The 103515-nt window shown below is 31.0% G+C and carries 114 protein-coding genes and 2 tRNA genes; 56 read left to right on the forward strand and 60 right to left on the reverse strand.

Annotated features, from left to right (window positions below):
* Positions 1-622: 622 nt before the first annotated feature.
* Genes ACP5GV_RS00600 through ACP5GV_RS00610 form a run of 3 tightly spaced genes read left to right on the forward strand, consistent with a single transcriptional unit; the run spans position 623 to position 3171 of the window.
* Positions 623-1336, forward strand: coding sequence for an HAD-IIB family hydrolase (locus ACP5GV_RS00600; RefSeq protein ID WP_428101723.1), 714 nt, complete (start codon positions 623-625; stop codon positions 1334-1336).
* A complete protein-coding gene (locus ACP5GV_RS00605; RefSeq protein WP_292319012.1) occupies positions 1323-1913 on the forward strand; it encodes a mechanosensitive ion channel family protein in 591 nt (196 codons plus the stop codon). Before ACP5GV_RS00600 ends, ACP5GV_RS00605 begins: the two co-directional genes overlap by 14 nt.
* Position 1914: 1 nt before the next feature.
* Complete coding sequence (locus ACP5GV_RS00610) at positions 1915-3171, forward strand: glycosyltransferase family 4 protein (protein ID WP_428068074.1); 1257 nt, start codon at positions 1915-1917, stop codon at positions 3169-3171.
* 162 nt (positions 3172-3333) lie between these two features.
* On the opposite strand, the gene ACP5GV_RS00615 is transcribed toward ACP5GV_RS00610, so the two are convergent.
* Positions 3334-4473: a GTPase gene (locus ACP5GV_RS00615; RefSeq protein WP_428068072.1), complete on the reverse strand. Its 1140-nt coding sequence runs from the start codon at positions 4471-4473 to the stop codon at positions 3334-3336.
* 116 nt (positions 4474-4589) lie between these two features.
* Between ACP5GV_RS00615 and ACP5GV_RS00620 the strand changes: the two genes are divergently transcribed.
* Entirely contained in the window at positions 4590-5594 is a 1005-nt protein-coding gene (locus ACP5GV_RS00620; RefSeq protein ID WP_428068070.1) for an MBL fold metallo-hydrolase, read from the forward strand.
* On the opposite strand, the gene cobB is transcribed toward ACP5GV_RS00620, so the two are convergent.
* Entirely contained in the window at positions 5591-6361 is a 771-nt protein-coding gene (cobB, locus tag ACP5GV_RS00625) for an NAD-dependent deacylase (RefSeq protein ID WP_428068068.1), read from the reverse strand. The genes ACP5GV_RS00620 and cobB overlap by 4 nt on opposite strands.
* A 250-nt stretch (positions 6362-6611) precedes the next feature.
* Between cobB and ACP5GV_RS00630 the strand changes: the two genes are divergently transcribed.
* On the forward strand, positions 6612-7232 hold the full coding sequence (locus ACP5GV_RS00630) for a mechanosensitive ion channel domain-containing protein (RefSeq protein ID WP_428101726.1): 621 nt from the start codon (positions 6612-6614) through the stop codon (positions 7230-7232).
* Positions 7233-7318: 86 nt separating this feature from the next.
* Here the strand turns inward: ACP5GV_RS00630 and ACP5GV_RS00635 are convergent, their stop codons facing one another.
* Positions 7319-8212: an AbrB/MazE/SpoVT family DNA-binding domain-containing protein gene (locus ACP5GV_RS00635; protein WP_428101728.1), complete on the reverse strand. Its 894-nt coding sequence runs from the start codon at positions 8210-8212 to the stop codon at positions 7319-7321.
* Positions 8213-8399: 187 nt separating this feature from the next.
* On the opposite strand from ACP5GV_RS00635, the gene ACP5GV_RS00640 reads away from it, so the two are divergent.
* The 4 genes from ACP5GV_RS00640 to ACP5GV_RS00655 are packed head-to-tail and all read left to right on the forward strand — an operon-like array spanning position 8400 to position 11443.
* On the forward strand, positions 8400-8975 hold the full coding sequence (locus tag ACP5GV_RS00640) for a 2-oxoacid:acceptor oxidoreductase family protein (RefSeq protein WP_292319005.1): 576 nt from the start codon (positions 8400-8402) through the stop codon (positions 8973-8975).
* The gene (locus ACP5GV_RS00645; RefSeq protein WP_428101730.1) at positions 8976-9296 is read left to right on the forward strand and encodes a 4Fe-4S binding protein; all 321 of its coding nucleotides are present in this window, start codon (positions 8976-8978) and stop codon (positions 9294-9296) included.
* The gene (locus ACP5GV_RS00650) at positions 9297-10481 is read left to right on the forward strand and encodes a ferredoxin oxidoreductase (RefSeq protein ID WP_428068061.1); all 1185 of its coding nucleotides are present in this window, start codon (positions 9297-9299) and stop codon (positions 10479-10481) included.
* Entirely contained in the window at positions 10478-11443 is a 966-nt protein-coding gene (locus tag ACP5GV_RS00655) for a thiamine pyrophosphate-dependent enzyme (RefSeq protein WP_428101733.1), read from the forward strand. Before ACP5GV_RS00650 ends, ACP5GV_RS00655 begins: the two co-directional genes overlap by 4 nt.
* Positions 11444-11479: 36 nt before the next feature.
* Here the strand turns inward: ACP5GV_RS00655 and ACP5GV_RS00660 are convergent, their stop codons facing one another.
* The 5 genes from ACP5GV_RS00660 to gyaR all read right to left on the reverse strand — a co-directional run bounded on the left by ACP5GV_RS00660 (position 11480) and on the right by gyaR (position 16636).
* Complete coding sequence (locus ACP5GV_RS00660; RefSeq protein WP_428101826.1) at positions 11480-12403, reverse strand: carbon-nitrogen hydrolase family protein; 924 nt, start codon at positions 12401-12403, stop codon at positions 11480-11482.
* A 425-nt stretch (positions 12404-12828) separates the two neighbouring features.
* On the reverse strand, positions 12829-14715 hold the full coding sequence (locus ACP5GV_RS00665; RefSeq protein WP_428101736.1) for a DNA polymerase domain-containing protein: 1887 nt from the start codon (positions 14713-14715) through the stop codon (positions 12829-12831).
* Positions 14715-14936, reverse strand: coding sequence for a hypothetical protein (locus ACP5GV_RS00670; RefSeq protein WP_292319000.1), 222 nt, complete (start codon positions 14934-14936; stop codon positions 14715-14717). Before ACP5GV_RS00670 ends, ACP5GV_RS00665 begins: the two co-directional genes overlap by 1 nt.
* Positions 14900-15547 (reverse strand): hypothetical protein, encoded by a 648-nt coding sequence (locus ACP5GV_RS00675; protein ID WP_428068056.1) that lies wholly within the window; start codon positions 15545-15547, stop codon positions 14900-14902. The genes ACP5GV_RS00670 and ACP5GV_RS00675 overlap by 37 nt, the downstream gene beginning before the upstream one ends.
* Before the next feature lie 87 nt (positions 15548-15634).
* Entirely contained in the window at positions 15635-16636 is a 1002-nt protein-coding gene (gene gyaR, locus ACP5GV_RS00680) for a glyoxylate reductase (RefSeq protein WP_428068054.1), read from the reverse strand.
* 72 nt (positions 16637-16708) lie between these two features.
* On the opposite strand from gyaR, the gene ACP5GV_RS00685 reads away from it, so the two are divergent.
* Entirely contained in the window at positions 16709-17542 is an 834-nt protein-coding gene (locus ACP5GV_RS00685; protein ID WP_428068053.1) for a helix-turn-helix transcriptional regulator, read from the forward strand.
* On the opposite strand, the gene ACP5GV_RS00690 is transcribed toward ACP5GV_RS00685, so the two are convergent.
* Complete coding sequence (locus tag ACP5GV_RS00690) at positions 17536-18699, reverse strand: zinc metalloprotease HtpX (protein ID WP_428101738.1); 1164 nt, start codon at positions 18697-18699, stop codon at positions 17536-17538. The two genes, ACP5GV_RS00685 and ACP5GV_RS00690, sit on opposite strands and share 7 nt — an antisense overlap.
* A gap of 84 nt (positions 18700-18783) precedes the next feature.
* Here ACP5GV_RS00690 and cmk point away from each other — a divergent pair, with 84 nt between their 5' ends.
* Positions 18784-19362 carry a (d)CMP kinase gene (cmk, locus tag ACP5GV_RS00695; protein ID WP_292318995.1) on the forward strand — a complete coding sequence of 193 codons (579 nt, stop codon included), beginning with the start codon at positions 18784-18786 and terminating at the stop codon, positions 19360-19362.
* 25 nt (positions 19363-19387) lie between these two features.
* Here the strand turns inward: cmk and albA are convergent, their stop codons facing one another.
* Positions 19388-19687: a DNA-binding protein Alba gene (gene albA / locus ACP5GV_RS00700; protein WP_292318994.1), complete on the reverse strand. Its 300-nt coding sequence runs from the start codon at positions 19685-19687 to the stop codon at positions 19388-19390.
* 258 nt (positions 19688-19945) lie between these two features.
* Between albA and ACP5GV_RS00705 the strand changes: the two genes are divergently transcribed.
* Positions 19946-20602: a hypothetical protein gene (locus ACP5GV_RS00705; RefSeq protein ID WP_428101740.1), complete on the forward strand. Its 657-nt coding sequence runs from the start codon at positions 19946-19948 to the stop codon at positions 20600-20602.
* 10 nt (positions 20603-20612) lie between these two features.
* Here the strand turns inward: ACP5GV_RS00705 and ACP5GV_RS00710 are convergent, their stop codons facing one another.
* Positions 20613-21620 (reverse strand): AbrB/MazE/SpoVT family DNA-binding domain-containing protein, encoded by a 1008-nt coding sequence (locus tag ACP5GV_RS00710; protein ID WP_428068046.1) that lies wholly within the window; start codon positions 21618-21620, stop codon positions 20613-20615.
* Between the two features lie 148 nt (positions 21621-21768).
* On the opposite strand from ACP5GV_RS00710, the gene glnA reads away from it, so the two are divergent.
* The gene (glnA, locus tag ACP5GV_RS00715) at positions 21769-23130 is read left to right on the forward strand and encodes a type I glutamate--ammonia ligase (RefSeq protein WP_428101742.1); all 1362 of its coding nucleotides are present in this window, start codon (positions 21769-21771) and stop codon (positions 23128-23130) included.
* 22 nt (positions 23131-23152) lie between these two features.
* Here glnA and ACP5GV_RS00720 read toward each other — a convergent pair whose 3' ends face one another.
* Positions 23153-23392 carry a ferredoxin gene (locus ACP5GV_RS00720; protein ID WP_292318990.1) on the reverse strand — a complete coding sequence of 80 codons (240 nt, stop codon included), beginning with the start codon at positions 23390-23392 and terminating at the stop codon, positions 23153-23155.
* Positions 23393-23542: 150 nt separating this feature from the next.
* Between ACP5GV_RS00720 and ACP5GV_RS00725 the strand changes: the two genes are divergently transcribed.
* Positions 23543-24319 carry a proteasome assembly chaperone family protein gene (locus tag ACP5GV_RS00725; protein WP_428068042.1) on the forward strand — a complete coding sequence of 259 codons (777 nt, stop codon included), beginning with the start codon at positions 23543-23545 and terminating at the stop codon, positions 24317-24319.
* A 14-nt stretch (positions 24320-24333) separates the two neighbouring features.
* A complete protein-coding gene (locus tag ACP5GV_RS00730) occupies positions 24334-24804 on the forward strand; it encodes an Hsp20/alpha crystallin family protein (protein ID WP_292318988.1) in 471 nt (156 codons plus the stop codon).
* A 3-nt stretch (positions 24805-24807) separates the two neighbouring features.
* Here the strand turns inward: ACP5GV_RS00730 and ACP5GV_RS00735 are convergent, their stop codons facing one another.
* A complete protein-coding gene (locus tag ACP5GV_RS00735; protein ID WP_428101745.1) occupies positions 24808-26865 on the reverse strand; it encodes a heterodisulfide reductase-related iron-sulfur binding cluster in 2058 nt (685 codons plus the stop codon).
* 169 nt (positions 26866-27034) lie between these two features.
* Between ACP5GV_RS00735 and ACP5GV_RS00740 the strand changes: the two genes are divergently transcribed.
* Together ACP5GV_RS00740 and ACP5GV_RS00745 are read left to right on the forward strand one after the other, a co-directional pair.
* Complete coding sequence (locus ACP5GV_RS00740; RefSeq protein WP_428068038.1) at positions 27035-29848, forward strand: type B DNA-directed DNA polymerase; 2814 nt, start codon at positions 27035-27037, stop codon at positions 29846-29848.
* A 115-nt stretch (positions 29849-29963) separates the two neighbouring features.
* Positions 29964-30467 (forward strand): hypothetical protein, encoded by a 504-nt coding sequence (locus ACP5GV_RS00745; protein ID WP_428101747.1) that lies wholly within the window; start codon positions 29964-29966, stop codon positions 30465-30467.
* Between the two features lie 67 nt (positions 30468-30534).
* Here ACP5GV_RS00745 and ACP5GV_RS00750 read toward each other — a convergent pair whose 3' ends face one another.
* The 5 genes from ACP5GV_RS00750 to glyS form a co-directional block, all read right to left on the reverse strand.
* Complete coding sequence (locus ACP5GV_RS00750) at positions 30535-32025, reverse strand: sodium:solute symporter family protein (protein ID WP_428101750.1); 1491 nt, start codon at positions 32023-32025, stop codon at positions 30535-30537.
* A gap of 6 nt (positions 32026-32031) precedes the next feature.
* Positions 32032-32247, reverse strand: coding sequence for a DUF3311 domain-containing protein (locus ACP5GV_RS00755; RefSeq protein ID WP_428101753.1), 216 nt, complete (start codon positions 32245-32247; stop codon positions 32032-32034).
* Positions 32248-32593: 346 nt separating this feature from the next.
* The gene (locus ACP5GV_RS00760) at positions 32594-33043 is read right to left on the reverse strand and encodes a hypothetical protein (protein ID WP_428089492.1); all 450 of its coding nucleotides are present in this window, start codon (positions 33041-33043) and stop codon (positions 32594-32596) included.
* Between the two features lie 11 nt (positions 33044-33054).
* Positions 33055-33438: a hypothetical protein gene (locus ACP5GV_RS00765; protein ID WP_292321078.1), complete on the reverse strand. Its 384-nt coding sequence runs from the start codon at positions 33436-33438 to the stop codon at positions 33055-33057.
* A 6-nt stretch (positions 33439-33444) separates the two neighbouring features.
* Positions 33445-35199 (reverse strand): glycine--tRNA ligase, encoded by a 1755-nt coding sequence (glyS, locus tag ACP5GV_RS00770; protein ID WP_428101756.1) that lies wholly within the window; start codon positions 35197-35199, stop codon positions 33445-33447.
* Between the two features lie 78 nt (positions 35200-35277).
* Between glyS and speB the strand changes: the two genes are divergently transcribed.
* Complete coding sequence (speB, locus tag ACP5GV_RS00775) at positions 35278-36195, forward strand: agmatinase family protein (protein WP_428101758.1); 918 nt, start codon at positions 35278-35280, stop codon at positions 36193-36195.
* Here speB and ACP5GV_RS00780 read toward each other — a convergent pair whose 3' ends face one another.
* Positions 36196-36444 (reverse strand): zinc finger domain-containing protein, encoded by a 249-nt coding sequence (locus tag ACP5GV_RS00780; RefSeq protein WP_292321074.1) that lies wholly within the window; start codon positions 36442-36444, stop codon positions 36196-36198.
* A 93-nt stretch (positions 36445-36537) separates the two neighbouring features.
* On the opposite strand from ACP5GV_RS00780, the gene yciH reads away from it, so the two are divergent.
* The 8 genes from yciH (at position 36538) to ACP5GV_RS00820 (ending at position 43263) form a co-directional block, all read left to right on the forward strand.
* The gene (gene yciH, locus ACP5GV_RS00785) at positions 36538-36843 is read left to right on the forward strand and encodes a stress response translation initiation inhibitor YciH (protein WP_428101760.1); all 306 of its coding nucleotides are present in this window, start codon (positions 36538-36540) and stop codon (positions 36841-36843) included.
* Positions 36844-36928: 85 nt separating this feature from the next.
* The gene (gene cobT, locus ACP5GV_RS00790) at positions 36929-37954 is read left to right on the forward strand and encodes a nicotinate mononucleotide-dependent phosphoribosyltransferase CobT (RefSeq protein WP_428101762.1); all 1026 of its coding nucleotides are present in this window, start codon (positions 36929-36931) and stop codon (positions 37952-37954) included.
* Positions 37935-39008 (forward strand): adenosylcobinamide amidohydrolase, encoded by a 1074-nt coding sequence (locus ACP5GV_RS00795; protein WP_428068023.1) that lies wholly within the window; start codon positions 37935-37937, stop codon positions 39006-39008. The genes cobT and ACP5GV_RS00795 overlap by 20 nt, the downstream gene beginning before the upstream one ends.
* Complete coding sequence (locus tag ACP5GV_RS00800; protein WP_428101765.1) at positions 39009-39545, forward strand: NTP transferase domain-containing protein; 537 nt, start codon at positions 39009-39011, stop codon at positions 39543-39545.
* Positions 39538-40584, forward strand: a complete 1047-nt coding sequence (locus tag ACP5GV_RS00805) for an aminotransferase class I/II-fold pyridoxal phosphate-dependent enzyme (RefSeq protein ID WP_428101767.1) — start codon at positions 39538-39540, stop codon at positions 40582-40584. Before ACP5GV_RS00800 ends, ACP5GV_RS00805 begins: the two co-directional genes overlap by 8 nt.
* Complete coding sequence (locus ACP5GV_RS00810) at positions 40565-41299, forward strand: adenosylcobinamide-GDP ribazoletransferase (RefSeq protein WP_428101770.1); 735 nt, start codon at positions 40565-40567, stop codon at positions 41297-41299. Before ACP5GV_RS00805 ends, ACP5GV_RS00810 begins: the two co-directional genes overlap by 20 nt.
* Positions 41299-42243 (forward strand): CobD/CbiB family cobalamin biosynthesis protein, encoded by a 945-nt coding sequence (locus ACP5GV_RS00815; RefSeq protein WP_428101772.1) that lies wholly within the window; start codon positions 41299-41301, stop codon positions 42241-42243. The genes ACP5GV_RS00810 and ACP5GV_RS00815 overlap by 1 nt, the downstream gene beginning before the upstream one ends.
* A 57-nt stretch (positions 42244-42300) precedes the next feature.
* Positions 42301-43263: an asparagine synthase C-terminal domain-containing protein gene (locus tag ACP5GV_RS00820; protein WP_428101775.1), complete on the forward strand. Its 963-nt coding sequence runs from the start codon at positions 42301-42303 to the stop codon at positions 43261-43263.
* Here the strand turns inward: ACP5GV_RS00820 and ACP5GV_RS00825 are convergent.
* Together ACP5GV_RS00825 and ACP5GV_RS00830 are read right to left on the reverse strand one after the other, a co-directional pair.
* Entirely contained in the window at positions 43260-43958 is a 699-nt protein-coding gene (locus ACP5GV_RS00825; RefSeq protein ID WP_428068011.1) for a DUF72 domain-containing protein, read from the reverse strand. The genes ACP5GV_RS00820 and ACP5GV_RS00825 overlap by 4 nt on opposite strands.
* A 37-nt stretch (positions 43959-43995) precedes the next feature.
* Entirely contained in the window at positions 43996-44442 is a 447-nt protein-coding gene (locus tag ACP5GV_RS00830; RefSeq protein ID WP_428101777.1) for a chromate resistance protein ChrB domain-containing protein, read from the reverse strand.
* A 238-nt stretch (positions 44443-44680) separates the two neighbouring features.
* On the opposite strand from ACP5GV_RS00830, the gene ACP5GV_RS00835 reads away from it, so the two are divergent.
* Both ACP5GV_RS00835 and ACP5GV_RS00840 read left to right on the forward strand, forming a co-directional pair.
* On the forward strand, positions 44681-45352 hold the full coding sequence (locus ACP5GV_RS00835; protein WP_428101779.1) for a DUF2250 domain-containing protein: 672 nt from the start codon (positions 44681-44683) through the stop codon (positions 45350-45352).
* 106 nt (positions 45353-45458) lie between these two features.
* Entirely contained in the window at positions 45459-46115 is a 657-nt protein-coding gene (locus ACP5GV_RS00840; RefSeq protein ID WP_428101781.1) for a phosphatase PAP2 family protein, read from the forward strand.
* Positions 46116-46134: 19 nt separating this feature from the next.
* Here ACP5GV_RS00840 and ACP5GV_RS00845 read toward each other — a convergent pair whose 3' ends face one another.
* Positions 46135-47916 (reverse strand): APC family permease, encoded by a 1782-nt coding sequence (locus ACP5GV_RS00845; RefSeq protein WP_428101784.1) that lies wholly within the window; start codon positions 47914-47916, stop codon positions 46135-46137.
* 255 nt (positions 47917-48171) lie between these two features.
* On the opposite strand from ACP5GV_RS00845, the gene ACP5GV_RS00850 reads away from it, so the two are divergent.
* The gene (locus tag ACP5GV_RS00850; RefSeq protein ID WP_292321046.1) at positions 48172-49371 is read left to right on the forward strand and encodes an acyl-CoA dehydrogenase family protein; all 1200 of its coding nucleotides are present in this window, start codon (positions 48172-48174) and stop codon (positions 49369-49371) included.
* 70 nt (positions 49372-49441) lie between these two features.
* Here ACP5GV_RS00850 and ACP5GV_RS00855 read toward each other — a convergent pair whose 3' ends face one another.
* Complete coding sequence (locus ACP5GV_RS00855) at positions 49442-50206, reverse strand: DUF2192 domain-containing protein (protein ID WP_428101786.1); 765 nt, start codon at positions 50204-50206, stop codon at positions 49442-49444.
* A gap of 340 nt (positions 50207-50546) precedes the next feature.
* Between ACP5GV_RS00855 and ACP5GV_RS00860 the strand changes: the two genes are divergently transcribed.
* From ACP5GV_RS00860 to ribC, 4 genes are read left to right on the forward strand one after another with little or no spacing between them, the layout of a single operon-like run.
* Complete coding sequence (locus ACP5GV_RS00860) at positions 50547-51134, forward strand: stage II sporulation protein M (protein WP_428101789.1); 588 nt, start codon at positions 50547-50549, stop codon at positions 51132-51134.
* A 12-nt stretch (positions 51135-51146) separates the two neighbouring features.
* Positions 51147-51890 (forward strand): hypothetical protein, encoded by a 744-nt coding sequence (locus tag ACP5GV_RS00865; RefSeq protein ID WP_428089468.1) that lies wholly within the window; start codon positions 51147-51149, stop codon positions 51888-51890.
* Positions 51874-52572, forward strand: coding sequence for a 3,4-dihydroxy-2-butanone-4-phosphate synthase (locus ACP5GV_RS00870; protein WP_428067998.1), 699 nt, complete (start codon positions 51874-51876; stop codon positions 52570-52572). The genes ACP5GV_RS00865 and ACP5GV_RS00870 overlap by 17 nt, the downstream gene beginning before the upstream one ends.
* Positions 52573-52594: 22 nt before the next feature.
* Positions 52595-53011, forward strand: a complete 417-nt coding sequence (gene ribC, locus ACP5GV_RS00875) for a riboflavin synthase (protein WP_367117938.1) — start codon at positions 52595-52597, stop codon at positions 53009-53011.
* A 2-nt stretch (positions 53012-53013) separates the two neighbouring features.
* On the opposite strand, the gene ACP5GV_RS00880 is transcribed toward ribC, so the two are convergent.
* Positions 53014-53850 (reverse strand): DMT family transporter, encoded by an 837-nt coding sequence (locus tag ACP5GV_RS00880; RefSeq protein WP_428067996.1) that lies wholly within the window; start codon positions 53848-53850, stop codon positions 53014-53016.
* Between the two features lie 123 nt (positions 53851-53973).
* Between ACP5GV_RS00880 and ACP5GV_RS00885 the strand changes: the two genes are divergently transcribed.
* The 3 genes from ACP5GV_RS00885 (at position 53974) to ACP5GV_RS00895 (ending at position 55555) form a co-directional block, all read left to right on the forward strand.
* A complete protein-coding gene (locus ACP5GV_RS00885; protein WP_428101791.1) occupies positions 53974-54417 on the forward strand; it encodes a DUF2286 domain-containing protein in 444 nt (147 codons plus the stop codon).
* A 22-nt stretch (positions 54418-54439) separates the two neighbouring features.
* Positions 54440-55039, forward strand: a complete 600-nt coding sequence (locus ACP5GV_RS00890; RefSeq protein ID WP_428067994.1) for a MarC family protein — start codon at positions 54440-54442, stop codon at positions 55037-55039.
* Positions 55040-55153: 114 nt separating this feature from the next.
* Complete coding sequence (locus ACP5GV_RS00895) at positions 55154-55555, forward strand: translation initiation factor IF-5A (RefSeq protein ID WP_292321032.1); 402 nt, start codon at positions 55154-55156, stop codon at positions 55553-55555.
* Here the strand turns inward: ACP5GV_RS00895 and ACP5GV_RS00900 are convergent.
* Positions 55552-56331, reverse strand: a complete 780-nt coding sequence (locus ACP5GV_RS00900; protein ID WP_428067991.1) for a GTPase — start codon at positions 56329-56331, stop codon at positions 55552-55554. The genes ACP5GV_RS00895 and ACP5GV_RS00900 overlap by 4 nt on opposite strands.
* A gap of 220 nt (positions 56332-56551) precedes the next feature.
* On the opposite strand from ACP5GV_RS00900, the gene ACP5GV_RS00905 reads away from it, so the two are divergent.
* A complete protein-coding gene (locus tag ACP5GV_RS00905; protein WP_292321028.1) occupies positions 56552-57496 on the forward strand; it encodes a transcription initiation factor IIB in 945 nt (314 codons plus the stop codon).
* On the opposite strand, the gene ACP5GV_RS00910 is transcribed toward ACP5GV_RS00905, so the two are convergent.
* Positions 57493-59328 (reverse strand): aldehyde ferredoxin oxidoreductase family protein, encoded by a 1836-nt coding sequence (locus tag ACP5GV_RS00910; RefSeq protein WP_428101793.1) that lies wholly within the window; start codon positions 59326-59328, stop codon positions 57493-57495. The two genes, ACP5GV_RS00905 and ACP5GV_RS00910, sit on opposite strands and share 4 nt — an antisense overlap.
* A 161-nt stretch (positions 59329-59489) precedes the next feature.
* Between ACP5GV_RS00910 and ACP5GV_RS00915 the strand changes: the two genes are divergently transcribed.
* From ACP5GV_RS00915 to ACP5GV_RS00930, 4 genes are all read left to right on the forward strand, one after another.
* Positions 59490-59924 (forward strand): DUF2153 family protein, encoded by a 435-nt coding sequence (locus ACP5GV_RS00915; RefSeq protein WP_428067987.1) that lies wholly within the window; start codon positions 59490-59492, stop codon positions 59922-59924.
* 43 nt (positions 59925-59967) lie between these two features.
* The gene (locus ACP5GV_RS00920) at positions 59968-60243 is read left to right on the forward strand and encodes a 30S ribosomal protein S25e (RefSeq protein WP_428101795.1); all 276 of its coding nucleotides are present in this window, start codon (positions 59968-59970) and stop codon (positions 60241-60243) included.
* Positions 60244-60323: 80 nt separating this feature from the next.
* A complete protein-coding gene (locus ACP5GV_RS00925; protein ID WP_292321021.1) occupies positions 60324-61610 on the forward strand; it encodes an NAD(P)/FAD-dependent oxidoreductase in 1287 nt (428 codons plus the stop codon).
* A gap of 56 nt (positions 61611-61666) precedes the next feature.
* Positions 61667-62998, forward strand: a complete 1332-nt coding sequence (locus ACP5GV_RS00930; protein ID WP_428101797.1) for a hypothetical protein — start codon at positions 61667-61669, stop codon at positions 62996-62998.
* 46 nt (positions 62999-63044) lie between these two features.
* Here the strand turns inward: ACP5GV_RS00930 and surE are convergent, their stop codons facing one another.
* Positions 63045-63866 (reverse strand): 5'/3'-nucleotidase SurE, encoded by an 822-nt coding sequence (surE, locus tag ACP5GV_RS00935; RefSeq protein WP_292321017.1) that lies wholly within the window; start codon positions 63864-63866, stop codon positions 63045-63047.
* Between the two features lie 128 nt (positions 63867-63994).
* On the opposite strand from surE, the gene ACP5GV_RS00940 reads away from it, so the two are divergent.
* The 3 genes from ACP5GV_RS00940 to ACP5GV_RS00950 all read left to right on the forward strand — a co-directional run bounded on the left by ACP5GV_RS00940 (position 63995) and on the right by ACP5GV_RS00950 (position 67756).
* A complete protein-coding gene (locus tag ACP5GV_RS00940) occupies positions 63995-64354 on the forward strand; it encodes a hypothetical protein (RefSeq protein ID WP_428101799.1) in 360 nt (119 codons plus the stop codon).
* 671 nt (positions 64355-65025) lie between these two features.
* Positions 65026-66039: a bifunctional phosphoglucose/phosphomannose isomerase gene (locus tag ACP5GV_RS00945; protein ID WP_428067978.1), complete on the forward strand. Its 1014-nt coding sequence runs from the start codon at positions 65026-65028 to the stop codon at positions 66037-66039.
* A 97-nt stretch (positions 66040-66136) separates the two neighbouring features.
* On the forward strand, positions 66137-67756 hold the full coding sequence (locus ACP5GV_RS00950) for an HD domain-containing protein (RefSeq protein ID WP_428101801.1): 1620 nt from the start codon (positions 66137-66139) through the stop codon (positions 67754-67756).
* A 44-nt stretch (positions 67757-67800) separates the two neighbouring features.
* On the opposite strand, the gene ACP5GV_RS00955 is transcribed toward ACP5GV_RS00950, so the two are convergent.
* The 6 genes from ACP5GV_RS00955 to ACP5GV_RS00980 form a co-directional block, all read right to left on the reverse strand.
* The gene (locus ACP5GV_RS00955) at positions 67801-68535 is read right to left on the reverse strand and encodes a uroporphyrinogen-III synthase (protein ID WP_428101803.1); all 735 of its coding nucleotides are present in this window, start codon (positions 68533-68535) and stop codon (positions 67801-67803) included.
* On the reverse strand, positions 68520-69260 hold the full coding sequence (gene cobA, locus ACP5GV_RS00960) for a uroporphyrinogen-III C-methyltransferase (protein WP_428101805.1): 741 nt from the start codon (positions 69258-69260) through the stop codon (positions 68520-68522). The genes ACP5GV_RS00955 and cobA overlap by 16 nt, the downstream gene beginning before the upstream one ends.
* Position 69261: 1 nt before the next feature.
* Positions 69262-70161 (reverse strand): hydroxymethylbilane synthase, encoded by a 900-nt coding sequence (hemC, locus tag ACP5GV_RS00965; protein WP_428101807.1) that lies wholly within the window; start codon positions 70159-70161, stop codon positions 69262-69264.
* Positions 70162-71406, reverse strand: coding sequence for a glutamate-1-semialdehyde 2,1-aminomutase (gene hemL / locus ACP5GV_RS00970; RefSeq protein ID WP_428101828.1), 1245 nt, complete (start codon positions 71404-71406; stop codon positions 70162-70164). It abuts the gene before it with no gap.
* Between the two features lie 75 nt (positions 71407-71481).
* Positions 71482-71754 (reverse strand): hypothetical protein, encoded by a 273-nt coding sequence (locus tag ACP5GV_RS00975; RefSeq protein WP_292321003.1) that lies wholly within the window; start codon positions 71752-71754, stop codon positions 71482-71484.
* 100 nt (positions 71755-71854) lie between these two features.
* Entirely contained in the window at positions 71855-73804 is a 1950-nt protein-coding gene (locus ACP5GV_RS00980) for a molybdopterin biosynthesis protein (protein WP_428101809.1), read from the reverse strand.
* A 157-nt stretch (positions 73805-73961) separates the two neighbouring features.
* Between ACP5GV_RS00980 and ACP5GV_RS00985 the strand changes: the two genes are divergently transcribed.
* Positions 73962-74252, forward strand: a complete 291-nt coding sequence (locus ACP5GV_RS00985) for a hypothetical protein (protein ID WP_428067967.1) — start codon at positions 73962-73964, stop codon at positions 74250-74252.
* Here ACP5GV_RS00985 and ACP5GV_RS00990 read toward each other — a convergent pair.
* From ACP5GV_RS00990 to ACP5GV_RS01020, 7 genes are all read right to left on the reverse strand, one after another.
* Positions 74234-74318, reverse strand: a tRNA-Leu gene (locus ACP5GV_RS00990). The two genes, ACP5GV_RS00985 and ACP5GV_RS00990, sit on opposite strands and share 19 nt — an antisense overlap.
* Before the next feature lie 158 nt (positions 74319-74476).
* On the reverse strand, positions 74477-74785 hold the full coding sequence (locus ACP5GV_RS00995) for an RpoL/Rpb11 RNA polymerase subunit family protein (RefSeq protein ID WP_292320997.1): 309 nt from the start codon (positions 74783-74785) through the stop codon (positions 74477-74479).
* A gap of 4 nt (positions 74786-74789) precedes the next feature.
* Complete coding sequence (locus tag ACP5GV_RS01000) at positions 74790-75392, reverse strand: DUF2067 domain-containing protein (protein ID WP_428067965.1); 603 nt, start codon at positions 75390-75392, stop codon at positions 74790-74792.
* 9 nt (positions 75393-75401) lie between these two features.
* On the reverse strand, positions 75402-76034 hold the full coding sequence (locus ACP5GV_RS01005) for an exosome complex RNA-binding protein Csl4 (protein ID WP_428089455.1): 633 nt from the start codon (positions 76032-76034) through the stop codon (positions 75402-75404).
* Positions 76012-76647 carry an METTL5 family protein gene (locus ACP5GV_RS01010; protein ID WP_292320991.1) on the reverse strand — a complete coding sequence of 212 codons (636 nt, stop codon included), beginning with the start codon at positions 76645-76647 and terminating at the stop codon, positions 76012-76014. Before ACP5GV_RS01010 ends, ACP5GV_RS01005 begins: the two co-directional genes overlap by 23 nt.
* Before the next feature lie 19 nt (positions 76648-76666).
* On the reverse strand, positions 76667-77701 hold the full coding sequence (gene dph2, locus ACP5GV_RS01015; protein WP_428101811.1) for a diphthamide biosynthesis enzyme Dph2: 1035 nt from the start codon (positions 77699-77701) through the stop codon (positions 76667-76669).
* Positions 77702-77703: 2 nt separating this feature from the next.
* Entirely contained in the window at positions 77704-78225 is a 522-nt protein-coding gene (locus tag ACP5GV_RS01020) for a 50S ribosomal protein L16 (RefSeq protein ID WP_428101813.1), read from the reverse strand.
* Positions 78226-78377: 152 nt separating this feature from the next.
* Between ACP5GV_RS01020 and ACP5GV_RS01025 the strand changes: the two genes are divergently transcribed.
* Together ACP5GV_RS01025 and ACP5GV_RS01030 are read left to right on the forward strand one after the other, a co-directional pair.
* Entirely contained in the window at positions 78378-79406 is a 1029-nt protein-coding gene (locus ACP5GV_RS01025; protein WP_428067960.1) for an acyl-CoA dehydrogenase family protein, read from the forward strand.
* A 123-nt stretch (positions 79407-79529) separates the two neighbouring features.
* Positions 79530-79874, forward strand: a complete 345-nt coding sequence (locus ACP5GV_RS01030; RefSeq protein ID WP_292320983.1) for a helix-turn-helix domain-containing protein — start codon at positions 79530-79532, stop codon at positions 79872-79874.
* Here the strand turns inward: ACP5GV_RS01030 and tpiA are convergent.
* The 15 genes from tpiA to ACP5GV_RS01105 form a co-directional block, all read right to left on the reverse strand.
* Positions 79871-80542, reverse strand: coding sequence for a triose-phosphate isomerase (gene tpiA, locus ACP5GV_RS01035; RefSeq protein WP_428068081.1), 672 nt, complete (start codon positions 80540-80542; stop codon positions 79871-79873). The two genes, ACP5GV_RS01030 and tpiA, sit on opposite strands and share 4 nt — an antisense overlap.
* A 71-nt stretch (positions 80543-80613) precedes the next feature.
* Entirely contained in the window at positions 80614-81756 is a 1143-nt protein-coding gene (gene fbp / locus ACP5GV_RS01040; RefSeq protein WP_428068080.1) for a fructose-1,6-bisphosphatase, read from the reverse strand.
* Positions 81757-81856: 100 nt separating this feature from the next.
* Positions 81857-82369: a CDP-2,3-bis-(O-geranylgeranyl)-sn-glycerol synthase gene (locus ACP5GV_RS01045; RefSeq protein ID WP_428067958.1), complete on the reverse strand. Its 513-nt coding sequence runs from the start codon at positions 82367-82369 to the stop codon at positions 81857-81859.
* On the reverse strand, positions 82360-82938 hold the full coding sequence (locus tag ACP5GV_RS01050) for an AAA family ATPase (RefSeq protein ID WP_292320977.1): 579 nt from the start codon (positions 82936-82938) through the stop codon (positions 82360-82362). The genes ACP5GV_RS01045 and ACP5GV_RS01050 overlap by 10 nt, the downstream gene beginning before the upstream one ends.
* Entirely contained in the window at positions 82935-83408 is a 474-nt protein-coding gene (locus ACP5GV_RS01055; RefSeq protein WP_428067956.1) for an uL15 family ribosomal protein, read from the reverse strand. The genes ACP5GV_RS01050 and ACP5GV_RS01055 overlap by 4 nt, the downstream gene beginning before the upstream one ends.
* A 59-nt stretch (positions 83409-83467) precedes the next feature.
* Positions 83468-83950, reverse strand: a complete 483-nt coding sequence (locus ACP5GV_RS01060) for a 50S ribosomal protein L30 (RefSeq protein WP_428067954.1) — start codon at positions 83948-83950, stop codon at positions 83468-83470.
* Positions 83947-84576, reverse strand: coding sequence for a 30S ribosomal protein S5 (locus ACP5GV_RS01065; RefSeq protein WP_292320973.1), 630 nt, complete (start codon positions 84574-84576; stop codon positions 83947-83949). Before ACP5GV_RS01065 ends, ACP5GV_RS01060 begins: the two co-directional genes overlap by 4 nt.
* Positions 84573-85190 (reverse strand): 50S ribosomal protein L18, encoded by a 618-nt coding sequence (locus tag ACP5GV_RS01070; RefSeq protein ID WP_428067952.1) that lies wholly within the window; start codon positions 85188-85190, stop codon positions 84573-84575. The genes ACP5GV_RS01065 and ACP5GV_RS01070 overlap by 4 nt, the downstream gene beginning before the upstream one ends.
* A complete protein-coding gene (locus ACP5GV_RS01075) occupies positions 85187-85648 on the reverse strand; it encodes a 50S ribosomal protein L19e (RefSeq protein ID WP_428067950.1) in 462 nt (153 codons plus the stop codon). The genes ACP5GV_RS01070 and ACP5GV_RS01075 overlap by 4 nt, the downstream gene beginning before the upstream one ends.
* Positions 85638-86051 carry a 50S ribosomal protein L32e gene (locus ACP5GV_RS01080; RefSeq protein WP_428067948.1) on the reverse strand — a complete coding sequence of 138 codons (414 nt, stop codon included), beginning with the start codon at positions 86049-86051 and terminating at the stop codon, positions 85638-85640. Before ACP5GV_RS01080 ends, ACP5GV_RS01075 begins: the two co-directional genes overlap by 11 nt.
* Positions 86051-86599, reverse strand: a complete 549-nt coding sequence (locus tag ACP5GV_RS01085) for a 50S ribosomal protein L6 (RefSeq protein ID WP_428067946.1) — start codon at positions 86597-86599, stop codon at positions 86051-86053. The genes ACP5GV_RS01080 and ACP5GV_RS01085 overlap by 1 nt, the downstream gene beginning before the upstream one ends.
* Positions 86600-86655: 56 nt before the next feature.
* Positions 86656-86862: a DUF5622 domain-containing protein gene (locus ACP5GV_RS01090; protein ID WP_428067944.1), complete on the reverse strand. Its 207-nt coding sequence runs from the start codon at positions 86860-86862 to the stop codon at positions 86656-86658.
* A gap of 531 nt (positions 86863-87393) precedes the next feature.
* The gene (locus ACP5GV_RS01095) at positions 87394-89583 is read right to left on the reverse strand and encodes a CDC48 family AAA ATPase (protein ID WP_428067942.1); all 2190 of its coding nucleotides are present in this window, start codon (positions 89581-89583) and stop codon (positions 87394-87396) included.
* A gap of 143 nt (positions 89584-89726) precedes the next feature.
* The gene (gene cyaB, locus ACP5GV_RS01100; RefSeq protein WP_428067940.1) at positions 89727-90263 is read right to left on the reverse strand and encodes a class IV adenylate cyclase; all 537 of its coding nucleotides are present in this window, start codon (positions 90261-90263) and stop codon (positions 89727-89729) included.
* Between the two features lie 185 nt (positions 90264-90448).
* The gene (locus ACP5GV_RS01105; RefSeq protein ID WP_428067938.1) at positions 90449-90880 is read right to left on the reverse strand and encodes a 30S ribosomal protein S19e; all 432 of its coding nucleotides are present in this window, start codon (positions 90878-90880) and stop codon (positions 90449-90451) included.
* A 164-nt stretch (positions 90881-91044) separates the two neighbouring features.
* Here ACP5GV_RS01105 and ACP5GV_RS01110 point away from each other — a divergent pair.
* From ACP5GV_RS01110 to ACP5GV_RS01140, 7 genes are all read left to right on the forward strand, one after another.
* Positions 91045-91118 (forward strand) — tRNA-Val (locus ACP5GV_RS01110).
* 190 nt (positions 91119-91308) lie between these two features.
* Complete coding sequence (locus ACP5GV_RS01115; RefSeq protein ID WP_292320953.1) at positions 91309-91710, forward strand: transcriptional regulator; 402 nt, start codon at positions 91309-91311, stop codon at positions 91708-91710.
* A 227-nt stretch (positions 91711-91937) separates the two neighbouring features.
* Positions 91938-94073 (forward strand): acetate--CoA ligase family protein, encoded by a 2136-nt coding sequence (locus ACP5GV_RS01120; RefSeq protein ID WP_428101817.1) that lies wholly within the window; start codon positions 91938-91940, stop codon positions 94071-94073.
* 5 nt (positions 94074-94078) lie between these two features.
* Positions 94079-94999, forward strand: coding sequence for a coiled-coil protein (locus ACP5GV_RS01125; RefSeq protein WP_428067933.1), 921 nt, complete (start codon positions 94079-94081; stop codon positions 94997-94999).
* A 64-nt stretch (positions 95000-95063) separates the two neighbouring features.
* Positions 95064-95573, forward strand: a complete 510-nt coding sequence (locus ACP5GV_RS01130) for a hypothetical protein (RefSeq protein WP_428101819.1) — start codon at positions 95064-95066, stop codon at positions 95571-95573.
* Complete coding sequence (locus tag ACP5GV_RS01135) at positions 95560-96261, forward strand: hypothetical protein (protein WP_428067930.1); 702 nt, start codon at positions 95560-95562, stop codon at positions 96259-96261. The genes ACP5GV_RS01130 and ACP5GV_RS01135 overlap by 14 nt, the downstream gene beginning before the upstream one ends.
* Before the next feature lie 134 nt (positions 96262-96395).
* On the forward strand, positions 96396-97646 hold the full coding sequence (locus tag ACP5GV_RS01140; RefSeq protein ID WP_428067928.1) for a molybdopterin molybdotransferase MoeA: 1251 nt from the start codon (positions 96396-96398) through the stop codon (positions 97644-97646).
* A gap of 98 nt (positions 97647-97744) precedes the next feature.
* Here ACP5GV_RS01140 and ACP5GV_RS01145 read toward each other — a convergent pair whose 3' ends face one another.
* The 5 genes from ACP5GV_RS01145 to glyA all read right to left on the reverse strand — a co-directional run bounded on the left by ACP5GV_RS01145 (position 97745) and on the right by glyA (position 102421).
* On the reverse strand, positions 97745-98893 hold the full coding sequence (locus ACP5GV_RS01145) for a hypothetical protein (RefSeq protein WP_428067927.1): 1149 nt from the start codon (positions 98891-98893) through the stop codon (positions 97745-97747).
* The gene (locus ACP5GV_RS01150) at positions 98874-99455 is read right to left on the reverse strand and encodes a nucleoside-triphosphatase (protein ID WP_428101822.1); all 582 of its coding nucleotides are present in this window, start codon (positions 99453-99455) and stop codon (positions 98874-98876) included. The genes ACP5GV_RS01145 and ACP5GV_RS01150 overlap by 20 nt, the downstream gene beginning before the upstream one ends.
* Positions 99442-100446 (reverse strand): transcriptional regulator, encoded by a 1005-nt coding sequence (locus ACP5GV_RS01155; RefSeq protein ID WP_428067923.1) that lies wholly within the window; start codon positions 100444-100446, stop codon positions 99442-99444. Before ACP5GV_RS01155 ends, ACP5GV_RS01150 begins: the two co-directional genes overlap by 14 nt.
* Before the next feature lie 91 nt (positions 100447-100537).
* Complete coding sequence (locus tag ACP5GV_RS01160) at positions 100538-100888, reverse strand: hypothetical protein (RefSeq protein WP_428101824.1); 351 nt, start codon at positions 100886-100888, stop codon at positions 100538-100540.
* A gap of 237 nt (positions 100889-101125) precedes the next feature.
* Positions 101126-102421: a serine hydroxymethyltransferase gene (glyA, locus tag ACP5GV_RS01165; protein WP_428101830.1), complete on the reverse strand. Its 1296-nt coding sequence runs from the start codon at positions 102419-102421 to the stop codon at positions 101126-101128.
* A 271-nt stretch (positions 102422-102692) separates the two neighbouring features.
* Between glyA and ACP5GV_RS01170 the strand changes: the two genes are divergently transcribed.
* Complete coding sequence (locus ACP5GV_RS01170; RefSeq protein ID WP_428067920.1) at positions 102693-103013, forward strand: PadR family transcriptional regulator; 321 nt, start codon at positions 102693-102695, stop codon at positions 103011-103013.
* A gap of 106 nt (positions 103014-103119) precedes the next feature.
* Positions 103120-103362 (forward strand): hypothetical protein, encoded by a 243-nt coding sequence (locus tag ACP5GV_RS01175; protein ID WP_428067918.1) that lies wholly within the window; start codon positions 103120-103122, stop codon positions 103360-103362.
* Positions 103363-103515: the final 153 nt, after the last annotated feature.

Here is a 103515-nt window from a genome sequence, read left to right on the forward strand (position 1 = left end):
ATTACTAAAACAAAAGCTACAGCCATTAAGGCTATAGCCCCATATCTTGTTTTCGAATTCATGATATTTACACCTTATTTTGGCTAATATCTATTTGGTATTAACCTGGTATTTAAGGGTTAACCCCCTTTTCCGCTAAACATAGTATCCCACAGGTAAAAATAAGTTTATTTTTATATTAAAAAAATCAATTATAAAAATAATTAGAGAAAACAATGTATTGCATACAATTCCCATTTTACTAAACCCTTTCACAAAGGTGCTGTTATACAACTACTTTATTTAGAAGTTTTTTTAAAGAATTTAGTGAGTTCAAAACACTATCGTGAAAACTAAAACTTATAGTAAAATGATTTTAATAAATCATATAGTGAAAATCGAATGTTCCCTTTATATTACCTCGAATTCTTTCTGATTAACCTTAGGAATCTTACCATTTTAGAACAAGTTAAATTATTGATTTTAGTTTTATCGAGATTATCTTTATTAAGAATGGGAATAATACTATAGAAATACATAGAGAAGATTTAATATTATTAAGATCTTAACAATATAAAAAACCTATAACCAAAGATATTATAGTGAACAGCAAGTACCCTATGAAAGCAATCAGGTGAGGGAGATGAAATTAATATTGCTCGATTATGATGGTACAATAAGCCCTATAGATGTGGGCTTAGAAAAAGCATATCCATCAGCAAAGGTCCTTGAATCTATTGATTATACTAGAAAAAAAGGAAACAAGGTAGCTATTGTATCAACAAAGAGCTGTGATTTACTGATAAACAGAGTTAAAGCAGATGCATATGCATGTATTGCTGGGGCAGAAATAATTTATGGTAATAGGTCTTGTATTGATACAGATTTAATAAAATATCAGGATGATGCTATTTCATTAATAGACTTCATCAAAAAAGATAAAGATATAAAAGAGAGCAAGGCAAAAATAGATATAAAAAAAACAACAACGAATTTAATTGCAGGCATAACAATAGATTGGAGGTTTTCTAATTATCCAAAAAGTTTACCATCAATAATTGAGCAGGCAAAAAAATTAAATCTAAAAGTTATAAAATATGAAAATGAACCTTTCATAGATATTTTAGTTAGCAAAGCCAATAAAGCAGATGCCGTTTTATTTCTGAAAACGCTTTTTAATCCTAAAATCACCATATATTTCGGAGACAGTGAAAACGATTTACCTGCATTTAAAGTATCAGATATATCAATTTTAGTATTAAACAAATACAATGAACATTTAAAGAATGCAGGTATTAATGAAATAGTTGAGTTCGATAAAATATGGGAGGCGATAAGAAAATATGCAGATTATTAATTACATTATATATGCAACGATATTCCTAGTAATAATAGTAGGCTTTTATCTTTTAGGGAAAATAGTAAAATTTTTAATAAAAAGATCATTAGAAATTACTGGATTTAATGATTGGTTTAAGCATATAAGCATGGGCAGATTAACTTTAAGAGCTGGTATGACAGGCGGGGACTTTTTCGGAAACATAATAGCTTACTTTCTGTATGCAACGGGCGTTATATTAGCTATAGACTTCATCTCTAATGAAGTTTTAAAGGAATTAAAATTGGCCTCTACCTTGCTCACAATAGGGCTAGGTTATACAGCTCTCTTCGTATTTACAATAATTATTGGCTTCATTTTAATAGATGTTTTCGATAGCTATATAACAAGCGAAGCAAAATTAAGAGGAGGACAAGAACTTGAAATACTAATAGTTTACATTAAAATAGTTCTTTACATAACAGTTATAACTTTAGCTATGAGAGAAGTAAAGCTTGATGTAACGCCATTAATGATTTTACTTCAACCATTAGCATGGGGATTAGCAATAGCATTTGTTGCTTTAATTTTATCTAGATACTTAAGGAGGGCATGAGATGGGATTCAACTTTTTTTCAGTTATGTATCAAACATCTAAAAGCAAAGGTCAAGAGCTTGTTGCACAACGTATGGTAAAGTGGGCTATAAAGCTTGGATACAAATCATATTTAATAACGAGCATATACCATGATAATGAGCCTATAATCAGAGAAAGAGAATTAGAGTTATCAGAAAAACCTTATCAGGTATTTGAAAAAGATCCAAAAATTGATTTACCTACTGTAAGGGTTTTAAGCAGGAAAGTAAATTGGCCCCCAAGAAGGATAACTTTTAGAGACTTTATTAATATATTAAATAAAATAGATGAGGAATTGGGCATAAATTTTATAGTAACCCATTCAACTCTTTGGAATGGTCCTGAAGATGCTGCTAAGTGGATTATGTGGAGAAAATTGATGGGAACAATAAATGTGAACCAAAAAAAGATTGTATATGGTCATATGTCTCATTATCAGCCGCCAGAGCCTGGAAGATACGATCCTATAGAGAGAACCTATAGGATGGCATGGAATATGACAGAATTACCTTCTATATTCAAAGCAGCTGATCTTATTTTAGTTGTAACAGGAATTGAAGGGGAAGATATGATAACACTAGGAGCAAACCCAAAACAGATATATATATTTCCTGGAGGATTAGATGATGATGAAGCAAAAATTATAGATAATGCAAAACCAGATTTATTTATTGAACAATTTTTAAAAGAAAATAAAAACAAAAAAATAATAGCATATCTTGGTACAATAGAAGAAAGGAAAAATCCATTAGCTGTTGTAGAAATAGCAAAACATTTCAAAAACAATGAAGATATAGTATTTGTTATAGCCGGAAAACCAGGAGATCAATGGGATAAGGTATATAAAGAATCTAAAAAATTGAAAAATGTTGTGTTAACCGGGGAGTTAACAGTTGAGCAAAAAGCTTCTTTAATAAAATCAAGTTATTTAAATATAATAATGTCAAAAATGGAAGCTTTAGGATTAACTCAGATAGAGTTCATGTATGGAGGGGTGCCAGTTATTACAAGCGCAGTATATGGGCAAAAATGGCTTATCTCCAATGGAATTGATGGAATACATCTAAGAGGGCCTGATGATATTGAAGGGGGAGTAGAAGCAATAAATAAAATAATGCAAAATGAATCTTTATATGAAGAAATGAAAGTAAAAGCAATGGAAAAAGGAAGGAATTTTTTAATGTCTAAATTAATGAGGGAATTGATTGAAAAAGCAAAACAGCTTTCCTCCCAATAGATTCTTAACCAATGAAGAATCAACAATTTTTCTTATGAATTCCTTTTTATTTACATTAAACTCATTAAAAGGTTTATTTAAGAAACATAAAATTTATCTAAAAAATTAAAAATTTATTAAATTTATTAAATTTATTAAAAATAAATCCTAATTATTAACAATTTAAAATCTCATTTCAACTATGTCTTTATCTACTGGAATAAAATCTGGCCCAACTCTTTGCCCATTATATTTTACCCCTTTACCCCAAATTTTAGCATACCTTACATTTGAATTAGGATTTATAGTTTCGGCTATTTCTTTAATTGTTGCATTTTCCTTAATTATTAATGGCTCCTTATCAGGCAATGAATTCGGTTTTTTCGTATAAATCCTTTTTATTTTTAGAATTTTAAATATATCATTACCAAGATCATTAAGGCCTTCACCAGTTTTCGCAGAAACAACCCTATATAAGATGTCTTTCGGCAACAAGGGTATATTAAATTCCTTAACTAGATCTTTTTTATTAAAAAGCACTATGGTAGGCTTATATGTTATTGCATTGATTAAAGAAGCATCTATATCGTCTAGCTTTGGCTCACCATAAACTTCTACTGTTGCATTAAATATCCTATAAGAGCTTAAGACTTTCCTTACATCATCTTCAGTAAAACTGGGCTTTCCGTAAAATACAACATTTATTCCATTACCAGTCCTATGCTTTACTATCCTTATGTAACCCTTTTGCATAGATGTCATTATACCTTTTTTCTCAAGTGTTTCAAAAATTTTTTTCAAATCCCTTTCATAATCACTATCTAATCCAACAACTATTATTATTGCATCAGCATTCCTTGCTATTGCCAATACCTTTGTATTAATGTAATCTCCCTCATTGCTAATTAAAGGCGGTGTATCAATTAATTGAAACTGTATATCTTCGAATTGCATCATACCTGGTACTGGTTCACTAGTTGAAAAAGGGTTAGGACTTATAACAACTTTAGCATTTGTTAACCTTGAAACTATACTGCTTTTGCCTGAATTTGGAGGACCAATCATAGCTATTTGGCCAGCTCCAGCTTTTTCAACGAAAACTCTTGGCCCTCCTCCACCTCTTTTCTTTTTTCTCTCCTTTTCTTCCTCCTGCCTAAGCTCAGCTAACCTGCTCCTCGCCCAATAAAGTAAGTTCTCAGTACCTTTATGCTTAGGAACTGCACTTATAAATTCCTCTAAAGCTTTTATTTTGTCTTCAACCGTTTTAGCATCGCTGTATTTATTTAGCTTAGCAATTGCTTCTGCAGGCAGGTTTGTTACCATCTATTTTAATCCCTTATTTATAATAAGAATTTAAAAATTAAAAATGTTGAGATCCATAGACCGAAAACAAGATAGATATTAAACTTTTGCAAATAACGGAATATTAGGTGTATAAGTTGGAAAATACATCAGTTGAGATTCCGAGTTGGATTCATAGAGTAAAAGTTCCCATTCCTATAGAATCCTTAAAATATATAAACGTTTACATGATTACAGATAACAATTCTTTTAGCTTAATAGACGCAGGAATGTATAATATGAGGTCATTTCATGAACTATCGAAGGAAATAAAAAAATTGGGATATAAAATTAGCGATATGGAATCTGTTATTGTGACTCATTTTCATGTTGATCATATAACATTATCTCCAGTTTTATACTCATTAGGAGCATCAGATTTTTATCTAGGCTTAAAAGATGCAAAAGTTTTAAAAAAAGGCTTCGATAAGTTCATAAACAAGGCTTTAAAAATCTATGTAAATCATGGCATGCCGCCAGGCGAAGCAAATGAAATATCTAAAGCTCATCCGGCAATGAGATTAGTCGATGTATATACAAATGATCTCCAAGAAATCCCATGGATTACTTTAAGCAGTGATTCCGAAATAGATATACAAGGATTAAAGTTTAAGGTATTAGAAGTCCCAGGTCATACGCCTGGACAAATAAACCTTTATAATAAAGAAGAAGGTATAATTTTTACAGGAGATCATATAATAGATCCAATAACCCCTCAAATAACTTTAACAGATGAAAACACAGACCCATTAACAGATTACATAAATAGTTTAGAAAAAATTGCTTCTTTAAATGCTAAATTAGCTTTTTCTGGACATAGAGAACCCATATTAAATCCCAGTAAAAGAGCGAATGAGATAATAAAGCATCATGAAGAAAGGCTTAATGAAATATTGAAATTAATTAGTAAAACTCCATTAACTGGATATGAAATTGCGAAAAAGGTTAAATGGAGAGCATCGTATAATTCTTGGGAAGAATATCCATATGCTGAAAGATTTTTTGCTATGGGAGAAACGCTAGCCCATCTAAAGAGATTGGAAGTACTTAATAAAGCAGAAAAGGTTGAAATGAAAAATATTTACGTATGGAAAGCAATTTAATTACAGCTACTTAATGAAGCAATCATTTCTTCAACTTTTTTACATATTTTTGGAAAAACTTCTTCAACCTTTTCATCAACTTTTATATCAGCGTAATAATCTAATTCTGTTTCACCCATGTTTATTATTATTAATTCAGCTCCATTGCTCTTAGCTATAATCGGTAATTGATTAGCTGGAGAAACTGATAGACTTGAGCCTAAAACTAAGAAGAGATCACTTTTAGATGCTAAATCAAATGCTTGCCTAATTTCTTTTTCAGGTAGCGGTTCACCAAAAAATACAACGTCTGGTTTTAAAATACCTCCACAATATGGACATATAGGGATTTTATTTTGTTTAACATCATTAAAGGCGTTTTCTATATCATACTTTCTGTGACATTGAGTGCATATGGCATATTTCATATTTCCGTGAAGCTCAATAACATTTTTACTACCAGCTTTTTCATGAAGGTTATCTATGTTTTGTGTTATAACTGCTTTTATTATATTAAGTTCCTCAAGTCTAGCTAAAGAATAATGAGCTCTATTAGGCTTTGAATCCTTAATTTTTTCATACATTTCGTTCATAAAAAGCTTCCACGTGTTTAATGGATCAGAATAAAAATGAGATATATGAAAGAGGTTAGGGTCTAAAACTTTCCATATTCCTTGGGGTCCTCTAAAATCAGGTATGCCACTTCCTGTACTAATTCCAGCCCCCGTTAATACTACAGCAAAACTTGATTTTATTAATTTTTCAGCAATTTGTTTTATTAAATCCACAGTTTCACCAAGATTTATTTATTTAAAATTAAGAATATAAACCCTTATCCAAAAACATCAAATTAAAATATCTAATCAATTATATCAAATTTTTTCTAAGGAAAACAGTATTCAATAACAAAGCGTTTCATATAACAAACTTTATTTTTAAAAATGTTTAAATTATAATTATTTTCATTTAAACCAATAAATTTTTTAAATTAAAAATTTATATATCATATATATTAATAATAAATTATGGTGAAAGAGAATGGAATCCCAAAATAAAATTCAAGTTACCCCTATGGAATCGGTTAAAAAGGCAAGTAATTCATTGGTTAAAATGGTGGTATTTCTTGTATTATATATAGGAATTTCAGCCGGAATTCAATATGTTATGACTTTGTTTAATTTATTGTCATATTTTAAATACGTTAACGCAGTACTCGTGCTAGCTTTTGGATGGTATATAGTTTTATATTTTGCAGATTTTGTATACTGGACTATGAGATCTAAATACGATCATCCTACTGCAGTTGCTTTCAAAAACATGATGAGAATTATAGGTATTGTAGCAATAATAGCAGCTGTTGTAGGAGCAGCTGTAGGAGGCATTGGAGGTCTTACAATCGGCGGATTTTTGGGCATAGTAGTAGGTTTTGCAGTACAGCAAGTAACTGGCCAGGCAGTAGCAGGTATCTTTATCTTAGCGGCAAAACCATTTAAAGTAGGGGATCATGTTAACATACTCGGTGAAGATGGAATCGTTGAAGATATAGGAGCTATGTTCACTAAAATTAGAAAACAAGACAATAGCATAGTATTAATACCAAGCTCATCAATTATAGGCAATAAAATTTATTTGCTAATACAAAAACTAACTGGCCAATAAATTTTAAAAATTAAAATGTTTAACATATTTTTTATATTATTTAAGAAATTTTTTATAAATTGTTATAAAATCTATATAAAAACAGGTTACTCTTCTCTAAAATTTGATACTTCGCTCTCTTCAACTATAGCTGGGCATATCAGCTTCGTACCAATGCTTTCTATTATTGAGAGCAAACTAATTAAAATACCATCAGATCCTTCATTCTTTAATGTTGATTTTATTTCGCTGGCAATTTTAACAGCGTTTAATATTCTTCTTCCGCTGTTAGACGCAATTCCACCTAATAGATCACTTAAAACAATCTTTAATGCTTGTGAATTTTTGTTGATTTGTTCCTTATTAGATGAAACTAAATAACTGTATACCAAGTTAGGCAATGAAATTATTAACCCATATGATATTGAATCTAATTGCTCTCCTTCTCTCTTTGATATTCTTAATATTGTCATTGATATATCTTCTGCCTCTTTCCTTATCTTTTCTAAATCATTGTTTGCATTTCCTTCATTCATAGCTATATCAACCATATCTTGAAGTCTAGAATTCAATTCCTTAATGAATTTGTTTGAATCCTCTTCTTGAGGGCTCAGCAAATCTACTTCTAATGAATCAATTCCTTCTGTAACGTTTTCCACCTTATCGTTTTCATTTAAACCCTTAACCAATTGGGAGAATGTAGCTTCATCCAACCCCTTAACATTTATTATTAGTTTTTTGTATCCATGAATATAGGCACAATCAGATATGATTTTTGGGCCAGCTATTTTTGCAATCCCATTGTATTTTATTGATACTGTTTCCGCTTTAATAACAGCTTTATTATCAGATGGTATAAGTTTTAAATGATCCCCTTCTTCTAATATCATTAATTCATCTCCTACCTTTAAACCAAGCTTTTTAGCCCATTGCTTTGGCAAAGTAACTATTAAGCTAGAACCTCCCAATCTTTGTATTCTCCTAGTTGAATTCAGGCTCATACCTGTTCCCCCAAATATATACAGTATAGATCCCCCTTTATATCTTTAACGCCGTTAAATTAAATAAAAAATATTTCTAACAAAAATAGCATTTATCGATTTTAGTATACTATTACGTATAATTTTATGAGTTATATCGCTTAATATTTAATCCCTAAACACTATTTAATAAAATGAGGCGGTTCAATTGAATACATTGGAAATAAGATGGCACGGCAGAGGGGGCCAAGGGGCAGTTACTGCTGGAGAAGTATTAGCATCTGCTGCAATAATAGAAGGAAAATATGCATTGGCATTTCCTGAATTCGGAGCTGAAAGGAGAGGTGCTCCTGTTAGAGCGTATACAAGAGTTACAAATAATCCAAATATACCCAGAACACCAATAGAAAAACCTGATGTAGTTGTTATTCTCGATAAAAGTTTATTAAAGCATGAATATATTGAAGGCTTAAAGCCTGGAGGTTATTTTATTGCAAATACTCCTCTAAAACCTGATGAATTAATAAAAAAGCTTAACTTACCAAACAGTTTTAATGTTTCAACAGTAGATGCAACAAGTATTGCATTAAAATGGCTTAAAGCTAATATAGTAAATACTGCTATTTTAGGTGCAGTTATAAGAACTACAAATTTATTGAAAATTGAAACAATAATTAACGTTATTAAAAGCAGGTTCCCAGGAAAAATAGGGGAAGCTAATGCTATGGCAGTACAAGAAGCATTTGAAAATACAATAGTTATGAAGTTGCAGGAGGCGATTTAAATGGAAAAATTGGTTTCCTTTAAAGATATGGCTCCTGGAGGCATTGTTGTAAATCCTGGAAATAGCCTAGAGTACAAAACTGGAGATTGGAAGGTATTAATACCAGTTATAAATCAAGAAACATGCACAAGATGCAGAATATGCTGGTATGTTTGTCCAGATAATGCTATTTTGGAATTAGATAAAGAATATACTACAAAGAAGAATAGAAAATACAAGGTAAGTTATGATGTTAACTCAGATTTTTGTAAGGGTTGCGGTATGTGCGCCCAAGAGTGCCCAGTTAAAGCAATAGAAATGGTGCCTGTGGAGGTGGCATAAATGGCGCTAGAAACTGTTAAGAAAGCGATACCTTTAAGCACTAACCATGCTATTGCAAACGCGGTTAAGGATTTAGATGTAGATGTAATATCAGCCTATCCTATTACTCCTCAAACAACAGTTGTAGAAAAAATATCTGAGTTTATAGCAAAAGGTGAGCTAGATGCTGAATATATACATGTTGAAAGTGAGCATAGCGCATTAAGCGCTGCAATTTCTGCTTCTCTAACAGGTGCAAGGGCTTTTACAGCAACAGCAAGTCAAGGATTTGCTTTAATGCATGAAATGCTTCATATAGCCTCAGGATTAAGAGCTCCATTAGTTATGAGCGTTGCAATGAGATCTTTAAGTGCACCTATAAGCATTTGGAATGATCAAAGCGATTTATTTAATGCAAGAGATTCAGGTTGGATAATATTGTTTGCTCATACTGCGCAAGAGGCTTATGATACCATAATACAAGCATATAAAATAGCTGAAGATCAAAATGTTTTATTACCGGTTATGGTTGGATACGATGGCTATGTAATGAGCCATACTATTGAGCCAGTTATAACGGAAAGCAGAGAAAAAGTTATCAAATTCGCTCCAAAGAAACAATATCCATATAAATTAGACCCTGATAAGCCGGTAAGCATAGGAGCAATAACACCTCCTGAATATTATTATGAATTTAAATATCAACAAGTTAATGCAGTAAACAACTCATTGCCAACTATTGAAAAGGTGGATGAAGAATTTGGTAAGACTTTTGGGAGGAGCTATGGCTTAATGGAATGCTATATGTGTGAGGATGCAGACGCACTAATTATGACAAATGCTAGTTACGCATCAACTCTTAAAGCATTTTTACCTGATATAAGAAAAGAAGGTATAAAGGTCGGGTTATTAAGGGTAAGGCTATACAGACCCTTCCCATTACAGAAGTTTATTGAATATACAAGTGATAAGAAGACCATATTGGTTATTGATAGAGCAATTAGCTATGGCGCTCCCTTCCAAGGTCCTTTAGCTAATGAAATTTCAGGAGCAATAGTTAGAGAAGGGCTTAAACTTAATTTAATAAGTGTAGTAGCAGGAATAGGGCAAAGAACAGTTGAATATGAGGACTTTTTGGCATTAGCTAGATTAGCTTATGAAGGTAAGAAGCATAAAGAAACTATATTTTATGGGGTGAGAGAATGAGCGAGACAAAGAAAGTATTAAGGATAAAGAGTTTATATGACTTGCCTAGAGAAGAGCTATTCATAAGTGGACATGGATTATGCCCAGGTTGTACAGCAGGTACAATAATGAGAATGCTAACAAAAGTAACTGGCAAAGACACTATAGTTGTTAATGCTACTGGCTGTGTTGAGGTTTCAACGACTAGATATCCATATTCGAATTGGTTAATACCATGGCTTCATTCAGCATTTGAAAATTCAGGAGCATCGGCTAGCGGCATCGTTGCTGCTATAAAGGCGATGAAGAGAAAAGGGATTATGGATAAAGATAAAGATGTTAAAGTAGTTGTTGTAGCTGGAGATGGAGGTACGGTTGACATAGGCTTGCAGAGCCTCAGCGGTATGTTAGAAAGAAAAGATCCAGTTATGTATGTATTATATGACAATGAGGCATATATGAACACTGGTATACAAAGAAGCGGTTCAACTCCTCATAGTGCTTGGACAACAACTACGCCCGCTGGGAAGGTTTGGAGAGGAGAATGGAGAGATAAAAAAGACATAGCAGGGATAGCAGCGGCCCACCATATACCATACGTTGCAACGGCAAATCCCGCATACCCAATGGATATGATAAATAAGTTTGCGAGAGGTTTAGAGGTTTTAAACGAAGGCCCATCGTTTATACAAGTATTAATGGCATGCACAACTGGTTGGCGTTTTGACCCTGCTTTAGGTATAACTATATCGAGATTAGCAACAGAAACAGGTATATTTCCTATATACGAAATAGATCATGGAAACTTTAGAGTAACTTTTCCTATAATGAAAAGAAAGCCAGTTAAAGAATACTTAAAGTTGCAAGGAAGATTTGCCCACTTAACGGATGAAGAAATTAATGAAATACAAAAAATGGTTGATCAAAAAGTAGAGACAATAAATAAAATGGCAGGTAAAACAGTTATAGGGCCTGTAGGCTAATAAATAATAAAAGAATAACATTTCCCTTTTAATCAGTTAAATCTCTTCTTCATTTTCTTCTGACCCACTTTTTCTACACAAATTTTTAAGCACTAATTTTGTTATAGAATCGTATTGTAATGATTTTGCGCTAGTATCGACCTCTATTATAACTGGTAAATCTATATCATCGTATCCCATTATCCTTTCCTTAACAACTCCTATTTCAGGTTCAGAAGTAATTGTTGGCATAAAAGCTACATAGCCATTATTATTAACACCTTCAACCGCTCCTCCAACCAATACAACTGGTAAATCGGTTTCTTTACTTCTAACAGCTAAAAAGTTATTAATGCTTTCAATATCTAACGTCAATATAGAGGTCTCACTTTCACTTTTCATTTTAAAAAACCTTGACTCATAAGGTAACATTGTACCAACTATAACATTTGCACCCATATAACTTAAGGCTTTAAATATTTCAGGATATCCTAAGTCTTCATCTATAAAAACTCCAACATTTGCATTTTTCTTCTTAATATTGAAGATTTCTACATTTTTACCTGGTGTTAAACCGTTTTCATCTTCAGCTTTTGTTATAGCAATTTTTCTATATTTTCCTGCAAGCTCTCCTTGAGGATTGCTAGCAAATACAGTCAAATAAAGTCTGGGACCAGCTCTCTCTACTATTGGCCCGGCTATTACATAAATTCCAAATTCGTGCGACCATTTGGATACCGACATAAATGTTTGGTTTTGCTGTATTTCTGATTCGTTAAGCCTTTCAGCATAATTTTTTAGCATATTCTTCACTTTTTGATTTGGATAATAACCTACTATAGGTCCAGTTAATGGATATGCAGGTAAATAAATTAAATCAATATCATCATGATCTATAATAACTCTATTTATTATTTCTTCAAGCCTCTTCATATTTGTCCTTCTTGCTCCAAGCTTTATCCTTGTATGAAGTATGGCCATCTTTAGCACATTATTTCACCCTTATTAGTATTACCGCCTTCTTAAAATAGATTTGGCATGCTACATTAAAAATATTGCAGGGGGAAATATTTAAATAACTCTAAAACATAAAAAACTTTTAATCTATTAATTTATTATTTTTATCAACAAAAAAACAAGATAATAAAAAACAAGGAAAACAAATTAAATTTTTAAATTAATATTATTAATAGTTATTCGTTTATTTCTTTTCAGCAGCACCTTCTGACTTCTTTTCTTTCTTGCCCTTTGCCATTCTAATTCACCTGGGCCTTTTGGCCTGATTTTAATAGTCTAAAATTGTATTCTTAAGACTTTATAGCACTAGATAGGTAGAGAGCTCAGGTAATATCATTGAGAACTATAAACTCCTGTACTACGTAAAAGAGGAATTTTAGAGAGAATTTTCATGATGTATTACAATTTTTATTTATAATGTACCAAGGCATTTCTATTTCAGATCTTTCTAAATATTTTAAATAATATTCTTTACTATAATTACCTTCATAAAATTCAACTGGTATTGGATTTCCATCGCTATTTATTATATAGCTTATAGAATCACTTAATCCATATAAAATCCTACTTGCCCTGGCCTGTTGTGTGTTCCCAATTTTATTTATGCTCTTGCTTATAACAAGTAGATCCTCTTTAACATCACCATTAATCAATTCTTTTTTTACATTATCATATGATTCCTTTGCTTTAATTAACAAATTATAAAATTCTTCTTTATTTGATGCTTTTTTTAAAACATTTAATGCATTTGTTTCTGCATACTTTATAATATCGGGCACATTTTTCCTTACAGCATTTATTCCTTTTATTTTTAATGTACCATCATCCTTTAAACCATAATATCTGCCAGCTGAGCCCAAACATCTTTCAGTATATGGGAAAACAAGCCAAAGAAATTTATCTTCGACCCTTAGCTTTATGTTAACTTCTTTACTTATAGTTTCAGAAAGTTCCTCAACGTCAATCTTAGGATTTTCTGGAATTAAAAATAGGCTATCTATGATATAATTTATTACTTTATATCCATTTTTATTAGAAATCTCGTATGATTTTTTCATTATTTCTCTAGCTATATATGTAACACTTTCATATGCCGAAACGCTCCCAAATAAACTATTCCTATAGCCTAGATATCCAAAGCCGGTTACCAATATCCATTTTATTGCATCAAACCTTTCTTTAAAAATTAAGTCTTTTTTATAGGGTCTTATCTTTTCTCTCCTATCTATAAGCCTTTTAAGTACGCTCGGAACTAAGCCTTCTTTATCAAAGCAAACCTTATGACCTATAGCATTAATTTCATATTTGATACAATTATTTTTGTTAACTGTTTCTGCAGATAAATTGTTTAAAACTATTATGTTAGGATAAAGGCTTGAGAAATCTAGTTGATAAACGTTAAAATAAACTCCGGGTTTCGGTATAAATGTTGCTCCTGCTCTATCGGCATCCTTCATATCACCAAGTTTCCTCCAAGGTTCTACCCTTTTAACCTTCTTTATTTCGTAATGCCTTTTAATTGCTTCTAATGCTTCAGCAGAAGTTAAAATTTTTCCAATAGATGAATTGCTTGCCTGCCTTAATGTAAGGCCTGAAATCCTTGACCACTCTATTAGACCGTAAATTCCCACAAGGGGTTTCTGTATTAAAATAAAACCTTGACTTTTTATTTCATTTAAAGAATTTACATCTGCCATGACTATACTTATTTCGTTTTCTTTTATTATATCGTAGAGCTCTTCTATGTTCTCAATAACAAAATCATCTTTATTATTTATGCTCACTTTATAATATTTTATGTCATACCAAGATGCTTCCTTCCCATATTTATTCAAAGAAGTCACATATGCATATCTTATTTCAGGTAATTTATATAAAGGATCATCACTGTCTCTCATCTCAAGGGTATTCGTGTCATATAAATAGCCTGGACGCAAACTTTTTTCTCTAAGAATAAGATTTATTTCGTCTGGAAAATTATTAACATGTACTCCTAAACCGTTTTCTTCTATTCTTTTAATAAACTTACTGCTGCCCAAATACTTTATTTTTATTATTGGTCTTTTGAAGTCGTAATATGGAGGTAAAAACCATTCTTCTTCCATTATTTCATAAATAAAACTAAGCTTGTTTAATACATTATATAATTCTATACTAGTTGGCTCTATATAAGCTATTCTATGAGCCTTAACATTTATTTCTTCTATTTTATTGCTTAAGAAATATAAAGTTAAAACTCCTTTATCATATCTTGCATCTAAAAATAGTCCTTCCACTATTTACACCTTTTAGCTAAATAAACTATTAAACCTAAGATTATAGGTTCTAAAGGATCATAAAGTCCTTCGAATTGATAATAACTTATTAAACTATAGGCCTCTTTAATTATTTCTTTTACTTTATCCTTATCTTCATAATCCATGTAATTAGCTATCTTTAATAACTTGTTTATTTCCTCTTCTACAGCCATTCTTGTAGAAGGTGTTGTCCTACCCATAATCTTTCATCTCCAAGTTCCTTATAAGAGATATAGGAAGCCTTGGGTACAGACTTAGCGTAATGCTTTATTAAAACCGCTTCAACCCCATTTCTATAAGGGATTACTCTAACTATTGAATGCAATATGTGATGATGGAATTTGCCCCCCTCAGGCAAGAACCTTCCTAAAGAAGTTTCTCTATTAAATATAATTGTTATTATGCCTTTTGATGAGTTCTCTTTTATTGCACCCGTTATAGGTGTTAAAAGTTTGTAATTTAATGGGCTAGTCGGCGAGAAAAGATAAGGATCTATTATAACTAAGCTATCTAATCCTTCTACTCCCTTTATTAGATCTGGTATATCATACCTCCTAAAGGCCCTTGATATGTATATGTTATCAAAATTCCCCCTAAGTATTTTTACCATCTTCCTTATAAAATAAGGGTCCAAATTTCCATAATCTTGTATATAAATAACGCCTACCCTTCCATATCTAGATAAGGAAGCTATTGTTACATGAGAAATAGATAAAACTATATTCCAATTGCCATAAATCTCTATTATTTCACCTTTATTAAATGGTCTTAAAAGGGAATCTAAAGACTCTATTCCAGTTAAGTTATCCATATCTAAGCCCTGATTAAATTATTTAATAGAATTAATCAGAATTTCACTATAATTTATAATATGAGGGAGAGGTAAATGAAAGTATTGTTAAAAACCTGGCTTCCTTATTTTTAAAACATCTTTATTAACCAAAGTTATTGGTACATCACCATTATAAAACATTTCTAAATTCTTATAAACCAAATCAGCCATCTTTGCCCTAGTCTCATGAGTTGCACTTCCTATATGAGGTAACAATACTATATTGTCTAAGTTAACTATAGGATTTTTAGGATCTAAGGGCTCTGAAGGATAAACATCTAATCCTGCCCCCGCAATCCACCCCTCTTTTAATGCTTTATATAAGGCATTTAAATCAACAACTTTTCCTCTAGCAGTGTTTATTAAAAAAGCAGTTTTTTTCATAAGCCTTAAAAGCTTTTCATCAACTAAATTATATGTCTCATTAGTCAGAGGAACGTGCAAAGATATTATATCACTTTCTTTAAAAAGTGTAACCAAATCCACATATCTTGCTCCAAGATCTTCCATTTCTTTATGCCTATTCCTACTATTGTAAAGAATTCTCATATCAAAACCCTTTGCTCTCTTAGCTACTGCGTAACCGATTCTTCCGCCGCCTACTATTCCCAAAGTTTTACCATAGACGTCGTAACCAAGCATTAATGTAGGATGCCATGCGGAACCTAATAAAAACCATTTACCACTCCTAACAAATTTATCAGCCTCCACAATTCTCCTTGATACAGATAAAATTAATCCCCATGCTATATCTGCTGTTGCATCTGTTAATACATCTGGTGTATTTGTTACATAAACTCCATGCTTTGTCGCACATTCTAAATCTACATTATCAAATCCAACAGCGTATTGCGCTATAATTTTAAGTTGAGGAGATAAAGATTCTATTATATCGCATGTTATTTTATCCTCTAAAGTAGTTACCAAGGCATCAAAACCCTTAGCGTTATTTATTATTTCCTCTTTACTTGGGGGCACAAATTTTGGCCAAATAGAAACAGTAAATAATTGTTTCATCTTTTCAGTCGCTGGGAAGGGGATTTCTCTAGTAATAAATAACTTAGGCATTTTTCTCGCCCAAAAAACAAGAGAGTTAAGAATTTATAAGATTTTTATAATTCTTTTATTGGTAGGTAAGAGTTGATCAAAAACATTAAGAAAGCTATTGTAATAATGATCATAATAATGGCTTTAATATCATTTAACATATCTAAGAGTTTTACATATGTAGAAAATAATATATATGTTGATAATGCTGGAGATTTGATATCTGTTAGCATAATTAATATTACTTCACCACCCGAGGTAATAGTCATACCAGCTTATCAACCATCTGCATATATAGCATATTATGTTAATAATTATCAAACTATGCCAGTAGACTTCAATGGAACGGATTTAATAGTTTTAGCAAACGAAACAGGATTATTAAATGTAACTTACCTTTCTTTAGCTTCTACTAGCAAACAAGGAATAATTTGGACGTTAAACATAAGTGAGAATTATTATACAAAAATATTTTTACCGCAAAACTCTATACCAATAAATATTAATCCAACACCTATATCAGTTTATTATTCATCTAATTCACCCGTAATATTAATGCCTCCCGGAAAAATATTTATTCAATATAGCCTGTCTACCCAGCAATTGGCTCCGCATAAAACAAACAATTATATATATACCATAGGTATAATTATTTCTATTATTATAATTATTATTATAATTTTAACATTAATAAAAAATAAAAGAAAAAAAGAAAAAGTTGAAATACAGGAACTTGATGAAAGAGATAAACAAATTTTAAATGCAATCAAAAAGCTAGGGGGAATTGCTACAGCTAATCAAATTATGAATGAAACTAATATACCAAAGACACCTCTATACAGGAGACTTTCAAAGCTTGTTCAAATGGGATATATAGAAGAAGTTGTATATGGAAAAACAAAAAGCTACAAATTAAAGGATCAATAAAGATATTCAAGTTTTCTGGCTAAGTTATCTAAAAATCTTAGCCTTTTAGGTGTTGGTGGATGAGTGGCGATTATTTCTTCTCTTGGATCTGTTTCTTTGTTCTTTAATTCTTCTACAACATCGTCTATATCATCTATATGAATTCTTGTATGAGGCGAGTCAATACTAAAGAAAAATCCCCCCTGTATTTCAACTAGAGGAGCTATTATAAAAAGCATTTGAGCAGTTGAGCTATTTTTGGCTTGCCTTCTGAGCCTAGCACTTGAATCATACATCACTTCTAGTCTAGCTAATGCCCTTTGAAGCTTTTTTGGATCCCTTGTTACTATTGCGCTATTTGCATCTGCATAATATTCTCTTAATCTATTAAAGTGAGCAACTAAAAATCTAAACAAAACACCGGCAGCAATCAAGACTATACCAACGATTAATAGCAATACGTTACCACTAACTTGGTTTCTTTCTCCACTGCTTCCTCCACCTAATATACCGTTCCATATTAATATTTGCCCTAGATAATATACAGCTAAAGGTATTAGGCTCAACGCTAGTATAAAAGTTACATCTCTATGTCTTAAATGCCCTACCTCATGACCTAATACTGCCTCTAATTCATCTTGAGGCATGATATTAATTATTCCTCTGGTGACTGCAACAAAGTTACCTGTTAGTGGACTTCCATACGAAAACGCATTTGGTATATTTACTTCTGCTATTCTCAATTTAGGAACTTTTATATTACTCTTTTTAGCAACATTTTCTAAGCTTTTCTGTATATCTATTTCTTCTTGTGTTTTTGGTGGATGAGCTTTATACATTAAGTTAATTAAATATGGTGAGAAAAGCCATTGAAATATTATTATTAAGGCAGTTAAAATCACTGCTCCCATAACAATTGAATCTGCAATAAGAGGCAATCCAAAAGCATAGCTAAGTATCTCAGCGGTCCCAATAAAAACTCCCAATCCAGCTAATATAATTGATATAGCTGAAATAATCATTGAAGCTCTCAAGCTGGATAGGCTTTCTGGTTCTTTACTTACTATTTTTGGAGCAGATAATGTTAATATAGCAACTATTACTCCACCTACAAGCGATCCTATTACCATTACCCACCAGTAGACTAGCATGAATCCAAGTATTCCTCCTATTATCATTTTCTCTACCTAACCTATATCTAATTTGTAAGGGAGTTAAACCTTTTTATTAAACAAATATAATAGAAACAAAGAAGTGAGAAAATGATAATAGAAAAGGAAAAAGAAGATGATATTTGCAAAAAAATTAAACCCATAATTATTGTATCGGGTCCTCCAGGATCAGGAAAGTCTACCTATGCAAAAAGGCTTGCAAAGGATCTAAATCTTAAATATTATACTAGCGGCCAAGCCTTCAGAGAATTAGCTAAAGAATTAAATATTGATTTAATAGAATTAAATAAAATTGCTCAAAATAATCCTGAAATAGACCTAAAAATAGATAAAAAAACATTAGAAGAAGCAAAAAATGGCTGTATAGTTATAGATTCTCATTTAGCGGCATGGATATTAAAGGATTTATCAACCATATCTATATATGTTAAGGCAGATCTAAAAAGTAGGATTAAAAGATTACAGCTTAGAGATAATAAAGACATAAACTATTCCATAGAAGAGGCTGTATACAGAGAATATACTCATTATAGGAGATTCAAAGAATATTATGGAATAGATATAAGAGATCTTTCTATATTTGATTTAATAATAGATACAACAAATCTTAGTATTGATGACGCCTATGATATTATTTTAGAAACCGTTAAGAAAATGTTAAAACTTTAAAAAACATTAATGTTTTTGTATTAGCCTACTCTTTACCAAGGCAAATTTCTATACTGCTTACTCTCCTAGTTCTTTGTTGGTTTGTTTGTGGATCATTGACAGTTATTTCATGGCTACCTACATCAATGTTTTTGACCTTGACATTTTTAGCGAATCTGCTTCTAACAATTTCAACAGTATCAACAGCTTTTGTTATGTTTCTTCCTCTTGCCTTTACTACGACAGCGCTAACATTTTGCTCCATTAGTGTTGTCAAAACGGCTAACACGTAGTTCATAACAGGCTTTTTACCAACTCTAACCTCAGGTGAACCTTCGCATACCATATTTTATCCCCAAACTATTCTTGTGCTGTTTATTCTTAGAAACTATTAGTGATATAAAAGCTTTTTGCTCTAATTTGCAGGAAACAACTTGCATTGAAAAACTAAATATTACAATAATATAAAAAATAAAAATTTAAAGTATAGAATAATAGCGTATAAAAAGCTCTACTTAATATATTAAATAAAGAGTTCTTCTTCATTTAAACTTTAAAACTTATTCATTTACTAAAAAAGGCGAACAACAATAGGTGAAAATTAATGGAAAGAAAATCAAGATATTTGATAACTATACTTGCTATAGGGCTAATATTAACAAATGCTCTATGGGTTGTTTCATATTATCAAATTAATAATTCTTTAAACAGATATAAAGAAGATCTAAATCAATCTTTAGCAACACTTAATAACGCGTCTAAAGTAATAAATTATTATCAAACAGAGTTGAATGCAACAAAAAAACTGTTGAACATTACTACGACTTTATTATCTTTGTATAATAAAACCCTTACTATAGAAATAGCTAAAGACAAGCTTTCTCTCTTAAATAATAGTCTAACAGAGTATAAAATAGCTAAATATTCATTTAGCAGTGCTATTAACTTAACCTTAGGGGCAATACAAAATCAAACCGGTAAGTATAACCTAACTTTAGCAAAAACTTACATAAACATAACATATCTAGCCTTAAATCAGATTTTATTTAATGGCAACCTAATGAACTTATCAAGTAATTTTACTTCCAATATTACACATGCAATAAGCCTAGTTAACTCTGTTAGCAATATTATCAATAATTTATCTAACGGCGGAAAACCTACAGTAGGCGATGTAACAACATTAAATAATGCATTGATCTTATATAATTATTACCTGTTAAGCTCTGAGTATGTAATGATAAAAAATATTTATAAATAAAAATTATAATTTATTCAGAATATTTTTCAAATATTGAATAACATAATAAAGTCTCTTCAACATTGTTTACAATTCTTGCTATATTTATTATAGTTGACAACAAATATCCAAAAATTCCTGATGTATTTTCAATTATTTCCTTTAAATCTTCCTCTAGACCTAAAATAGTTCTGAGCTTCCAATAAGCCTCTTCCTCTTTCTTTATGCTTGGCGGATTAATACTTGATGTAGAAGTTACTATAGAAACTTCTAGAAGCTGCAATAAGAACTTGATCCTTTCCTTTTCATCTTGGTCTAGGTAATCTGAAAGGTTAACCAAATCAAGGGCAAGCCTATATAATGAATCGTTTGCTAATATTAATAAACCAACTGCAGCTGACAATAACCTATTGACATGTTCATCATTTAAACCTTGTCCATGACCTTTACTTGCTATCCTTAACAACTTATAACTATAGGATTTCATTTCCTCGTAATTTGATTCAATTTCTCCACCAATTAATTTTGCACCATCTAGGTGCATTGTTAGCTTTGATAATAGAGAGCTTAAGCTTCTCCCGTAAATTAATAAGGTATCTACAACATTAACTGGTCTATCCTTAAAATTGATAGCAAATTCATATTCGCTAAGCAAACCTGACTCAGTAAATGGAAGCTTTTCCGCAACTTGGCTTACTTTTTCTAATACATCATTTCTAAATGGCCTATTAGAATATAAAACTATTGAATCTAAGCCAGAAATATAAGAACATAAAACTATTCTACCAGCATGCTTGCACACATTATTATGCTGGGTAGAAAAAGATGCTTTTAAAATTGAGCCATCCTCATTAGGTGAAATAATTAACCTATCACCATCCTCATAGACTGAAACTAGACTTCCAACACTAATTCTGTGTTTCCTAGCCCATGATCTAGGAATTGTAATTATCATGGAAGAAGTACCCAATTTTTGAACTTTTCTCATAACGAGTTTATCGCTATCTTCCATATCTTCTATTTCAGTCAAAACGCTCACCGTATTAATATTAGAAAGCAACAGTTTAAATATGTATACGGTTAATAAACAGCTGGAGTTATTCCGTATATATCTGTATATGCTAAAATAGAGTGATAAAAGTGGAAAAGTTTATTAACCCAAAAAATAAACATTATCTTGCCTGTGAATGCATTTGAGTGCGGCAGGCATTGAATTTGTGGATCTACAATATATTGATTTGACAGGTTTTTTAAGATCAGTAACGGTTCCCTACAAGTCATATAAAGAAAAGCTTCCGAATTTTGTCGGAGCATTTGATGGGAGCAGTGTAGAAGGTTTCGAACCTATAAACAAAAGCGATATGTTTCTTAAAGCTGATGAGAAGACTTTTTCCGTACTTCCATGGAATGACAAGAAAGCAAGAGTTTTAACAGAAATATACAATTCTTATAGCAAAAGATACCAAAAAGATCCAAGATATATAGCCAGTTTAGCAACAAATTATATAAAAGAACAAGGCTTCTCTCCATTAGTTGGAACTGAAGTTGAGTTCTTCCTTTTTAATTCAGTAAAAATAAACGTAGAAAACCCAATAAAAGGTATTGGCTATAACTTGAATTCAATAGAACAACCATGGGACAACGATAGTCTATCTTTAAGGACTAAAAAGGCTTATCATTTTTCACAGCCAAACGATAAACTTGCTGAAGTAAGAGAAAAAATAATAAATTCATTTAACAAAATGGGGTACGATTTTGAGGCATCCCATCATGAAGTTGCTGTTTCACAAAACGAGATAGGCGTTAAAGCTGGAGATCCTCTATTTGTAGCTGATGAAGTGATAACATTTAAATATGTTGCAAGAAACATATCATTAGAAAATGGATTAATACCTGTATTTATGCCAAAACCGTTATTTGGAGATAATGGAAGCGGTCTTCATTTTCATATAAGCCTTTGGGATTTAGATATGAAAGAAAACTTGTTTTTTGATCAATCGTCAAATGATTTATCTCAACTAGCTAGATACTTTATTGGAGGAATTCTATATCATGGAAAAAGCCTAGCAGCAATTGTTGCACCCACTACAAATAGCTACCATAGGCTTGTTCCAGGATATGAAGCTCCTGTTTATTTAGTATGGGGTCATAGCAATAGAAGCGCTGCTATAAGAATTCCAGCTACTGGAGGAAGAAGCAAATTGACGAGGATTGAATTTAGAAGTCCTGACCCTACATGCAACCCATATCTTGCATTATCAGCCACATTGCTAGCAGGTATTGATGGTATCAAAAAGAAAATTGACCCTGGAGATCCGTATGAAATGGATGTGTACGAAATACCTAAAGAAAAGCTTTCAGAAAATGTAAGCGTATTGCCAAAGAGTTTAGATGAGGCTTTAGATGAATTAGAAAGCGATAATGAATATCTCCAACCGGTATTTAGCAAAGAATTAATTAATAGCTATATAGAAATCAAAAGAAAAGAGAGCGATACAATAAGGATGATGCCAAACCCATATGAAATATATATGTATATAAATATTTAAATAAATTTTTTATAATATTTGTTTATGCTGGTTCCATGTGTATTATTTGTGTCGGACAACTCTGAACAGCTGCTTCTACACAATCCTTTAAATCATCTGGAACAAATCCTTCATTTATCTTGTTCGGATCTTTTCTCCATTTGGCAATTATATTAGCTTTTCCATCTACATCTGACATTTCAAAGACGTCTCCACAAAGGCTTACACAAACCATATCAGCTATGCAATTATCCCTAGGTTCTTCCCAAACTCTCAAAGTCATATCAAATCACCTGCAGCATTTGTTACTTGTTTTTGTATTAGTATAAAAAGTTTTTAGTATCTTTTATAATGAATTATAAAACTCTTATAAAAATATACTTAATAACAAATTTAATCTACGCTTTTTACTATATAATAAAGGTGTAAAGAGTTGAGTTATTCATCAGAAGAAGAAATATTAGGATATCAATTCATAGAATATGGTCAACTCGGTAAACCAAAGTATTTAATCTTGGGTTTGCCAGATGCTGGCATAGTTGGTCCAATAGCTGCGAGCCATATAGTTAGATCATTAAAGCTTCCAGACGTCTTAGGAATAGAAAGCTACGGTTATATACCACCAGCTGCTATAATTCAAGGCTCTTCTATAAAATATCCGATGAGAATATATTCTAATGGAGAAGTATCAGTTTTAATTACTGATGTTCCACCTGTTCCTTCAGGTATTGTACCACTAGCATCAGCCATTGTTGAGTTTTCTAGAAAGAGAGGAATAGATCATATAATAAGCATAAGCGGTATAGGAAATCCATCAAGAGCTGAGATCGATAAACCAAATGTCTATTATTTAACAACAACTCAAGAATCTCAAAAACTAATAGAGCCTTTTTTAAATGACTTGAAACCTTTTCCAGATGGCATAATAGTTGGGCCATATGCTATTATATTAAAAGAGTCTGTAAGAAGGAAAGTCAACAATCTTTTATTATTATCAGATGCATTTACAGAGATACCTGATCCTGAGGCAGCAGCAGAGATAGTCAAAATAATATCATATTTAATAAATGTAAAGATAGATATTTCACAATTATTGCAAGAAGCCGAAACATTAAGGCTTAGGTTACAAGGGTTAGCCAAAGAGACAAACGATGTATTGGCAAAAGTAGGAAAGGGATATGAATACAGAACACCCCTAATATATAGCTGAAAGGGGTGTCATAATTGTCATACGACTATTTCGAAAACATAAGGAAGAAAATGCTAAAAATGCTAAAAGATATGATGAAAGAAACTGATGAAATTGATGCTTGGTTTGAAGGTTTGCTAAATGACTTGGAGGCTTCTTTAAATCCTAGCCAACTCTTTAACGAGAGATTTAATGAAGCATCAAAAGGTTATTTAACGCCAATAATAAGTATGCATGATTTTAATAATGAGCTTCTAATAACAATTGATCTCCCAGGAAGCGACCCTAATACAATAGACATAGAACTTTTGCCCGATAAAATAACAATTGATGCCCAAATAAAAGAAGAAGTAGCTAAAAATGCCTTTGGTCAAGCATATTGGGCAAAAAAGATTAACAAATACAAAGGAGTTTATCCTTTACCCTATTTAATAGATCCGAAGTCTGCAAAGGTCACTAAAAAGAATGGAATGATAATAATAAAAGTAAAAAAGTCAAGTCAATAAAACTCATTTGTTATCTAGGGATTCGTTTAGAATTTCTGCAATATCTTTAACGTTGAATCCAAACTTACCTGATTCTCCTCTGAACATTGTGTTACAGAAAGGACAAGCAACAGCAACAACCTTGTTATCGGAATCTCCTAATGTTTTTGAAGCTTCTTCTGCTCTCATTGTTGATATTCTTTGCCCTCTCTTAATTTCATAAAATAGTTGTCCTCCTCCACCTCCGCAACAAAAACTGTTCTCCCTATTTCTAGGCATTTCTTTAATTCTTAGTCCATTAACTTTATTAATAACCTCTCTTGGTTCATCATAAATTCCATTCCACCTACCTAAGTAACAAGGATCATGATATGTTATTACATATCTTAACTCTTTGTTTGGCTTTATTTTTCCTTCCTTGACTAACTTTGACAGAACTACGCTATGATGTTCAACTTCTAGTTTTTCTAATAAATCTACATAGCCTTTTGTTGATTCGTCCTTAAGTAAATAGCTCTTGTATTTCTTATAATTGTTCTTAAAGTTGTTAAATCCGTGAGGGCAGTTGAGCAAGAGTTTTTTAAATTTATATTTATTTAACATCTCTAAATTCATTTTTATATACTCTACATATAAAGCTTCATCTCCAATACTTCTTGCAGGTTCTCCACAACAGCCTTGCTCAACAGGTATACCAACTTTATATCCTGCGTCTTTCAATATCTTTATAACTGACTCTGCAACAGGCCTTATCCTAGGATCAAAGCTTGTAACACAACCAATCCAATATAAATAATCATATTCCTCGCCTTCCTTTGCAATTATTTCATCTCCAAACTTTTGTGCCAATTCATTAAACCATTGTTCCTTATCTACTGGATTCATACCCATAGGATTACCAGTTTGTTGTAATCTATATAATGCATTTAGTGCATCTTCAGGTATATCTTGGGAGCTTGTACTTATCATTCCTCTTCTCAAATCTATTATAGTATCTAAATGATGTATAGTAACAGGGCACTCATAAACGCATGCTCCACAAGTAACGCAACTCCATATTGCCTCAGGATTTACTTGAATTACTTTATTCCCTATTACATTTTCATCCCACATACCCTTATGAATCATATTATTCATATTAATAATCACATCTCTTGGCGATAATATCTTACCAGATATATTTGCTGGACATGCATTTGTACATCTCATACAGCTCGTGCATGCATCATAATCGATCCTTTGTTTCCAAGAAGTATCTGATAACTTAACTATTCCTATAGGCTTTCCTTTTTCTATCTTTTCATCTATATCAACAACAGGTTTAATCCCGTCTGGTATATTTCCTTCTCTTTGTAGAGATACATTTACTGCAGCAGGGTATATATGCCATAGATTAGTGTATGGTATTAATGCCATAGCTAACATAGCTAAAGACATGTGAAATAGCCATAAACCTCTATAAATAACCTCTAGCTCTGATATAGGCACAGTTCTTGACCATAAAAATACAAGATATCCTATAGGATCAAACCAATAAGATTCCCATGTGTATCTATACCCAACTGCTGCAATGCCATCAACTAAAAATCCAGTTATTAAAATTACTAAAAGCATTCCTAAAACCAAGTAATAATATGGATCTTGAGGCAAATTCTTAGTTAACTTGAGGGATCTCCTTATTATTGCTATTATTATCCCAACTATTGCAATAATACCTGCTATATTTGCAAGAAGCTTATATATATATAACGTGTCGCCTGTTAAAAAGACTACTGTATGAGAGTTAACAGCCCTAAGAGTTGTCGTAACGGCTAGCCATCCAATACCATAAAATATCAACGCGTGCATTGTCCCTGGAAATCTTTTCCTTAATATTTTCCATTGAAATATAACATATTTAATAAAGTTTCTTACGATATAGCTTAAAGACGGCCATTTTATTTTTTCATTTCCATAAGTCCACCTTTTATAACCGACATATGCTGAATACAAAAGAATTATGGCAACTATCGTACCTAATCCATAAACTAAAGCTTCATAACTCTGTACCCAAACGAAGTCATATATGCCTATATATGTCAATCTTTACACCTTGTTCACTTTAATTTTATTTGAAATTACTATAAAAACCTAAAACATTAGAGTCTTAAAGATAAATATTAAGATAAATTTAAATATATAAGAAAATTTTTATTTAATAAATTTTTATTTAATAAAACAATTTTAATTCTAACCTGCTATTATATTACGGGTGCAGGCCCTGGTATCAAAAAAGAAAACAAATATTGACGACTTTATGGAAGATCTAAAGAAAAAAATGGGCTCACATCAAGATAACAAAAAAGAAGAGAACATAAACAATGCTGACAAAAATAAGAAACGAGCTAAGTTTAAAGATTTAACTGATTATATGTATGGCAATGATAACTCTGAAAACACTAAATTAAAATCAACAAACGATGCTATACAAAAAGAAGAGAACATAATAAAGCAAGAAGAGATAAAAAAAGAAGAGATAAAAAATTACCAAGAAAACTTTAGTATTATTAATGAAAATAAAGAAATATCTAATTGGTGGCTATATCAAGAAAACAAATACTATAGCAATGCCTCAGGATATCTATTAGAAGTAAGATACGAGGGTGATATAGGTAAAGCTGTTGCATTAATTTATGATGTAAATGAAGGGAAAATTAAAAAGTGGGTCGACAAAACTGGTCATAAGCCCTATTTGTTAACAGATATGAGACCTGATGAGGGAAGTAAATCACTTATAGACCTAAGCAAGTATAAATCATTTAGTAACTACGCATATGTAACAAAGAGAAATCCATTAACAAATACTGATATAAAATTAACAAAAATAATAATGGAAGACCCGCTATCAGTTAAAAACATAAGGAATGCATTGAAAGATAAAGGTTTTAATGTCTGGGAAGCCGATATAAAATATTTTCTAAATTATATCTATGATAACCAGTTAATTCCAGGAATGCCTTATGATGTCAATGATAAATGGGTTAAAAAAGCCTCAAAAATAGATAAAAGTATGTCTGATTTAATAGATAAGAGCTTTCCAGATAACATAAAAGAACTAGCCTATTTATGGTTACCTGTTTTGGAAGAAAAAGCACCAGATATAGAAAGAGTAGCAATAGATATAGAAGTTTACACCCCAGAAGGTAAGTTTCCGAACGCCGATGAATCTTTTTATCCAATAATTTCTATATCATTAGTCGATAACAAAAACAACAAACAATTATTAATATTAAATAGAGAAGGATCAAAAATTAAAGGAAGTTTGCCTAATGCAGAAATAGAGTTCTTCGACAGTGAAAAAGCTTTGATTTTGGAAGCTATGAGAAGAATTAGCAAATATCCAATTATTATAACATTTAATGGAGATAATTTTGATATACCATATATTTATAATAGACTTATAGAATTAGGAGTTAATCCTAATGAAATACCTATAATTTTTCACCAAGACTACATAACTTTTCAAAATTCTTTGCATTTAGATTTACATAAGCTTTTTGATATAAAAGCTTTGCAAACTTATGCATTTAATAACAAATATAGAGAAAAAAGTCTTGATGCTGTTGCCGAGTCTCTCTTAGGATCTTCTAAGCTTAAATTAAGCAACAATATAAATGATATAAGTATAGACGAACTAGCTAGCTATAACCTGCAAGATGCAATATTAACAATTTCATTAACAACTTTTTCAAACAGTTTAGTTTGGAATTTGCTTATGCTATTAATGAGAATTAGTAAAATGGGATTAGAAGAAGTATCAAGAACTCAGGTTTCTGCATGGATAAAAAGTACATTGTATTGGGAACATAGAAGAAGAAACTTGCTTATACCAAATAAAGAAGATATATCAAAAGGCCATGATAAAACAAGAAGTACTGCAATAATAAAAGACAAAAAATATAGAGGTGCTATAGTTTTATCACCTCCTCAAGGTGCTTATTTTAGAGTTTTAGTTTTAGACTTTGCTAGCCTATATCCTAGTATAATTAAGAATTGGAATTTAAGTTATGAAACAGTAAATATAAACAATTGCAACGGCAACCAAGTGCAAGTACCTGAGGTTGGCCATGTAATATGCATGAGCAGAAGAGGTATTTCTAGTGAATTGGTAGGATTATTAAGAGACTTTAGAGTAAAGATATATAAAAAGAAGAGTAAAGATAAAAACATATCAGATCAGGAAAGAATTTGGTACGATACTGTACAGGCTGCTATGAAAGTATATATAAATGCAAGCTATGGAGTTTTTGGAACGGATACGTTTAGTTTATATAGTCTTCCAGTTGCAGAAAGCGTTACAGCTATAGGAAGAAATATTTTAAAAGACACTCTTAATAAATCAAAAGAACTTAACCTTCATATATTATATGGAGATACGGATAGCCTTTTCTTATGGGATCCTCCTAAGGAAAAGCTAGAAGAAATAATAAAATATGTAAAAGATAAATATGATCTCGATTTAGAAATCGATAAACAATTCAAAATAGTTCTTTTTAGTGGGCTAAAGAAAAATTATATCGGGATAGATGATTCTAATAAAGTCACAATAAAGGGACTTATTGCCAAGAAAAGCAATACACCAGAGTTTATTAAATTAGAATTCCAAAACGCTTTATCTATTTTACAAAAGCTGAACAAACCAGAAGAAGTTGAAAAAACCCTTAATGAACTAAAAGATTTAATACAACAAATATATCAGAAATTAAAGAAAAAGGAATATACCTTAGACCAGCTAGCAATTACTGTTATGTTAAGCAAAGATCTAAGTGACTATGAAAGAAACACACCACAGCATGTAAAGGCTGCACTATTATTGAAAAAGGAAGGATTTAACGTGTCTAAAGGTGATGTAATTTCCTTTATAAAAACAAAAGACAAGCTTGGAGTAAAACCGGTTAGATTAGCAAAGCTATCCGAAGTTGATACATCAAAATATGTTGAATATATAAGATCTGCATTAGAGCAGTTCTTGCTAGCTTTTGGTGTCCAATGGGATGAACTAATAGGAATTAAAAAATTATTTTAAATAAACAGCAAAAAGCAATCTTCACTCTTCAGGGTTTGGGAAGAAATCAAAAAAAAAAGAACGGAATATCTTTATTTAAATACCTTTTATAGATCTTATGAAGAAGGTGAGTAGTATGAGCTTTGAAAGGGGTAACAATTATAAGATTGTATATAGGAAATCGAATAAAGGAGAGTTTATCTTATTTAAAAGTAATTTACAACAAAAAAGGGAAAAAATACTTATAAAAATAGGAGGAAGGAATATAGACCAGATTTTTAATCAAATTGCTAAGGTTTTAAAAGAAAAGAATTTAATCGAAGATGAAAACGTATCAAACAATTACATAACTTATAAGTTAAATCAAGATATCGGTCCAATAGTTGGAGGTTTTCTAATATTAATTAGAAGGAGTAGAGAACCTTTGGAATGGATACCATACTTTGGAGACCTAATACAAGGTGAAAAATACATGGGTTCGAAGACAGTCCTATACCATTTATGGTTTTTAGGATTAGATTTAAGTCAAGATGTAAACAAAAAGCTAAACATGAAATATGAACTAAATCCAAAAGTTTTAGATAGTATAAGCGCTGGAACAAAAATTATAGCTAAAAAACTCTGGAAGATAATGAAATAATTAAAAAAGTGGATGATGACCGATTTCGGCCTGATTTGATGAAGAGCCGTGTGAGGGCTGACACATTTTATTTCTTTATGGCAAATTTAATTATTGTCCCTATAGCAACTATTGCAAGATTTATTCCTAATCCTATTATTCCTATAAATATTGGATGGCCAAACAGTACATAAGATGAAGTGCTTAAAGTCTTAAAGTGATTTGCTAGAAGAACTAAATATATAGATGTAATTAGTGAAACAAACCATCCAACAATTAATGAATATTTTTCTAATTTATTTGTAAGCAGGCCTATAAAAACTGCGGGCAATGTTGTTAATATTATAATACCACCTAGGAGTTGAAGCTGAACGGCGTAAGTCAGTGGAGTTAAAAACACAAAAGCTAACGCTATAAACTTGAAAGCGACAGAAGCCCATTTTGATATTTCAGTTTCTGCTTTGGGAGAAAGATCCTTCTTTAAAGGTTTAATTATATTTCTAGTTAATAGATTAGCCTGGGCTATGGCCATTATAGCAGCTGGAACAAGACCTCCAACGAATATACCCAATAAAATTATCGCAGCAAACCATTGAGGAAATGCTGTTACAGCAATAGCCGGTATCGAGGCTAAACCTGATAATACCTTTGTTATATTTAAAGCAGCAGGATCCGAATAAACAAAGATTCCCATTATTGCAAGTATTGCTAAACCAATTCCGTATATAGGTAATAAGGCTGTACTCATTCTTAATTTTGATTTAGATTCAGCGCTTAGAGATCCGTTTACAGCATGCGGATATAAATATAGGGCAAGCGCGCTTCCTATGAACAAACTAACGTATGCTGAAGCGAATGTCGGCTTAAGAGCTTCCAAGCCTGATACAAAACTATGTGCTTTTGCTGCATCAGTAAAAGCTGTAGTAAAACCTCCATATTTTAATGGAACTACAACAATTAAAGCTATAACTGAAATCCATATTAAAACATCCTTAAAAACTGCCGCAAGAGTTGCACCTCTTAAACCGCTAGTATAAACAAATGCTGCTAATATAATGAATGAAATTATTAGTGCCCATTCAGATACAGCTTTTATTCCCGAATAACCAAATAACATAACACTGAGAACAGCTCTCATACCGTCTATTTGTAAAGCTATATAAGGTAATTCTGCTATTATTCCTGTTAATGCAATAAGTACTGCCAAGGTTTTACTATTGAAAACATCTTGAACGAAATCGGCAGCTGTTATATAGCCTTTTTGTCTCGATTTTTCCCACAAAATTGGCATAAAAAGCATTGCTACAGCAAACGTAATAGAAACATATGGAACCGCAAAGAAAGCAAGGCTACCAGATGCGTACTCTAATGAAGGTATTGCTACAAATGTATATGCCGTATATATATCGGCCCCTACTAAAAACCAAACTAAGAAAACTCCAAGCTTTCTACCAGCTAAAGCCCACTCGTGAAGTTGACTTAAGTCTCCTTTTCTCCATCTAGACCCATAAAACCCCAAAAAGACAAATACCACAAACAGTGCCCAAAACACTATCCAACCTTCAAGTCCAAATGCCATTATTTCTCACCTTTTATCCCATAGATAAGCTGCTATTGCATACATTATTCCAGAAATAACCAGCCATAGCGTTTGATACCAATAAAAAAAAGGTAAACCATCAATCGTTGGGTTTACTTTGTCATAAGTTGGATATAGGATATAAACAAAAAATGGTATAAGAATTAATATGGCTATAGCAATAATTCTTCCAGAACTTAACTTCTTATTCGCTTCTTCCATAACACTCACCATTGCTTGATAAAAATTATATACAGACTAGTATAAAAATTTTTCTATTAATTAAATATTTATAAATCACAAAAATAATATGATATTAAAATTAATTGAAACTCATGATACTAATTTTTATTTAGCTAATTTCTGACCTTTCTATAAGACACTACCTTTCTAAAATAAAAAAGTTAGATTATTTTAATAAAATTTATAAACTTTAAAAAGTTAGCTATCAAAATTTTTATATATAAGTTTTAAGGAAGAGTAAAGCACTTCCTTCTACCCATTTCATTATTGGCATAGTAAAGCTATGAGCCAAAAAGCTTTAATCCTTAGGACAGGGTAGTTAACATTAGACCCGCTTATTATCATCCTCATAAGCTAAGTCTTTATTTGATTTTATTTTAATTACAAGAGATCTTAAATTGAAAAGATCATCTTTTGTATTTATCGCATTAGAAATTTCCTTCAAGAATTCTTCCTCTCTTTTAGAGCCTGCTTCTAAATAATAGGCTACCAAAAGATCCATATCTTTATTCTTTTTCCCTTTACAACAGCTAATAAAATCTTCATAATCGTCGATCTTATTCAATATAATGTTTCTAATTTCTCTCAGCCTTAAAATTATCTCTTTTAATTCATTAAGAGTTTCATCCCTATTATCTGATAAATAAGAATTATAAGCTATATTACCATTTTTAATTAGAGAAACTTGCTCTTGCATTAGTTGTGCAATTCTATCAGATTCTTGCTCAAAAATTGTGGAATAAGTATAACAGTCTTTTTTGCATTTACTACTCAAAAATTTCACCGTTATTCTTGGGCAGATCTAATAGTAACAATGCTATTATCGGCTACTCCCTCGTCTTTCATTTGCTCTGGATTAACAAATACCTTCGATTCTTCTTGTATTGAATCGTCAATTTGAGCATCAAACATCAATTTTTTCTTACTCGCGATAACCATTTCCAATCTTTTCTGTATGCCTAGCTGGGTAGCTAATTTTTTTGATAGTTTAGCAGTGCCCTTTTCAACAGAATCATCGTAAGAAATCCTTAGCCTTTTTTCTATTACTTTCTTACCTTTTTCTTTAAGTGAAGATGCGGGAGGGATAATAGATAAAGCCTTAGACAAGTCTGCTTTCTCAGGCTTAATTTCTTTACTAGTCCTCTTTGAGCTATCAACTTCTTCACTCACATCTCATCAACCCTTTATCTCTACTTCTTTCCCTAGTTCTCTTAGTTCTGCAGAATTATAAATGAATTTCCTCAAAGAATTTGCTGCATCCTTAATATTTATCCTAACCTGTTTCCATGTATCTCTATCTCTCATTGTTATAGTATCATCTTCTAATGTTTCATAATCTATAGTGAAAACTGCTGGAACACCTATTTCGTCTGCTCTTGCATATCTTTTTCCAATACTGCCATTATCGTCGTATAAGACATTAAACCCTTCAGAAATTAGATATGAGTAAAATTCCCTTGATTTATTAATTAATTTTTCATCTCCTTCTATTAATGGTAATACGGCTGCATCAGCGGGTGATAAATATCTTGGGAATGATAAAACTACCCTCCCATCAACTTCTCTATAAGCATACTCTAATAAAACATAAAGAAGTCTATCTGTACCAAATGATGGCTCAATAACGTGAGGAATAAACTTTCTACCAGCTACTTTTTCTTCTTTCTCAACTATTATTAACGCTTCCTTTGGTATATCTATATTATCAATTGTTAGCTTGCCTTTTTCCTCAATTTCTTTTAAAACATAATTTACATCTGATTCCTCTACTTTTTTCATAAACTCATACGCTTTTGATTTAAAAGTTTTACCAGCATATGCCTTGTCTAATAATACTTTCTTTACCTTCATCGTTATTGGTTCTTTATATGGTTCAAATACTTCTAAATCTGCATTGCTAAATTCTTTGTGCCTAGATAAATCATAATTACCTCTATAAGCATAGCCTGCGACTTCTATCCAGCCCCATCTTGAGGTCTTAACCATATGATCGAATGTTTGACTAGAATAATGCGCCCTTTCCTTAGGTCCTTTTTCTTCAAAGTACATATTGTTTTCTGGTACACCTATTTTTAATAACAATAATTTTCCTGTTACCATCCAATAAGCCATACATGGATTAATAACAAAATTCCTCTCTATAGCTTCCTTTACTGTTACTGTAACAAAACTTCTGTTATCTTTCTTATATTCATATGGTAGCATGTTTAGCGTTTCATTATAATATTTTTCAATACCTGGGCAGTCTTTCTTGTCAGGATTAAAGAAGTATTCCATTTCCATAATTGTAAAATCTCTTAGCCTGATCATTCCCTGTCTTGGACTTATTTCATTCCTTCCTACCTTTCCCACTTGGGCTATTCCTAAAGGCAATTTATTTCTCAAGGATTCATGGATTCTTTTAAATGCAACAAATATACCTTGAGCCAACTCCGGCCTTACATAACCTACGTTCCCTTCATATGGACCTATTTGAGTTTTAAACAATAAATTAAATACTTTGACTTCTCCAAGCTCTCCATTACATACTGGGCATCTTAATCCCTTTTCTTTTATTATAGAGCTTAACTCAGACGCGCTTAATCCTTCTGCATTTATATTAAGCCTTTCTTCAACCAAATGATCAGCCCTGAAAATCCTTCCACAACTATTGCACTTTACAATAGGGTCTGTAAAATTATCTATATGACCGCTGGCTTTATATACAATTGAAGGCCCTATGATTGGTGTTTCAACTTCTACAACTGAGTCTTGGTTGTTTTTAACAAATAGTTCTCTCCACATATCAATTAATTTCCTCTTCAATACAATTCCGTATGGGCCTATATCATAAAATCCAGCCTGACCCCCATATATTTCATATGAAGGCCAAAAGAAACCTCTCCTTTTCGCTAGATCTATTATTTTATCGTAAATGTTTTCTTCAGGCAAATTCTCAACCCTTCTTTTCTTATTTATATAGGTCAAAACTTTTATTTAAATAGATTAACAGCTTTTCTGGTGAGGAGATTGGGCTTGAAGGATATCTACTTAACAAAATCATCAAAGAACTATGCTGGCTTGGAAAATAATAAAAATTCAAAATATGAAATTATAGGTGTACCCTTCGACTCTTCAACTTCATATAAGCCGGGCACGCGCTTTGGCCCTGATTCTATAAGACAGGCAGCTACCGGATTAGAATCTAACAGTTACTTTTCTGATATTTATTTAGAAGACATAGGCTTAACAGATGAAGGCGATATTTCTGTAGTAATAGGGGATATAAATGAGACATTAAACAGAATAACAGAGGTTATATCAGATGTTCTAGATCTTAATAAAATTCCTATAATGATTGGTGGTGAACACACCATAACTTACGGAGCATTAAGGGCATTTAAAAAGGTCAATATAACCCCATGCTTAATTGTTATTGATGCCCATTATGATTTAAGAGACGAGTATCTTGGTTTAAAAAATGGCCATGCCTCAGTAATGAGAAGATCATTAGAATTATTAGGTGGGCCTAAAATAAATTATATAGGCGTTAGAGCATATTCTAAAGAGGAAAGAAATTATGTATTATCAAAAAACAACATAAATACTGTAAAGACTGGGGATATTTATAAAATGGGCTTAGTAAACGTAATAAATACCGTAAAGAGATTTATGTCTGATTGTAAATATATATACTTATCCATAGACATGGATGGCTTTGATCCTTCATATGCTCCTGGTGTAGGAAATCCGGAACCTGGTGGGATAACAAATTTAGAAGGTCTTACTTTAATAAATCAGCTAGTTGATGAGAGGTTAGTAGGTGCCGACGTAGTAGAAGTTTCCCCTCCCTATGATAATAGTGGTATAACATCTTCTCTTGCTGCTAAATTAATAAATGAAATCATAATGAAGAATTATATTTCATTAAATAAGAAAAACGTTTAATTAAATAGCATCAACTTTTCTTGGTTTTACAAGCGTTGGAGGAGCCCTCAGCTTAATGAAAACCCTATAACCACATTTGGGGCATATCATGCTATGATATTGATCCAATTCTGTTTTGCTAATTTTATATCCACAATTTAAACACATATAGTAAACTTCCCTTTCTTTAATCCCATAAAGTGGGCCTGAGTATTCTTCTTGTTGAACTTCTTCACTTATTGGCTCACCCATGTTTTCTTCTTCAGACACACTAATGCACCCATCTTTTAGCTGTAGGATAAGGTTTATATTCCTAGATCAACTAAAAAATATTCAGAAGTTGTGAGGTGGCTAAACAAGCCCATGTCAAAAGCTGTTGATTGTGGAGGTCTTCCGCCGGAAATATGTGAACAACTAGCAACTGAGGAACAAATAATAAAGATTAGGCTGGAAACAAGAAGGTTTGGCAAACAGGTAACAGTTATTGAAGGAATAGACGAAAAGCAAGTTAATTTTAAGAACCTAGCATCAAAATTAAAGAGTGAGTTAGCTGCTGGTGGAACCTATAAGGAAGGGAGAATAGAGCTGCAAGGAGATCATAGGAAAAAAGTTAAGGATATACTAGTAAAATTAGGCTTTCCGGCTGATAACATAATGATTATAGAATAAATATTTTCAAGTTTAATTTCTAATTTAATTTTTATTTTATCTAAGCATAAATATTTCTGGTTACCCTATCCAATTTGAGATAAAAATGAACGCGATTGCGATATTTGTTGGAGGATCTACAAAAACTTCTACAATCAATGGAGTTAGCATAGCTGGATCCAGTAGTGAAGAAACTCTCTATACGCCTACACTTGATTTAGAATACATTATTAATGGTATGCCATTAACAAAGAATGAAATACCAGTTACGCCAAATGGTTTGCCCACACCTGCAGTTATAACTAGAGCTTTATTAAGAAGAATCAAAATACCATATTTTGCTGTAGATTCTGGTCTGTACATTAAACTTAAGGTACCTCATATAAAAATACCAAGCGCTATTCCAGGCAATAATATAGAACTTTACGATGCTATGCAAAAAGGAACAGCAAAATCTATATTTGAAGAATCAAAAATCATGGGAGAAATAATATCAAATAAACAAGAAATCTTTTTGCTGGGAGAAAGCATACCAGGAGGCACAACAACAGCTGCATCTATAATAGAAGGATTAGGATTTAAAGCTGTAGATTTTATTAGTAGCGCATCACCTAATAATCCAAGAGAATTAAAGAAAAAAATAATAGAAAGTGCTTTGAAAAGAATTAGCAAGAACGATGACGTTTTCACTATAATAGATAAGATTGGGGATCCTGTTCATATATCACTTGCTGGATTTGCAGCAGGTGCTTTAAAGAATAAATCAACAGTTTTGCTTGCAGGAGGCACGCAAATGGGAGCAGTTTTATCAATATTATATAAATTGAATATATTAGATGAAAAAATAAAAATAGCAACAACAAAATGGATTGCAAATGATGAAGAATCAAATATTTTTAAGCTAATAGAACAAATTGATAAAAGAATTGAAATAATTGTTTCAGATGTAGACTTTTCTGATGCGAAATATGACGGACTCAAATTTTATGAGAAAGGATTTGTTAAAGAAGGCGTCGGAGCAGGAGGAGTTATGGTATTATCTAGATATTTTGGACTAAGCGTAGAAGAAATTAAAAAAGAAATATATAATGAATATGAGAGGCTGATATCTATTGGTAAAAGTAATCATTGAAAACAATAATCTAATTTTAGAATTTGATGAATTGATGGATATAATGACTACAGCTCATAAAAATGCTATAATAAAAAGCAAAACAATAGTAATAAATCAAGTTGAAAAGAATTTTAAAGTAAGAAATGTTGAGAAATATAAAAATGATATTCTAATCAAACTAAATCAAGATAGTAATGTACCAGTTTTTTTAACAGCAGCCGATATAACAAAATATAAAACCAAAGAAAATGAATATGGAGGTGCGTTAATAACAGCTGGATTTGAGATACCTAATTGCATTTATCAAGAGGAAACTTTTGATGTAGATTGCATTGGAACAATAAATATTATATCATGGCTTAATATAAAATTAACTCTAAGTGGACTACTTGATTTTTTCAGAACTGTGACAGAAGCAAAATGTATTTCATCAAGCGATTTATTGTTAAGGTGTAAATCAAGGTCTTCTGGTACATCTAGTGATGCGATAGGAGTAGCAGCAAAAATTTCTAATAATGGAATTATGTATAGTGGGATGGCGACAAAACATGGAAATTCTATAGCAAGAATAATACATGAACTTTTGATTTCTTTTGATAAAGATACAAATACTATGCTCAAGAGGTCATTGGGTTTATCATTAAGCGAAATAGTTGATGAAGCAATGTTTATATATAATAAAGCTCCTGTTCCGAACATTGATGGAAAACAAGTCTATAACATGATCTATAAAGAGCTTGAAAATGAATTAAAAGATCCAAATGTCTGGTCTTATATCATTGCAGCAAGAGAACTAGATCTAAGAGGAGAAAGCAATACATTTCCTTTTTTATCCAAAGAGGAGTATGAAAGAGATTCTAAAATGATTATAAGTGATGAGGCATTAGCATCTTCTTTAAGTATTTATTTATCAGGTTTTAAAGGTTTAACATCTACATATTGGGTTGACACAATTAAGGATAAAGAAAATCTAAAATTTTCTAAATTGCCAATGTTTGAAGATGATATAGTTTCTGCTTTAATAGGATCAACCCTGTCAAGAATTTATGACCATCTTTTAAGGGGAAAATAAATGGATTACGATATAGAAATTGCATTAATTATGGCTGGTGGTAAGGGAAAAAGATTTGGATCGAGCATGAAACCTTTTGTAGAAATTTGTGGAAAGCCTATGATATTTAACATAATAAATAAAACAAGGAAAATTTTTAAATTTACAATAATAGCCGTTTCCGCCAATGTAGAAAGCTTTTTGCACATTCTAAAAAATAAATATAAAGATGTGATGCTTATTTATACAACAGGCATAGACTATTCTATAGACATAGGAATTATATTAGATATTATAAAGGAAAGGCCTATAATGATTTTTCCTTCTGATATGCCAAATATTACCGAAGAAACAATAAAATATGTAATAAAATCTACTGAAAATATTAAGGAAGATATAATAACCATAACAGACATACATGGAAACCCTATTGGTATTTCCATTGTAAAAGGCTATAATTTAAAAAAGTGGACAAATTTTGCCTTAGATAATAAAAACATTCTTAATATAAATACTGTTGAGGATTTTGAAAAAGCCAAGATGATGTGCAATGATTAAAAGAAAACATGGAGGGATTAAAAATAAAAGACTTATTGATTTTAGTTCCCCAACAAATCCTCTCGGGCCACCAATTTTTACTGAAAAACTATTAAAAAAATGTATTAATCAAAAACATTATAGATACTACCCATCATATAAGAAATTAATTGCAATGCTATCAGAATATTGGAATATAGATGAAGATTATATAATACCTGTAAATGGAAGCGATGAAGCATTAACTATAACTCCGTTGGCGTTAAAATTAAAGAAACTTATAATATTAGAACCCAATTTTGGGGATTATGATTTAATGTCGAATAATTTAAAAATAAAGCTCATTAGACCAACTATAGATTTGAGGAAAGAAGATCCATCTGTTGATATAGATAAACTAATCAACATATTAAATAGGAATAAAGATTTCCCTCTATTAATTTCAAGACCAAATAACCCAACAGGATTTTGTATTGAGAAAAATGAATTAGAATATTTGTCATCTAGGATTAATAATATGATTATAATAGATGAAGCCTTTGTTGAGCTTTCAGATTGCGAAAGAATTAGACCATCAGAAAATTATGTGATAATAAGAAGCCAGACAAAAACGTTTTCAACTCCTGGATTAAGACTTGGAGAAATAATAACCCTAAATAGGAAACTCTTAACTGTTTTAGAATCTTCTTTACAAGCGTGGCCTATTGATTCTATTACCAATTGTTTCTATTCAAATCTATTTTACGAAAAGGAATTTATAAAAAATTATTTAAATGATGCAAACAACTTAATTGCTAAGGAAAAGGAATTTATAATAAGAGAGCTTAAAAAAATAATTAAATATAAGAGCAGAACATCATTTATATTAATTAAACATAAAAACATACCAAATCCATATTTTAAAAAAGAACTAATAAAAAAGGGTTTGTTTATTAGAGATGCTTCTTCCTTTTACGGATTAGATAATTCATTTTCCAGGATATCTATAAAGAATCATGAAGAAAATCTAATACTAATAAATGCAATAAATGGTGTTTTAAATGAGCAAGAAAATAGTTGAAGATTTCCTTAGTTTAATTTCTTTCCTAACTATAATACCTACAGGATACTATAATATAGAAGGTGCATCTAATGCTCTATACCTTTCTCCAATTTTAGGAATCATAGAGGGTTCTATAATTGGTTTAATAGCTTTGTTATTAAAATTTAACCCATTAGTAAACGGTTCTATACTTATCGCTATTCACATAATAATAACTGGAGGGTTAAATCTAGATGGATTTGCTGATTATTCTGATGTTATAGGATCTAGAAAAAAAGGAGATGATGCCATCAAAATACTAAAGGATCCTAGAAAGGGTAGCTTCGCAATAGCATTTACAGCAACATTAATTATAATTAGGTTTTCATTATTTTCCTCTATACATAATATATTTCCAATTATTTTTTCATATCTATCAGGATTAGAATCTGCCTATATAATTTCATATCTATCTCCTATTCCTAATTATCAAGGATTAGGAAGTTTATTTATAAAAAATTCAAAAAACATTAGGAAGATTACTATTAACTTAGTAATTTATTTTTTAATATTAATAGCTTTACTCTTATTTACAAAAATAAAATTTATTTTGTTATCTCAATTATCTCTATTATTAATACCAATTATAATTAATGATGCTAAAAAAAGAATTGGCTTTGTTAATGGAGACGTGATAGGCTTTACAATAGAGTTAGTAGAAGTTGTCTCATTGCTAATTTCGGTGATTATATAATGATTTTTTTACCAAAATTTTTGTATCCAAGCCCTGTTTATTTGATTTTATCATTAACTATAGCCACAATAATGGATTTTATTTATCCGTATCATAAAGGTTTTTTATATAAAATACATCCAGTTCATACCTCATTTATATTATCTCAAAAATTGTTTAAACCATATTCATCAAAAATGTATGGATTTTTTATTTGGATATTTGTATTGTTATTGCATTTATTTATCTATTTGTATATTTTATATATCTCATATAAATTAAGCATTATTATTTGGATTATAGTTTCTTCATATATATTGAAAACGTCTATTTCATTTACACTTTTGTATGAAATAGTAAATAATGTTAGAAAATCTTTAGAAGAAAAAGACATTAATAAAGCGAGAGAATTTGTAAGCAATATAGTTAGAAGGCATACAAATAATTTAGACGATAGCCATATAGCTTCTGCAGCCATAGAATCCCTTTCAGAAAGCTTTGTAGATAGCGTGTTATCACCTTTATTTTGGTTAATATTATTTGGACCAATTGGATCATTAACTCAAAGAATAATTAATACTTTAGATGGATCTCTTGGATTTAAAGATCCCATGTATAAAGATGTAGGTTATGTTAGCGCTAAGGCTGACACAATAATAAATTATGTGCCAGCAAGAATATCAGTAATAGTATTTGCTATATCATCTATTATAATGGGTAAAGATATTAAATCATTATTTTCATGCTGGAAAAAATATAGAAAAAAGACAGAGAGCTTAAATGCAGGTAATCCTATGTCATCTTTAGCTGGAGCCATAAAAACAAGTCTTGAAAAAATTAACAGTTATAAGTTATGTGACTTTGATTTACCTGATCACAATAAAGTAAATGATGCTATGAAATTAACTTTGCTATCTTATGTTATATCAATATTAACATCAATGATAATAATTTATATAATATAAAAACAATAATAAAATTATATAAAGATTCTCTAAAATGTAAAATGCTGTGAGTTAGTAATGTGTATTGATTATGCTGAAAAGTTATCAAGAATAGTTTATAAGGATTCAGAAAAAAATAATTGTGACTGTTTATTATTTAGTGGAGGGATTGATACATCGTTTATTCTTATGTCATTAAACGAAAAACCTAAAACCGTTTCGGTTTTATTTAAGAATTCAAAAGATGAAGAATATATTAGCTATGCAACTAAAAAACTTAACATTGAAAATCATAAAATAACTATAAATAGTGAAGAAGAAGTCGATGATTGCTTGAAGATAGCATTAAATGTGTTAAGAACAATAGATCCTATTGAAATTATTTCAGGTATTTCAGTTTGCATGGGACTTAAAGAAGCAAAGAAATTAGGATGTAACTGTATTTTAACGGGAGATGGAGGAGATGAGCTATATTTTGGATATGATTTTTTACTAAATAAATCAGAAAGTTATTTAAGTAGCTGGTTAAAAAACGTTGCTAAAAATGCTTTTTTCAATTCAATACCAATTTCTCAATATCTAAGCATAAAAACTATATTACCTCTGTTTAGCGATGAATCTAAAGAACTCTCTTTTAGTATACCTACAAGATGTAAAATTAATGAAATAAATGGCAAAATTTTTGGCAAATATTTTATGAGGCTATGGCTCTATAAAAAAGGGTTAGAATATATAGCTCTAAGAGAAAAGACCCCGATAACTTCAGGCACTGGCTCTGAAATTTTATTAAATCATTGGAAAGAAAAAGTTAAAATCGATGAAATACAAGAATATAAGAAAAAATATAAAATTAATTTCCCTTCATTATCTCATCTATACCTATTTAAAAAAGGTTTGGAAATGAATTTATTTAATAACGAGCTTGAAAACAAATCAAAATACAATAGCTGCCCTATATGCGGCCATGAACTCAAAAGAAATTTTTGTAAATTCTGTGGGGCTTATATCAATGATAGTGTTTCCGTATATAGAGATTTCTAAGATATTTTATTAAGAAGGTTTAACAAATAAAGTCCGTTACTAAGCATCCATTCATCGTTATTAAAATAAACATAAGCTTCTTTAGGATTCAATTCAATAATTTTGTTGGCAACCATTCTCAGCTCATCCTCTTTATATTCATAATAATACCACCTAGTTTTTCCGTGCATTCTTAAATATATTATACCATTACTCATGGAATAATATTCAATTATAGGGGAACTAATGCTTACAAAAGTTGCATCAAGCCTTTTTAAGATATCTATAGTATCTTCATTAAACCATGATTTATGCCTAAACTCTAATGCAATTCTTTTTCCTAAACCTCCTTCTTTAATAAATAATGATAATCTTTCTATATTTTCATCATTTTTTATAAACGATGGCGGCAATTGTATTAAATAAAAAGAAACAATATTATCCATAGATTTAAAAGTATCTAGAAACTTCTTAAATACTTCCCAGGCATCTCTGTTTAATCTATGAGTATGAGATATTGATTTATGAACCTTTATTGACCATTTTATTACAGAGCCTTTCTCTATCCATGATTTTATTTGGTTCTTATATGGAAATCTATAAAACGATGAATTTAGCTCAACAGTATTTAAACCTGATTCCTTTATATACCAATCTAAAGATCTACCTTTATTCCAAGGATACATCCAGCCAGATGTCCCAACATATATTTTCAATTTTCACCCCAATTTTTTATGTGTTTGAAAATTTATTTTATTTTACCTTGATTTTTAGTTTGCAATATGCATAAAATGCATCATACATAGGGAACTGTTTCTCCATATTTTGATAGTCATCTTCTGAAATCTCTCTAAAACCTATAGCAGCTGCTTTTAATCCTACCGACTCGGCTGGTGGATTAAAGGGTTTATGAGCATCGGCACCTCTTATTATTTTAGCAAGCTCTAGAAGAGCTGGATCATTTAGATTGTATTTTTTGATCAAAGCATCGAATGTAACATATTCTATTCCATTTTCTATATAATGGTTTAATTCAGCTCCTTTAGTATCAAAAGGTATTGCATTTTCCTTCTCAGCAACTCTAAGAACCTCTTCTTCAGGCACAAATAAAAACGTTGCTTCAGGATCTATGAATTTTTTTATAAGCCAAGGACATGCTATCCTATCAACCATAGCTTTTTTTCTAGTAACCCATTTCATAACAAATTCCCCATAAATTCATATCCTTATATTTAACTATATATTCAATCTAAATTATAAACATTTCTTTGATATAGAGAAAGTTAAAGAAAAACGCGAATTAAAATAGTTTATTAAAATGTATTAGTAATTTTATAAAATTTTCATAAATTGCTTAGACTAAATTCAAATGGAAGCGAAAACCCTTTAAATTTTAGATTTAAACAGATAATTTATATGAAAAGAACAATGTTATGAGATGAACAATGTTATGGAAAATAATAAAAACGTTGAAGGAAAAAACATTAATGGCATATTATTAAAAATTTATAGCATATCTCCTTTAGACCTCTACATACTATTTCATTTCAAAAAGGCCAATGTAGATTATGGAAAATCAATAGCATCTATATTGGAAATGCCTATAGATGTTATAACAGATGAGCTTGATAAACTAGAAAACATGGGATTAATTCAAAGACATCAAGGTAGCTCGATTAAAAGAAGTGAAGCTAAGTTTAAACTTGCTGAAGAAGTAAGAAAACATCATACATACTATGAATTAACTAAAGAAACATGTCTAGCTATTAGATATTTAATAAGAAACTATAGTGCTATGAATGATTATTTCAAAAATATTACTGGATATAATAATATTTTAAAGCTACTTATATTTTTAAAAAAAGCAGAAAATGAACATGCTGGAACTATTTCAAAGGTGTTAGGAGAAGACATTGAGAATACAATTATTATTCTTGAAAAACTAGAAAAGCTAGGTTTAGTTAGTATTGTTAAAGAAAAAGTAATAAAAGCTAAGCATAGAAAAGCTAAGCCGAAAGAAGAAACTAGAACGCATCATATTTATTATAGAATAACAAGAATAACAGAGTTAATACTAAGATACTCCGAATTAAATTCCTCTCTTAAATGAGAGTTACGCCACGGGTAAACACGGATACAAAATTTAATACTATAAAGTTTAAATAAAGAACAAAGTATTTAATTATATAAAATAAGTTTTGCTATTAGGGGATATTATGAAAAAGGAAAGGTTAGAGCTATTAATAACAACTATTATTTTGGCCTTAGTTATTGTCCTAGAAGAATTAAAGATTTTTTCAACCATAAATAATTTTTTCTTATCGCAAATTAATTTAAAAAATAGTTTAATAATAAGGATAACAACAGATACTGCAAGCTTTGAGGCATTTATAGCTTATATGGCAATTTTATATTTTGGATTTGCTATAAAAAGAAAAAGTATTCCGAAAAATGTTATAAGTTTTATAATAGCAATCATAATATCGATGATTGCCACCTTATTTATAAAAGCTTTTACCATGGTACCGAGACCATATGAAATACAACCTCATTATTCTATAATAACTTCAATAATAAATGCTGATTACTTCTCTTTTCCATCAGGACATACAGTTAGAGTATCTGTATTAGCTTATTACATAACCTACGTTTTTGATTCAACAAAAAAGAGTAAACTAAAATACTTATCCTGGATCTACGCTTTAATTATTATGTACACAAGGCTAGCTCTTCAAGCACATTACTTTAGTGATTTACTAGCAGGCATTATAGTTGCTCTGTGGTCTTCATTGCTAATAATTAATCTGGAAAATGTCTGGATAAAAATATATAATAAATTGTTTTATAAAATAAAAATATTAAATATAAAATAAAAATATTAAATTGTTTGTTTTATTCTTCAGGTAATCCTTTATCTATTATTTCCTTTAAATCAGCAGTTAAATATGAAGTCTTAACTCCAATGAAATAAACTACTATACTTATTATAGTAAATACCAAATAATCATATGGATAAGGTATTATTGGAGATGGCCCTAAAGAACCATAGTATGATATTATGCCAGATAGAATATTAAATATAATTAGCCACCATGTTGCTTTAACACTTCTATGATGACTTTCCTTGTATAAGTATGCCATAACTCCTATTTGAAGTAGAGATAAGAGTGCCCAATAAACTGGGAATTCACTTAAAATTCCCCATGAATATGCATTTCCAGCAACAATTATAGTAAGTAATGCCCATAATATTATTGATAATGTAACTACCTTTGATAATGATAGGTTTAGCTTCTTTCTATACGGACCATATAAAACTAATGGTAAACCTGCAATAACTGCAATAATTACTGTGTTTATTAAAGAATAACCTGACCAATAAACTAATAATGCTGCTGCTATAAATCCTAATGGGTATGTTATATACCATATTGGAGCTTTATAAGGCCTTTTTAAATTTGGAGCGATGTTTCTTAGAGCATGATTTGTAATTCCTACTGTTAAATAATTATATACGGTTAATAAAGAACTTAAACTTACGACATAGTACCAACTAGGTATTGGTAATAAGAAAGCAATAGCCAAAACAAAAGTTATTAAAATTGCAATCCATGGAGTTTGGAACTTTTTATGAACTCCTGCCAAAAATTGAGGAATATAACCTACCCTAGCCATTCCATATATGTTTCTAGCTGAAGATCCAGTATAGACCGCTAAAGTTCCAGCTGGAGATATGGCTGCATCTATAAGTAATACAAAGGCCCATATTAATAGTAATGGTACTCCTGTTGCCACTAGTTCACTATAAAATGGGTGAGATTGCCATGCATTATATAAACCTGTCCAATTACCTGGAGCTATTCCAGCTGCTGTCCAATTTATACCTCCTGTAAATGCTATTTGCAACAAAATATATACAATTATTACCGTTATTATAGCTAGAATTGTTCCTAATGGTACATCTCTTTGAGGATTCTTCGCCTCACCTGCATATTCTAATCCTTGCCTAAATCCTTCGTATGCAAAGACTATCCCAGAAGGCACCATAGCAGCAAATATGGCAGCTGTACCATGGGGGATAAATCCTCCTGGCAATGATGTCAAATTTGATGGACGAAAATACAACGATAAAAGAAGTATAACAGTTATTAAAGGAATTAATAATTTCCATGCTGTAATAAATCTATTAAACCAGCCAAATACATTAATACCGACTAATTGAATTATAGTAAATAACAATATTAAACCAGCAGCCAGTAAAACACCTATAGGTGTTAATAAGCCCGTAGGTCCCACTAGCCCTCCTATATATGAGCTTGCATAAGTAACTATAGCTATAGCCTCTACAGATACTGTTGTGACAGCCCCCAAGAAATATGCCCATGACAACAAATAATTACTAAATACTCCATGACTATAATGATTATATCTAGCCAATGATCCAGAAAATGGAAACAAACCCCCTAGTTCGGCAAATCCAAAAATCATAAAAATAAAGAAAATTCCTGCTATTATCCATGTGAAAATAGATGCAGGGCCTGCATAATATAAAGCGCTAACTGGTGAAAATAACCATGCGGATCCTATCATGCCTGTTATAGAGAGCATAAAAATATCAGCCAAGGTAAGAAATTTCCTTAATTTAACCTGGGATCCCTCACTACTCTGCCGCATCTATCTATTTCACCACAAACATATTTTATAATGTGTGTATTTAAGCTTTTTTAATAATTTTAAATATTAATAATTGGCCGAACTTAAGTTGATCTCTTTAAACCTTTATTAGATATATCAATTTCTGTTAAATTTAGTAAAATCCTAAAACAAAATATTAATATACATGCAAATTAACCCATATTGAATATATTAAAAATAAGGAAATATTATACCCTATTTATATCTTATATGTATGGAGTGTAGGTGGTGGGTATGGTATTCCCATTCAAAAGCATTGAAGACTTTAAAATAGATATAAAGGACGAGCACGAATTATTTAGAAAATCTGTTAGAGAATTTCTTGAAAAAAACGTAGAGCCTAGATGGAAAGAAATTGAAGATACAAATCAAATACCTCCGGAAATATTTAAACTAATGGGTGAACAGGGATTCTTTGGTATTGGAGTTCCTGAAGAGTATGGAGGCCAAGGTGGAGGCCAATTAATGACAACCATTATGATGGAAGAAATAGCCAGAATAGTACCAAGCCTAGCGGTTGCAGTTGGAGTAAATCACTTATTTGGAGTTCCCATATTAAAATTTGGTAATGAAGAACTTAAGAAAAAATATATAACCCCGATAGCTAAAGGCGAAGCTCAAGGAGCACATGCAAACACTGAACCAAGTGGAGGAAGTGATGTTGCAGGAATTCAATCGAAAGCAGAGAAGGAAAATGATCATTATATAATAAATGGTAGAAAAGTCTTTATAAGCGGAGCAGAAAAAGCAAATTATTTTATAGTTTCAGCAAGAACTAATCCTCCCCAACAAAACAAAAGATGGTGGGGCATAACTGTATTTGTAGTAGAGAAGGAATGGCCAGGAGTAAAATTAGGACAGCATTTCAAAGTATTAGGAATGAGAGGAGAACAGCCTTACGAGGTTATCTTCGATAACGTAAAAGTACCTAAAGAGAACATAGTGGGTAAAATAGATGAAGGTTTCAAGGTTATAGTATCAACGTATGATTATACCAGAATAGGTATTGCTGCTCAGGCTGTAGGTATTGCTCAGGCTGCCTTTGAAAAAGCGTTAAACTATTCATTACAAAGAGAACTTTTTGGACAACAAATAATTAATTTTGAAATGATAGACGAAAAAATTGCTGAGATGTATATGAAACTAGAAGCTGCAAGATTGCTAACTTATTGGGCTGCAAGCCTTGCAGATTCTAATAGAAGTGAATTCATAATTGCAGCAAGCCTTGCGAAGTCATTCGCATCAGAAGCTGCTGAATGGATTTCAAGACAAGCTGTCCAAATACATGGAGGATATGGAGTAGATCAGGAAATGGGACTCGAAAGGTATTTAAGAGATTCCGTAATAACAACCATATATGAAGGAACTAATGAAATACAAAGGCTAACCATTGCCAGAGAGTTAGTAAGACAGGCTTTTGGACTCAAAATCTAAATTCATTAAAATTAATTTTTTACTTACCTCATTTTAAAAATAATTTAAAAACTAATATATGTTAATTTTTCTAATTTCTATCTTTTTTATTTTCAGACTTTTTTCCTTGGTTATATATAAATATATGCCTAAGCAATTTTTGTGGTATGTTAAAAACATCCGTTGCTATCTTAATTATATATTTATCTCTAGGCATATCTTTTTTGTCTATATTTAATTCTATAGCTAATGCCTGCTTTAAAGCTTCTTTTGTTATTCTATTTCTTACTATTCCATCATCGATTGCTTTTGAAATTTTAAACGCAGCATAAAATCTCATGTATTTATTTACTTCATTTTTCTGCACTGGAAATGCTTTTCTAAGAGATTCAGAGAGTTTTACAACAGTCTTTTGATCTATAAAGCCAAAATATTCTTTTGTCAACCCAAGTCTCATTATTTTAGCTATAGAATTTCCATTTATATCTCCGACTATAGCCAAGATTTTATCTTTCGCTCCATCTAAATTATCGGACAATAAAATTTCATTTACTTGGTCCATTTTAATTTCCTGTCCAAATATTGAATCGAAAAGATCTGGGTATTGAACTTCAAGTCCCATGCCATATTTTCCTAAAACATATAAACTTGCCATTTCTTTATCAAATATATCTTTTGGATCAGATGCGCCTTTTATTGGTGATATTTTTTCTTTATTATATTCATTCTTTAACCTCTCTATTATGTATTGTCTAGTAACTTTTTGAGAGTTATTTTCCCACATAGTTATTAAATCGTTCCAAAGATCCATCAGTATAGACTTTCTTTTTTTCAAATCTTTGCCTTCTTTATCCATTGATTACACCTTTTATATAATTATATTACCTCCAATAAGAGGCTTATTTTATCCCTACCGTCTCTTTTTCATCATAAATATATGTTAAGTAGAGAATATAAAAAATATTCACTAAAAATAGTTTTTATTATTATACATAAAATTGATATATTTTAAATAAATTATACAAAATAATGAAAGCATAAAAAGCTGTTTTTATAGAAGTTTTAAAACAATTAAAAATTAAGAAAAATATTAAAATTTTTTAAGGAAATAAAGATATAATTATAATAAGCTAGCTTTCAATTATAAAATTGGCAGTAAAATAAAGGAGATATTTCATTACTCAAAGGTGGTCAACTTGGGAATAATAGATGACGCAATTGATTTGCTAATAAATGAAGATAGCTTAAGAAAGACATGGATATTATTAATAGCTCTGTTTGGTATTGCTGGTATAGCTATAGTGATTTCCTATAATGTAATAATGCAATCATTTATTGGACAATATTTGCACAGTCAAGAATCTAGTATCAGACAAATAGCCCAAAGCTTTGGAATTGGAAATAATGAATATCTATTTCCTTTTATAATATTTGGAAATAACGTTAAAACAGCAATAATAACATGGATATCATCAATAACTATTATTATACCTATATTAATAGTTTCATTTAATGGAGGACTAGTTGGATTTGTTTTGCCAAGTGCTAATTCTAACCCGCCATTAGTTTTATTTTATTTATTTGTACCTCACGGAGTAATAGAAATACCTTCTGTCACATTAGTAGCATCTACTTTTATTTTATTAATTTCAAAAGGCCCTGTGAAAATGTATAGATACTCTATAGGAATTTTAATCATTTCAGTTATAATGTTAGCAGTAGCCGCTTTTATAGAATCATTTATAACCAGAGGTATAGCAGGCTTTGTAGCATCTATAATTTAAAGTTGATTCAAAATGAAGCTAATAGCTTTTTTTATTTTATCATTAGCCCTTCTAACTTTATTTACAACTTTAACAGAAGCTAACATTTCTATAAATTTTACAAAGCAAAATATAACAAAAGAAATAAATAATAATAGCATAACAGAATTTAACCATGGATTATATTCCATATATTGCAACAATGTATATGAGGGAAGCATCATAATAAGTGGAACCTATAATATAAGTATTTATTTAAATAATTCCGATATTTTAATCATTTTAAAGAGAGGTTTAATTACATCGATTAAAAACTTAACATTCTATAATAATGGATCTGATGCTTATTTACTTTTATATACAAACGATTCATCTTTAAAAATTTCTAATATAACTACTGGAAAATATAGTATTTTAAATATACCCGGTGTAAATCAAACTTATTATATAAACGACTCAAATATAGAAATAAACATGAATACGCCTTTAAATAATTTGCTTTCTTTTTCTCAGTCATCATGGACAATATATCAATTTTCAAATAATTCTTCTCTTTACATAATTTTTGGAAAAGTTCCTATTAACAGTTATAATTTAGGTAATATAAATAAAGATAACACTATAAACAATGTAATAATATTAAATAACTCAAATATATTAAAATTAACAGAAAACTACAATAACATATATTATAATATAATATATTATAGTTTGTTAGCACTATCACTCTTGACGCTTGGCGTCGCGCTGGTGGCAACAAATGCAAAAAAGAAATAATATTGATGAAGCTATTGAAAGTTGGAAAGCAGGTAACCCTATATTACTATATGATTCTTCAAATAGGGAAAGCGAGATAGATATGGTATATCATGCTTCAAATGTTAATCCAGAGGCTATCTATAAGCTAAGAAACGAAGCTGGCGGGCTTATTTGCTTTGCTACATCATGGGAAATAGCAAATGGGTTAGGATTAATATGGGGAGATGAATTAATATCTAAAATCCCTAATTTAAAACCTTTAACAGAAAAGCTTTTGTTCTATAAAGACAGACCTGCGTTCACAATATGGGTAAACCATATTAACGTTAGAACCGGAATAAGTGATAACGATAGGGCATTGACTATGAACGAACTCTATAAAACAGTTAAGTTATATGTAGAGAAAAGAAAAGAAGATGCCGTAAAGAAATTTATAGAAGAGTTTCAAGCGCCAGGTCATGTCCCATTATTAGCAGCTAGGAGCTTAAAAGAGAGAAGAGGACATACTGAACTAAGCATAGCTTTATCGCAATTAGCAAAATTAGAACCAGCAACAGCATTTGCAGAAATGTTAGATTTTGGCGTTTCTTTAAGCTTAGAAAAGGCTGAAAAATACGCCAGAAAAATGGGTTACATATTAATAAGTGGTAAAGAGGTGTTAGAGGCCTGTGAAGGAGAGAAAATGTGTTGGAATTATTGATACAACATTTGCAAGGGTAGATATGGGATCTATTGCATTGAAAGTTCTAAAAGATTTATTACCAGACTATATTATAATCAGGCATACTGTCCCTGGAATAAAAGATCTGCCCGGAGAAGCCAAAAGATTAATAGATTATGGTTGTGATGGTATAATAACCTTAGGATGGGTAGGATCTAAACAAGTTGATAAATATAGCTATATAGCTTTATCAGTCGGATTAGTTATGTTATCTATATTATCAGGAAAAATAATTATAGATGTTACAGTCCATGAAGATGAAAGTAATGATCCTAATGAATTGAAAAAGATTGCAATAGAAAGAGCTAAAGCTCATGCAGAAAACTTAGCGATATTAATTAAAGAGGGTGGAGAAGGTTTAGTTAAGAAGGCAGGACAAGGTATTAGACAAGGATATGAAAATGCAGGACCCTTATGATGTTATTTTCTTCTATATCCTATTTGTGATATAAGTGAACCTATTAATGCCATTGATGATCCTATTACTTGCAAAAATGTTGGCAATATCTTTATTAAATATATTGTAAACAAAAACGAAACTACAGGAGTAAGCATAACAATTGAACTGCTTTTTACTGGACCTACAAGTTTAACAGCATAGAACCATAATAACCAAGCTAACGCCTGAATAATTACCGTAGTATATATTATTAATAATAAAGATTTTAAATTAAAAACAAAATAATAACTTATTGGAATAAAAGCCAATATAAAAGGTGCAGATATTAAAGACATATAAGAATTTAAAGCAATTACATCTTTGTTAGATAAATTTTTAACAAAATATACAGTTCCTAAAGCCCAGGACAGCCCACTAATCAAAGAAAAAATTAATCCTAGACTAAAACTAATAGATGATAAACTAGTTAAAAATATTCCAATAAAGCCAATAATTATTCCTATATATTGAAAATACGTTATGCTCAATTTTAGATAAAACCTACTTAAAATAACTACAAATATTGGTTGTGTATAGACTAAGACCGCTGCTAAAGACGGATTTTTTGAATACATTATACCAAGGTTTAAAAATATTAAAAATAATCCCATATTTAGTAAACCTGCTATTGTTTCTTTAATCCCATATATAATCTTTTTCCATAAAATTAATATAATTAGACCTCCAATAAATGATCTTAAAAATGCCACATATATAGGGGATATATAATTTTCAAGTATCTTAACAATGGGATATGCAGATCCCCAAATCAACGTAACCAATGCTATATAAATGTACCCCTTTATGTTATCATTCATGGCAAATCCTAGTATCTGTATTCTATTTAATTTATAAATGTTATTAACAATAAATAAAATCTAAACGCTATTAAAACATATAAACCAGCGAAACTGTATTAACCCTTGAAGAGAGTGTAAGAAATGAAAGTTATAATAATAAGATCAGAAATGGGCAAAATAATTTCAAGTGAACTTGTAGAAGGAGAATTAGATCAAATTATTAAAAAGAAAAGTGAAGATGCGATGAAAGAATGGAACCCTGAAATAAGTGATTTTATTGTATTGAGGGATGTGAGAGAATTAGAACTTCCATTACCACTAAATCCAGAACTTGTTGATATATTAAGAAATGTTGGAACTTTAAGCAGAACATCAGAAAAGGCCATAGCTAGATTCCCAATCTATACAATAAGTTTCGAAAATATGATGATAGGAGAAGATAACTATGTTGAGCATAAAATATATTTAATATCACCGTACATAAATGAAGATATAAAAACTGAACTAGAAAAAGAAGCTGTTGAAATAACAACAGAAAAAGTTTCACCAGAAGGTATTGAAGAAGGAGAAGATGAAGAAGAGTAAATAATAAGATGGTGCCTATATTTTGGATCTATTTAATACTAAAGATCTAATAAATTCTATTATAATGCTTTTTGTTGTTTTAGATCCCTTTACAGTAATCCCATTTTATATTCCTACAGCAAACCTATTACCAAAAGATAAAAGACCTAAATTTTTAAGAACTTTGATATTAGCTGCAGTTTTTATGTTATTGGCATTTACAATAATAGGCGAATATGTATTCAAGATATTAGGGGTAACTTTCAATGATTTTAGAATAGCAGCTGGTTTGATTTTGCTAGTATATGCAATTTCTAGCCTCTTTGACATAGAAATTGGCGCCCCTAAAAATGCCCCAGAAAATATAGAAAAAGAAGCAATAGTTCCCTTGGCTACTCCTTTATTAGCTGGCCCGGGAAGCATCTCAACAGTATTATATATAAGATATTCTTATGGATATCCAATAGCATTAATAAGCATCTTTGTAAACATAATTCTTGCTTACTTAATTTTATATGGTGGACAATATATAATGAAACTTTTAGGAGAGCACGGAGCCCTATTAGTAGATAAATTTATGAGCCTAATACTAGCAGGGTTTGCTATAAGTATTATAAGGGCTTCAATAATGAGCCTCTTCTAATTCTTATAATAATTACTTTGTTTGTTATTTCAACTTATGTGCAAAAATTTAAAAGAACGTTAATTTTTAAACCAGAGATTTACATAATATTTTCGGTAAAAGGGTGAATTAAAAATGAGCGTTCAGTTTGCAACATTAGGTGACTTAAAAAAAGGAAGCTATATAGTAATAGATAATGAGCCTTGCAGGGTAGTAGAAATAACAAAAGCAAAGACAGGTAAGCATGGCAGTGCTAAGGCGCACGTAGTTGCAGTTAGCTTATTTACTGGGCAAAAGAAAACTCTAGTTGCACCTACAGATACTCAAGTTCAAGTTCCAATTATTGAGAAAAAGAATGGTCAAGTGCTGGCTGATTTGGGAAATAATCTACAAATAATGGATATGGAATCATATGATACGATAGAGGTGGAAAAGCCAAATGATGAACCAGAACTTCTTGAAAAACTCAAACCAGGAGTTGAAGTTGAGTACTGGTTAATAATGGGTAAAGCAAAAATAGTTAGAACAAGAAGCTAGTCAGGTGGAATGTAAAAATCTATTTTAGCCTTATGATAGTCCCTTATTATTGTTTTTGCTGCTTCATCTATATTAGGCTCTTTAGTTTTTCTATATATCCACATTCTTTTATATGCTAATTGTTCAAGTATTTTATAAGGATCTTTTTCTTCAATTTTATAAGCATCAATAAAGGCTTTAGGGTTATATTTTAATATTTTTTCTATGAGGGCTACAGCTGGTTTAACTGGATCTTTTAGTTCGTCAACACCTTTACCTCTTATTATAGATTCTGGAAATCCTCCTTCTATTGGCATCACTCCTGGAGAATCTAAAATATAAACACCATTTTTTATTTTATATAGAGTGAAAGATCTTGTGTAACCTGGACTACCTGGAATTGGGCTTGTTTGAGCACTTTTCTTCCCTTTTATAGAATTTATTATGCTCGACTTTCCAGTCTTCGGATAACCTACTAGTGATACCAATGATCCATTCCCATTTGAATAATTTTCTATTTTTTGTATTAATAGAGACCTATCTTTTCTTCTCCATATAGAATAATAAATGCAGTCAATACCATTAGAAATAAACTTTTCCTTCCATTTTTCTGCAACACTATATGGAACTAAGTCAGATTTATTTAACAGAAGTATGAGTTTTTTATTAAATGATTCAGCCATTTCTTCAACTCTTTTGCTTCTAGTTGAAATTGGATCCCTAATATCAACAACTTCTATTACAATATCGGATCTTTTAATCGTTTTTGCAATATCTCTCCAACTTGCCAATATCATTATAGATTCACGCTTTTATTATCTATAAAAATATTGTAATTATTAGAACTTATAAAAATATCCACAAAAAGTTTATTGCAAAGAGTTTATTATTTTGTAATTATTTAATAATTTTAAATATAAAGCATACTTCTAATATATTATAAAAATGACAATATGAATATATAAACTTTGCGTTATACTTATAAGTAGGAAAAGTTTAAAAGGTTTGGTGAAGTGCATGTCTGAAAAGCAAGATTCTGGTAAGGATAAATCTAAGTCCAAGGTGAATTGCCCGCCTGATAAGATAATTTATGATGCTAATATGGGAGCTAGAATTTGCCTAGAAACAGGGGAAGTTATAGAAGAACAAGTTATAGGAGACGAGGCAGAATGGCGTGCATATACACCAGATGAAAAGGCTAGAAGAACAAGAGTAGGAGGACCATTATCATTAAGCAAACCGAATATGGGAGTAGACGTGTATATTGGCAGTTTCCATGAAGGAAGCGGCAAAAAAATTAGAGGCTTATCGAGAAGGATAGATATGCTAAGGTTACAGCGTAGCTATAGAATGGGAAGGACTCTAAGCAGTTTAGAGAAAAATATAAACCAAGCATTAAAGATTTTAGATGAATTATCTACACATATGGAATTATCGAATAAAGTGAGAGAAGAAGCATCGAAAATGTATAGAGATGCTACTCAAAAAGGATTAACAAGAGGCAGAAGCATAGAAAGCGTTGTTGCAGCTACATTATATGCAGCGTGCCGTAAACTTAGGATACCATGCACAATTGATGAAATAGCTAAACATTTATCTATAAAGGACAACGATGTCAAAAGAGAGATAGCCAGATGCTATAGGCTTCTAGTGAGAGACCTTGAGGTTGATATACCTGTAATAGAACCAGAATTGTTTGTAAACAGAATCGTTAGTGCTTTAGGACTTCCTGATTATGTAACGGTAGAAGCAATAAAAATATTGAGAGAGGCAAGAGGTAAAGGAACAACAGCAGGTAAGGATCCGAGTGGTTTAGCAGCAGCTGCAGTTTATTTAGCAGCTCTTAAGCACGGATTAAGAAGAACTCAAAAAGAAGTAGCTCATGTCGCAGGCGTAACTGAAGTTACTGTAAGAAACAGATACAAAGAAATAGCAGGAGAAGCTGCATCTAAATTATCTTAATTTAATTTAACTATTTTTTCTAGTGTAGGTATTGTAAATTCTAAGTTTAATTTCTTTAAAGTTTCTTTTGTTGGAACACCATTTTTATCCCATCCTCTTAAATCATAATAATGATCTAACAATTGATTATATCCTTCGTAACTTAATTTACCGCCTGCTAAAGGACCTTTAGTTAATGGTTTCTTAAACCATTTTTCAGGAGGCATATCATAGGATCTATTCCATGTATTAAATTCTCTAATCCAGAATGCCCTAATCAAAGCATAAATCCTATCAGCAATTTCATATATGACATCCCATGTATATTTTAAACCAGTTGCATAGCTTAACAACAATGGATAATGATCTAAGTTAAGCCCAATTTCTACCCAAGGCAATCTGCATGTAGTTATGCTTTCAAACATTCCTCCTCTAATTCTTTGTAATTCTATAACTTTTGCGGCCTTTTCTCTACTATAAGAAAATCTGTCATTTTGAACCTCCCAACTTATGACCCATGCATCTTTATGATGTGCTCCTATAGGAGAAGTGGAAAAAGCTAAAGCCATACCAGGCGCAGTATGACAATCATAAGCGCTTGCCTCAAGCCCTTTTGCATTCACAGCAAAGTCGCAACCACCAATTTTATTACAAGCATGCATTGTGCCCTCCGCAAGCAAATTGCCTAATTCGGTTTTTCTAAATGCTATTTCAGAAACTAAGTCTCTATATAGTTTTAAATCCCCCCATTCCAATTTCCTTCCATCAATTCCTTCTAACAAACCTTTTTGACTTGCTTCTGTTCCCCAACCCAATACTCCTCCTAGACTTATTGTATCAATGCCATATTTATCAGCTAAAGTATTTAAAACGGCAACGTCTTGCAATCTATTTATTCCTATATTACTTCCTAAGATTGCAACGTTTTCGTAATCAAGCTCGCTTTTGTTTCCCTCAGAATCTATTATTACATTACCGCATTGCATATTACAGCCAGGACATCCTCTTTGATCAACTTTCAAAGATTCCATGGTATATCCATCGATACCTTTATATTCATCGAAAACGCCTTCACTAAAATTATAAGTCGGTAAAACACTTGCTTCCTGGGCCCAATCTATAGTTGCCATTGTGCCTTCTCTCATCCAGAAGTTATAACCAGGCCTTTCTCTAACTTCCTTTAAAGCCTTAGCACCTTCTATTTTAAAATTCTTTTCATCAAATAAATCGTAACCCTTAGTTCCCTTAATTACAACTGCTTTTATTTTCTTTGACCCCATAACAGCTCCAATACCAGGTCTACCTCCACTTCTACCTTCTTGACTCATAACTGTTGCAAATCTTACTAGGTTTTCTCCACCTGGACCTATTTCAACTATACCTGAAAATCTGCCAAATCTTTTCCTTAACTTCTCCTCAGTCTTCCAACTATCCATACCCCATAAATCATCAGCATCTTCAAAACTTACCTTATCATTTTCAATATTAAGTAAAACAGGTTTTTCTGATCTGCCATAAAACACTATAGCATCTAGTCCTGATTTTCTCATCTCAACTGAAAATAATGTACCTATATTTCCATCACCATAACCTCCAGTTAAGGGGCTTTTTGATGCAACCTGTAGCTTTCCACTGCTTGGAACTGGCATCGCAGTTAAAGGACCTATAGCAAATATCAAAAGATTTTCAGGAGAAAACGGATCAACTCCGGGCTTATTATATTCCCACAAAATTCTAATTGCGAGACCTCTTCCTCCTATGTATTCCATTGCCCATTCTTTGGGATATTCTATAGTCTTTGTCTCTTTTTTGTTTAAATCTATCCATAGTATTTTCCCATTCCATCCTTTCATATAAAACCACCAACTATATTAAAAGAAATTGAAGATTTTATATTTGTTTCTATAAGTTAACCTTATTTCCATTTTTTAATAGAACAAATGGGATCTTTAAAAAGCGAGAAATATCTGTAAATAATAGGCTTAGCCTCTATAAAAATATCGAGGTGCAAAGAGTGTCTCAGTACAGGCAAGACATAGGAGAATTTTTAAAGAATCTTGATAGATGGATATCTATGCAACAAGCAGTTTTAGATTCTTTTAAAGATAGTTATCCAAAAGTTAGAGATTCCGATAGATTAGACATAATTGTTCATACAAGAATAGCGTTCAATCATATGATAAGAACATTAAAAGCTTTTGATGATTGGCTTCAAGATCCATTTATCACTACAAATGCTTCTAAAGATCTTTTAATTCAAGTATGGGATCAAACAGTAAATATATTGCAACAACTGATTTCAATGGATATAGGGCATACTTCTCAAATGAGAAAAATGCTAGACGAACTATCAAAGGAAGGAAAACTGAACCCATTAGTAGCAAGATTTAGGGAAATAGGAGAAGAAAGGAGAGAAGAAGGAAGAGGGACAACAACTATATCATTTTAAAACTTTTTAACTCAAATTTCTATAATTCTTTTAGGTGATCTAAGTGTCAAAAGAAGTTGAGAAGAAACAAGGCAAACAAGTAAAGGCCAAAGAAGAAAAGAAACAGATAAGCGCTTTCGAAATTAGTCCCGAATTATTGGCTAAGGCTAAAAAAGATTTGGCTAAAGTAAATTATATTACTCCTAGCAAGCTCGCAAGTAACTATAGCATAGCAGTATCAACAGCCAGAAAATTATTAAAAGAACTTCAAAAAGAAGGAATATTAGTTCTCTATTCTCCAAGCAGAAGGAACCCAATATATATACCTAAACAAGAATAAAAAATTTTTATATTGTTTGGAACAGGGATTTGTTTATATTCTTCTTTAATTACATTAAGCTGATGGAAGGTGTATAATTAATGCCAGATTATGTAATAGTAGGATCAGGTATTGTTGGCTTAGCAACAGCTTATTATATATCTGAGCAAGATAAAAATTCATCAATATTAGTAGTCGATAAAGCTGATGGACCGGGTGCTGGGGACACTTCAAAAAGCGCAGCAGCTTTTAGATCTGCATTTACTAGTAAGCTAAATATTATGCTTTCTAAATCAAGTATAGATTTTTACTCGTACCTACAAAATATAAAAAATTTTGAATTGGGCATGAAGTTTGTTGGCTATCTGTTTTCATTAGATAAAAAAGAATATAGCAATATAAAGAAAGGCTTAGAATATGCGGAAAAGCTAAACATTGAATTTTCTGAATTAGAAAACGACTTTTTAGAAGAAAATCTTATGATCAAAACTCATGTAGAAGATAAAGAAGAAGCAAGTCTACTTAATGCAGGAGATATATATAAATCATATTTATTTAAAAACGCAGGCATAATAGATCCAGAAAAAATAGTAGACTATTACTATAATAAACTCAAAGAAAGAAATGCGAGTTTTTCTTTTGGTGTGGGAATTAAGGAGTTTATAGTAGAACCAGAAAATCCATTAGGTATAGAAGGAGAACCTTTTGTTTGGGAAGAAACAAAAGTTAAAGGAGTAAGGTTAAACGATGGAACTATTGTAAAATCTAAAAAGAAAACTATAGCAGCTCTAGGGGCATGGAGCAACATATATTTAAACAATATAGGTATTGATTCGTATAGTAGGCCAAAGAAAAGGCAAATATTTTCAATAAGAGCAGATAGCGAAGAATTGAAAAAAATATTATACGCAAACAATTTTAATAAAGAAAAATCAATGCCTTTTGTAATCATGCCTAAAGGTGTATATATTAGACCTAACCCATCAGAAAACACTTTTTGGATAGGTCTAAGTGATGAAATAGGAAGAAAAATTGAAGCAGAAGATAATCCTTTACCAGAGGAAAACTTCTATGTTTATAACATATTACCTATATTATCATTATATTTTGAACAATTCAAAGAAAAGAATCCATACGCATCTTGGGCTGGTCATTATGATATAAGTTTCGACGGGCAACCAATTATATATGAACCCTTCGAGAGCAATCTAGTAGTTTCAGCAGGTACAAGCGGAAGTGGAATTATGAAAGGAGATTCCATAGGAAGAATCACCGCCAGTCTTGCAACTGGAAAAGAATATGCAGAGCTCTTTAATAAGGAGGAATTTGAAATATCATGGCTAGGTCTAGAAAAAAGGTTAATAGAAAAAGAATTTTTAATAATATAAAACTTTTCTGCTAAAAACATATCTTAATTATTAAATATAATATTATGGGGTCTAAATTGAAAAACAAAAGAAAAATACTATTAATAACTACAAACGTAAAAAGCTTCCCAGAACCTGATATTTTATTAGAAGATGACTATTCTTTTTATTATTTAGAGATTAAAGATTTATATCGTATGAGTAAGGAGCAGCTCATTAATAAGATAATTAATTATATTAATAAATATGATATCATAATTTTACCAGGTAATTTAATATGGGATTTTAGCGAGTTTAATGGAAAAATAGTTAAGGGAACAATTTTTCAAAATTACTTATTTGATTTAATTAAATATGTAAAGCCAGAAGAATTAAGTCCCAAAGTTAGCGCTGATAAAATCTATGGAAAAATTTTTAGACTTATAGTAGAAGATAAAATAAAAAATATTACTGAAAAACCATTGCTTAAAATTAAAAACCTGGAAATCTATAAATCTTATCCCAGAGTCTTTGCTGAGATTTTCCTGTATAACGAAGAAAAAATAGATAATGTAATTAACATTGCAAAAAAATATATAGAGGATGGAGCAGACTCAATAATTTTGGGAATAATGCCTTCTATATCTTATGATTATTTGAAAAACATAATTTCTTCATTAAATAAAATAACTTCAGTTCCAATAGGATTAGATGGCAATATAGAGATTTTAAAGAATTTTAAAGATGAAGTAGACATACTTATGAGCTTTTCTATAAAATCGCTTTATGAAAATATTGATTGGCTTTATGATAAAGTCTCTGTACTATTGATCAACGAAACAAATGAAGAGATTAAAAATAATATTAGAGAACTAAAAAATAGAGAACTAAAAATAATATTAGATCCAATAGCTTATCCTCCATTAATCCCAGGATTCTTAGATTCTTTGATAAGAGCTAAAGCAATATCTGATTTAGGTTATCCTATAATGATGGGAGTTAACAACGTATCTGAGCTAATTGACGCAGATACCACAGGCGTAAATGCATTATCAACTTTTTTATCCATAGAAGCAGGGGCAAGTATAATATTAACTGGAGAGGCAAGTGTTAAAAATAGAGGGTCAGTTTTTGAAGTAAAAAAAGCAATAGAAATGGCTAAAGAGTCAATAACACTTAAAAAACCACCTAAAGATGGTAGCATAAATCTTTTAGCATTAAAGGAGAAAGATTGGTTAAATAATAAGATAAAGATATATGGAGATAGAGACTTAATTAATATAATTTTTGATGAGAAGACCATACAAATATCATGTATAGATGATTGTCCCATATCTAAATTAAATAGCTTGGAAAAGAAAGACTTAATGAAACTATCAATATTAATTTTCAGATTTTGCTCGCCTTGGTCTATGGAATGGGATTGCTAAATATAATAGTTTTTATGTTTATTTAACCTCAAAAACAAGTTTTTTATTAATTTTGCAAGACTTCTTCGATTCTACTTAATTTACTTTCTATTTTAGCAAATGCTTTTGTATATGAAATCTTATCTGGAATGCACTTTATACACAAGGGTGAAACTGATATGTATCCTTTTTTAACCATAACTACATCACTATCTTCATCTCCACCTACATAAGCTTCATCTAATTTTTCTGTTTTCCACCCCATGACTTGATAAACATTTTCGCTAGAATCAATTTTAACATCTATGTTTGAAAGCCATGAAATTTTGGTTACCTTAATTCCTAATGGATTTACTGAAGGAAAATTAATATTAATTAAGTCTATTTGTTCATCCTTAAAAATTTCTAACGATAATAAAGATATTTCAGCAGTTATCTTTGCTGCTTTTCTTAGTAAATTATCTTGTTCTTGGTTTTTTATACCTCTTAAAACAGCAAAGCTAGATGCAATACCTTTATAGCCTAGCAAAACCCCTTCTAATGTTCCACCAATTGTACCGCTTGTAAAGAAATCCATTAAGCCCATATTTGGGCCTATGTTTATCCCAGACAGTATTAAATCGGGTTTTATATCATTTAAAAGATATTTTATTCCTATTGCTACAGCATCAGCAGGTTTTCCATCAACACACCACGATTTTTTAGCATATTTTACATCACATTTCTCAACTTTAACATTAAATGAATGTGATTTTCCTGCTCCGCTAACTTGATTTTTTGGAGCAACAACATATACATCAAATCCCTTTTTACTTAACTCTTCTATTAAATATTTTATTCCAGGACTTTCAATACCATCGTCGTTGGTTACCATCACTGAGCCTATCATTTTTATCACTCTTTTCTTTAGCAATAAATTAAAGTATTGCTAAATTTTTAAAGTTTACTAAAATTAGTTAATAAGAATTAGTTAAAGATATTAGTTTCAATTAACATATTAAAATTGAGGCGATAAAGTTGAATCAAAAAGAGCCTTTTTTGTTTAAGAGCTACGAAAGAATCATAGGAATAGCCCATGATGTAAATGAATTAAAGAATGAGCTTGAGAGACTTTCTAAAATAGACCCAAATGCCGTTAATTATCATATAAAAGAAAAACATATAGCAGAGTGGCTTTATTATATAGGTGAAAATGAGCTTGCAAAAAAATTTGAAAATGTAAAAGATGTAAACGAAGCACTTTCGCTTTTAAATGAAGGAAAAAAGCCTGTTCATGAAGAGATTCTCTCAAAGGAAAGTACAACAGCGGAACAACCAAAACCTGAATCACAACAGAAACCAAAAAGAAGAGGAGGTAGAAAGAAAAAAATGCAATGAATTATTTTATAAGCATATAGGTTTAAGGGGCAAAAAACCTCGCCATCCATAACGGTAATAGATAACTTCCTTGCTATATTTTTAATTATTTATCCTACAATTTTTAAGTAATGCCATGCTAATTGTAGGATTCCATTTTATCATATGCTAGCTTTAAGTGCGTTACTAGTTGAATTTATCATGTGAAATAAACAATATACTGTAGGCTTACATCTATTTTTACTAAAGAGGTGGAAGAGGTCTAACTTACACAAAGTTAATATAGTTGACTTTTGATTTGAGGAAACAAATAAGATACTAAAAGCTCTATTATCAAGCTTTTCAACAACTATATGGAGAAATACGGCAAGAAATTGATCCTAGTAAAGCTGATCTCTGAGAAGTATATCAGGTAGAGTCTTGTGAAAGAAGATTTGTCACTATCAGATCATACATTTTCCTGTTTTTCGTGTAAGTTGCTGGCTGATTAAAATGCATAATTAAACATACTCAAAAAATGTGTCGGGAAAAATCCTTAGCCCTGTAAAGTCTCGTAAGACTTTAAAATAGATATCCTTTATCCGTTTTACTACAATATATGGTAAAGCCATGAAGCAGGAATCTTGTCCTTTAGGATGAGATAACTCACATGTTTTTATTCCCTCAATTAAATATACAAATAGGGATAAAAATTGGTCGATTTCATTAAAGAAGTTGAAGAGATGCTTTCTCTATACGATACATTTCCAAAACAAATTCAGGAAGGATATAAAAAAGGTATTGAAATAAAATCATTTAATAAAAAATTCAAAGGAGTTATTTTATCAGGTATGGGTGGCAGTGGAGTAACAGGCGATTACATAAGAGTTTTAGGGTTAAACTCTAAAATTGATATTCCTATAGAAGTGGTTAAAGGAGATACCTTACCCAGTTGGGTTAACAAAGATTATTTGGTTGTTGCTATTAGTTATTCAGGTAATACACATGAAACTCTCTCATGCGCAAGGCAGGCATATAGCATTGGAGCAAATGTTATAGCAATAACTAGCGGTGGAAAATTAGAAGAACTTGCTAAGAAAAACGGATCTCCAATCGTTTCAATTAATAAAAACTATTATCCCAGAACAGCTATAGCAGAACTAGTTTCATCTGCATTAGGAGCTTTAAAAGCTCAAAATATAAACTTGATAAATGATAATGAAATTAACGAAGCAATAGAAACACTCAAAGGAACCTCAAGAGGAGAAGGATTAAATATTGCAAGTAATATCTCAGATAAAAATCTTTACATAATATCAGGTTGCGGCCCATATGAATTATTAGCTAATAGATGGAGACAAGAATTCAGCGAAAATGCTAAGGCTCTAGCAAAATCAGAATTATACCCTGAATCAGCGCACAATGATATAGTAGTATGGCAATTGGATCAAATGAAAAACACAGCATTTATATTATTTGTACCTGACGAAAAAGAAAAACTATGCTTTATTCTTGCTAACTTGTTAGAAAAAATTTATGAAAAACAAGGGTCGACTCTAATAAAAATAAATCCAAGAGGCAATAATTTATTTTCAAAGCTCATTCAAAGTACATTGCTTGCAGGTTATGTATCAGTATATTTAGCAAAGTTAAAGGGAATTAATCCCACAGATACATCAATAACTGGTGAATATAAGAAATCACTCGAAAAGGCTAATTTGAATTAATTAAATTTATTTCAAATAATTTAATTTTTATATATAATAAAATTTCAATTTCTCATATAAAAAATATATTAATGTTGATAATTTATTATTAACGTTGGTGTACGATATAGTGCATAAAATAGGGAATGAAGAAAGCCAAGGTTTATATCAATACAAGGCTATGATTCTAGATAGTGTTCATGGATTTATACCAATAAATGCAGGAGAGTATTGGATACTCCAAACACCTTTTATGAGAAGGCTTCATAATATTAAACAACTTGGAGCAAATTATCTAGTTTTTCCATCAGCCAAACACACAAGGCTTGAACATTCCCTTGGAAGCATGCATATAGCTTCAAGAATGGCCAATAAAATTTTAAATTATGCCTTGTCAGAGCACAATTCTAAACTATGTGCAGCTCTTTTTACTACTTGCAATGAAAAAGCTTACAATAGCTTTATTCAAGCAGCAAGATTAGCGGGTTTGCTCCATGACTTAGGACATCTAGCTTTTAGCCACATGATCGAGTCTGGAATAAAAAACCTTTTAGCATATTCAAATGAAGATAAAAAAATAAGTGAAGATGTTTCTAAAAAACTCAGAAATATATTGTCTATGTTAGCAGAAAAAGGGGGTAAAGTACATGAATTCTACACGTATTATTTCATAAATCAATTGTCAAAAATGGCAGAAAAAACTGAATTCAATTTACTGGATATATCAATAAAAGCGGCTTCCGTTTCTCTTTTCGAAGAAAACAATTGCAAAGTTTTAGAAGAACTCAATTTGACAAGTGAAGCAGCACGAATAATAAAAAATATAATCTCTAACGAAATAGTTGATGCTGATAGGCTTGACTATTTGCAAAGAGATGCATTGACTTCAGGTATTGTTTATGGAAATATAGACATCGATAGGCTCATTTATGGTATTAAGCTCTCAATGGATGGAGAAAAAACATATATCACATTAGATATGAAGAGCATGCCTACTTTAGAAGATATATTTGATGCAAGGTACAAAATGTATAAATCAGTTTATTTCCATCATAAATCCATTGCAATAAGCAAATCCGTGGAAAAATTTGTTAATGGCCTAGCAGATGAGTGGGATAAAGTTAAATTAGATTTGTATCAAGATATAGATCTCGCTGATTTCCTTAATCCCATAAAGTTATCCAATGCCATAGCTAATGATAACTATTATTTTGATGATAATGAAATGGATGTCATAATAAAAGCATCAGCAATAAAAGGTTCTACTCAAATAAAAAGATGGGCTCTAAGCTTATTGAATAGGAGAGAGCTATTACCAATATCTGTATTTAAAAGACCAGAACAAGTTATGATAATAGCATCCCAAGTATTAGAAAAACTTGGTAGAAAATCCTCAAGTGAAAACATAAGAAAATTAGTTAAAGGAATAGATAGAAATAGAATTAACGACTTTGTTAGAGAAAAATCAAATATAGATTCAGTTAAGGTGGACTATTATGACGAAGAAATAATTAGTGAAGATAAAATAATGAAAATATCAAATATATTTAATTGGAAAGAATCAATGTATATAAGAAGTTTAGTTCAAATTGGTTCAATACCAGTTTTTCTGGTATATGTTTATTCTGATAATGAAAATGACCATATGATCCTGAGAAGCAAAATTAATGATATAAGGAAATCTGTATCTGAAGAAATCTCTAGTATATTTGAAGAAAAAGCCAAAGAAATGGATTAAACTGCCTTATTTTTGCTCTAAATACCAAAACTTATAAATGATTGTCAAAAATTTTTGATTAATTCTATAGCAGAGCTTAATGTGTATTTTTGAGGCATCAATACAATATATTTGGGACATTTTTCTTTTAAAACATTATAGGTTGAAGGTCCAATTGAAACTATTTTAATATCATCTTTTTTAATATAATTACAAAATGCTTCTGCAATCAATGGCGAAGATAACAAAACATATTGTACGTCATTTTTAATTAAAAATTCATTTATACTTAACAAATTCCTATCGTTTAATCTTTCCTCATAAAGATTTATTTCAACAAAATTTATACTTTTTTCTTTTAATATTTCATTTATATCCTTTAAACCTTGTTTAGATCTGGCTAACAAAACACACTTACTATTAATTTTTGATAATTCGATACCTAATTCCTTTCCTGTATAGCTTTTAGGCATTAAATTGGGTTTTCTACCTAAATAAATTTCTATTGATTTAGCTGTTTCCGAACCTACTGCAGCTAATTTCTTATTATTAATTTTTCCAACTATTAAATCAAAAACTTTGTTAATTTTGGCATCATTAGCTAAAATCTTTGGCCCTCTTGGGCTAGTAAATACTATCCAATCGCACTTATCAATATTATTTAAAAAATCTATTGAAGACTTATTTATTGGAATTATATCTAATATTGGCAAAAAAACAATTTGTACTTTATTTTCTAAGTCTTTTTGAATATGTTCCGGATATTCTGGCCCTAAATATAAAACTAACTTTTTTTCCATAAATTATCCCTCATCTTAATGGTTTTACCTACTATTATTATAGCAGGATTTTCTAAGCTGAGCTTATCGTAATTATCTAAAACTTCTTTAATTGATCCAGTAACAACTTTTTGCATTTCAGTAGTTGCATTCATAACTATTGCACATGATTCATCGTATCCTCTTACATTAGCAATTTTTTCTAAATTTTCTTTTAAAGTCGAAACACCCATCATAATAACAATTGTATCGCTGGACTTTGCTATTTCTTCAACCTTAACGGTTTTGCTGCGTTTTTCTTCAGCTTCTCTACCAGTTATAACAGAAAAACTTGATGATAACTTCCTATTAGTTAATGGTATACCAGAATAAACTGATGCTCCTATAAAAGAAGGAATTCCAGGTACAACTTCGCAATCTATCCCATGACTATTTACATAATAGCATTCTTCTTCTCCTCTTCCAAAAATATAAGGATCCCCACCTTTTAGCCTAACTACCTTCTTACCTTCCATGGCTTTTTTAACTATTATTTCATTTATCTCCTCTTGTTCCATTTCATGTTTGCCGGGAGATTTTCCTGCATAAATTAATTCACAATCATTTTTACAATAATCTAAAACCTTTAGAGGTATTAGTCTATCATATATAACAACGTCAGCTTCTTTTAAAATTTTTAATGCTTTAATAGTTATTAAATCAGGATCTCCTGGTCCTGCTCCAACAATATATGCCTTACCTTTCAATTTATTTCAACACCTTATCAATAATACTATAAACAAATTCCCCAGCTTTTTTGCCTAATTTTTCTGCATTGTTTAAGTAATCCTTAAATCTAACTATTTCCATAAATTTTCCATCAAAGGAAGCAAGCCCGGTTATTATTACAATTTTATCATCATGTATTATAGATACTGCACCTAATGGTGAACTACAGCCGGCCTTCGCCTCTTTTAAAAATTCTCTTTCAGCTATTGCCATATAATGGGTCAACTTGTCTGTATAGTTCGAGATAGTCTTAACATTCGAGTTATCTTTAATACCAACAATTGCTATTATGCCTTGGCCTGGTTCTGGTGGAAAAATATCTAATGGTAAAATAATTCTTTTTGGATCAAGCCCAAGTCTTCTGATACCTGATTCTGCTAATATGATATAATCATATTCATTATTGTTAAGTTTCTTAATTCTTGTATCTATATTACCCCTTAAAGGCTTAATAATCACTTTGTCATTATAATGCATTAGAAATGACTTTCTTCTCATGCTTGAAGTACCAACAATAGATCCTTCTGGTATTTTCTCTAAATCATCTACGACATTTTTCGAAAAAATTAAAGAATCGTTAGGAATTTCTCTTGGCAAAACCATTATTATATCTAGCCTTGGATCTATATCCTTAGGCAAATCTTTCATACTATGAACAGCAATATCAGCTTCTCCTTTAAGTACTGTATTATTAACTTCTTTTTCAAATAAACCTTTTTCACCTATGCTGTATAAAGGCTTGTCCTGAATAATATCCCCTTTAGTTTTAACAACTTTAATTTCTAAATCAACATTTACAAATTTATTTATATAGCTCTTAAACAGTTCAACCTGTTTTAAACTTAACTTGCTTCCTCTTGTTGAGACAACTAATTTCAATCATGTCCCCCTAATAATTTCAGCTATTTTTTCTGCAGTATAATGTATTATATCATCATTGTGCTCATAACTTGTAAATATGGTCTCAAATTGGCTTGGAGGTATAAATACTCCTTTAGATAAGAGTTTTTCATGCAGCTTGGTATAGCTTTCTTTATCAGCTTTCCTTGCATCATCTGCATTAAATACATCTTTTTCTGTAAAGAATACCTGCATCATGCTTTCTACTCTATTTATAGTATATTTTATTCCGTAATCAATCAATAATTCATTTAACATCTTCGCTGCTTTAGATGCTTTATCTAATACATTGTTTTTTTCTATAAACTCCAATGTGGAGAGACCTGCAACCATAGATATAGGGTGAGCATTAAAAGTTCCTGCATTAAATACTTTCCCTTCAGGCGTTAGAGATTCTAAGATTTCCTTTTTAGATACTATTGCCCCTATCGGGAATCCACCTCCTATTATTTTTCCTAAAGTTACTATATCAGAGTCTATGCCAAAATATTCTTGAGCTCCTCCCATAGATATTCTAAAACCCGTTATTACTTCATCAAATATTAAAAGAGATCCATTATTCTTTGTGATCTTTCTAATTCCCCATAAAAAATCCTTATCGGGCTTAATAACACCCATATTTCCTATAACTGGCTCTAAAATAACAGCAGCTATTTGATCGCCATAATTACTAAATATAGATTCTATAGAGTTCAAATCATTATACTTAGCAACTAAAGTTAGCTTTGCAACATCCTCGGGCACACCTAGGCTATTTGGCACTCCAAACTCAGTTGCAGCGCTACCTGCTTGGACAAGAACAGAGTCATGAGATCCATGATAGCAACCATCAAATTTAACTATATATTTTCTATTAGTAAAACCCCTAGCAAGCCTAATTGCAGTCATAGTTGCTTCCGTTCCAGAATTAACAAACCTGATCATTCCCCTAGGCTTTATATAGCTTATTATTTTTTCAGCCAACTTTATCTCGTTCTCCTTGGGTACACCAAATAGCCATCCTTTATCTAGCTCTTCTTTAATTTTACTTAATACATATTCGTTAGAATGACCTAATATAAGTGGTCCATAACCCAATACATAATCTATTAGTTTGCTTCCGTCTTCACTGTAAATATATGCACCTTTACCATACTTAGCAAAAAAAGGATAAGGCTTTACAGCTGCCCTGACTGGACTATTTACACCTCCTGGAAAAACTTCTTTTGCTCTTTCATATAGCATCTTGTTTCTATCGTTCAATATTATACACCTATTAATGCTGTTAACTAAAAATGTATTAAGTGTTAATAAATTAGGCTATTCAAATTCATTTATTATTTCATATACCTTCTTTATTAATTCCCTTCTCGGCATTACACCTAACTCTATATCATTGATTATTCTTGATATTTCTTCAGGATTTTCTGATAAAAGTAATGAAAAGCTACCTATCCATGAGTTCAATTTTATAAGCTTTTTCATAAAATTTGATATTAATATGGGGTCTTTAGTCCCAATTTTTTCTGAGATTGCTATTATTAATGCCATAGGTCTTTCTTTCTGCAATTCCCAAGATGGTTCATCTAACATACTTTTACCCTAATTAACAGTATCTGTATTACTTTATTTCAGTTGTCTAATTCAATAATACCAAATCAATTCAATTATTTTATTTATAATAATTTTAAAACTATGGATATATTCTGTTTCCACTTTCCTTTAACGCTTTATATCCTGGAAGCCTTTTTTCAAGCTCTTTAAAGAATTCTTCGTTTTTAAGCGTGTCAATAAATTTTTCAACAAATTTGTTTTCTAATTTGTCTTTTCTCACGACAAAATCATAAATTTCATAACCTATTGGTATAAAATCTAAGTTAAAAATTTCTGCCATAGCTCTCAAAGACATACCTGCATCAGCCCTACCTTGCAAAATTGCAGTAGCTACGGCAGAATGCGTTTTAACCTCATACATATAACCTTTTATAATTTTTTCTGGATTTGTAACTCCTAGGTCTTTTAATAACTTATCCAGCAAAACTCTTGTTCCTGAGCCTTTGTTCCTATTTATTATAACTACATCATCTCTGAGAAAATCCTTAACCCCATTAATTTTTTTAGGATTACCTTTTTTAATTAATATTCCAACTTCTCTTGAATATCCTCTATATATGTATACTTTGTCTTCTAAACCCATTATCCTAGGCATGTGTATATTATAATTCATGGTATTTTCATCCAAAAGGTGAGATCCCGCTAAGTCAGCATCTCCTCGCTTAATAGCTTGCCATCCACCTAAGGAACCCACATTTATTATCCTAGTATTTTGTATTTTAGATATCCCAAGAATAACCTCAATTCCAGGACAATTGCTACCAATTATAGTTAAATCAGGAGGTTTAATTGAGGATGAAAATAAGTAAACATCTACTTCTTCGTTTTCTTCGAAATATTCTCTATTTTCTTCCGCAACTATATAACCATCGGAAATGCTAATTCCGGCAATTGAGCCAGAACCACTTAATATCGGATAAGCACTTAGACTATCTTTATTCCATACTAACTGAACAGGTATTAGTTCAGTAAATCCTTTGCCTGCATTTAATCTAAAAGGAATCTTAGCCTTCACTTTAGCTTTTTCAAAGTCTTTTTTCCCCATCATTTTTCTGACTACTGGATCAACAATGTTATACAGATTCATCATTGCAGATAATGGAAATCCTGGAAGGCCAAACAAGATCTTCTTACCTAAGACTGCTATAGCTGTTGGCTTACCAGGTCTTGACTTTAATCCATGTACTATAATTTTAGCTCCTATATCATTAAATACCTTATATATCATGTCACCATAACCGGCTGATGTACTTCCAGTCGTAATTAGAATATCAGCCTCCCTTATGCTGTTTTCAATTTCATTTTTCATCTTCTCATAATTATCAGGTAATATTCCCTTAAAATAAACTTCAGAACCTAGTTCTTTTAGCATTGATGTTATCACATAACCATTTGTATCATAAACTTTGCCATGAGGTAACTTGTTTCCGGGTTCTTCAATTTCCACTCCAGTTGAATAAACAATTATTTTGGGAGGCCTGAAAACTTTTACTTTATTTAATCCCAAACCAGCAAAAACTGCCAATTCCCTCGGAGTTATTTGAGTCCCCTTTCTTATTACTACGTCTCCAGTTGCAATATCACTTCCAGACATTGAAATATTTTCTCCAGGAGAAACCATCCTATAAACTTTTATGTTATTATCTTTCCTGCTAACATATTCTTCCATAACTATTGCATCAGCCCCCCTTGGAACCATAGCTCCTGTTGAGATCTGAGCTGCCTTACCTTCTGTAATTTCAATTGTTGGATTAGTTCCAACTTCAACTTTTCCTATAACCTCAAGTTCTTTTGGCTCTATTTCGCTGGCTCCTGCTAAATCTATTGATCTAACTGCGTATCCATCAACTGTAGATCTATCAAAAGGAGGATAATCTATAGGAGCAATAAGATCTTCAGCTAAAACTTTATTCACTGACTCAAACAAAGGAACCTCTATAACACCTAAAGTATTTATTCCATTTAATTCTTTTTCTATTAAATTTAAAGCCTCCTCTACGGAGACCAATTTATGAAACACTAGTGCCATGTTTTTCACCTAATAATCTAATAAAGCTCTAAACCATTTATTTTTATAAATATTTCTATTTGCAACTTAAAAGAGGTTAAAATTAAATCTCTTTTTAATATTTTAATCTATAAAAATAATAATACAGTTAAGAATTTTATTAATAGAGATGGTATAAATGAAAAAAGAGGCAAGAATTTTCATAAATAAATGTAAAGAAAACATCTGTTGTGGAATAATATTAAGATTTTATTCAATAGATGGCTTTGTCATTTCACTTAATGGATGTAAAGAGTTATGCGACAGACTTAAAGAAAGTGGATATTTTTATGAGCTATCGTATTTTAATGGAGATTGCAATTGTGGTATTAATAATAGTACGGAAGTAAATCAAAAATATCATTTATTTTTATTAAGTTTAATCGAAGAATTTGAAAATATTTATAAAAATGCGGGGGGTGGGGTTTGAACCCACGCAGGCCTACGCCAACGGGTCTTAGGCCCGTCCCCTTTGGCCAGGCTCGGGCACCCCCGCGCATTTATACAATTATCTAGCTTACCCTTAAAGTATTTATCGTTTGTTTTCCAGATAGGTTCCTTTTACCCTCTATCATAGATAATTCTACACAAAAATGAGAAACATATTTTTTTAGAATATAATGAAAAATCTTTATAAATATTTAGATCATAATATTAATCTTCTATATCTATGTTCATTTCTTTTATTTTTTGAAGATATTTGTCTCTAAATTCTGAGTTCATTTCTTTTATTTTTTTTAAGGCTTCAATAACCTTTTCCTTTGGATCTATACCTTCTTCCAAATCAATATATAATATTAACTTATTCTCAAGAGGATGAGGAACTTCATAATATGCAATATTTACGCCTTTTAATCCCTGTAGAGTTGTGGATAAAAGATTTCCCAAAGTATGATCCTCATTTTCTATTTCTATCTTATATATTCCCTGTTCGGTTTTGCTAATCTTAATATTGCCTACCATTTTATTACACCTTGCCTAACATTTCATACGTCTCCTTCCAACTATATTTAGTATATATCTTATTTTTATTCTCTTCTAAAATTCCTAAATTTAATCCCTCCTTTATAAAATGATCAGCTTCACTTATGTCTTTCTTGTAGATAGTCAAATAACATGCAAGAACTTTTTTAACGGCATTACTATAATTTTTATCTGATATTTCCTTTAGATTTCTTTCTAAATCTTTTGCTAAAGATATTACCTTTTCCTTATTTGCTGTAGTTATAATAAAGCCATCATCAATCTCCGTTTTATATCCTTGCTTACTTAAAATAAAGACTAAAATATCTAAAAAATCCCTTCCACCACTTGGATTAATATCGCCAATATTATACTTAAACCCATTAACTTTACCTTTATTAGATTCAAAAGATAATATTTCTTTTATTTTAGATTTAATATAATTAATATCTCTGGGGGTTACAAAGAAAATTATAATTAATTTGTTATCTTCTATTCTAATTAATGCCTCTTGGCTTGATATGATCTCATTAATTTTTTTAAAAATAGTTTCTGCATCGTACCCTTCTTTTAAACTAAAAACCAATTTCTTTTTTATATTTTTCATTAATGGCACCTACGGTGGTATCATTATTGTTTTTTTCATATCTATCTTTAAAAGTTTAGAAGTAGCTAAATTAGATATTTTTCTTTTTTCAACATTACCGCACTTAGGGCATTTAAGCTGGTCATTATTAATTGGAGTCATTACTTCCCCACATTTAGAGCACATAGAATATATTACACCAAATTGGGGTCCCTTTAATGAAAGATTGAATGGATTCGTTGAACTAATAACTTTAGCTAGTATAATATCTCCAGGCTTCACGATTTCAGTTAAATCATTATATTTATCTACACCAATTTGATTTGAAAGAATAGCACCAGATAAAGGACTTGAAAATTCATGTTCCCACTTAGGTCTTGGATATAAAACTATAACGCCAAATATGTCAACAAATATTATATTTTCTTTTACAGATGAGACTGAACATAAAACAATACTATTTTTCTTAGGTAATTTTAATTTTTTATGAGTATTCACAGATATCATCTTATTGTTGAGATCTATAGCTATTTTACCTAAGAAAGCCGACCTCAAAAATCCTGTTTCCTGATCTACATATACTCCTTCTCCTTCAACAAACTCTTCTTGTTGAGCTACAATTTCTCCAGGCACAACTACATCATTTTTCAAAGAGAACGACATCTACCTTTACCCTCCTTATCCTGCTTTTATGATGTTCCATTGAAGCTGGTATTGGAAACTCTCTAGTGCTTATTAATCTCAACCTATACCCCCACCTATAGCTTAAAGCAGAGTGGAAATTTAAATTTCCTGATTTGAGAACTGAATAAATTCTATTTGGACTCAATGAAAAAGCGTATTCTAAGAATGTTTTATCTGCATTTCTTTTCCATACACCAAAAGGGGGATTCATAATTATTAAATCTATTGATCCTTTTTTAATTAGACCTAAATTTTTGTTTATATAAGCATTTATTAAAAAAAGCCTTCCTTTTAGCCCTAAAGACTCTTCAGCATATAAACATTGCCTGAAAAATCTTTCATCTACTTCAATACCTATGGCTTTCGATGCGCCAAAAATTAAAGAGGCTAAAGCTATTCTACAAGTCCCTGAACCCAAGTCGAGAACTATCGAATTTTCAATCACATTTGAAATATAAGCATGATTAAGCATATCCAAAATAATTTCAGATGGAGTATTATATTGCTCTAAGTTACGGCTAGGACTATCTATCGAAGGTAATTCATTTTCTAGAAAAACCTTAACATTTTTAATTACATCTTTTTTATTCAAGACTAACACCAATATTAAGTTACCATGGGAACATATAGTTATCAATTTTGCCAGCTAAAGCCATATAAGCTTCTCCTGGCGTCAAAACAGGTTTCTCATAATCAATCAAATCATCTATGGGGATCCTAGGACAACTGGTTATTATAAACGCGTCATACCAATCATTATCAATAGATCTTAGATTAATCTCATTTATGTTTTCTGATGAAAGCAAAACATATTGTTTTTTAGATAACATTTTTATTATCATGTTTATTATAAAAGGTCTATATTGGCCAGTTTTTAAACCTATAATTACCCCCCAATGATTTGCTTCCATAGCCTTCGATATAGTAAATAATCTTTTTTTATAGTATTTAGCCCCTATTGGAGTAAAGTCTCTTACTGTATTACTATAAAGATCTATTTGAGCTATTGGCTTTAATGTAGCTAAATATAAACCCAATGGATGAAATTCTCCTCCACCTAAAAATATATATCCATCAATTTTTTTATTAAGAACTGGTCTAAAATCACAACCTATTATTTGCCCTGGCTCATAATATGGTGCTAATCCATTTGATTCGATAATATTATACTTTTTATTTGAAATAATATTAAAAATTTTATTATATAAATGGGTATGCTGCGCTGTCAATGCTACCGATATATTTTTAACATTATAACTATTTAATATTTCTAACGCCCTTAATACAAGAGTTTCATCAACATCTATTTTACTTAAAGCCTTAACAAATACTATTCTTTTCCTTATATTTTCAGGAAGGGATAAAGGAGATGCTATATAATTTGGATATTCTGAATGACCTATGTGAATAATTATATCTGGGTTAAGAATAGAAAATATTTGATTATATTGTAAATCGCATGCGCCATATATGCTCTCCATGTGGATTATTGGCTCTACACCGTATTTTTCTCTTATACAGTTAGCTATAGTGAGAGAAAATTGTTTTAAACCATCAGGAAGCTGAATTAAGACTTTCTTACCTTTTATTTCAATATCAGGAAAAATTAAAGTATAAGGAATACCGCAATCTAAACTTTCAGGCATTATTATTTCTCCGTTTTATCTTCAGATATTACAATTCTAGTTTTCTGCGGCAATTTTGAGGCTCCTCTTCTTAAAGCTTCCTTTATTTTTTCTATATCAGCTTTCCTACCCCATACTTCAATTAACTTATCTCCAGCATGAACTATAGCAGCAACACCTATAGGAGTACCAAAAGATAGCCTCATACCGTCTTGCAATCTGTCCGCTCCTGCAAATGCCATCATTTTATTTTCCCTTATTACCTGATGAGGATACTTTGGTATTCTCATATAATAGTGAGCATCTCCAACTTCTGTTGATAAATATTTACTTGTCATAACTCTTGCTGCTTCTAAGGCATTCGACCTTATTTGACCTGTTTCTAATGATATTAAGTCTAGCTTAACTTCATAATTTTTCAACATTTCTTTATTGCCCATTTCAAATTTTGTTATTTTAGGGGGTGGAGCGCCATGTATATACTCCTTTCTTGTATAAGGTTGACTAGTTATGTGCGAATAGCATCTTCCAGGTCTCATTGGCATACTTTATCACCTACTTTACTTTTATACTCAACCCCTTTAAAAGTTTGTATTCTATTAAAAAACTAACATAAGATCTCAAAGAATCTCAATATTTAAAAAATTATGGATTAAGCTTTTATTCAATTTTAGATATAATAAAATGGGTAAGTAGAATGCAGGAGTTGCCGAAAGAAATAGAAGACTTTCTTCTTAACGATGTACCAAAAATAGCTAAAGAAGTTGATGAGAAAAATGAAGTGCCAAAAGCATTCATTAATAATATGAAAGAAATTGGTTTATTTAATCTAAGAAAATATGGATTGGGGGGATTGTATAAGGCGGTAAGACTGGCATCGAGATCTAGCCCAGCTATAGCTCATATAATAATGATTAGTGGCTCAGGGTCGTTAAAATCAGGAATTGATAATTCTATCTTTTCTGTTACGATAACTGAACCTGGTGGAGGAACTGATATAAAGGCAAATTTAAAGACTGTTGCTGAAGAGGATTCGGAAGGTAATGCTATTATAAATGGAGAAAAAATTTTTGGAAGCAATGCATTATATGCAGATCATTTCATAATTCTGGCCCAGAGTTCTCAAGGCCCAACTCTCTATTTAGCAGAAAAACAGGAAAATATAAAAATCAAGCCCATGGAATTGATTAGCTTTAGAGGTGCAGGTATTTCAAATGTAATTTACCAAGGGACAAAAGCCAAGAGGATTTCTAAACCTGGAAAAGGGCTTAGAGAGGCTCTTGAACTTATTAACTTTGGTAGACTCGGTTATGGTTCTATAGCACTAGGAATAGCAGAGGGAGCCCTTAGCGAAGCAGGTAAAAATGCGTTAAGCAAGAAAATATTCGATAAAGAATTATCAGAATATCAATCAGTAAAATGGATGTATGCTGAAGTAGAAATTAAAATAAAATTACTTGAGTCTTTCATAGACAATGCAGTTCATAAATATGATAGCAACGGTTCTTTAGACCCATTAGATTCAGCCATATCAAAGGTTTCTGCAGGAGAGTTAGCGCAAAGGGCTACATGGATAGGAGTACAATTATTAGGAGGAAGAGGTCTTAGTTACGGGACTCTATTAGAGAGATTATCTAGAGACTCTAGAGTTTTAGACATAGGGGAAGGAGCAAGGGAAGTATTGCTTGACTTTATAGGAGATAATGCTATCAAGAAATATAAATAATTAATATTATAAACATTTAATGCATTTTTGAATCAATAATATAAATTGTGTAACTGTTATTTAGTTTTTGAAAGGAAAAATTTTTAAATATTAGAAATAAGTAAATATAACTAGGTGAAAAATGTGGAAAATAATGAAGTTAAACCTATAAAGGCCTTAATTCAATGCGTATCCGTACCTGACTACGATCTAGCTGCACAAATACTTAACTATTTGCTTGATAAAAAAGAACTAAGTGTTAGAGATTTAACCAAAGTTTTAAGTGTTAGTTATCCACTAGTTTTAAGAGTAGTTAATGACTTAGCAGGCTTAGGCATTGTTGAAACAAGTAAGCTAAAAGTTGAAGGCAGAGGTAGACCGAGAAAGTTAGTTAAAATTAACGTTAGCAAGCTCCTAGAAATGCTAGACGGTTGCAGAAAGAATTTAGATGAAGCTGAAAAGATATTAAAACAAAAGCCTAGAATTTAAATTCCATTAATTGCTTCAACAAAGTTTATTATTACTTTATTAGGGTCTTTTGCTTTCATAACGGCGCTTGCTATTAGAACTCCAGATGATCCCAACTCAATAGCCTTAACAGCATCATCTGGCATGGTTATACCAGCCCCAGCTAAAACTGGTATATTTTTAATTTTTTTGACTGCACTTACAGAATCAGTTATTATTTCAGGCTTAGCTCTTGATACAGGTATTCCGGAACCAATAAGTTCTGGGGGTTCAACGGCTATCATTGTTGGATCCAAATAAGCTATACCGGCTGCTTCACCAGAAGTATCGGCACAAACTAAAGATTCTTTTCCACCATCTTTAATCTTCTTCACTATTTTTTCTATATCCCTATAAACAATTTTATGTTCACTGTGATTTACTAAGGATCCTTTAACCTCTAAATATTTTAATGAATCAGCAGACAAATAACCAGTATAAGCACCAAATTCTAATGGATCTAAATGCTGCAAAAATATATCATCATAAATGCTGTTCAGTTTACTTACCATGACTGATGGGACTGCTAGTATTATGCGCACATTATTATACTTAGACGTCAATTGGTTTGCTGTCCTTGCTATATCTAACGCAACATTATTATATGCGGTCTCGTACGACTTAAAATTTATAGCAAACACGTACTTCATTTTAACCACAATTTATTTAGGAAGGTTTCAACTAAATATGCTTAACAGAAAAATCTATAATAAAAATTTTGTTACAATTCTTCCAATTCATGCCTCAATTTGGGCTTATAACCTAACTCAAAAGGCCTGAACCTTTTTTCTAGTTTCTTTAATACATCAGGTAATGTAGTATATTCCATATCTTCTGGACCTAATCTGTGCGGCATAAAGGGTCCATGCCTTCTCATATATTCTGCTATTATTTGAGCTTGCCTTCTGGTCTCATCATATGCAACATCATCAAATAAATCGCTTGGCCCTATTAAATTTCCATTTTTAATATTAAAACCTAGAGCAGCTACTCTTGGTGGTCCATCAAATCTAGTCATTTTTGCATCCTTTATTCCAACGGGCATTAGTGGACCTGTATGACTTCCTCTCATCCATCCTTCAACCAAATGAGGAAATGAAAATGGCTCTAAAATTTCACCTAAAGCTGGAAATCCGCTTTGAGCTCTAACAATCATTACTGGATCATCTTTCCCTATGTATTTTCCTGCTATGAGGCTGAGCCTTTCTGAGCTAATAACAGAAGCAATTTCTCCATCTTTTCTGTGAACAAATTTAACAACATATCTAGATGGTGTTCCAATTAATGCTAGCAAATCATATAAATCTTGAGGTATATTAAAATCTATAGCTTTTCCTTCATAAACATCTAAAACTGTAAATATAAAACCATCATGCATCCTAGGATCAATTACTAAACCAGCTGTGTTAAATGGATCAGCAAAAATTTTATACAAGGGTAAATTAAATGCTCCAGGTTCTGTTTTGTCTGCCATAAACACTACAATAGGCTCTGCAGGCCTCTCATTAAATTCCATTTCAGCAACTCCAGGACCCATACCTCTTACGTTGCCACTAAATGAACTACTCAATAAATCCTGGCCTGCTGCATAAAGTCCTAAATCTTTAGCCACTTTTGCTGCTTCTTCAAACGCGTTCCACGCAGTACCGTGAATTTCTTTATTATCTGTACCTTTCTTATGAGTCATTATAAGTTGAAGATCGTCACCTACTGCAGTAACATAATAATCTATTAACAACCCATTTTTCTTGGCATCGGCTAAAACTCTTGTTGCTGCAAGCATTGTATCAGGGTGCACCTTATGATGGCCAGCTAGACTACCTATATCAGCCTTTATGACACTTAATGTTATTTTTTCTCCCAATTCATGCGCCACTAAAATCACCGATAATTCTAGGTTGTAAAAATCCTTAAAAATCTTTCACTTTATGAAATATGCTGTCGAAAAATAATTATAAAATAATTTACCATGGAACGCTTTTCAACTTTAGCTTATATGCCGTATAATTTGTTAACCTATGTAATGCATAGATAATCACTGCAAAAGCTAACTCAGCATATAAATTAAACACCTTTCCAGCAAATAAATAAAGAAAAATTAATGCACCAACATAAAAGTCTAGTTGATCCAATAAAGGTGCAGGAGCTCCTCTTTCTAAACCTATTCTCCTTTTTATAAATGATGCTGTTAAATCTCCAAGGAGGGCCCCAATAGAAGCTATTAAAGAATCAAATAAGATATTGTGCCAAACTATTAGGCTTTCTATACCTCCTATTATAAGTCCTGCTATAATTCCCGATAAAAATCCACCCCATGTTTTACCGTCACCAAAAATTCTTCTTCCATCTCTCCATTTTTTCCCCATATCAATTGGAGGGAGGCCGTGTATAATAACAGGAGTTCCATTTGCTACCATTGCTGGTAGTATAAATACAAAAATACTTAGCAAATTATAGCCAAAGTTTACTAAATCCATTTCACACCATCCCTAATTATCTCATATCCCAATATTACTTTTCTAGGCTTTAGTAATTTTAATTCAACTACTTTTTCATTTAACTTGTTTGTGATTCCTATTGCCTTTGCCCAGGGTATTATCCATGTATCCATAGACATTTTGCTGCTATCAAAATCTTCCTGAGTTATTTGACCTGTAGCAAAACCGCCAACAATACTTAATAATGAAGAAATAAAAGATAGTTCTTTTTCTGAAGTATCATCATTGAAAGTTCTAAAAAGATAATTTATAGAGTCTATTATAATATATTTTTTCGATTCAATACCTTCTATAATTTCTTTTAATAGTTGTTCCTTTGTAACTACCAATTTTAAAGGGACATCATATATAAAATATTTACCATAGGTAAAAGTTTGAGCTTCTGTAGCTAAAAATACAAAATCCTTCCTTTTATTAATTAAATATTTTGAAATTTCAAACGCTAAATGAGTCTTTCCTGTTGCAGGTGGCCCATATATAACTAAAAATACATTATTATCAATAAAATTCGATATAAATGGATGAAGATTCCGCTCTTTTATACTCAAGAGCTTTCCTCTTCTTCAGATGTCTTTTCTACTAAAACTTCTCCTCCTGCTTCTTTCACTTTTTCTATAGCTTTTTTTGTTGCCTCTTTAACTATAACTTTTAATTTCTCATATACTTTTCCATCAGCTATTAATTTATCATAACCCATCTCAGTTAAGTTTACAACAATTCTATCCCCTTCTAAATTCCCAGTTTTCTTTAAATCATATGCTAGTTCATCAAGGTCTCTTAGGCTTATTTCATTTTTCTCATGCAATAATCTATTTCTTATTGGAGCGAAGCCTTTTGCTCCGTACCAATTTGGATAGTATTTTAGCATCCAAGTTTTTCTATGTTTATTCATTCCAGAACCTCCAGTACCTCCTTTGCTTCCAGATTTTCTATGCTGTCCTACTCTTCCCCATCCCATGGATCTTGTTCTACCTCTTAATTTCCTTGATTTTTTCCTGCTTCTTGCAGTCAAAGCCATTCTGTTCACCTACTTCCAACAAGTATTTAAAAGATTAGATTTAAAAATAAACTTGATCCTTAAGCCATCTTTAATATAAGTTCGTTAATAGCTTTACCCCTATACCCAAGTTCTCCATTTGGATACAGCTTTTTAATTGATAAATCAAATCCTCCACTAGGTGGATGCAACCTGAAGAATGGCTTAATTCCTTTCTCATCAAGTTTATTATAATATATTTCTTCTTTAATTATTTTATCGGCAAACTCTTCTATGTTACTTAAACCAAGCTTTTCCTTTATTACTTGATCTGTTATAGGCTTATCTCCAACAATTTTCCCTCTACGCTTTATAAGCTCTATTAATGTCTCCTTATTTATTTCTCCCCATGTAATAGCGGATTGTCCTTCTCTTAATATATCCTTTATCCCATTAAGGCTTTCTGCATATAATACTGAAACAAAATTCCTCCTTAACCTTAATATATCTAAAACTTTCTCTACTTTTGGATCTAGTCCACTAGAACCTCTAATTCTTATTATAGCGTAAACCAAAGTTATCACCTAGTCCAATCCATTGGTGTAATTGTTCTAAATGTATTCCTTAATGCCATATATGTAGCTCTAGCAAAATTATACGATGTTCTTGTTTCTCCAAAAGTTTTTGCCCAAACATCTTTTATACCAGCTAATGTTAACACTTTTTTAGCTACATCACCTGCAACTAATCCAGTACCTTTAGGTGCTGGCTTTAGTAATATAACTACACTTCCACTTTTTCCAATAACTGAATATGGCACACTGTGCGGCTCACCACATGTACACTCCCAGCTACCACAACCTCTTCTTATTGGAGTTATATTGAGCTTGGCATTTCTTATGGCTTTATCTATTGAATCCCTAAATTGCTTAGCTTTGCTTTTTCCTACACCCACATATCCATTTTTATTGCCTATAGCTACAGTTGCCCTATACCTTGCAATTCTACCTGCATCAGTCATTTTTTGAACCATTGTAACATCAATTATTTCAACCTGCAAATCTGGAAGAAGCACATCAACTATTTCTGGTTCTAAAATTGGCAAATTTCTCTTAAATATTTCATCAATACTTGTAATTTTACCTTCTTTAACAAGCTTTCCTACTTGTGTTTTAGGTTCCCAAACTTCTAATACTTGAGTGTTGCTCATTGTCTATCACCTTCCAAACTTATATTACTAAAGCTACTTTTTATTGAATTTAGTACCTCCTCAAAGTGCTTGGATAGCTCCTCTGGAGGTAACCTCTCTAATTGTTTTGAGAATTGCCTTTTATAAAATTCTGGATCGTTCTCTTTTAAATCTTGAGCCCATTTAGAAATACTTCCACATTTAATTCTCTCCTCATCGGGCAAAATATCATCAGAATGAGGAACTTTGATTCCGGCATCTAATAATCCTTTAAGAGATGCAAATACTCTACTTCCCTTAACTGGGGTTTGTAAACCTATATCTAAGACAACTTCTTTAATTCCCTTTTGTCTTGCTCTTAATCCAGCTAAGTATGCTGTTAAATATGCTGTACAAATGTTTTTACTGTAACCTTTCCAATTATATAGTTTTGATAATTCTTTACTATGAGCAGCTGCTATTACTTTATCACCTTTTGCGTCAAACTCCACAATTTGAACTAAAATATATTTATTAGTTTTCCTAACAACTGCTCTTGGTTTTTGTGATATAACTAGTTTATATCTGAGATGATAATCTGTTTTACCTTGCCTTCTTCTCTTTAAAGCCAATTTATACCTAGGTCCTTCTTTCATGCTTTAACACCTTTCATTAACTTATTTTCATCAATATATCTTCTTAAATCAGACAAGCTACTAAATGCATTACCTTTAGAGAGCCTATAAAGCCTTCTGTAAGCTTTAGAGTCTATCATTTCTTTATCTCTTAAATATTTCAAATAAGTTCTGATTTTTCTTATTTTGTTTACCCACTCCTCTTCTTCATCAACTCTTGTTTTCTTCGTGCCTTCTCTTTTACCATAGCCCCTACGATGCCCTTTAACCCTTTTTATATGCCTTATTAACCATCTATGAGAGTTTGTTTTCATTGGTATTTTCTTAATTAAACCCCTTTCAATTAAAGCCCTCACATCATCTTTTGTTATTGCTTGGCTTATTTCTTCTTCATTTTCAGGATCAGGGCTAATCCATACCCTACTCTGCCCTACTTTAAGTATTTCCGATGCAAGCCTTTTTTGAAGTTTATAATCCATATATACCACCATTAGCTACCCTAAAGCCTCTTTCTTTAGCTGCTTTAAGCAGTTCTACCCTTTTCTTAAGCCCTACAGAAGAAGCTATATAAATTATATGCGCGTTAGGACTTAACAATTCTAGATCTTTTTTATTTGAAATAACCATAGGAATTAATCCTGATGGGTGTAAACCTCTTATAGCATTCTTATTTTTATATCCAACCTTAACAATTGGAGGATATCCCTTTCTTTGTAACCTCATTTTTGCATCTATTCCTTTGGGCTTTCTCCAACTGTCGCCTAATCTCTTAAATCTCCACGATAAATATCTCATAAAATGAACTCTTCTCTTTTCTGAAATAGACTCTCTAATTTTCTTTCTTTGCTTAATTATATCCCTTGTTATTTGCTCAGAGCTCATTATTCAACCACCTCCCTTGAATAAATATAAATTCCATCCATAAACTTCCTTCTATCAAAATCTGTTATCTTTGTTGCTAGCTCTATGTTTGCAGCGCTTTGAGAAACCTTTTCTATATCATTTCCTTCCAAAATTATATCAGTACCTTGGATCTTTACATTGACACCTGGCAATATTATCGCATATCTTGGGGATTTTTCACCTATAAAGTTGCTTATTATTAATCTATTACCATCTTTCTTAACGCTTATTGGATAGTGACTGTATATTATTTTCAATTTATATCTAAATCCTCTGGTTACTCCGATAATCATATTTTTAACGTGAGCAACAACCGTGCCTACAGCCGCTTTTTTCTTAGCATCAGCAAAGAAGGCTTGTACTATAAGCTTATTATCTTTAATTTCCATATTAATTCCCTTCATATGAGAAAAATCTTTTTCTAGCTGACCTTTACTCCCCTTTACTATTACCCTATTACCTTCTAACTTTATTTCAACATTTTGTGGAATCTCTAAGTCTCTCATAGCCAGTATTTCTTTTGCCAATGTTAGCACCTACCTATCTGCACTTCATTCTGGAGAATCAGCGCGTATAAAAATATTTAAATTCTATCTAATTTTTCTCTGATAACCTCTAACAAGTCTTCTTTTTTCATGACTTTATACCCTATTAATGGTTTTCTAAACTTTCCTATAACAATTATTCTATCGGGATCTTCTTCTGGTTTTGAATTAAATAATCTTACTTTATAATAGCCTTTCTTTCTGCCCATATAGATGTAAGCAAACTTAGCTTTTTTGCTGCTCATATTTTGTCGCCCTATGTTTATTATCAAATAAACGTTTTTAAGCTGTTCGTATTTAAAAACAAAATTATTTTATATTAAGAAGTTTTCAGTCTACTCTATTTATGATTATAGTATCTATAATAAATAAAGCTCATTATAAATGACAAAGTAAATAGCAACCCTCGCCCCTCTAGAGGGCGAGTAGTATTTTTAAAGTTTTTTGCAAAAACTGTAAGGTGTGCAAGGAAGCCCATAGTGGGCGTATTAAAAGATGAAAGCAGCAAACCACAAAGTTATTATCCCCCTAAGGGAACCCTCGCCCTTCAGGCGGGAAGGAGATCAGTATCTCAAGAGTTATGTTAATTAGTACTATTTATTTGCACCTCATATAATCATTCCTCTATGGAGTTAATTTTAATTTCTTTTTCAATATAATAGTTAATATTTTCTTTAGCATATATATTATGTTTTAACTTATAAAAAGGCTATCTTTGAGGTTTAGTTATTTATTTAAAAAATATTATTAAAAATGAGTTAAAGCTTTAAAAACATTTACTGAAGTGAAATCTTCTTCAATTGATTAGATATTCTCTCGTACATCATAATAACATCTCTTGATAGGCTTGGCGGCACTTTCTTTAATGCTAATTCAAAGTGTTTAAATTCAACGGGAGATACCTCTAATTTTTCTCTTAATTTTATCATAACAGCCTCTCTTACTACAGCTGCTATGTCAGCTCCTGTATAGCCTTCAGTCATTGAAGCAAGCTTTTCTATAGACACATCGTTTGCTAGTGGGACTTTCTTTAAATGTATCTTAAATATTTGTTTTCTTGACTCAAGATCAGGTGGAGGCACATATATAAGTCTATCAAATCTTCCAGGCCTTAATAAAGCAGGATCAATTATATCGGGTCTGTTTGTAGCTGCTATTACTACAACATTAGACAGAGGTATTATGCCGTCTAATTCTGTTAATAATTGGTTAACTATTCTATCAGTCACACCAGTTGTATCGCTCTTAAATCCTCTTGCTGGAGCAATTGAATCTATTTCATCAAAAAATACAACTGTTGGAGCTACTTCTCTTGCTCTTTCAAATATTTTTCTGACAGCTTTTTCGCTTTCACCTACCCATTTACTTAATACTTCTGGCCCTCTAACTGTTATGAAGTTAGCTCCGCTTTCTGTTGCAACTGCTTTTGCTAATAATGTCTTACCAGTTCCTGGAGGACCATATAATAAAATACCTTTTGGAGGCTCTATGCCCATATCACTAAATACCTTTGGATATTTCATAGGCCATTCAACGGATTCTTTTAATTCTTGTTTAACATTATCTAATCCACCTATATCTTCCCAATGAACTTCTGGAACTTCTACGAAAATCTCCCTTATTAAAGATGGTCTTATTGATTTCATAGCATCTAAGAAGTGTTTCATGGACACTTCTAAGTTCTTTAGTATATCAGGTTTTATCGTTTCATTCTTAGATAAATCGACTTTTCCACTTGCCATAAATTCCCTTAACGCCGACATTGCAGCCTCTTTTACTAAAGCTGCTAAGTCTGCACCAGTATAACCGTTGGTTAATTCCGCTATTTTTTCTAACTGAACATCCTTAGATAAAGGAACATTTCTCGTATGTACCTTTAAAATTTCTATTCTTGCTCTCTTATCAGGAGGCCTTATCTCTATTTCTCTATCAAACCTGCCGGGTCTTCTTAAAGCCGGATCTACATCATCTGGTCTATTAGTTGCCCCTATAACTATGACTCTACCTCTTTCTTGCATACCATCCATTAGCGTTAATAATTGGGCAACTACCCTTTTCTCAACTTCCCCTGTTACTTCTTCTCTTTTAGGAGCTACCGCATCTATTTCATCGATAAATATTATAGATGGTGCATTATCTTGAGCTTCTTTAAATACCTCCCTTAGCCTCTCTTCACTTTCTCCGTAAAACTTACTCATGATTTCAGGACCATTTATTGTTGCAAAGTATGCTCCTATCTCATTAGCTAGTGCTTTTGCTAATAATGTCTTACCAGTTCCTGGAGGACCATATAATAAAATACCTTTTGGAGGCTCTATGCCAAGTCTCTTAAAGACCTCTGGATGTCTCATAGGCAATTCTGCTATTTCCCTAATTTTTTCCTTAGCTTCTTCTAAATCCCCTATATCTTCCCATGTTACCCTTGTTGTTCTATGCACCGGAAACTCATTTTCCTTTACTGGTTCTTTTCTTAATTCTACGACAGTCTTATCTGTTACATACACATTATCAACTGGTTTAGTTTGAACTACAACTAAAGGTATTTCGCCCTGAACTAAAACAAGCTCTCCTTGAGTTAATGGCTTCCTGATGAATTCTTCTTTTATATCAGAAGGAGATAGATAAAAATCTATAGTAAAGGGTTCTGTTTTTTCTAATGGTGCAAACACAATTTTTTCAGCAGGTTTAACATTATCTGCTTTTTCTACATCGACGTAATCTCCAACACTAACTCCTAAAGACCATCTTAAATAACCATCCATTCTTATTATACCTGTATCTTCATCTTCGGAATGCAATGGCCAAACAACTGCTATTACTTGGCTTTTTTGACTCTTGACTTTAACAAAATCTCCTGTTTCTATACCTAATTTTTTCATAGTAGCTTGGTCTACTCTTACAATTTTTCTTCCAGGAGTGTCAGATCTGTACGCCTCTGATACTAGTAATGAAACACTTTCAGGCATTTGTGTCACCGAATTTCTATTAACTCTAAAGGTTATAAATATCTATATATTCCATATTTCTATATATGTTTAACCAATTAACAAAACCCAGATTATATATTTTAATGGACTCAAAATAATTAATTTTTATGCAATAAATATAATCAACTAATATTTAATTCTTCAATTAGTTCTGCATAAGTCTTTTTTACTATATCGCCGTTTATGTTTAACTCATTTATTGTCTCTTTTATATCATCAACAGATTTTCTATTTGATTCTATCTCTATAAAACATCCTAAGCTATCTACTTTATCTAAAGTAACTAATACTTCCTTAAAGCTATAATACTTCCTAAATTTAGTTACATAAATCCCAGGACTAAATCCTAGCTTCTCAAACAAAGCAATGGGATCATTATCTACTTTTACTTTAAGTTCTTCCCTGGATTTTACTAATTCTTCTTCCTTTGACCTATTACCTTTATATGTTATTGTTTCAGGATGGCCATTAACATATCTTATTCTGAGAGCTTCATCTTTTAACTTTAAATCTTTACAGGGATGATTTAAGTACAAGTCTTTTTCTTCTCTTGAATCTAGAAACTTAGCTCCTTTCTCAATTAATTCTTTTTCTATTTTTGATAATTCATCACAATTTACCTTTACTTTTATCTCCACTTCTAAGTTTTCTTTGCTCAAACATTCCATCCAAAATTAAATATGAAAATTAACAATAAAAAATTTATCTAAGTTATTATTAGTTTAAAAATTACAAAAAACTAAAAACATATAGAAATCCTAGCGAAAACAGAAATTTTAAATTATACCAATGAACTTTTCCTATAGATTTATAACATAAAATTATGAACTTAACTCTCATAAAATTATGAACTTAACTCTTTTAATATTTCTTTTGAAACTTCATCTATTAATCCTTGACCTGCTGGAGCTAGTTTTCTTCCTTTACCAGGTATTGTAGTTACTAATCCTGCTTGCTCTAATTGTTGTAGTGCTTTTCTAATTATACTACCTGAACCTTTTCTGAAATGAGGAGGCCTGGTTCCATTTCTTTTCTTACCTCCATATATGGTTTTTAGAGTTCCTATTCCTAATGGCTCTTCAGCTATGCTTATTTTCCTTAATAAAGATGCAACTCTAGTATACCACCAGTCTTCATTAGCAGGAGGCAATTCATTATATACTCCAGTCTTCATATACATAGCCCATGAAGGAATTTCTATTTTCTGCATCTTTTTTAGCCTTTCAGCTAGCTTTTCTATGAGCTTATCTGCTGGAACTTCTTTGGCTGTGACCATTTTTATACCCCTCTAGTTCCTGCAATATCCTGGATATATAAGAGTTTTTGAATCTTAACCACTTTCTTTGTTTATAAAAACTCTTTTCATGCATAAAATTACTTAACTAGAATAAACTAGATTTATAATAGTTTTTATTATCGCTTTTAATTTTCTAAAGAATAGGGCCCGTAGTCTAGGTGGTTAGGACGCCGCCCTCACACGGCGGAGGTCGCCGGTTCGAGCCCGGCCGGGCCCATCTCGATCTATATATTTTAGGACTTTTAATGGGGATAATTATTTATAAGCATATATTATTGTAAAGAAGCAACAAGGTTTGATAATTATGCCTAAAATTTAGAAAAATAATCTAATATTTATTCATATTTATAGGCTTTAAATATTCATTAAAATTAACGAATGTAATAGAACTAAAAGGTGCAATAGATTTGTCGAAAAACACAGAAAATACTGAAACAATTACGATAGAAATGCCTTGTGAAATAGCAGCAAAGCTAGTAATCCCATCTATAAGAGCTTCAATTGCTTACGTATTGGTTAATGATTTTAAACTTTCAAAATATACAGCTGCAAGAATGCTTGGATTGACTCCCGCTGCAATAAACAATTATATTAGTGGCAAAAGAGGGGATAGATACATGAAAATATTAATTGAAGATGAAAGATACTTAAATAAAGTAAAAGAAGCTGCAAAATTAATATTAAATTTCCAAGGAAGATCTGAGGAAGAGATCGATGATTTTATGAGAAAATATCAACAAGCTATGTGCGGTATTTGCAGCGAAGTAAATGAAGTTGCTCATAAACATGGATGCCCGTATAAACATTAGTTAATTAGTTAATAAAACAAATATTATTTAAAGCAACAACTTTCATTTCTAATATACAAAAACTTATTGTTTTATGTGAAATAATAACATAAAACAAACTGTTAATTTGAACAACAAAATTTGTGGGCTATCGATAGAAAATTTAAAGATAAAAATATCTATTTATTAAAAAGAAAATCATATAAATTATAACAATAATAAATTTTATTTAGAAAAGGGGAAGTTAAATGGAGAAAAACTCAGTAGATATCTTCTTTGAGCCTAAAAGTGTGGCAATAATTGGTGCATCACCAAAAAAAGAAAATATGGGAAGAATAATTTTAGATAGTATGCAAAGAAACTACAAAGGAAAAATATACATTGTGAATCCTAATTATAGCGAAATACAAGGTATAAAATCATTTAAATCCATATTAGATATAGAAGATGAAATAGATGTCGCTATAATAGCTGTTGATGCTAGCAAAGTACCAGATATAATGGTTGATGCAGGTAAAAAGAATGTAAAAGGGGTCATAATAGTTAGCGGCGGATTTGCAGAAACTGACACACAACAAGGCAAGGAATTACAAGATAAAATCACAGATATTGGAAAAAAGTTTAATATGAGAATTATTGGCCCTAATTGTATAGGAGTATATAATTCTTTTACTGGCGTTGATACATTCTTCTTACCTTATGAAAGAATGAGAAGACCTAAGAGAGGGCCTATATCAATTATAAGTCAAAGCGGTGCACTACTAGCAACTTTAATGGATTGGGCAGCATCTAAAAACATCGCTATAGGTAAAGCTATAAATTTCGGAAACAAAGCGGATGTAGACGAAATAGAATCATTAGAATATTTAGGCAAAGATAATGAAACAAGAGTCATATTAATGTACATTGAAGGAATTACACCTGGAAAAGGTTATGATTTTATTGAAACAGCAAGAAGTGTTACATCTATTTATGGAAAGCCAATAATTTTAATTAAAGGTGGAAAGACCTCTAAAGGAGCTGGAGCTGCCAAAAGCCATACAGCATCTTTAGCGGGCTCTTATGAAATATTTAAATCAGTTTCTAAACAGGCAAATATAATATTGGCAGATGATTTAGAAGAATTATTTGATATAGCAAGAGTAATGTCTTATAATTTAATACCATCGGGAAATAGAGTTGGCATAATAACTAATTCTGGAGGCCATGGAGTCATAGCTGCTGATACCTTAATAGAAAATGGTTTATTGGTACCAGAAATTTCAGACACGCTAAAAGAAAAATTTAAGAGAATTTTCCCATCTCGAGTATCAATACATAATCCAATAGATTTTACGGGAGATGCTAAGCCAAATCATTATAGAGAGGTCCTAGAACTTCTAGCTGATAATAATGAAGCAGATATGTTTTTAATAATAGCTTTAGTACAACCTCAAACAATGGACTTATCTATAGCAGACGTAATTTTTGAATTTTCACAGAAACATTTTGATAAACCTATAGCTGTAGTAACTATTGGAGCGGAAGAAGGAGAAAGATTGAGAGCTATTTTAGAGGAAAAAGGTGTTCCCGTATTTGAATTTCCCGATAGAGCGTCAAAAGCGTTAGCTAAATTATATCAATGCAAAAGATGCTCATCAAAAAGATTTGAAAGTTGCAGCAGAGTTTATTTGAAAAAAGAATCAATAGATGAAGCTAAAAGAATAATTGAAAATGCTATAAATCAAGGGAGGAATAAACTTCTTGAGCACGAAGCCTTAGAATTACTAAATTCTATAGGGATAAAAACCGCAAATTATTGTGTTATAGAAAATTATGACCAAATAGAATCATGTCTTAGCAAGATAAATTTCCCAATCGCTTTGAAAATTGTCAGTGAAGATATAATACATAAGTCAGATGTAGGAGGTGTTCTACTAAATATAAGTAATGAAGAAGAACTTACAGAAAGCTATAAAAACATTATTAAAAACATTAGAAACAGGCTCCCCCAAGCTAAGATTAGAGGGGTAATGATTCAGGAAATGATAAAACAGGGGAACGAAATAATTATTGGGGGAAAAAGGGATGAAGGATTTGGCCCTGTAGTGATCTTTGGGCTTGGAGGAATATATACTGAAATACTAGGTGATGTATCTATGAGGATATCACCAATAACAGATTGCGATGCTAAAGAAATGATAGATGAAATTAAAAGCGTAAAAATTTTAGAGGGCTACAGAGGCCTAGAACCTGTTGACAAAAGGAAGCTGGCTGAGGCCATAATGAGGGTTGGAGAGCTTATGCTCACAATCCCAGAAATATCTGAGATGGATATAAACCCTCTTATAGCCTCTAGCCTAGGTGCTCAGGCTGTAGATGCTAGGGTAATATTGAAGAGGTGATATGATTGGTAGATTCAGATCAAAGTCAGCAAAGCTCTCAGCAACAAAGTAAGACACCAGTTGATGAAGGAACATTTTTAAAGCGTATAGATGAAATAAGAGATAAGATTTTAGATGTAAAGAATCAAAGGAGACAACTAATTGAAGAGATAAAAAGTCTTAGAGATAAAAGAAGAAAATTAATTGAAGAGAAGAAACAGTTAATAGAAAGATTTAAAACTTTAAGAGAGCAAAGGAAAAAGCTTTTAGACGAACTCGTCAAAGTAAAACAAGATAGAGATAACGTAAGCAAGGAATTTAAAACAAAGTTGGATCAATTAAAAGAGGCTCATAATATAACTCAAAAAGAAGGAGATGTTGCAAAGTTAAGCCTAAGAAAAATACAAAAAAGGATGGAAGAACTTGAGTGGAGACAGCAAACAAGTGTTTTAACGCCAGAAGAAGAAAAGAGATTAGTTGAAGAAATAGATAGACTTGAAGAATTAGCAGAAAGAGTGAGAAAAGCTAGAAAAGAAGAAGTTTCTATACTTGAATTAGAAGCTGATGTAAAAGGCCTAAAATTAAAGCTATCAGAGCTGATAAATAAGGTTAAAGAGTTGAGAGAAAATGCAGGAAGGCTTAAAGCAGAAATATCTTCTCTTAATCCAAAAATAGACGAATATAACAAAAATATAGATAACTTAGGAAATGAAATACAACAAAAAAGCCAGGAAGCAGAAAATCTTACAAAGCAACTAGATGCATTATACCAAGAATATAGAGATCTAATGGTTAAACTCAAAGAAATGAAGCTCGCAAAACAGCGTGGTATTGAAGTAAACATACTAGAACAAAAGAGAAAAGAAATAGAAGAAAAGCAAAAGAAAGGTGAAGCGTTAACTTTAGATGAGCTAAGAATATTATATGGAGATTTAGATAGTATTTAACAAGGAAATGATAAAAGGAATATATTATGAATTTATATCATTTTTATGTAATTATAGATATAGTATGCCGCTAGGAATCCTTTATAACAAAGAGCCATTATTTTACGTATATAAAGCAACAAAAATGGCCAAACTATTAAGCAAAGAGTCACAAAACAGGATTTATCTTCTTTCACCTTACGATCCTGTTCTTTTTTTGGATAGTTTAGAGCATAGAATTGAAAACAATATAAGCTATGATAATGGTTGCCCTAAATTAGACGAAAGCATTGGAATTTGGTATAATTGCGATGCAATATACAAAAAGGAATTTAATGATAAACTTGAATTCTATTGTAGTAATCTTTTAAAACTAAAAGGAGATGCTGTACCATATAATCGAAGCTATGGCTGTATAGTAGAGTTGTTGGTCTTGTTAACAAAAGTTCAAGCAGGCATTAAAGAACCTTGGTTTTTAACTTATGCAAATGGCTTAAAATGGTGTGTGGAAAGATCATCAAATAAGGATGAAAGATATGCAAAAGCTTCAGACCATATATTGCAATTGCTTAAGAAATATTATGGAGAAAGCTAATAAAATAATTAATGGATATACTGATATTGTTGAGCCTATTTTAAAATATCCTAGGCATAGAGAACTCGAATCTTCTATGGAGATTTTATCTCAAATTTGTGATGACTCTTTCTGCAAAAATTTATATAAATTATATGAAAAAATAAACAATAATAGAGTATGTATAGTTGGTCCTGGGAAAATTAATAATAATTTAAAAGATTGTGAAATAATAGCCGGACCTGAAGGTGGGCTCATAAATCTATACAGTTTAGGTAAAAAAATGTTATTTGTTACAACCGATTTAGACTCTTCTCAAAAAATAATTGGAAATTTGAATTTTCTAAGCGATATAAAATTTGTACATATACATGGAGATAATTTAACAAGAGTAAAAATAACAAATGCATATTTTGATAATGTTATATATACTACGCAAATACTTACACCTTATTGTGCTATACCTATAGGCTCTTTTACGGATGGAGACAGAGCAATCGCGTTATCTATGATATTTAATGCATCAGAAATCTATGTTTACGGATTTAATTTTAAAAAAGCTATATGCCCTCATAAAGATTATTGCTTTCCAGATTATAAAAACATAAAAATAAAATTAGCTGAAAAAATTTTAACTTTCGTATCAAAAAAATTAAATTATTCCATAAAACGCTATAATGAATATTTTATTTTCCAAAGATCTTTTTGATTTTTACAAATAATCTTTCTTAACCTTTTTATTGCTTTAAACCAAAAATTTTGCACTAAATAGAGGGTATTTTATTTCTTAACAAAACCTAAGCATATATATCTTTAAATATACTTAAAATAATTGAGGCAAAAATGTATAAGTCAAAAATGAAAGGATTTAAAGAATTAATGAAGGTTGAAGATGCTCTTAAGTTATTATTTGAAAATATAATTCCGCCAAAAATAGAATCAGAGGAAATATATGTAGAGGAAAGCATAGGAAAGATATCTTATGAGGATATTATATCTCAAGTTGATATACCACCATTTAATAGAAGTGCGGTAGATGGATATGCTGTCATTTCATCTGACACTGTTGGGGCATCTATAACAAATCCTATATCATTAAAAATTGTAGGTGAAATAAAAGCGGGCGATAATCCAGAAAACATAAAAAATATAAACAAAGGAGAAGCTGTAATAATTTATACAGGAGCACCTTTGCCTAAGGGTTCTGATGCAGTGGTCATGGCAGAAGACGCTACATATAAAGGAGACTTAGTAGAGATAAACAAAGCTGTTGCCCCTTATCAAAATGTATCTAAAATAGGAGAGGATTTTAGCAAAGGTAAAATTATAGTAAAGAAAAATACCATAATAAAACCATGGCACATAGGTGCTATTGTATCAGCTGGCATAAAAAAGATAATAGTACAAAAGCCTTTAAATGTAGCAATATTATCAACAGGGAACGAAATAGCAGAACCAAACGAAGATTCCAAAGGAAAAATTATAAATAGTACAAAACCTTTGCTCAAATCAATGATTATGTCATTTGGATGCAAACCAATAGATTTTGGTACTGTTAATGATGATATAGAAACAATAAAAGAAAAAATAGAGTTAGCGTCAAGAGTTTCAGATTTAATAATAACTACTGGAGGAACTAGCGTTGGAAACTATGATCTTGTTACAGATGCTATTTTAAAGATTAACGGATCTAAAATTTTGTTTAATGGTGTTAGGATGAGACCAGGCAAGCCTACAAGTGGAGCAGTAATTAATGGAAAGCCGATAATAATGTTATCAGGTTTCCCTGTTGCAGCAGTTACTGCATTTTATGCCTTTATTTTCCCAACAATTAACTTTATGAGAAATACAAGCGAAGAAATAGAACCTAAGATTAAAGGAAAAATAACAAGAAGGGTTGCTAATATAGCCGGAGTCAAGACATACCTCAGAGTAAAAGTTAGAAAGGAGAAAAATGAAATATATGTAGATCCTTTAGCTGTAACTGCATCTGGAGTTTTATCAACACTAACAGAAGCCAACGGTTTGCTAATCATTCCAGAAAACGTTGAAGGATATGATGAAGATGATGAAGTCGAAGTAATGTTGATTTGATATAAATGAATAACAAGTTTCGTTCTTTAAGGTAGCAAGGAGATCAGTTCCATCAGCTAACACTAAAGCCCTATCCTTATAAGCGGGGTAGTTTACTACTATTTCAATTTTCTACATAATTCTATTAAAACATCGTGAGGAGCATTACTTCTAAATCCTACGTCAGAAAATGTCGATTTATAAGATTTATAACCAATTTCCTCCAAAGATGATATGAATTTCGTTAAAGAAGGCATATTGGTCTTCTGGTTTTGGCAAATTGTATCAAGTCTCTGATGGAAGTACTGTTGTATTTTCATTTCGTCTAAATATGTTTTAATAAACTTTTCACTTCTCATAAAAGACTCTATATAAGAAAAATTGCTCAATTTATTTAGCAATTCTTCTATAAACTTTATATCACCTATTTCTCCAACCCATATTGGGCCTAAACAGTTGGAATCGTGACAATCCATTATTAATCCGTTTTCATATTTAAAATACCCAATGTTTTTGTTTAGCATCTCCTCTGATCTCTTAGCTCCCCTATCAATAAGCAAGTAGACTCTTGCATAATGATCTACACTATACGACATAAGGGGTTTAATTACTTTATCGTAAGATGCCGAAACGTATGCAATAAAGGCAAGCAAAACTCTAATCGCAATCTCCCTATAGTGCTTTGTATTAATCAAGTTTACTCTATACTTTCTTTTAGCAGCCATATATTTAGATCCACCTAAAACGGCTAAATCTGTAGCAGTTAATGCTAAAAGAGTTCCTTTTGAGGCTATAGAAATAGAGGTGTCTATAAAAGGTAAAACGCTACCAAATGGATCTAAATCTATTATATTTATTGGCTGACCTTGCTCATACTTTAGGGACCTCATTAGGGCATTTGCTTCCCTATTATAGGCCTCTATATTTTTCAATCTGTTTAGCTCAATGTTCTTCACCATAATATTATAAGAATTTTTGTCTATATCATTTATTATAACTTTAGATAAATTATTTAATTCTAAAGAGTATCTTATACCTCTTACTCCTGTTGCTGATAAAGGATCTATTGCAACTAGTTCTTTACCAGGCCAATACATATTAATAAAAGAATTTAAAGCAATTATTGATAAATCCCTATTAAATACCATAACTGGGTTATAAAAAACTGATAAATGAGATGGTTCTATAATGCCTTCTGATATTTTTGCTTTTCTAGTATCTGGAACATATATTAGAGCTTTTCCTTCTCTAAGCACAGATAGCTCCATTTCTTATCATCTTTGCATATTGATCTATTTTGTTTATATATTCATACCTATTATCAACTGTTAATTCAATAATTTCTCCTTTATTTAACAAATTGTACAGATCGGGTCTTATCCATTTTAACTTGAAATAAAAAGTAGCAATAAAAGGCTTATCATCTTCTAAGATTGGCTTCATATGCTCTTCAAAACCTTTTACTTTTAATTCCATGAGTCCTATTTCATCTATAATAATTACATCAGAATTTCTTATGCTATTATCTAAAACATTTAAAATAAAATCAAAGGCTTCTTCATTTAAATAATAGCTTCCTATTTTTATTTTACCAAAATAATTTCTCGATGCTAATACTACCTGTTTTCCGCTATAAAAATCTTCAACTAAAAAACCAACTCTAAATTTACCTTCTCTAATCTCAGGTGTTATGAATCCCCCAACTTTACATCCATATTCTTTTAGCTTGTTAGCTATTGATAATGCTAATGTGCTTTTACCAACTCCAGGTCTACCAGTAATTGAAATTGAGGCCTTTTTTACATGCTCTTTCTCTTTATTTATTCCCAAAACTATCCCTAAGTAACTCTATAAATTCTTCAAGCGTTAAAGCTTTAGCCTTTTCTAATTCTAACTCTTTTATTAAACTCTTTTCGTTACTTATAACAAAGGACTTAGAATTTGTTGTATCACTTAGCTTCTCAAGGTTTTGGGCTTTGGCTGATAGAGCTTGAGCCCCTTCTTTTCCATGTCTAACTATTATTAATAATCTATTACCTTGTTTATCTTTTGCCCCTATATCTAGCACAGTTCTCTTAGCATGATAAGTTATAAATCCTAGATCTTTTAATTCGTTTGAAATTATTTTTTCTTCTAATACATCAACAGGTTGATCTTCAACTTCTATTTTTTCTAAATATTCTTTACTAAAGATATTTATAGGCTGAAGTATCTCTTCTCCAAATATATTAACAAGTTTTTCACCTAAGTCTACAGAAGGTTCTATAGTTCCTCTTTCATATTCATAGACAGACCTTCTAGAAACATGAAGAATAGAAGCTACTTCACCTAGGCTCATGTTCCTACTTATTCTCTTTTCTCTTAGCTTTTCTGGATTTATTTTTACCTTAAAACTTTCTTTATCTTGAAATATATATACATCATTATTTTCCAATGCGGATATTAAAGTTTCAAGCTTCACAGCTTTAGCTCCATTTTTCTCATAAACGACTCCGTCCACCATTAAAATACCTCTATTTTTTTCAGTTATTATAATAGATGGTATTCCAAGTCTTAAAGATAAACCTAGAAGTTCAGCTATTTCTCCTTTAGGAATTTCTTCTAAATCATGAGCTACCTTAATTAACAAAAACCTATCATTATTTAATTTAACAGCCAGATCAATACTTCTTCTATTAATACTCCTTGGATAGTCTATTACCTCTATATACTCGGACTTATTATAGAGCTCTGCAATTACTTTATACAAAAAATCTTTTGTTTTCCTTTCTGACATCTGTTTTCCTCCATTATTATCATTTGATACGCTTCTTTTATCCAAAAGTAATTAGATACAAATTAGCATTTAAATATTTTTATTATTATAATTATTTTATAATTTATAAAACACTAATATAATTTTATATTAAAAATTAATATTCTATAGAAACCCCAGCATAAGCCTCTGGCTCTTTTTTACCGTAATAATCTAGCCCTTCATCCATGTTATTAATAGACTCGTTGCTTATATTTGCCAATACAAGCGAAACAACCTTATTAACAATGCTATCTACGTCCTCTGATTTGTCTATTACTAACTCATTCTTACCAATTCTTATTTTGGGCATCTCATTAAAGGTGTTTAATAAGTTAAAATAATTTATTACCTCTACAAAAACTGTAGTTGAATAATCATGCCTTAATATATCAGCAGCTTTGAAAGCAACTTTAACCGAAGTATCATCGTCGAACATTCCTGACGAAATAACCACTATAGTGTTCAACCTGACCCCCTACCCCGAATCTATCCTATTATCACTGAATGTAATACGTATGTTAGCAGATATATATGGAATAGCCTAGTATAACCAAAATTACCAAAATAAATTGTTTAAGTAAAGGTTATATACGAGATAATGAATAGAAATACTAAAAACGTTATGTAAACATAAAATCGTTTCAATAAATGCTCAACATTTAAACGTAGCATGTAACATATTTCAAAAAAATTTTTAAAATATTTATATTAAGAGGTTTAGCAAATTATTGTACTTGCCGTCCAATAGATCCAGTCCATAACCGTAATGCACTTTTTGATAGTTCTTTCTAAATTCCTTAACTTCTTCTCTTATTTTACTTGTATCCTCCTTTTTGATGGCAACTTTTTCCATAAATTCAGCTATTTGATCCATTTCGTCTTCCTTCATGCCAAATCTAGTCATTTCTTGAACTCCTATTCTCAAACCGCTTGGATTTTGGACTGCATCTGGAGGATCATGAGGCAAAAGATTTTTATTCAATATAATGTTACTATCCTCAAGCATTCTTGCTATTTTAGCGCCTCCACCTTGTGATGATACATCGACAAGCACTTGATGACTCATAGTATAACCCATATGCTCTCCTATAACCTTAAAACCTCTTTCTGCTAAAGCCTCTGCAAGCTTCTTAGCGTTTTTTGTAATTTGTTTTGCATAGGTCTCTCCAAATTCTATCATCTCAAGTGATGTAATAGCTGTAGCAGGGAGTCTATGGAGATGATGATTACTCAAAAACCATGGAAATATTGTTTTACCAACCTCTTTATATAAATCCTTATCTTTAAATGCAACAACACCACCTTGTGGCCCTGGGAAGGTTTTATGAGTTGATGCAGTCATTACGTCAGCCCCATAATCTAATGGATTTCTCCAAGCGTTACCAACAATTAATCCTAATACATGAGCCGCATCATAAACAAGCTTTCCATTAACAGAATGAATAGCATTTGATATTTCCTTTACAGGATGTGGGAACAAGTAAACACTCCCCCCTAGAACTGCAAACTTGGGCTTAATTTGTTCTATAACTTTTAATGCCTTATCTACATCTACGTTCATTTTTTCCTCATCATATGGCAATTCTATTTGTTTTATACTGAGCGCTCCTAATGTACCAAACTTAGTATGGCTTACATGGGCTCCAGCTTGAACTGGAGCTATAACTGCTTGATCACCAGGATTTGCTAAGACTCTGAAAACTGACGCATTGGCTATAGTACCGCTTATTGGCCTTATATCAACCATATCAGTATGTAATAATTTTCCCATAAATTCATTAGACATAACTTCTAGTTCATCAGAATATTTTGTACCCTGATAATATCTTTTGAAAGGTTTTCCTTCTGCATATCTATTCATAAAATCGCTGACGTAGACTGCTAAAGCTAAAGGGCTCATAATATTTTCACTTGCTATTAAATTTATTGTTTGCTTAACTCTCCAAATATTTTGAGAATTAGTTAATTCCAAAATTTTATTTATAGATTCCATGTCCATAATTCTCGCCATTTATAATTTACTTATATAAAGATTAAAAATTTTTCATTGATACTGAAAATAATTTGAAAGTTTCTGAGATCTTAAGCTTAATATTTTATTAGATAAAATAGAGCTACTTAAAGGACTTAAGCATTAGCCGCTATTTACAGCAAAAAAGCTATCAATATTTTTATTGAAAACTTTTCAATTATATGCGAATTGAAAAAATTAAATATAAGATTAAAAATTTTAACCTAGAAAGTAAAAATTAGTAAACTAGGTGGAAAAAATGTCAAACGATTCGAAAACGAGTAAGGCTATGGCAAGATTAATTAAGAATGTAACCGTGCATACACTATGGATCTATGTACTAGCTATATTAGCAAGGGGAGCAACATATCCTTATCAAGTCAAGAAAAAAATTAAAGAAATGTTTCACTTTAATCCTCCTACAGTTACCCTATATACTGTAATGTATCGTTTAGAAAAAGAAGGATTGATAAGAAAGGCAGAAAATGGATCCTATGAAATAACAGAGGACGGAAAGGCAGCTCTTAAAAAAGCGTCTGATACTTTAAGAAATTTAAGTGAAACTCTTGATCATATATGATATAATTTGTATAAATTATAATTAAAATTTTTAAAGTAAAAATATTTTAGAGTTCAAAAGAAAAAGCAAATATTCTTTAACTGATAAAATTAAATGGGAAATTAAAATGGAAGATAGCATAAATGTCAATGAAAAAGATTTGGTAGAAACAGAAATAAATTATAAAGGTTCTAAAATTATAGCTTATAAGTTAAGAGGAACATCTATACTTGTTTGCCCAATTTGTAAGCTATCCTATTTTTATAGTGAAGCTGATTTAATTAATCACATAATTGCACATGCGAAAGGATTTATAGAGAAAAGAAGAGGAACTCCTACAAGGATTTATAGAAAAAAAGAAGAATATTGAAATCTATATTTCTATATGAATCGATATTTAGTTGCCGTCGTCAACAGTTTCCGATAAACCGTGAAGTTTATATACTTTGTATGTGAATTTAATTATGGTACTGAACGATGCTGAGGCCTAAGGAAGTATGCCAACGCTTAGGAATATCATACC

The sequence above is a fragment of the Caldisphaera sp. genome (assembly GCF_049974385.1).
Lineage (GTDB): Archaea > Thermoproteota > Thermoprotei_A > Sulfolobales > Acidilobaceae > Caldisphaera.

What these genes read in the sequence shown, in the direction of transcription:
- ACP5GV_RS00600 (WP_428101723.1), top strand. Translation starts at nt 623, where the DNA reads ATGAAATTAATATTGCTCGATTATGATGGTACAATAAGCCCTATAGAT.
- ACP5GV_RS00605 (WP_292319012.1), top strand. Translation starts at nt 1,323, where the DNA reads ATGCAGATTATTAATTACATTATATATGCAACGATATTCCTAGTAATA.
- ACP5GV_RS00610 (WP_428068074.1), top strand. Translation starts at nt 1,915, where the DNA reads ATGGGATTCAACTTTTTTTCAGTTATGTATCAAACATCTAAAAGCAAA.
- ACP5GV_RS00615 (WP_428068072.1), bottom strand. Translation starts at nt 4,473, where the DNA reads ATGGTAACAAACCTGCCTGCAGAAGCAATTGCTAAGCTAAATAAATAC.
- ACP5GV_RS00630 (WP_428101726.1), top strand. Translation starts at nt 6,612, where the DNA reads ATGGAATCCCAAAATAAAATTCAAGTTACCCCTATGGAATCGGTTAAA.
- ACP5GV_RS00635 (WP_428101728.1), bottom strand. Translation starts at nt 8,212, where the DNA reads ATGAGCCTGAATTCAACTAGGAGAATACAAAGATTGGGAGGTTCTAGC.
- ACP5GV_RS00645 (WP_428101730.1), top strand. Translation starts at nt 8,976, where the DNA reads ATGGAAAAATTGGTTTCCTTTAAAGATATGGCTCCTGGAGGCATTGTT.
- ACP5GV_RS00650 (WP_428068061.1), top strand. Translation starts at nt 9,297, where the DNA reads ATGGCGCTAGAAACTGTTAAGAAAGCGATACCTTTAAGCACTAACCAT.
- ACP5GV_RS00655 (WP_428101733.1), top strand. Translation starts at nt 10,478, where the DNA reads ATGAGCGAGACAAAGAAAGTATTAAGGATAAAGAGTTTATATGACTTG.
- ACP5GV_RS00660 (WP_428101826.1), bottom strand. Translation starts at nt 12,403, where the DNA reads ATGGCCATACTTCATACAAGGATAAAGCTTGGAGCAAGAAGGACAAAT.
- ACP5GV_RS00670 (WP_292319000.1), bottom strand. Translation starts at nt 14,936, where the DNA reads ATGGGTAGGACAACACCTTCTACAAGAATGGCTGTAGAAGAGGAAATA.
- ACP5GV_RS00675 (WP_428068056.1), bottom strand. Translation starts at nt 15,547, where the DNA reads ATGGATAACTTAACTGGAATAGAGTCTTTAGATTCCCTTTTAAGACCA.
- gyaR (WP_428068054.1), bottom strand. Translation starts at nt 16,636, where the DNA reads ATGCCTAAGTTATTTATTACTAGAGAAATCCCCTTCCCAGCGACTGAA.
- ACP5GV_RS00690 (WP_428101738.1), bottom strand. Translation starts at nt 18,699, where the DNA reads ATGATAATAGGAGGAATACTTGGATTCATGCTAGTCTACTGGTGGGTA.
- cmk (WP_292318995.1), top strand. Translation starts at nt 18,784, where the DNA reads ATGATAATAGAAAAGGAAAAAGAAGATGATATTTGCAAAAAAATTAAA.
- albA (WP_292318994.1), bottom strand. Translation starts at nt 19,687, where the DNA reads ATGGTATGCGAAGGTTCACCTGAGGTTAGAGTTGGTAAAAAGCCTGTT.
- ACP5GV_RS00705 (WP_428101740.1), top strand. Translation starts at nt 19,946, where the DNA reads ATGGAAAGAAAATCAAGATATTTGATAACTATACTTGCTATAGGGCTA.
- glnA (WP_428101742.1), top strand. Translation starts at nt 21,769, where the DNA reads ATGCATTTGAGTGCGGCAGGCATTGAATTTGTGGATCTACAATATATT.
- ACP5GV_RS00720 (WP_292318990.1), bottom strand. Translation starts at nt 23,392, where the DNA reads ATGACTTTGAGAGTTTGGGAAGAACCTAGGGATAATTGCATAGCTGAT.
- ACP5GV_RS00745 (WP_428101747.1), top strand. Translation starts at nt 29,964, where the DNA reads ATGAGCTTTGAAAGGGGTAACAATTATAAGATTGTATATAGGAAATCG.
- ACP5GV_RS00750 (WP_428101750.1), bottom strand. Translation starts at nt 32,025, where the DNA reads ATGGCATTTGGACTTGAAGGTTGGATAGTGTTTTGGGCACTGTTTGTG.
- ACP5GV_RS00755 (WP_428101753.1), bottom strand. Translation starts at nt 32,247, where the DNA reads ATGGAAGAAGCGAATAAGAAGTTAAGTTCTGGAAGAATTATTGCTATA.
- yciH (WP_428101760.1), top strand. Translation starts at nt 36,538, where the DNA reads ATGTCAAAAGCTGTTGATTGTGGAGGTCTTCCGCCGGAAATATGTGAA.
- cobT (WP_428101762.1), top strand. Translation starts at nt 36,929, where the DNA reads ATGAACGCGATTGCGATATTTGTTGGAGGATCTACAAAAACTTCTACA.
- ACP5GV_RS00800 (WP_428101765.1), top strand. Translation starts at nt 39,009, where the DNA reads ATGGATTACGATATAGAAATTGCATTAATTATGGCTGGTGGTAAGGGA.
- ACP5GV_RS00805 (WP_428101767.1), top strand. Translation starts at nt 39,538, where the DNA reads ATGATTAAAAGAAAACATGGAGGGATTAAAAATAAAAGACTTATTGAT.
- ACP5GV_RS00810 (WP_428101770.1), top strand. Translation starts at nt 40,565, where the DNA reads ATGAGCAAGAAAATAGTTGAAGATTTCCTTAGTTTAATTTCTTTCCTA.
- ACP5GV_RS00815 (WP_428101772.1), top strand. Translation starts at nt 41,299, where the DNA reads ATGATTTTTTTACCAAAATTTTTGTATCCAAGCCCTGTTTATTTGATT.
- ACP5GV_RS00820 (WP_428101775.1), top strand. Translation starts at nt 42,301, where the DNA reads ATGTGTATTGATTATGCTGAAAAGTTATCAAGAATAGTTTATAAGGAT.
- ACP5GV_RS00830 (WP_428101777.1), bottom strand. Translation starts at nt 44,442, where the DNA reads ATGAAATGGGTTACTAGAAAAAAAGCTATGGTTGATAGGATAGCATGT.
- ACP5GV_RS00835 (WP_428101779.1), top strand. Translation starts at nt 44,681, where the DNA reads ATGAACAATGTTATGGAAAATAATAAAAACGTTGAAGGAAAAAACATT.
- ACP5GV_RS00840 (WP_428101781.1), top strand. Translation starts at nt 45,459, where the DNA reads ATGAAAAAGGAAAGGTTAGAGCTATTAATAACAACTATTATTTTGGCC.
- ACP5GV_RS00845 (WP_428101784.1), bottom strand. Translation starts at nt 47,916, where the DNA reads ATGCGGCAGAGTAGTGAGGGATCCCAGGTTAAATTAAGGAAATTTCTT.
- ACP5GV_RS00850 (WP_292321046.1), top strand. Translation starts at nt 48,172, where the DNA reads ATGGTATTCCCATTCAAAAGCATTGAAGACTTTAAAATAGATATAAAG.
- ACP5GV_RS00855 (WP_428101786.1), bottom strand. Translation starts at nt 50,206, where the DNA reads ATGGATAAAGAAGGCAAAGATTTGAAAAAAAGAAAGTCTATACTGATG.
- ACP5GV_RS00865 (WP_428089468.1), top strand. Translation starts at nt 51,147, where the DNA reads ATGAAGCTAATAGCTTTTTTTATTTTATCATTAGCCCTTCTAACTTTA.
- ACP5GV_RS00870 (WP_428067998.1), top strand. Translation starts at nt 51,874, where the DNA reads ATGCAAAAAAGAAATAATATTGATGAAGCTATTGAAAGTTGGAAAGCA.
- ribC (WP_367117938.1), top strand. Translation starts at nt 52,595, where the DNA reads ATGGGATCTATTGCATTGAAAGTTCTAAAAGATTTATTACCAGACTAT.
- ACP5GV_RS00880 (WP_428067996.1), bottom strand. Translation starts at nt 53,850, where the DNA reads ATGAATGATAACATAAAGGGGTACATTTATATAGCATTGGTTACGTTG.
- ACP5GV_RS00885 (WP_428101791.1), top strand. Translation starts at nt 53,974, where the DNA reads ATGAAAGTTATAATAATAAGATCAGAAATGGGCAAAATAATTTCAAGT.
- ACP5GV_RS00895 (WP_292321032.1), top strand. Translation starts at nt 55,154, where the DNA reads ATGAGCGTTCAGTTTGCAACATTAGGTGACTTAAAAAAAGGAAGCTAT.
- ACP5GV_RS00900 (WP_428067991.1), bottom strand. Translation starts at nt 56,331, where the DNA reads ATGATATTGGCAAGTTGGAGAGATATTGCAAAAACGATTAAAAGATCC.
- ACP5GV_RS00905 (WP_292321028.1), top strand. Translation starts at nt 56,552, where the DNA reads ATGTCTGAAAAGCAAGATTCTGGTAAGGATAAATCTAAGTCCAAGGTG.
- ACP5GV_RS00910 (WP_428101793.1), bottom strand. Translation starts at nt 59,328, where the DNA reads ATGAAAGGATGGAATGGGAAAATACTATGGATAGATTTAAACAAAAAA.
- ACP5GV_RS00925 (WP_292321021.1), top strand. Translation starts at nt 60,324, where the DNA reads ATGCCAGATTATGTAATAGTAGGATCAGGTATTGTTGGCTTAGCAACA.
- surE (WP_292321017.1), bottom strand. Translation starts at nt 63,866, where the DNA reads ATGATAGGCTCAGTGATGGTAACCAACGACGATGGTATTGAAAGTCCT.
- ACP5GV_RS00955 (WP_428101803.1), bottom strand. Translation starts at nt 68,535, where the DNA reads ATGGAAAAAAAGTTAGTTTTATATTTAGGGCCAGAATATCCGGAACAT.
- hemL (WP_428101828.1), bottom strand. Translation starts at nt 71,406, where the DNA reads ATGCTATATGAAAGAGCAAAAGAAGTTTTTCCAGGAGGTGTAAATAGT.
- ACP5GV_RS00975 (WP_292321003.1), bottom strand. Translation starts at nt 71,754, where the DNA reads ATGTTAGATGAACCATCTTGGGAATTGCAGAAAGAAAGACCTATGGCA.
- ACP5GV_RS00980 (WP_428101809.1), bottom strand. Translation starts at nt 73,804, where the DNA reads ATGGCACTAGTGTTTCATAAATTGGTCTCCGTAGAGGAGGCTTTAAAT.
- ACP5GV_RS00985 (WP_428067967.1), top strand. Translation starts at nt 73,962, where the DNA reads ATGAAAAAAGAGGCAAGAATTTTCATAAATAAATGTAAAGAAAACATC.
- ACP5GV_RS00995 (WP_292320997.1), bottom strand. Translation starts at nt 74,785, where the DNA reads ATGGTAGGCAATATTAAGATTAGCAAAACCGAACAGGGAATATATAAG.
- ACP5GV_RS01000 (WP_428067965.1), bottom strand. Translation starts at nt 75,392, where the DNA reads ATGAAAAATATAAAAAAGAAATTGGTTTTTAGTTTAAAAGAAGGGTAC.
- ACP5GV_RS01005 (WP_428089455.1), bottom strand. Translation starts at nt 76,034, where the DNA reads ATGTCGTTCTCTTTGAAAAATGATGTAGTTGTGCCTGGAGAAATTGTA.
- dph2 (WP_428101811.1), bottom strand. Translation starts at nt 77,701, where the DNA reads ATGCCTGAAAGTTTAGATTGCGGTATTCCTTATACTTTAATTTTTCCT.
- ACP5GV_RS01020 (WP_428101813.1), bottom strand. Translation starts at nt 78,225, where the DNA reads ATGCCAATGAGACCTGGAAGATGCTATTCGCACATAACTAGTCAACCT.
- ACP5GV_RS01025 (WP_428067960.1), top strand. Translation starts at nt 78,378, where the DNA reads ATGCAGGAGTTGCCGAAAGAAATAGAAGACTTTCTTCTTAACGATGTA.
- tpiA (WP_428068081.1), bottom strand. Translation starts at nt 80,542, where the DNA reads ATGAAGTACGTGTTTGCTATAAATTTTAAGTCGTACGAGACCGCATAT.
- ACP5GV_RS01045 (WP_428067958.1), bottom strand. Translation starts at nt 82,369, where the DNA reads ATGGATTTAGTAAACTTTGGCTATAATTTGCTAAGTATTTTTGTATTT.
- ACP5GV_RS01055 (WP_428067956.1), bottom strand. Translation starts at nt 83,408, where the DNA reads ATGGCTTTGACTGCAAGAAGCAGGAAAAAATCAAGGAAATTAAGAGGT.
- ACP5GV_RS01065 (WP_292320973.1), bottom strand. Translation starts at nt 84,576, where the DNA reads ATGAGCAACACTCAAGTATTAGAAGTTTGGGAACCTAAAACACAAGTA.
- ACP5GV_RS01070 (WP_428067952.1), bottom strand. Translation starts at nt 85,190, where the DNA reads ATGAAAGAAGGACCTAGGTATAAATTGGCTTTAAAGAGAAGAAGGCAA.
- ACP5GV_RS01075 (WP_428067950.1), bottom strand. Translation starts at nt 85,648, where the DNA reads ATGGATTATAAACTTCAAAAAAGGCTTGCATCGGAAATACTTAAAGTA.
- ACP5GV_RS01080 (WP_428067948.1), bottom strand. Translation starts at nt 86,051, where the DNA reads ATGAGCTCTGAGCAAATAACAAGGGATATAATTAAGCAAAGAAAGAAA.
- ACP5GV_RS01090 (WP_428067944.1), bottom strand. Translation starts at nt 86,862, where the DNA reads ATGAGCAGCAAAAAAGCTAAGTTTGCTTACATCTATATGGGCAGAAAG.
- ACP5GV_RS01095 (WP_428067942.1), bottom strand. Translation starts at nt 89,583, where the DNA reads ATGCCTGAAAGTGTTTCATTACTAGTATCAGAGGCGTACAGATCTGAC.
- ACP5GV_RS01105 (WP_428067938.1), bottom strand. Translation starts at nt 90,880, where the DNA reads ATGGTCACAGCCAAAGAAGTTCCAGCAGATAAGCTCATAGAAAAGCTA.
- ACP5GV_RS01120 (WP_428101817.1), top strand. Translation starts at nt 91,938, where the DNA reads ATGGAGAAAAACTCAGTAGATATCTTCTTTGAGCCTAAAAGTGTGGCA.
- ACP5GV_RS01130 (WP_428101819.1), top strand. Translation starts at nt 95,064, where the DNA reads ATGCCGCTAGGAATCCTTTATAACAAAGAGCCATTATTTTACGTATAT.
- ACP5GV_RS01135 (WP_428067930.1), top strand. Translation starts at nt 95,560, where the DNA reads ATGGAGAAAGCTAATAAAATAATTAATGGATATACTGATATTGTTGAG.
- ACP5GV_RS01140 (WP_428067928.1), top strand. Translation starts at nt 96,396, where the DNA reads ATGTATAAGTCAAAAATGAAAGGATTTAAAGAATTAATGAAGGTTGAA.
- ACP5GV_RS01145 (WP_428067927.1), bottom strand. Translation starts at nt 98,893, where the DNA reads ATGGAGCTATCTGTGCTTAGAGAAGGAAAAGCTCTAATATATGTTCCA.
- glyA (WP_428101830.1), bottom strand. Translation starts at nt 102,421, where the DNA reads ATGGACATGGAATCTATAAATAAAATTTTGGAATTAACTAATTCTCAA.
- ACP5GV_RS01170 (WP_428067920.1), top strand. Translation starts at nt 102,693, where the DNA reads ATGTCAAACGATTCGAAAACGAGTAAGGCTATGGCAAGATTAATTAAG.
- ACP5GV_RS01175 (WP_428067918.1), top strand. Translation starts at nt 103,120, where the DNA reads ATGGAAGATAGCATAAATGTCAATGAAAAAGATTTGGTAGAAACAGAA.